The organism is Paraburkholderia fynbosensis (assembly GCF_902859935.1).
GTDB classification, from domain to species: Bacteria; Pseudomonadota; Gammaproteobacteria; order Burkholderiales; family Burkholderiaceae; genus Paraburkholderia; species Paraburkholderia fynbosensis.
The window spans coordinates 56,718-172,060 of record NZ_CADIKI010000001.1 but is presented as its reverse complement, the minus strand read 5'-3'; the positions used below and the strand labels follow the sequence as shown (position 1 = coordinate 172,060).

At 64.8% G+C, this 115,343-nt stretch carries 95 protein-coding genes (2 of these 95 cut by a window edge); 61 read left to right on the top strand and 34 right to left on the bottom strand.

The annotated features are described in order from the left end of the window. Both HV770_RS00740 and HV770_RS00735 read left to right on the top strand, forming a co-directional pair. Positions 1 to 1,266 carry the 3' portion of a 3-hydroxyacyl-CoA dehydrogenase NAD-binding domain-containing protein gene (locus tag HV770_RS00740; protein ID WP_175157661.1) on the top strand. It extends 825 nt beyond the left edge of the window, so only the last 1,266 of its 2,091 coding nucleotides appear in the window; its start codon lies beyond the left edge, outside the window; its stop codon occupies positions 1,264 to 1,266. 342 nt (positions 1,267 to 1,608) lie between these two features. Next, positions 1,609 to 2,787, top strand: coding sequence for an acetyl-CoA C-acyltransferase (locus HV770_RS00735; protein ID WP_175157660.1), 1,179 nt, complete (start codon positions 1,609 to 1,611; stop codon positions 2,785 to 2,787). 125 nt (positions 2,788 to 2,912) lie between these two features. Here the strand turns inward: HV770_RS00735 and HV770_RS00730 are convergent, their stop codons facing one another. Both HV770_RS00730 and HV770_RS00725 read right to left on the bottom strand, forming a co-directional pair. After that, positions 2,913 to 3,434 (bottom strand): LEA/WHy family protein, encoded by a 522-nt coding sequence (locus tag HV770_RS00730; protein ID WP_175157659.1) that lies wholly within the window; start codon positions 3,432 to 3,434, stop codon positions 2,913 to 2,915. 68 nt (positions 3,435 to 3,502) lie between these two features. After that, on the bottom strand, positions 3,503 to 3,895 hold the full coding sequence (locus HV770_RS00725) for a hypothetical protein (RefSeq protein WP_175157658.1): 393 nt from the start codon (positions 3,893 to 3,895) through the stop codon (positions 3,503 to 3,505). A 178-nt stretch (positions 3,896 to 4,073) separates the two neighbouring features. Here HV770_RS00725 and HV770_RS00720 point away from each other — a divergent pair, with 178 nt between their 5' ends. The 5 genes from HV770_RS00720 (at position 4,074) to HV770_RS00700 (ending at position 9,581) form a co-directional block, all read left to right on the top strand. Next, on the top strand, positions 4,074 to 5,576 hold the full coding sequence (locus tag HV770_RS00720; protein ID WP_175157657.1) for an aminotransferase-like domain-containing protein: 1,503 nt from the start codon (positions 4,074 to 4,076) through the stop codon (positions 5,574 to 5,576). A 275-nt stretch (positions 5,577 to 5,851) separates the two neighbouring features. Then, on the top strand, positions 5,852 to 6,340 hold the full coding sequence (locus HV770_RS00715; protein WP_175157656.1) for a PaaI family thioesterase: 489 nt from the start codon (positions 5,852 to 5,854) through the stop codon (positions 6,338 to 6,340). A 141-nt stretch (positions 6,341 to 6,481) separates the two neighbouring features. Then, the gene (locus HV770_RS00710; protein ID WP_175157655.1) at positions 6,482 to 7,480 is read left to right on the top strand and encodes an NADP-dependent oxidoreductase; all 999 of its coding nucleotides are present in this window, start codon (positions 6,482 to 6,484) and stop codon (positions 7,478 to 7,480) included. A gap of 102 nt (positions 7,481 to 7,582) precedes the next feature. Beyond that, positions 7,583 to 8,497, top strand: coding sequence for an SDR family oxidoreductase (locus HV770_RS00705; RefSeq protein WP_175157654.1), 915 nt, complete (start codon positions 7,583 to 7,585; stop codon positions 8,495 to 8,497). A 124-nt stretch (positions 8,498 to 8,621) separates the two neighbouring features. Beyond that, positions 8,622 to 9,581 carry an alpha/beta hydrolase gene (locus HV770_RS00700; protein WP_175157653.1) on the top strand — a complete coding sequence of 320 codons (960 nt, stop codon included), beginning with the start codon at positions 8,622 to 8,624 and terminating at the stop codon, positions 9,579 to 9,581. Between the two features lie 132 nt (positions 9,582 to 9,713). On the opposite strand, the gene HV770_RS00695 is transcribed toward HV770_RS00700, so the two are convergent. Then, a complete protein-coding gene (locus HV770_RS00695; protein WP_175157652.1) occupies positions 9,714 to 10,559 on the bottom strand; it encodes an NRDE family protein in 846 nt (281 codons plus the stop codon). Positions 10,560 to 10,675: 116 nt separating this feature from the next. Continuing rightward, the gene (gene ygfZ, locus HV770_RS00690) at positions 10,676 to 11,749 is read right to left on the bottom strand and encodes a CAF17-like 4Fe-4S cluster assembly/insertion protein YgfZ (protein WP_175157651.1); all 1,074 of its coding nucleotides are present in this window, start codon (positions 11,747 to 11,749) and stop codon (positions 10,676 to 10,678) included. A gap of 78 nt (positions 11,750 to 11,827) precedes the next feature. On the opposite strand from ygfZ, the gene mltG reads away from it, so the two are divergent. From mltG to HV770_RS00635, 11 genes are all read left to right on the top strand, one after another. Beyond that, a complete protein-coding gene (gene mltG / locus HV770_RS00685; protein WP_175157650.1) occupies positions 11,828 to 12,838 on the top strand; it encodes an endolytic transglycosylase MltG in 1,011 nt (336 codons plus the stop codon). After that, a complete protein-coding gene (tmk, locus tag HV770_RS00680; RefSeq protein ID WP_175158008.1) occupies positions 12,838 to 13,458 on the top strand; it encodes a dTMP kinase in 621 nt (206 codons plus the stop codon). Before mltG ends, tmk begins: the two co-directional genes overlap by 1 nt. 92 nt (positions 13,459 to 13,550) lie before the next feature. Continuing rightward, positions 13,551 to 14,585 carry a DNA polymerase III subunit delta' gene (locus HV770_RS00675; RefSeq protein WP_175157649.1) on the top strand — a complete coding sequence of 345 codons (1,035 nt, stop codon included), beginning with the start codon at positions 13,551 to 13,553 and terminating at the stop codon, positions 14,583 to 14,585. 117 nt (positions 14,586 to 14,702) lie between these two features. Then, a complete protein-coding gene (locus tag HV770_RS00670; RefSeq protein WP_175157648.1) occupies positions 14,703 to 15,227 on the top strand; it encodes a GNAT family N-acetyltransferase in 525 nt (174 codons plus the stop codon). A 33-nt stretch (positions 15,228 to 15,260) separates the two neighbouring features. Continuing rightward, positions 15,261 to 16,052: a TatD family hydrolase gene (locus HV770_RS00665; RefSeq protein ID WP_175157647.1), complete on the top strand. Its 792-nt coding sequence runs from the start codon at positions 15,261 to 15,263 to the stop codon at positions 16,050 to 16,052. A 52-nt stretch (positions 16,053 to 16,104) separates the two neighbouring features. Beyond that, entirely contained in the window at positions 16,105 to 16,845 is a 741-nt protein-coding gene (locus HV770_RS00660) for an ankyrin repeat domain-containing protein (protein ID WP_175157646.1), read from the top strand. Between the two features lie 176 nt (positions 16,846 to 17,021). Next, the gene (locus tag HV770_RS00655) at positions 17,022 to 17,378 is read left to right on the top strand and encodes a Rap1a/Tai family immunity protein (RefSeq protein ID WP_121318200.1); all 357 of its coding nucleotides are present in this window, start codon (positions 17,022 to 17,024) and stop codon (positions 17,376 to 17,378) included. Between the two features lie 445 nt (positions 17,379 to 17,823). Then, on the top strand, positions 17,824 to 19,047 hold the full coding sequence (locus HV770_RS00650; protein ID WP_175157645.1) for a mechanosensitive ion channel family protein: 1,224 nt from the start codon (positions 17,824 to 17,826) through the stop codon (positions 19,045 to 19,047). 237 nt (positions 19,048 to 19,284) lie between these two features. Further along, positions 19,285 to 20,697 (top strand): alpha,alpha-trehalose-phosphate synthase (UDP-forming), encoded by a 1,413-nt coding sequence (gene otsA, locus HV770_RS00645; RefSeq protein WP_175157644.1) that lies wholly within the window; start codon positions 19,285 to 19,287, stop codon positions 20,695 to 20,697. 67 nt (positions 20,698 to 20,764) lie between these two features. Further along, complete coding sequence (locus tag HV770_RS00640) at positions 20,765 to 21,931, top strand: AAA family ATPase (protein ID WP_175157643.1); 1,167 nt, start codon at positions 20,765 to 20,767, stop codon at positions 21,929 to 21,931. A gap of 238 nt (positions 21,932 to 22,169) precedes the next feature. Beyond that, the gene (locus HV770_RS00635; RefSeq protein ID WP_121318194.1) at positions 22,170 to 23,240 is read left to right on the top strand and encodes a glycosyltransferase family 4 protein; all 1,071 of its coding nucleotides are present in this window, start codon (positions 22,170 to 22,172) and stop codon (positions 23,238 to 23,240) included. A 343-nt stretch (positions 23,241 to 23,583) separates the two neighbouring features. Here the strand turns inward: HV770_RS00635 and HV770_RS00630 are convergent, their stop codons facing one another. The 3 genes from HV770_RS00630 to HV770_RS00620 form a co-directional block, all read right to left on the bottom strand. After that, entirely contained in the window at positions 23,584 to 24,177 is a 594-nt protein-coding gene (locus tag HV770_RS00630; protein WP_175157642.1) for a BPSL1445 family SYLF domain-containing lipoprotein, read from the bottom strand. Between the two features lie 379 nt (positions 24,178 to 24,556). Next, positions 24,557 to 25,006 carry a hypothetical protein gene (locus HV770_RS00625; protein ID WP_175157641.1) on the bottom strand — a complete coding sequence of 150 codons (450 nt, stop codon included), beginning with the start codon at positions 25,004 to 25,006 and terminating at the stop codon, positions 24,557 to 24,559. Between the two features lie 264 nt (positions 25,007 to 25,270). After that, entirely contained in the window at positions 25,271 to 25,564 is a 294-nt protein-coding gene (locus HV770_RS00620) for a PsiF family protein (RefSeq protein ID WP_175157640.1), read from the bottom strand. 437 nt (positions 25,565 to 26,001) lie between these two features. Here HV770_RS00620 and HV770_RS00615 point away from each other — a divergent pair, with 437 nt between their 5' ends. Together HV770_RS00615 and HV770_RS00610 are read left to right on the top strand one after the other, a co-directional pair. Continuing rightward, positions 26,002 to 26,298 carry a YciI-like protein gene (locus HV770_RS00615; protein ID WP_175157639.1) on the top strand — a complete coding sequence of 99 codons (297 nt, stop codon included), beginning with the start codon at positions 26,002 to 26,004 and terminating at the stop codon, positions 26,296 to 26,298. A 582-nt stretch (positions 26,299 to 26,880) separates the two neighbouring features. Next, entirely contained in the window at positions 26,881 to 28,059 is a 1,179-nt protein-coding gene (locus HV770_RS00610) for a transposase (protein WP_175157638.1), read from the top strand. Positions 28,060 to 28,156: 97 nt separating this feature from the next. Here the strand turns inward: HV770_RS00610 and HV770_RS00605 are convergent, their stop codons facing one another. Next, positions 28,157 to 29,704 carry a mannose-1-phosphate guanylyltransferase/mannose-6-phosphate isomerase gene (locus HV770_RS00605; RefSeq protein ID WP_281366187.1) on the bottom strand — a complete coding sequence of 516 codons (1,548 nt, stop codon included), beginning with the start codon at positions 29,702 to 29,704 and terminating at the stop codon, positions 28,157 to 28,159. 653 nt (positions 29,705 to 30,357) lie between these two features. On the opposite strand from HV770_RS00605, the gene HV770_RS00600 reads away from it, so the two are divergent. The 10 genes from HV770_RS00600 to HV770_RS00555 all read left to right on the top strand — a co-directional run bounded on the left by HV770_RS00600 (position 30,358) and on the right by HV770_RS00555 (position 43,643). Further along, complete coding sequence (locus tag HV770_RS00600) at positions 30,358 to 31,755, top strand: undecaprenyl-phosphate glucose phosphotransferase (protein ID WP_175157637.1); 1,398 nt, start codon at positions 30,358 to 30,360, stop codon at positions 31,753 to 31,755. Between the two features lie 99 nt (positions 31,756 to 31,854). Continuing rightward, a complete protein-coding gene (locus tag HV770_RS00595; protein WP_175157636.1) occupies positions 31,855 to 33,315 on the top strand; it encodes a UDP-glucose dehydrogenase family protein in 1,461 nt (486 codons plus the stop codon). A 46-nt stretch (positions 33,316 to 33,361) separates the two neighbouring features. Then, positions 33,362 to 33,823 (top strand): arsenate reductase/protein-tyrosine-phosphatase family protein, encoded by a 462-nt coding sequence (locus HV770_RS00590; protein WP_175157635.1) that lies wholly within the window; start codon positions 33,362 to 33,364, stop codon positions 33,821 to 33,823. Further along, positions 33,823 to 35,037 carry a polysaccharide biosynthesis/export family protein gene (locus HV770_RS00585; RefSeq protein WP_425497343.1) on the top strand — a complete coding sequence of 405 codons (1,215 nt, stop codon included), beginning with the start codon at positions 33,823 to 33,825 and terminating at the stop codon, positions 35,035 to 35,037. The genes HV770_RS00590 and HV770_RS00585 overlap by 1 nt, the downstream gene beginning before the upstream one ends. Positions 35,038 to 35,161: 124 nt before the next feature. Further along, on the top strand, positions 35,162 to 37,360 hold the full coding sequence (locus HV770_RS00580; RefSeq protein WP_175158006.1) for a polysaccharide biosynthesis tyrosine autokinase: 2,199 nt from the start codon (positions 35,162 to 35,164) through the stop codon (positions 37,358 to 37,360). A gap of 60 nt (positions 37,361 to 37,420) precedes the next feature. Then, positions 37,421 to 38,344, top strand: a complete 924-nt coding sequence (locus tag HV770_RS00575; protein ID WP_175157633.1) for a glycosyltransferase family 2 protein — start codon at positions 37,421 to 37,423, stop codon at positions 38,342 to 38,344. A 103-nt stretch (positions 38,345 to 38,447) separates the two neighbouring features. Continuing rightward, positions 38,448 to 39,668: a glycosyltransferase gene (locus HV770_RS00570; RefSeq protein ID WP_175157632.1), complete on the top strand. Its 1,221-nt coding sequence runs from the start codon at positions 38,448 to 38,450 to the stop codon at positions 39,666 to 39,668. A gap of 3 nt (positions 39,669 to 39,671) precedes the next feature. Continuing rightward, on the top strand, positions 39,672 to 41,150 hold the full coding sequence (locus HV770_RS00565) for a glucose-6-phosphate isomerase (protein ID WP_175157631.1): 1,479 nt from the start codon (positions 39,672 to 39,674) through the stop codon (positions 41,148 to 41,150). Beyond that, positions 41,147 to 42,376: a glycosyltransferase family 4 protein gene (locus HV770_RS00560; RefSeq protein ID WP_175157630.1), complete on the top strand. Its 1,230-nt coding sequence runs from the start codon at positions 41,147 to 41,149 to the stop codon at positions 42,374 to 42,376. Before HV770_RS00565 ends, HV770_RS00560 begins: the two co-directional genes overlap by 4 nt. A gap of 100 nt (positions 42,377 to 42,476) precedes the next feature. Then, entirely contained in the window at positions 42,477 to 43,643 is a 1,167-nt protein-coding gene (locus HV770_RS00555) for a glycosyltransferase family 4 protein (protein ID WP_175157629.1), read from the top strand. Positions 43,644 to 43,893: 250 nt separating this feature from the next. Here the strand turns inward: HV770_RS00555 and gmd are convergent, their stop codons facing one another. From gmd to HV770_RS00540, 3 genes are all read right to left on the bottom strand, one after another. Next, entirely contained in the window at positions 43,894 to 44,949 is a 1,056-nt protein-coding gene (gene gmd, locus HV770_RS00550; protein ID WP_175157628.1) for a GDP-mannose 4,6-dehydratase, read from the bottom strand. 152 nt (positions 44,950 to 45,101) lie between these two features. After that, on the bottom strand, positions 45,102 to 45,833 hold the full coding sequence (locus HV770_RS00545) for an SGNH/GDSL hydrolase family protein (RefSeq protein WP_175158005.1): 732 nt from the start codon (positions 45,831 to 45,833) through the stop codon (positions 45,102 to 45,104). A 110-nt stretch (positions 45,834 to 45,943) separates the two neighbouring features. Further along, positions 45,944 to 47,083: an acyltransferase family protein gene (locus tag HV770_RS00540; RefSeq protein WP_175157627.1), complete on the bottom strand. Its 1,140-nt coding sequence runs from the start codon at positions 47,081 to 47,083 to the stop codon at positions 45,944 to 45,946. 686 nt (positions 47,084 to 47,769) lie between these two features. On the opposite strand from HV770_RS00540, the gene HV770_RS00535 reads away from it, so the two are divergent. The 3 genes from HV770_RS00535 to HV770_RS00525 all read left to right on the top strand — a co-directional run bounded on the left by HV770_RS00535 (position 47,770) and on the right by HV770_RS00525 (position 53,962). Then, positions 47,770 to 49,968 carry an NHL repeat-containing protein gene (locus HV770_RS00535; protein ID WP_175157626.1) on the top strand — a complete coding sequence of 733 codons (2,199 nt, stop codon included), beginning with the start codon at positions 47,770 to 47,772 and terminating at the stop codon, positions 49,966 to 49,968. 83 nt (positions 49,969 to 50,051) lie between these two features. Then, a complete protein-coding gene (locus HV770_RS00530) occupies positions 50,052 to 51,518 on the top strand; it encodes a flippase (RefSeq protein ID WP_175157625.1) in 1,467 nt (488 codons plus the stop codon). Continuing rightward, the gene (locus HV770_RS00525) at positions 51,515 to 53,962 is read left to right on the top strand and encodes a glycosyltransferase family 4 protein (RefSeq protein WP_175157624.1); all 2,448 of its coding nucleotides are present in this window, start codon (positions 51,515 to 51,517) and stop codon (positions 53,960 to 53,962) included. Before HV770_RS00530 ends, HV770_RS00525 begins: the two co-directional genes overlap by 4 nt. Before the next feature lie 201 nt (positions 53,963 to 54,163). On the opposite strand, the gene HV770_RS00520 is transcribed toward HV770_RS00525, so the two are convergent. After that, on the bottom strand, positions 54,164 to 55,387 hold the full coding sequence (locus tag HV770_RS00520) for an acyltransferase family protein (protein ID WP_175157623.1): 1,224 nt from the start codon (positions 55,385 to 55,387) through the stop codon (positions 54,164 to 54,166). Between the two features lie 245 nt (positions 55,388 to 55,632). Between HV770_RS00520 and HV770_RS00515 the strand changes: the two genes are divergently transcribed. Together HV770_RS00515 and galU are read left to right on the top strand one after the other, a co-directional pair. After that, positions 55,633 to 55,776 carry a hypothetical protein gene (locus HV770_RS00515; protein WP_175157622.1) on the top strand — a complete coding sequence of 48 codons (144 nt, stop codon included), beginning with the start codon at positions 55,633 to 55,635 and terminating at the stop codon, positions 55,774 to 55,776. Between the two features lie 307 nt (positions 55,777 to 56,083). Beyond that, positions 56,084 to 57,001, top strand: a complete 918-nt coding sequence (galU, locus tag HV770_RS00510) for a UTP--glucose-1-phosphate uridylyltransferase GalU (protein ID WP_175157621.1) — start codon at positions 56,084 to 56,086, stop codon at positions 56,999 to 57,001. Positions 57,002 to 57,182: 181 nt separating this feature from the next. Here the strand turns inward: galU and HV770_RS00505 are convergent, their stop codons facing one another. Together HV770_RS00505 and HV770_RS00500 are read right to left on the bottom strand one after the other, a co-directional pair. After that, complete coding sequence (locus HV770_RS00505) at positions 57,183 to 59,357, bottom strand: malate synthase G (protein WP_175157620.1); 2,175 nt, start codon at positions 59,355 to 59,357, stop codon at positions 57,183 to 57,185. Between the two features lie 134 nt (positions 59,358 to 59,491). Further along, positions 59,492 to 59,896, bottom strand: coding sequence for a heme-binding protein (locus HV770_RS00500; protein WP_175157619.1), 405 nt, complete (start codon positions 59,894 to 59,896; stop codon positions 59,492 to 59,494). A gap of 538 nt (positions 59,897 to 60,434) precedes the next feature. Between HV770_RS00500 and HV770_RS00495 the strand changes: the two genes are divergently transcribed. Continuing rightward, on the top strand, positions 60,435 to 61,316 hold the full coding sequence (locus tag HV770_RS00495; RefSeq protein ID WP_175157618.1) for an MOSC domain-containing protein: 882 nt from the start codon (positions 60,435 to 60,437) through the stop codon (positions 61,314 to 61,316). Positions 61,317 to 61,390: 74 nt separating this feature from the next. Here the strand turns inward: HV770_RS00495 and HV770_RS00490 are convergent, their stop codons facing one another. Continuing rightward, positions 61,391 to 61,780, bottom strand: a complete 390-nt coding sequence (locus HV770_RS00490) for a response regulator (RefSeq protein WP_175157617.1) — start codon at positions 61,778 to 61,780, stop codon at positions 61,391 to 61,393. A 123-nt stretch (positions 61,781 to 61,903) separates the two neighbouring features. After that, the gene (locus HV770_RS00485; protein WP_175157616.1) at positions 61,904 to 62,047 is read right to left on the bottom strand and encodes a hypothetical protein; all 144 of its coding nucleotides are present in this window, start codon (positions 62,045 to 62,047) and stop codon (positions 61,904 to 61,906) included. A gap of 31 nt (positions 62,048 to 62,078) precedes the next feature. Here HV770_RS00485 and HV770_RS00480 point away from each other — a divergent pair, with 31 nt between their 5' ends. From HV770_RS00480 to HV770_RS00450, 7 genes are all read left to right on the top strand, one after another. Then, positions 62,079 to 62,363, top strand: a complete 285-nt coding sequence (locus HV770_RS00480) for a GAF domain-containing protein (RefSeq protein WP_175157615.1) — start codon at positions 62,079 to 62,081, stop codon at positions 62,361 to 62,363. Between the two features lie 662 nt (positions 62,364 to 63,025). Beyond that, on the top strand, positions 63,026 to 65,590 hold the full coding sequence (gene nirB / locus HV770_RS00475) for a nitrite reductase large subunit NirB (protein ID WP_175157614.1): 2,565 nt from the start codon (positions 63,026 to 63,028) through the stop codon (positions 65,588 to 65,590). A 45-nt stretch (positions 65,591 to 65,635) separates the two neighbouring features. Next, entirely contained in the window at positions 65,636 to 65,986 is a 351-nt protein-coding gene (gene nirD / locus HV770_RS00470) for a nitrite reductase small subunit NirD (RefSeq protein ID WP_175157613.1), read from the top strand. A gap of 47 nt (positions 65,987 to 66,033) precedes the next feature. Continuing rightward, positions 66,034 to 70,221 carry a bifunctional nitrate reductase/sulfite reductase flavoprotein subunit alpha gene (locus tag HV770_RS00465; protein ID WP_175157612.1) on the top strand — a complete coding sequence of 1,396 codons (4,188 nt, stop codon included), beginning with the start codon at positions 66,034 to 66,036 and terminating at the stop codon, positions 70,219 to 70,221. A gap of 199 nt (positions 70,222 to 70,420) precedes the next feature. Continuing rightward, positions 70,421 to 71,788, top strand: coding sequence for an MFS transporter (locus HV770_RS00460; RefSeq protein WP_121318141.1), 1,368 nt, complete (start codon positions 70,421 to 70,423; stop codon positions 71,786 to 71,788). Positions 71,789 to 72,092: 304 nt separating this feature from the next. Then, positions 72,093 to 72,554: an SRPBCC family protein gene (locus HV770_RS00455; protein WP_175157611.1), complete on the top strand. Its 462-nt coding sequence runs from the start codon at positions 72,093 to 72,095 to the stop codon at positions 72,552 to 72,554. Continuing rightward, positions 72,538 to 72,903, top strand: coding sequence for an ArsR/SmtB family transcription factor (locus HV770_RS00450; protein WP_175157610.1), 366 nt, complete (start codon positions 72,538 to 72,540; stop codon positions 72,901 to 72,903). The genes HV770_RS00455 and HV770_RS00450 overlap by 17 nt, the downstream gene beginning before the upstream one ends. A 163-nt stretch (positions 72,904 to 73,066) precedes the next feature. Here HV770_RS00450 and styD read toward each other — a convergent pair whose 3' ends face one another. From styD to HV770_RS00435, 3 genes are all read right to left on the bottom strand, one after another. Next, positions 73,067 to 74,548 carry a phenylacetaldehyde dehydrogenase StyD gene (styD, locus tag HV770_RS00445; RefSeq protein ID WP_175157609.1) on the bottom strand — a complete coding sequence of 494 codons (1,482 nt, stop codon included), beginning with the start codon at positions 74,546 to 74,548 and terminating at the stop codon, positions 73,067 to 73,069. A 70-nt stretch (positions 74,549 to 74,618) separates the two neighbouring features. Continuing rightward, positions 74,619 to 75,620, bottom strand: a complete 1,002-nt coding sequence (locus HV770_RS00440) for a hypothetical protein (protein ID WP_175157608.1) — start codon at positions 75,618 to 75,620, stop codon at positions 74,619 to 74,621. Beyond that, positions 75,601 to 77,586, bottom strand: coding sequence for a primary-amine oxidase (locus tag HV770_RS00435; RefSeq protein ID WP_175157607.1), 1,986 nt, complete (start codon positions 77,584 to 77,586; stop codon positions 75,601 to 75,603). The genes HV770_RS00440 and HV770_RS00435 overlap by 20 nt, the downstream gene beginning before the upstream one ends. A gap of 202 nt (positions 77,587 to 77,788) precedes the next feature. Between HV770_RS00435 and HV770_RS00430 the strand changes: the two genes are divergently transcribed. From HV770_RS00430 to HV770_RS00420, 3 genes are all read left to right on the top strand, one after another. Next, positions 77,789 to 78,784: an AraC family transcriptional regulator gene (locus HV770_RS00430; RefSeq protein WP_175157606.1), complete on the top strand. Its 996-nt coding sequence runs from the start codon at positions 77,789 to 77,791 to the stop codon at positions 78,782 to 78,784. Positions 78,785 to 79,080: 296 nt separating this feature from the next. Further along, positions 79,081 to 80,532 (top strand): APC family permease, encoded by a 1,452-nt coding sequence (locus tag HV770_RS00425; RefSeq protein ID WP_175157605.1) that lies wholly within the window; start codon positions 79,081 to 79,083, stop codon positions 80,530 to 80,532. Between the two features lie 57 nt (positions 80,533 to 80,589). Then, a complete protein-coding gene (locus tag HV770_RS00420; RefSeq protein ID WP_175157604.1) occupies positions 80,590 to 81,804 on the top strand; it encodes a porin in 1,215 nt (404 codons plus the stop codon). Between the two features lie 21 nt (positions 81,805 to 81,825). On the opposite strand, the gene HV770_RS00415 is transcribed toward HV770_RS00420, so the two are convergent. Both HV770_RS00415 and tam read right to left on the bottom strand, forming a co-directional pair. Then, positions 81,826 to 82,191 carry a hypothetical protein gene (locus tag HV770_RS00415; protein ID WP_175157603.1) on the bottom strand — a complete coding sequence of 122 codons (366 nt, stop codon included), beginning with the start codon at positions 82,189 to 82,191 and terminating at the stop codon, positions 81,826 to 81,828. Positions 82,192 to 82,381: 190 nt separating this feature from the next. Next, entirely contained in the window at positions 82,382 to 83,158 is a 777-nt protein-coding gene (gene tam, locus HV770_RS00410; protein ID WP_175157602.1) for a trans-aconitate 2-methyltransferase, read from the bottom strand. A 126-nt stretch (positions 83,159 to 83,284) separates the two neighbouring features. On the opposite strand from tam, the gene HV770_RS00405 reads away from it, so the two are divergent. The 3 genes from HV770_RS00405 to HV770_RS00395 all read left to right on the top strand — a co-directional run bounded on the left by HV770_RS00405 (position 83,285) and on the right by HV770_RS00395 (position 85,603). Further along, a complete protein-coding gene (locus HV770_RS00405) occupies positions 83,285 to 84,181 on the top strand; it encodes a LysR family transcriptional regulator (RefSeq protein ID WP_175157601.1) in 897 nt (298 codons plus the stop codon). 225 nt (positions 84,182 to 84,406) lie between these two features. Beyond that, positions 84,407 to 85,030, top strand: coding sequence for a glutathione S-transferase family protein (locus HV770_RS00400; RefSeq protein WP_175157600.1), 624 nt, complete (start codon positions 84,407 to 84,409; stop codon positions 85,028 to 85,030). A gap of 228 nt (positions 85,031 to 85,258) precedes the next feature. Continuing rightward, positions 85,259 to 85,603, top strand: coding sequence for a Rap1a family protein (locus HV770_RS00395; RefSeq protein ID WP_175157599.1), 345 nt, complete (start codon positions 85,259 to 85,261; stop codon positions 85,601 to 85,603). Here the strand turns inward: HV770_RS00395 and HV770_RS00390 are convergent. Continuing rightward, complete coding sequence (locus HV770_RS00390; protein WP_175157598.1) at positions 85,582 to 86,178, bottom strand: hypothetical protein; 597 nt, start codon at positions 86,176 to 86,178, stop codon at positions 85,582 to 85,584. The two genes, HV770_RS00395 and HV770_RS00390, sit on opposite strands and share 22 nt — an antisense overlap. 128 nt (positions 86,179 to 86,306) lie before the next feature. Further along, on the bottom strand, positions 86,307 to 87,503 hold the full coding sequence (gene fabV, locus HV770_RS00385; RefSeq protein ID WP_175157597.1) for an enoyl-ACP reductase FabV: 1,197 nt from the start codon (positions 87,501 to 87,503) through the stop codon (positions 86,307 to 86,309). Between the two features lie 174 nt (positions 87,504 to 87,677). Between fabV and HV770_RS00380 the strand changes: the two genes are divergently transcribed. After that, positions 87,678 to 90,173: a penicillin-binding protein 1A gene (locus HV770_RS00380; protein ID WP_175157596.1), complete on the top strand. Its 2,496-nt coding sequence runs from the start codon at positions 87,678 to 87,680 to the stop codon at positions 90,171 to 90,173. Between the two features lie 344 nt (positions 90,174 to 90,517). Here the strand turns inward: HV770_RS00380 and HV770_RS00375 are convergent, their stop codons facing one another. Beyond that, positions 90,518 to 91,873, bottom strand: a complete 1,356-nt coding sequence (locus HV770_RS00375) for an MFS transporter (RefSeq protein WP_175157595.1) — start codon at positions 91,871 to 91,873, stop codon at positions 90,518 to 90,520. A gap of 300 nt (positions 91,874 to 92,173) precedes the next feature. Between HV770_RS00375 and HV770_RS00370 the strand changes: the two genes are divergently transcribed. After that, positions 92,174 to 92,506: a hypothetical protein gene (locus HV770_RS00370; protein WP_246290656.1), complete on the top strand. Its 333-nt coding sequence runs from the start codon at positions 92,174 to 92,176 to the stop codon at positions 92,504 to 92,506. A gap of 355 nt (positions 92,507 to 92,861) precedes the next feature. Here the strand turns inward: HV770_RS00370 and HV770_RS00365 are convergent, their stop codons facing one another. The 3 genes from HV770_RS00365 to HV770_RS00355 all read right to left on the bottom strand — a co-directional run bounded on the left by HV770_RS00365 (position 92,862) and on the right by HV770_RS00355 (position 95,368). Further along, complete coding sequence (locus HV770_RS00365; protein ID WP_175157594.1) at positions 92,862 to 93,287, bottom strand: cupin domain-containing protein; 426 nt, start codon at positions 93,285 to 93,287, stop codon at positions 92,862 to 92,864. A 5-nt stretch (positions 93,288 to 93,292) separates the two neighbouring features. Continuing rightward, positions 93,293 to 93,991 carry an FMN-dependent NADH-azoreductase gene (locus tag HV770_RS00360; RefSeq protein WP_175157593.1) on the bottom strand — a complete coding sequence of 233 codons (699 nt, stop codon included), beginning with the start codon at positions 93,989 to 93,991 and terminating at the stop codon, positions 93,293 to 93,295. Between the two features lie 315 nt (positions 93,992 to 94,306). Further along, the gene (locus HV770_RS00355) at positions 94,307 to 95,368 is read right to left on the bottom strand and encodes a DNA-binding protein (protein WP_175157592.1); all 1,062 of its coding nucleotides are present in this window, start codon (positions 95,366 to 95,368) and stop codon (positions 94,307 to 94,309) included. 165 nt (positions 95,369 to 95,533) lie between these two features. Between HV770_RS00355 and HV770_RS00350 the strand changes: the two genes are divergently transcribed. From HV770_RS00350 to HV770_RS00335, 4 genes are all read left to right on the top strand, one after another. Continuing rightward, a complete protein-coding gene (locus HV770_RS00350; protein ID WP_175157591.1) occupies positions 95,534 to 96,757 on the top strand; it encodes a tyrosine-type recombinase/integrase in 1,224 nt (407 codons plus the stop codon). A 314-nt stretch (positions 96,758 to 97,071) separates the two neighbouring features. Further along, on the top strand, positions 97,072 to 97,656 hold the full coding sequence (locus HV770_RS00345) for a DUF2760 domain-containing protein (protein WP_175157590.1): 585 nt from the start codon (positions 97,072 to 97,074) through the stop codon (positions 97,654 to 97,656). Then, the gene (locus HV770_RS00340; RefSeq protein WP_175157589.1) at positions 97,653 to 99,500 is read left to right on the top strand and encodes an Hsp70 family protein; all 1,848 of its coding nucleotides are present in this window, start codon (positions 97,653 to 97,655) and stop codon (positions 99,498 to 99,500) included. The genes HV770_RS00345 and HV770_RS00340 overlap by 4 nt, the downstream gene beginning before the upstream one ends. A gap of 9 nt (positions 99,501 to 99,509) precedes the next feature. After that, on the top strand, positions 99,510 to 102,437 hold the full coding sequence (locus HV770_RS00335) for an Hsp70 family protein (RefSeq protein ID WP_175157588.1): 2,928 nt from the start codon (positions 99,510 to 99,512) through the stop codon (positions 102,435 to 102,437). Between the two features lie 79 nt (positions 102,438 to 102,516). Here HV770_RS00335 and HV770_RS00330 read toward each other — a convergent pair whose 3' ends face one another. Together HV770_RS00330 and HV770_RS00325 are read right to left on the bottom strand one after the other, a co-directional pair. Then, positions 102,517 to 102,810: a hypothetical protein gene (locus HV770_RS00330; protein WP_175157587.1), complete on the bottom strand. Its 294-nt coding sequence runs from the start codon at positions 102,808 to 102,810 to the stop codon at positions 102,517 to 102,519. 266 nt (positions 102,811 to 103,076) lie between these two features. Then, on the bottom strand, positions 103,077 to 103,859 hold the full coding sequence (locus tag HV770_RS00325; protein ID WP_175157586.1) for a glucose 1-dehydrogenase: 783 nt from the start codon (positions 103,857 to 103,859) through the stop codon (positions 103,077 to 103,079). A 132-nt stretch (positions 103,860 to 103,991) separates the two neighbouring features. Here HV770_RS00325 and HV770_RS00320 point away from each other — a divergent pair, with 132 nt between their 5' ends. Next, entirely contained in the window at positions 103,992 to 104,900 is a 909-nt protein-coding gene (locus HV770_RS00320; RefSeq protein ID WP_175157585.1) for a LysR family transcriptional regulator, read from the top strand. 65 nt (positions 104,901 to 104,965) lie between these two features. On the opposite strand, the gene HV770_RS00315 is transcribed toward HV770_RS00320, so the two are convergent. After that, positions 104,966 to 105,997: a diguanylate cyclase gene (locus HV770_RS00315; protein ID WP_246290654.1), complete on the bottom strand. Its 1,032-nt coding sequence runs from the start codon at positions 105,995 to 105,997 to the stop codon at positions 104,966 to 104,968. A gap of 272 nt (positions 105,998 to 106,269) precedes the next feature. On the opposite strand from HV770_RS00315, the gene HV770_RS00310 reads away from it, so the two are divergent. Together HV770_RS00310 and HV770_RS00305 are read left to right on the top strand one after the other, a co-directional pair. Then, complete coding sequence (locus HV770_RS00310; protein WP_175157584.1) at positions 106,270 to 107,517, top strand: amidohydrolase family protein; 1,248 nt, start codon at positions 106,270 to 106,272, stop codon at positions 107,515 to 107,517. A 137-nt stretch (positions 107,518 to 107,654) separates the two neighbouring features. Further along, positions 107,655 to 108,551 carry a LysR family transcriptional regulator gene (locus HV770_RS00305; protein ID WP_175157583.1) on the top strand — a complete coding sequence of 299 codons (897 nt, stop codon included), beginning with the start codon at positions 107,655 to 107,657 and terminating at the stop codon, positions 108,549 to 108,551. A 57-nt stretch (positions 108,552 to 108,608) separates the two neighbouring features. On the opposite strand, the gene phnX is transcribed toward HV770_RS00305, so the two are convergent. Both phnX and HV770_RS00295 read right to left on the bottom strand, forming a co-directional pair. Beyond that, positions 108,609 to 109,412: a phosphonoacetaldehyde hydrolase gene (phnX, locus tag HV770_RS00300; protein ID WP_175157582.1), complete on the bottom strand. Its 804-nt coding sequence runs from the start codon at positions 109,410 to 109,412 to the stop codon at positions 108,609 to 108,611. A gap of 32 nt (positions 109,413 to 109,444) precedes the next feature. After that, on the bottom strand, positions 109,445 to 110,683 hold the full coding sequence (locus HV770_RS00295) for a 2-aminoethylphosphonate--pyruvate transaminase (RefSeq protein WP_175157581.1): 1,239 nt from the start codon (positions 110,681 to 110,683) through the stop codon (positions 109,445 to 109,447). Positions 110,684 to 110,810: 127 nt separating this feature from the next. On the opposite strand from HV770_RS00295, the gene HV770_RS00290 reads away from it, so the two are divergent. Next, complete coding sequence (locus HV770_RS00290; protein WP_175157580.1) at positions 110,811 to 111,692, top strand: LysR substrate-binding domain-containing protein; 882 nt, start codon at positions 110,811 to 110,813, stop codon at positions 111,690 to 111,692. 150 nt (positions 111,693 to 111,842) lie between these two features. On the opposite strand, the gene HV770_RS00285 is transcribed toward HV770_RS00290, so the two are convergent. Both HV770_RS00285 and HV770_RS00280 read right to left on the bottom strand, forming a co-directional pair. After that, positions 111,843 to 112,589 (bottom strand): glucose 1-dehydrogenase, encoded by a 747-nt coding sequence (locus HV770_RS00285; protein ID WP_175157579.1) that lies wholly within the window; start codon positions 112,587 to 112,589, stop codon positions 111,843 to 111,845. A 391-nt stretch (positions 112,590 to 112,980) separates the two neighbouring features. Then, positions 112,981 to 113,790, bottom strand: coding sequence for a sulfite exporter TauE/SafE family protein (locus HV770_RS00280; protein ID WP_175157578.1), 810 nt, complete (start codon positions 113,788 to 113,790; stop codon positions 112,981 to 112,983). A 138-nt stretch (positions 113,791 to 113,928) separates the two neighbouring features. Here HV770_RS00280 and HV770_RS00275 point away from each other — a divergent pair, with 138 nt between their 5' ends. Next, a complete protein-coding gene (locus tag HV770_RS00275) occupies positions 113,929 to 114,813 on the top strand; it encodes a LysR family transcriptional regulator (RefSeq protein WP_175157577.1) in 885 nt (294 codons plus the stop codon). Between the two features lie 188 nt (positions 114,814 to 115,001). Beyond that, positions 115,002 to 115,343, top strand: partial view of a PDR/VanB family oxidoreductase gene (locus HV770_RS00270; RefSeq protein WP_175157576.1) — the 5' end (the start) only. It continues 639 nt past the right edge of the window; 342 of the gene's 981 nt are visible here — the first part of the coding sequence; its start codon is at positions 115,002 to 115,004; the stop codon falls past the right edge of the window.

Sequence of the window (115,343 nt, the reverse complement as noted above, 5' to 3'; positions counted from 1 at the left end):
GGCGAGCGCGCGGCCAGCAAGATTCCCGACGTGCCGGCCGACACGCCGGTGCGCGACATCGGCCAGATTGGCGTGATCGGCGCGGGCACGATGGGCGGCGGCATCGCGATGAACTTCATCAACGCGGGCATTCCGGTCACGCTGCTGGAAACGAAGCAGGAAGCGCTCGAGCGCGGCCTCGCGACGATCCGCAAGAACTACGAAGCCTCCGTGAAGAAGGGCAAGCTCAAGCCCGAAGCGCTCGAACAGCGCATGGCGTTGATCACGCCCACGCTGTCCTACGACGACCTGAAGCACGCGGATCTGATCGTCGAGGCCGTGTTCGAAGAACTGGGCGTGAAAGAGCAGGTGTTCAGGCGTCTTGACGAAGTCGCCAAGCCCGGCGCGATCCTCGCGTCGAATACGTCGACGCTCGACGTCGACAGGATTGCTGCGTTCACGAAGCGTCCGCAGGACGTGGTCGGCATGCACTTCTTCAGCCCGGCCAACGTGATGAAGCTGCTCGAAGTGGTGCGCGGCAAGGACACCGCGAAAGACGTGCTCGCCACCGTGATGAAACTCGCGAAGAAGATCAAAAAGACGGCGGTGGTGTCGGGCGTGTGCGACGGCTTCATCGGCAACCGGATGATCGAGCAGTACATCCGTCAGGCGCTCTTCATGCTCGAGGAAGGCGCGCTACCCGCGCAGGTGGATAAGGCCATCGAGAAGTTCGGCTTCGCGATGGGCCCGTTCCGCATGAGCGATCTGGCCGGCAACGACATCGGCTGGGCGATCCGCAAGCGGCGCTATCAGGAGCATCCTGACATGCATTACTCGAAGATCGCCGACCGTCTGTGCGAGATGGGGCGCTTCGGCCAGAAGACCGGCGCCGGCTGGTACGACTACAAGGCGGGCGATCGTACTGCGTATCCGTCGAAGGTGGTCGACGAGATGATCGGCGCGTTCTCGAAGGAAACCAGTGCCGAGCGCCGCAAGATCAGCGACGAGGAAATCGTCGAGCGCCTCGTGTTCGCGCTCGTCAACGAAGGCGCGAAGATTCTTGAAGAAGGCATCGCGTCGAAGGCGTCGGATATCGACATGGTCTATCTGACCGGCTACGGTTTCCCGCTTCATCGCGGCGGCCCGATGCTGTACGCGGACACGGTCGGGCTCTACAACGTGGAGCGTGCGATTCGCCGTTATGCGGCGCGGCCGAATGGCGACGCGTGGCGACTCGCACCGCGCATCGCGAAGCTGGCGGCCGAGGGGCGCGGGTTCAACGGCTGAGGGGTTGAGCGAGCCTTCGAGGCTGCGTGAATCAAACGACCGAGGTGGCGCGGTGCTGCGCGTGCAGCGCGATGCGCACGGGAAAGCGTCGGCGCGCCACCGTCGAGATCTGGAAGTAAGACCAACTTGCATGGGACCAGAGTAGGTGCTGAAGCATGGGACCGGAGTAGGTGCTAAAGCATGGGACCGGAGTAGGCGCTAAAGCGCCAACCCCGGATCGACACGCTAAAGCGTCAACTCCGGATCGACACGCTAAAGCGCCAACTCTGGTCGACCGCAAAAACTTGCATGGGACCTGAGTAGGCGCTAAAGCGCCAACTCTGGTCGACAAAGGAGACAAGCATGACTGATGCCGTAATCGTATCCACCGCCCGCACGGGGCTCGCCAAATCATGGCGCGGCGGCTTCAACATGACGCACGGCGCGACGCTCGGCGGCCACGTGACGCAGGCCGCGGTCGAACGCGCAAAGCTCGACCCGGCGCGCGTCGAAGACGTGATCATGGGCTGCGCGAATCCGGAAGGCGCGACGGGTGGCAACATCGCGCGCCAGATCGCGTTGCGCGCCGGTTTGCCGGTCAGTGTGCCGGGCATGACGGTGAACCGCTTCTGTTCGTCTGGATTGCAAACTATTGCGCTCGCCGCGCAACGCGTGATCGCCGGTGAAGGCGACGTGTTCGTCGCGGGCGGAGTCGAGTCGATCTCGTGCGTGCAGAACGAGATGAACCGCCACATGATGGCCGAAGGCTGGTTGAGCGAGAACAAGCCGGAAATCTACTGGTCGATGCTGCAGACCGCCGAGAACGTCGCGAAACGCTATTCGATCTCGAAGGACCGTCAGGACGAATACGGCGTGCGCTCGCAGCAGCGTGCCGCGGCCGCGCTCGAAGCCGGCAGGTTCAAGGACGAAATCGTACCGTTGACCGTGCTCGCCGGCGTCGCCGACAAAGCGAGCGGCCGTCTCTTCACGAAAGAAGTGACCGTCAGCGGTGACGAAGGCATTCGCGCCGACACGACGCTCGAAGGCGTGTCGAAGATTCGCACCGCGATGCCGGGCGGCGTGATCAGCGCCGGCAACGCGAGCCAGTTTTCCGACGGCGCGTCGGCTTGCGTCGTGATGAACGCGAAGGTCGCGGAGCGCGAAGGTCTGCAGCCCCTCGGCATTTTCCGCGGCTTCGCGGTGGCCGGTTGCGAGCCGGACGAAATGGGCATCGGCCCGGTGTTTGCCGTGCCGAAGCTGCTCAAGCAGGCGGGTCTGAAGGTCGAGGACATCGACCTGTGGGAATTGAACGAAGCGTTCGCAGTGCAGGTGCTGTATTGCGCGGACAAGCTGGGCATTGCGCAAGACCGTCTGAACGTGAACGGCGGCGCGATTGCGGTCGGCCATCCGTACGGCGTATCGGGCGCACGGCTGACTGGTCATGCGTTGATCGAAGGCAAGCGGCGCGGCGCGAAGCTGGTCGTCGTGACGATGTGTATCGGCGGCGGGCAGGGCGCGGCGGGGCTGTTCGAAGTGGTGTGATGCTGCCGGGGGCGCGCGTGTTGGCGATAACGGCACGGACCTGAGCGATCCGTGCCGCCGGCTGGTTTAGCGGCGCTTGCTATCCGCGCTTCTTCGAAGCCGCTTGTCCGGATCGATTGGCGGCATCAGCGCGAAGCCGCGCCAAGCGATGCCAGACTCAACGTCCCCTGACTGATGAAGCGTGTCGTACCGGTCAAGCCGCCCGCGAGCTTGCCGCGCAGGATGTACGGAACCTGCCCCGAGTCGGCGGCTCCGGCGAATGCGAAGGCCTGGCGAACCGCGGCGAAAGCCGGCACGGTCAGCGGCACGGTGACGACGGTTTCGCCGAAGCGCGGCACCGTGCCGCCCTGGTCGCTGACGCCGCTCGCGAACGACTCGCCGTTCACTTCGAGATCGAGCGACACGCCGCTGAAGCTGACCGTCGAATCGTTGGGATTCTGCACGCGTAGTTTGACGTTGAAGCGCATCTCCAGCCCTTGGCCGTCGAGCGGCTCGATACCGGCCACGCTGACGCGCAACGGATCGGCGCCGAACAGGCCCGCGCAGCCGTTGAGCGTCAGCGTGACGATCATGAGAAGGGCGACGATGGCCGGCAAGCCGCGAAGGTGGGAGAGACGGCCGGACAGCGGCGCGCGCAGGAAAGGCATGACCGGCACCTCGAACGAAGCGGTTGGTGATGCATTGTACCAGGCAGCGTCGCGTGGGCAGAGGCGATTCAGACGGTGCGCCGCCAGCGTGTTCTGACGAGTTCGGCCAGATGCCGGACGGCCAGCAGAAGCCAGCCATGAGCGCCTGGCGCGGCATGCGGGGGCAGCACGATGAACGCGGCAGAGTCCGTGCGGCTCGCACCGGCTGCGCGCAGGGCGCTGATCGACACCCTGCCGCGTTGCGGCGTCACGAACCGCTCGCCTTCGAGCAAGGTGATCGACGTGAGTGGGACGGCATCGCCCAGCCACGCGAGCGAACGGTCGCGGAAGTGGAGTTGCAAACGGCCTTCGACGGCCACGATCGAACTGCCGGCGTGCAGGTCATGCACGGCGACCTGACCGGCCAGGAGAGACGACGCAGGGGTTCTGCGCAAACCGGCGCAAGATTCACGAGCATGCATGACAGAGTCCTTTAAACCGTTTTCATGCCACACAGCTTATTGAGTCCGTCAAGGTGAAAACAGCCGCAACCGCCGACAATCTGAACCGGTGCAGCACAGCATTTCAGCATGCTGTATTGGTCCGAATCGGGCCAATGTGTATCTGTCGCGGCGCGCGAACTGTCCGCACCATCGGCTCATGACCGAATCCATTCTCAAGCGGCCGCAGCCGTCGAGCGAGCTGTCCGCGAACAGCCAGCCGCTTTACCGGCAACTGGCCGATCAATATCGCCGCGCGATCAGCAACGGCGTGCTGCGCCCCGGCGATCGCATGCCGTCGATGCGCACGTTCATGCAGCGGCACGGCGTGAGCCTCGCGACCGCGACCGAGAGCTATCGCGTGCTGGAGCGCGCCGCGCTGATCGATGCCCGGCCGCGCGCCGGCTATTTCGTGCGCGTGGCGCCCGCGGCCGCTTTGCCGGCCGCCGCCGAACCCGATCCCGCGGTGGTTGCGGGCACCGCGCAGTTCGTCGGCATTCACTCGGCGATTTCCACGCTCGTGTCGACCTACCAGCGTTATCCGCAAGCGCTGAATCTCGGCGGCGCGACCGCCTCGCCCGATCTCTATCCGACCGACGCGTTGCAGAAAGCCGCGCTGCGCGCGTTGCGCGCGCGGCCTACGTTGCTGACCGCCGCCGGTCCCGATCAGGGCGACCCGGCGTTGCGCGCGATCATCGCGCGGCGTGCGCTCGAGGCCGGTATCCAGATCGGCGCGGACGACATCATCATGACGCACGGCGGCATCGAAGCCGTGAACCTCGCATTGCGGGCGGTGACGCAGCCAGGCGACACCGTCGCGGTCGAATCGCCGTGCTTTTTCGGGTTACTGCAGGCGCTCGAAAGCCTCGGCCTGCGCGCACTGGAAATCCCGACCAGCCCGAGCACCGGCCTTGCGATCGAAGCGCTCGCCTTCGCGCTGCAAACGCATCCCGACATCAAGGCGGTGGTGGTCGTGCCGAACCTGCAGAATCCGCTCGGCAGCGTGATGCCCGACGCGCACAAGGCGAGCCTCGTCGAACTGTGCGCGCGTGCCGGCATTCCACTGATCGAAGACGACCCGTATCGCGAACTCGTCGATGCCGTTGCGCCGCCACGCTCGCTGAAGGCCTGGGACACCGACGGCACCGTGATCCATTGCACGTCGTTCAACAAGACCCTCGCGCCGGGCATGCGGGTCGGCTGGATCAATGGCGGGCGCTGGCATCCGCGCATCGGCATGCTGAAGTTCGCGCAGTCGCGGCACAACGAACAGCTCTCGCAGGTGGTGCTCGCCGGGTTTCTGGAGACGAGCGCGTACGAGCGGCATCTGCGGCGCTTGCGCGACGGCTTGCGGCTTCAGCGCGAACGGATGGCGGCGGCGGTGGCCGCGTCGTTTCCCGACGGCACACGCTTCACGCCGCCGCGCGGCGGCCTGTTCTTCTGGATCGAGTTGCCGCGCGAGGTGTCGTCGGCGGCTTTCTTCGAGGCCGCACTGGATGACGGGATTCGCGTGATGCCGGGAACGGTGTTCTCGAACGCGGGGCGTTTCGATCACTTCATCCGGCTCAGTTGTCCGAGCACGGACCTCGGCCGGGCCGACGAAGCGGTGCGCAGGTTAGGCAGATTGGCGGGACGGATGGCGGCGCATGCGCCGAAGCGATAGCGGGTATCATTTCCCGCTGCGCCTCGCGCAGGTTGCGCGTGCGTCCGAATGCATACGTCATGCGCCAAAACGCAAGACAGACAGTGCGACGAACGTCAGGCTGCGGCCCGACACTTCGAATCGAATCGAATTGATCGAATCGAATCGAATCGAACCGAGCCGAAGCGAACGAGGTGCGGCCGCGCTCATCATTTTGTGATGTCAGGACTCGACGATGCAGCAACGATGTCTCTCACCCACCCCGCATTCCGCCGACTACGAAATCTGAATACGCAATGACCGATTCATCCTCATCACCGAAAGCAGGCAACGCGACGTTGCCTGAAAGCCCGTTTGTCGATCGTCTCGGCGCGCAGTTGTTGTCCGCTGCCGATGGCGTCAGCGAAGTCGTGCTGCCGTTGCAGCCCGATCACATGAACACGTGGGACGTCGCGCACGGCGGCGTCACGATGACGCTTGCCGACGTTGCGCTCGCGATGGCCGCGCGCAGTCTCGCCGGCGACGGCGTCGGCGTGGTCACCGTCGAGATGAAGGTCAACTTCATGCAGCCGGGGCGCGGCGAGTTGCGCGCGACCGGCCGTGTGCTGCACCGCTCGACCACGATGGCCTATTGCGAAGGCGAGATCCGCGACAGCGAAGGCCACTTCGTCGCCAAGGCGCTCGGCACCTTCAAATACATGCGGCGCCTCGCGGTCGGCCGCAGCGTGACGCAACAGCGTTTGCGCAGCGACCCGTCGGCGAAACCGGGCCCGAGCGACGGCTGAACTCTCGCCGCGCGGCGCGCGTGCCGAGTGTGTCGCCCGCCTGTCGCGGCTCGCGCACGCGCACGCGGACGCGCAGTGCAAAGCATGCACGCCGTTCCAACTATTCACCGATCCAATCGGTCACTCAAGGAGACAACCGTGATGTCCCAGATCAACCGTCAACTCGTGCTGGCTTCGCGTCCGCAAGGCGCGGTCACGCCCGACAATTTCAAGCTCGTCGAAACGCCGCTCGCGCCGCTGGCCGACGGCGAATTGCGCGTGCGCAATCACTTCCTGTCGCTCGACCCTTACATGCGTGGCCGCATGAACGACAGCAAGTCGTACGCGGCGCCGCAACCGCTGAACGAAGTGATGATCGGCGGCACGGTTGGCGAAGTGGTGGAATCGAAGAACCCGAAGTTCGTGGTCGGCGACAAGGTGGTCGCGATGTTCGGCTGGCAGGAGTACGGCACGTCCAACGGAACCGGTGTACAGAAAGTCGACGACACGCACGTGCCGCTGTCGGCCTATCTCGGACCGGTCGGCATGCCCGGCGTCACCGCGTGGTACGGCCTGAACCGGATCATCGCGCCGAAAGCGGGCGAGACGGTGGTGGTCAGCGCTGCGAGCGGCGCGGTGGGCAGCGTGGTCGGGCAACTGGCGAAAGCGGCCGGCGCGCGCGCGGTCGGCATCGCGGGCGGCGCGGACAAGTGCCGCTACGTGACCGACACGCTCGGCTTCGATGCCTGTGTCGACTACAAGGCCGGCAATCTGTATCAGGACCTCAAGGCCGTGACGCCCGATGGCGTGGACGGCTACTTCGAAAATGTCGGCGGCGAAGTGCTCGACGCGACGCTCGCGCGCATGAACGCGTTCGGGCGCATCGCGCTGTGCGGCTTTATCGCGGGCTATGACGGCCAGCCGATGCCGCTCAAGCATCCGTCGTTGATGCTCACGCAGCGGCTGCTCCTGCAGGGCTTCATTGTCAGCGAGCATATGGACGTGTGGCCGGAAGCGCTCAAGCAGCTCGGCACGCTGGTCGCGCAGAAGCAGCTGCACTATCGCGAGACCATCGCGCAGGGGCTCGACGCGGCGCCTGAGGCGTTCATCGGCCTGCTCAAAGGCCGCAACTTCGGCAAGCAGCTCGTCAAGCTGATCTGAGCGCGACAACACAACAGCTCACTCACGCATCCAGGGGCCGCGCGGATCACACCGCGACCCAAGCCAGAAGTTACCGCGCAGTGCTCAGCCAGGAGTCAGACGATGTTCGAATTCGCCGGCAAGGTGGCAGTGATCACGGGGGCGGGCGGCGGCTTCGGCCGTGCGTTCGCGCAGAAGGGCGCGGCGCTCGGCATGAAGCTCGTGCTCGCCGACGTGGATCCCGACGCACTCGCGCAAACCGTCGAAACGTTGCGCGGCAACGGCGCAGACGCGATCGGCGTGCCGACCGATGTGTCCGACGCAGCCCAGGTCGACGCGCTCGCTCAAGCGGCGCTCGCCGCGTTCGACAAGGTGCACGTGCTCTTCAACAATGCGGGCGTGGGCACGGGCGGCTTCCTGTGGGAGAGCACGGCGAACGACTGGTCGTGGGTGTTCGGTGTCAACGTGATGGGCGTCGCGCACGGCGTGCGGGTCTTTACGCCGATCATGCTGGCGCAGAACGAGCCCGCGCATATCGTCAATACGGCGTCGGTGGCGGGCTTACTGTCGCCGCCTGCGATGGGCATCTACAACGCGTCGAAGCATGCGGTGGTCTCGCTGACCGAGACGCTTCATCACGACCTGCAACTGGCGCAGGCGCCAGCGACGCACGAAGAGGATGCGGATACGGCGAGTGGTCTCGTCGGCTGCTCGCTGCTGTGTCCTGCCTTCGTGCCGACCGGCATCGCCGATGCGGAGCGCGCGCGTCCCGAGCTACTGCGCAACGCCGGCCGGCCGACGCGCTCGCAGATCGCCGCCGGCAAGCAGCTGCAGCGCGCGGTGCAGTCGGGTAAGCTGAGCGCCGCCGATGTCGCCGACCTCACGTTCGAAGCGATCGCCGCGCGACGTTTTTATATCATCACGCATCCGGGCATCATGGCGACGGTGAAGCTGCGTCACGAAGATATCGAGCAATTGCGTAATCCCACCGACCCGATGTCGCTGAAGCCCGAGGTGAAGAACGCGGGCGAGGCATGAGTCGCGGCTGCTCGTCGTATTGCGCGTATTCATAGTCTGAACATCGTCCCATCGGCGGCGCATTGCGTGCCGGCTCTTTTCCAACCTCCGGCGCACAGGCGCCTTCCGATCCACCACGCGCACCATGCCGCTGAATCCAACGATCGAGCAGATACTCGAGATGATCGCGCGGGCGAAGCGCCCGCTGTATCACCAGATGACCGCGCAACAGGCGCGCGCGGCGTACGAGAACAGCGCGCCGATTCTGGAGATCGCGAGCGCGCCGATGTTCACGCTCGACGACCTGCTCATTCCCACGCGCGACGGCGCGGCGATTCGCGCCCGTTTGTACCAGGCGGTCGAGCCGAGCTGGGCCCAGCCCGCACCGGCGCTGGTCTACTACCACGGCGGCGGCTTCACGGTAGGCAGCGTCGATACGCACGATGCGCTCTGCCGGATGTTCGCGCGCGACGGCCAATGCACGGTGTTGTCGGTCGATTACCGGCTCGCGCCCGAGCACAAATTCCCCACCGCGGTCGAGGACGCGTTCGACGCGTTGAGCTGGCTGCACGAGCACGCCGCGCAATTCGGCGTGGACGGGGAGCGGCTCGCGGTCGGCGGCGATAGTGCGGGCGGCACGCTGGCGACCGTCTGCGCGGTACTTGCCCGCGACGCCGGCATCCGGCTCGCGCTGCAATTGCTGATCTATCCCGGCACGACCGGCTATCAGCAAACCGATTCGCACGCGCGCTTCGCCGATGGTTTCCTGCTCTCGGGCGAGACGATTCAATGGTTCTTCGAGCAGTACGTGCGCGACGAAAGTGATCGCGACGACTGGCGTTTCGCGCCGCTCGACGGCGAGCGCGGCGCGCCCGATTTTCGCGGCGTCGCGCCGGCATGGATCGCGACCGCCGAATACGATCCGCTGAGCGACGAAGGCGATGCGTATGCGCGCAAACTGCGCGCGCTCGGCAACGAAGTCATGCTCACGCGCTATCCGGGCATGATCCACGAGTTCTTCAAGATGGGCGGCTTTGTGCCCGATGTCACGAAGGCGCATGCGGACGCCGCGGCGGCGTTGCGGGCGGCGTTTGGGGTGGAGTAGCCGCGGCGCAATCGACGCCCATCGGCAAGATCGTCGTCACGCTGTGACGAAGCGGGTCAGTCGGTCTTGCACGAGCCCGCGAGCGGTGAAGGAAGACGAGGCGCGCAGCGCTACGCAGGGCGCCGAACTATTTCACGCAATCTCGCGTTCGATGTTGAACGCGAAGCTGCGCTCGAAATCGCCGGGCCGCACGATCCGATGCGAGCCGTTGTCGTCGCTATGCTCGGCGATCGCCACGCTCACCACCTCGCCATGCGCGGTCACCCGCAAAGCGGTCGTGCCGCGCGTGCCGTAGTCCGGCGACTCGATGAACGCCGCCGACAACACCCGTTCGCGTCCGAGCGGAATACCGGTGGAGGGCAATTCGTCGTCGCGAGCAACACGCGGGTCTCGCATGAGATCAATCAGACGTTCGAGCGGCGGCATGGCGTCGCGCGCGAGCAGCGTGACAAGCTCGGCGCGCTTTTTCACGAGTTTCGGCCACGCGGTATCGAGGACCGCATTCGAGATGCCGTGCGTGCCAGGCGAGAGCAGAGCGGGCGCGCGCTCGGCCCGGTTGCAATACCAGGCGAGCTCGCGGCGTGCCCAGTCGCCCACCAGCAGATTGAAGCCGTTGTAGATCTCGCCGGTTTGCGCGACGTACTGCAGATACGCGAGCGGGGTCTCGTGCGGGCTGCCGTTAGATGCGCGCGCCGAACCGTTTAGCCAGTCGCTCACGAGGGTGCCGCGAGTCGGCGCGTCGGCGCGCATTTCGTGCGGCGCGCGGTAATTGGTCAGCGCGGCGAAGCGGCCGTCGCGCGACAGGCCGAGCCATGTGCCGCCGCCCACCAGATCGCGGCCGGCCAGGACGCCCGGCGCGTCCTGCCACCAGCTGATCGGTTCGGCCGTGCGGCGAAAGAATTCGTCGCGATTCGCGGCGAGCGTGAAAAGCGGGCCGTCGAGCGCATCGGGCCGCCAGTCGAAAACGATCAGGCACATCGGGGGTGTCTCCCGCTGAAGGGCGTGGGCGTTGAAGAGGCCGGCAAAGGTGATGAACGCAAGCGGCCAGCAAAAAAAGCGGCGGCTGAGGGCGCCGCGTCGAACCAGGCAAGACGTCAGACTTCGGTCGGCAAGCCGTAGGGCAGTGCGAGAAAGCGCAGCGCCGGACCGTCGGCCGCGCCCAGATGCACCGAGCCGCTTTCCAGCGCCGTGAGCTTGATCTCGACCAGCAGATCGACGCCGCCGCCTTGCGCCGACGCCGCGTTTACGATCATCCCGCACGGCTGGCCCGGATCGTCCGAGTGGAACAGTTCCGCGCCCGGCCTGATGTCGGCCAGTTCGCCGTCCACGTTGGCGAGCGACGTGCGCCGCTTGATCGTGCCGCGATACTGGCTGCGCGCGACCACTTCTTGGCCGGGATAGCAGCCCTTGCGGAAATTGACCGCGCCGAGCACGTCGAAGTTGACCATTTGCGGCACGAACTGCTCGACCACGGGCTGCGTGATCCGCGGCTCGCCCGCGCGGATGTCGAGCCAGTCCCACACGGCCGGCGACACGCGCTCGAGTTGGCCGTCGAGCGAGGGCAGCAGCGCCTCGACCTGCGCCTTCGGGCCGATCCACAAATAGCGCAGCCGCTCGAGCGCATCGGGCACGCGAATCAGCGAGCCCGCCGTGCCGTCCACCTGCACGTGCACGCCGTCGGGCAGCGCGTCGAACACGCCGGACAACGCCTTGCGGACGTCGCCGGCGAGACCCACCACCGCGAGTTCGCCGCTCGCGTCGACCAGTTTCGCTTTCGCACGCAGGATGAACATGGACAGCCGCTTCTGCACCGCGGGCTGCACGTCCTTCGACAGCAGCAGGCGGATCGTGTCGCCGCTGCGCCACGTGAGGAACGACGCGAGCAGTCGGCCCTTCGCCGAGCAGTAGCCCGCGAGCCGCGCGTTGGCGGCGTCGAGGTGCTGGGTGTCGTTGGTCAGCTGGCCGTGCAGGAAGCTCGCCGCGTCGTCGCCGGTGGCGTCGATCACGCCGAACTGCGTGAGCGGCATGTAGGCGCCGTGATGGAGCACGGCGTCGAATTCATCGGCCGACGGGCGCGGCAGCACGGCGAGCGCAGCGGCGGAACCCGGCGCGGTGCTGGACGGAGTGCCTGACGGAGTGCCTGAAGCGGTAGCGAGCGGTGTGTTCATGGATCCCGGGAACAGTCAATTCTGACTTTAGCTAAGGCAAACAGCTATTATATGCAGTCCACCCATGTCCCGTTTCGCATGTCCCTCCTGAAGAAATGTTTCGTCGCCGGCTCAATCGTCGTTGTGCTGGCCGCAGCCGCACTTGCTGGCGGATATCACTGGGCGACCAGCCCGCTCGATCTGAGCCCCGCGCAACTCGACGTGACCGTCAAACCGCACAGCAGCCTGCGCAGCGTTGCGCTGCAGCTCAATCGCGGCGGCGTGCCGGTGGAACCCGAGCTGTTCATCATCATGACGCGGTTGCTGGGCTTGCAGACCGATCTCAAATCAGGCAACTACGAGTTCAAGACGGGCGTGACGCCGTACGAAGTGCTGCAGAAAATCGCGCGAGGCGACGTCAACGAGTATGTGGCGACGATCATCGAGGGCTGGACCTTCAAGCGCATGCGTGCGGAGCTCGACGCCAATCCGGCGCTCAAACACGACACGCTCGGCATGAGCGACGCCGACCTGCTGACGGCGATCGGCGCGCCCGAGGCCTCGCTCGGTACGGGCGAAGGGCTGTTTTTCCCGGACACGTATCTGTTCGACAAGAACGCGAGCGATCTCGAGATCTACCGTCGCGCCTACCGGCTGATGCGCGTGCGGCTCGACGAAGCCTGGCTCGCGCGCGCGCCGAACCTGCCGTACAAAACGCCGTACGATGCATTGACCATGGCATCGATCATCGAAAAGGAAACTGGCAAAGCCTCGGACCGGCCGATGGTGGCCGCGGTGTTCGCGAACCGTCTGCGCACGGGCATGCCGCTGCAGACCGACCCGAGCGTGATCTATGGCATGGGCGAGAGCTATACCGGGCACATCAGAAAGAAAGACCTGCAGACCGACACTCCCTACAATACCTACACCCGAATGGGCTTGCCGCCCACTCCGATTGCGCTGCCCGGGGTCGCGTCGCTGCAGGCGGCGCTGAATCCGGCGCAAAGCACCGCGCTGTACTTCGTGTCGCGCGGTGACGGCAGCAGCATCTTTTCAGACACCCTCGGCGATCACAACAAAGCCGTGGATAAATACATTCGAGGGCAATGATGGCTCGGGGCAAATTCATTACGTTTGAGGGCATCGACGGCGCCGGCAAGACGACCCACCTCGGCTGGTTTCGCGAACGGCTCGAAGCGAAGGTCGCGAGTACCGGCCGCTCGGTCGTCATGACGCGCGAGCCGGGCGGCACGCCGCTTGGCGAACAGATTCGCGAGATCGTGCTGCACCAGAAGATGGACCTCGAAACCGAGGCGCTGCTGATGTTCGCGCTGCGCCGCCAGCATCTGGCCGAAGTGATCGAGCCGGCGCTCGCGCGCGGCGACTGGGTGCTGTCCGACCGTTTCACGGACGCCACGTTCGCCTATCAGGGCGGCGGCCGCGGCTTGCCGCGCGACAAGCTGGAAGCGCTGGAGCGTTGGGTGCAGGGCGGGTTTCAGCCGGATCTGACCGTGCTGTTCGATCTGCCGCCGGAGATCGCCAACGAACGGCGCAGCGCGGCGCGCGATCCGGACCGCTTCGAGAGCGAGTCGGCGGCGTTTTTCGAACGCACGCGCACCGAATATTTGCGACGCGCGGAAGAGGCGCCTTACCGTTTCGCTATCATCGACTCTTCGCTGAGCATCGTGCGCATTCAGAAGCAACTTGAAGAATTGATTTCAACTATTTGATTTTAAGGAAATATAATTTCCTTTTATAACAAAGCTCTAGCTCACGTCAAATCTCGAAAACGCTTTCAACTGTTTGATTTAAAAGAGAAATAATGATTTATCCGTGGCAAGCCGATGACTGGAACCGCCTGCAGCTGCTGCGCGGCCACTGGCCGCACGCATTGCTGCTGCATGGGCAGGCGGGCATCGGCAAGCTGCGCTTCGCGCAGCATCTCGCGCAAGGCCTGCTGTGCGAGGCCCAGCAGGCCAATGGCGAGCCGTGCGGCGCGTGCGTGGCCTGCAACTGGTTCGCGCAGGGCAATCATCCCGACTACCGGATCGTCGTGCCCGAGGCGCTCGCGGCCGAAGCCGGCTTGGGCAGCGGCGCCGACGAAAAAGCCGACAAAGCCGACGCCGACGAAGGCAAGAAGACCCGCACGCCCAGCAAGGAAATCAAGATCGAACAGATTCGCGGGCTGCTCGACTTCGTCGGCGTCGGCTCGCATCGCGGCGGCGCGCGTGTGGTCGTGCTGTATCCGGCCGAAGCGCTGAACATCGCGGCGGCCAACGCACTGCTCAAGACGTTGGAAGAGCCGCCGGCGGGCGTCGTGTTCCTGATGGTGTCGGCGCGCATCGACCGTTTGCTGCCCACCATCATCAGCCGCTGCCGCCAGTGGCCGATGAGTGTGCCCGCGCCCGAGGTGGCGATGAAGTGGCTGGCCGCGCAAGGCGTCGCCGAAGCGCCCGCGCTGCTCGCGGAAGCCGGCGGTGCGCCGCTCGCGGCACTCGCGCTCGCCAGCGACGAAAACCGCACGCTGCGCGACTGGACGCTCAAGCAGCTCGCCGCGGGTCCCGATTGTGATGCCTTTGCCTGCGGCGAGGCGCTGCAGAAGCTGCCGGTGCCGCTGGTACTGGGCTGGCTGCAGCGCTGGATGTACGATCTGCTGGCGCAGCGCACCGCCGGCGCGCCGCGTTATTTTCCGCAGGCCTCGGCGGCGTTGACGCGCTGCGCGTCACAGGCGGATGCCAGCGCGTTTGCGCGCTTCACGCGTGCCGTGACGCGTCAGCGCGCCGTCGAGAACCATCCGCTGAATGCGCGGCTGGTGTTCGAGGAACTGTTTATCGGCTACCGCGAGCTGTTCGCTTAAGCCGCACCGGCGGCGAGCGCAAGCCGCTCGCCGCCCTGGCCGGAACGGGCTTTGCGCTGCGCGCCCCGGCCCGGTCATGGGTCCCGTAATCGGTCTTTCATTTCAGATATAAGCACCATGAGCCTTGCCTACCGCGATGCCACGCTCGACGATCTGCCCGCGATCGTCGCCATCTACAACTCGACCGTGCCGTCGCGGCAAGTGACGGCCGACCTCGAACCGGTCACGGTCGAAAGCCGCCTTGCGTGGTTTCACGCGCACGGCCCCCATAAGCGCCCGCTGTGGGTGGTGGAAGACCCGCAACAGCCTGGCCGCGTGATCGCGTGGCTGAGCTTTTCGGATTTCTACGGCCGCCCGGCCTACCTGCGCACCGCCGAAGTCAGCATCTATCTCGACGAAAGTGCGCGCGGGCAGGGCCTCGGCAAAAAGCTGCTGACGGCCTCCCTCGCGGCGGCGCCGGCGCTCGGCATCGACACCGTGCTGGGCTTCGTGTTCGGTCACAACGACGCAAGCTTGCGGCTGTTCCGCGGCTTCGGCTTCGACACGTGGGGCTCGCTGCCGCGCGTGGCCATGCTGGACGGCGTGGAGCGCGATCTGGTGATTCTCGGCAAGCGCCTCGATTCGGCTCACGCCGCCGCCTGATCCGCCTCAAGCCACTTTTCGCAGGACCTCATCATGTTTGTCGATTCGCACTGTCACATCAATTTCGAAGGACTCGCCGACCGCCTGCCGCAAGTGCTCGAGAACATGCGCAGCCATGCGGTTACGCATGCGCTGTGCGTGTCGGTCGATCTGGAGACGCTGCCGTCCGTGCTGGACATCGCCAGCCGGCACGAGAACGTCTACGCGTCGGTCGGCGTCCATCCGGATCACGAGGACATGCGTGAGCCGAGTCTCGCCGAGCTGATCGAGCTGGCCGCGCATCCCAAAGTGGTCGCGATCGGCGAGACCGGCCTCGACTACTACCGCCTCGAAGGCCGCACGATCGCCGACATGGAATGGCAGCGTGAGCGCTTTCGCACGCACATCCGCGCCGCGCATGCGACCAGGAAGCCGCTGATCATCCACACGCGCTCCTCGGCAGAAGACACGCTGCGGATCATGGCCGAGGAACGCGCGAGCGAGCCGGGCGGCGTGATGCATTGCTTCACCGAGCCGTGGGCGGTGGCCGAGCAGGCGCTCGCGCAGAATTTTTACATCTCACTGTCGGGCATCGTCACGTTCAAGAGCGCGACCGAGGTGCAGGACGTCGCGCGCCGCGTGCCGCTCGAGCGCCTGCTGATCGAAACCGACTCGCCGTACCTCGCGCCGGTGCCGTATCGCGGCAAGCCTAATGAACCTGCGTACGTAAGTTATGTCGGACGCTTCATCGCGCAACAGCGTGAGATGCCGGACGAAGCATTGGCCGCTGCGACCACGCAAAACTTCTTCCGGCTGTTCAAGATTCCGGCCCCAACCGGCGCGTGATCCACAAAGCCTAGTAATATCAAAAGGATAGGGAAGTTTCCTAAAGCAAGATATGAAAAATATTCCGATGTCGACCCCTGCCTTTCAATCGACTTCCGCCGGCCGCGGCGCGCTGGCTTCGGCGCGGCGCGGCGCATCGCGTGCCGCGCTCGTAGCCGCCTTCGCCTGCGCGGCGCTGAGCGCGCTGGTCGCGGCGCCCGTGCAGGCGGCGCCGATCGACTCGTTGATCAAGTCGGTCAAGTTCGACGATGTCGACGGCGTCAACAAGCTGCTCGCGAAGGGCATGGACCCGAACAGCGTCGACAATCAGGGCATTCCGCTGCTGGTGATCGCCGCGCGCGAAAAATCGGACAAGGTGGGGGCAGCGCTGCTCGCGAATCCGAAAACCAACATCGAGATCGAAGACAAGGCCGGCGAGAACGCGCTGATGATGGCCGCGCTGGTCGGCGACCTGGACTTCGTCAACCTGCTGATCGCGAAAGACGCGGAGGTCAACAAGAAGGGCTGGGCGCCGCTGCACTACGCGGCCGCGAACGGCCACGACGACATCGTCAAGGTGCTGCTCGACCATTCGGCCTATGTCGACGCGGGTTCGCCGAACGGCACCACGCCGCTGATGATGGCCGCGCGCGGGGGCCATGTGTCGACGGTAAAGCTGCTGCTGGACAACGGCGCGGATCTGACAGTGAAGAACCAGATCGGTATGACGGCGCTCGATTTCGCGAAGACCTACAAGGAGCCGGACGTAGTCGAAGGCCTGAGCGCGCGCCTGCAGCAAATGCAGCAGAAGTGAACGGTGCGGCGGCCTGGCCGCCCACGCAGTTCGCCGCAAATCGGCCTGAAGGTGGCGGCGGGCTGCCTGCTGCGCTTGCCCGAAACAGTGCAGAATGACGACTTGGCGCGCCAGGTGGCGCGCCGTCTGGGATGCGGCGAAAGACCGCCTGATAATTGACCCTCGAAAGGAACACCATGCTGCGGGCTTTGATTTTCGCCAGCGCGTTTGCCGTCCCGCTATCGGCAGCCGCATTTACGGGGGGCGACCTCAACAAGCTGTGCACCAAGACGGATGTAGCATCGCGTAGCGCCTGCGCCGCCTATATCGAAGGCGCCGCCGACGGTATCTTTAACACCATCGATGCGATCGGCGGCACCACCGGCCCGCGGGTCGGCCAGTACTTCTGCCTGCCGCCCGACGCGCGCTCGGCGCAATTGACCGACGCGGTGCGCAAGTACATCGCGGAAAATCCGATCGTCGCGGGCTACAACGCCAGCACGGCGATCTCGCTGGGCCTCGGCAAGGCGTTCCCCTGCAAGAGCAGCGAGTGATCTGAACGGCCGGGCTGCGAGCTTGCGTGCCTCACGCGGGCGGGCGTCGTGGCCGGCGAATGTCTTCGTATGCGGGCCGGCCTGCTGCGGGGTCGAAAATCCGCGCCGGGACGGCTGCTTCAAAGCCGGTTGAAGACCGGAACGCCCCTCTGCGCAACTGGGGGCTTGTGCGCGATTCGCCATTGCGCGGCGATTGAGACCTAAGATGACGGTAGTCCGCTGATGTGCCACGCGGGCATGGAGCAGCACGCCGCCTGTTCAACGCCGCCGTGAGGGCAGGCGCGGCGGGCCCTCGACTCTGCAAGGCGTCGGCGTCGGCAGTGCGCCGCGTCGTCGGCCGGCGGCCCGGCGCCCAGCGCAGCAGGCGGTACCTCGCCAACGGCGCGGCCATGCGCCACGCGCAGCGGTCCTGTCTACCACTCGAGCCAGGAGGAACATACCCCCCATGTCTACTCTCGACGACTTCAGCCTCGTCGCCGAAGCGCCGCTGCATACGTGGTTCGGCGCTTTGATCGTGTCGGTGATCGTGGCGGCGGTGGCCGTCGGCATTCATCGGGTCGGCGCGCGCGTCGTGATGCGTATCGCGCGGCCGCATCCGCTCATCAGCGTGGTGCTGCGCTACATCGACAAGCCGTCACTGTTCGTCCTCGTGATTCTGGTGCTGGAAGCCGTGTGGTCCGAGGCGCCCGATACGCTCAGGTACATCGAGCCGATTCGCGACGTCGCCGCGATCGCGCTGATCGCCGCGCTCACGTGGTTGTCGGTGCGCTCGGCGGCGGCGATCGGCGAGGCGATCATTCGCGCCCATCCGCTCGATAGCGCAGACAACCTGCAGGCGCGCCGCATCCATACACAAGCCCGGGTGCTGGCGCGCTCGGTGATGATCCTGATCGTGATCGTCGGCACGGGCGGCGCGCTGATGACTTTCCCGAATGTCCGCCAGGTCGGCGCGAGTCTGCTGGCGTCGGCGGGTGTGGCCGGCCTGGTTGCCGGTATTGCGGCGCGGCCGGTGCTCGGCAATCTGATCGCCGGTTTGCAGATTGCCTTGTCGCAGCCGATCCGGCTCGACGATGTCGTCGTGATTCAGGGCGAGTGGGGGCGTATCGAGGAAATTACCGGTACGTATGTGTCGGTGCGGCTGTGGGACCAGCGCCGGCTGATCGTGCCGCTGCAATGGTTTATCGAAAATCCGTTCACTAACTGGACGCGCAGCAGCTCGCAGATCATCGGCACGGTGTTTCTGTTCGTCGATTATCGGATGCCGCTCGCGCCGCTGCGCGAGGAGCTGGCGCGCATCGTGGAGAGCGCGCCCGAATGGGACCGCCGCGTGCAGGTGCTGCAGGTCACGGACGGCACCGAACGCGCGATGCAATTGCGCGCGCTCGTCAGTTCGCTCGATTCCGGCCTGAACTGGGATTTGCGCTGCCGCGTGCGCGAAGGGCTGCTCGACTTCATCCAGCGGCACTATCCGCAGTACTTGCCGCGTACGCGTGCCGACGTGTCGACGGAGGTGGAAACCAGCACGAACGAGCAGATCGACTGGGTGCCGCGCAGCGCGCAGGCGCCGGCCGGCAGCACGGCCGCGCATACCGAGGCCGATCCGGTGGCCAGCCGGTTTGGACGGCCTGGCGCGGCGGAGGCACTGCAGAAGGCGAAGGAAAAAGTGTAGCGGGGGCGCCGGGTAACGCATACTTTGGTGAGTGCATGAGGCACCGTGCCCCGCTTACATTGCGTGCCTGAACCGATCGGCCCTCTCGCGGTCGAACCGTCCACTCACTCACGAACCTGGCGCGGCAACGGCATGCTTCAGCGCGCTTCGGGCAACGGCGGCGCAACTCGCAATACCGCCGCCGGCATCGCCAAAGCACACTCGCCCGCGCCGTGCGAACCAAGGAGGACATGCAACATGGGCCGACTGATCGTCGTGTCGAATCGCGTCGCCACACCGACGGAAACCAAAGGATCGGCGGGCGGCCTCGCGGTCGGCGTGTTCGGTGCGCTGAAGGACGCGGGAGGCGTGTGGTTCGGCTGGAGCGGCGACGTGGTCAGCGAGACCGTCGCCAATGCAGGGCCTACGCTGGAACAGGACGGCGCCGTCACCTTCGCGACCGTCGGACTGACGCGCAAGGACTACGACCAGTACTATCGCGGCTTTTCTAACGCGACGCTGTGGCCGGTATTCCACTACCGCAACGACCTTGCGCGCTATGAGCGCGAGGAGTATGCGGGCTACCGGCGCGTCAACGCATGGCTCGCGCACAAGCTGATCAAGCTGCTCGAACCCGGCGACATCATCTGGATTCACGACTACCACCTGATCCCGTTCGCCGAGGCGCTGCGCAACGAGGGTGTGACGAACCGCATCGGCTTCTTCCTGCATATTCCGTTTCCCGCGCCGCAGATCCTGCTCAACATTCCGCCGCACGAAGAACTGGTGAAATCGCTGTCGTGCTACGACCTGCTAGGTTTCCAGACCGCTACCGACGAGCAGGCGTTCCACGACTACGTGGCGCGCCACGCGCGCGGCACGGTGAGCGCGGATGGCCTCGTCGAAGCGTTCGGGCGCAAGCTGCGCACCGGCGTCTACCGCATCGGCGTGTTCCCCGACGAAATCGCCGAGCAGGCGAAGCGCTATGAAAGCCGCCAGCACGTGCTCGACCTGAAGCAGAGCCTCGAAGGCCGCAAGCTGATCATGAGCGTCGACCGGCTCGATTACTCGAAGGGACTCGTCGAGCGCTTCCGCGCGTTCGAGCATCTGCTGGAGCGTTCGCCCGAATGGCGCGGCAACGTCACGCTGGTGCAGATCGCTCCGCCCACGCGCTCGGACGTCGCCACCTATCAGAAGATCCGCCAGGATCTCGAATACGAAGCAGGGCGAATCAACGGCCGCTACTCGGGCCTCGACTACACGCCGATCCGCTATCTGAACCAGCAGTACGACCGCTGGAAACTAATGTCGCTGTTTCGCGAATCGCAGATCGGCTTCGTGACGCCGCTGCACGACGGCATGAACCTGGTCGCGAAAGAATACGTCGCCGCGCAGAATCCCGACGACCCCGGCGTGCTGGTGTTGTCGGTGTTCGCGGGCGCGGCGGCGGAGTTGAGCGGCGCATTGCTGGTCAATCCGCACGATGCGATCGGCATGTGCGAAGCGTTGCAGCGCGCCTTGCAGATGCCGCTCGACGCGCGTCAACGGCGGCATGAGATCAACATGGCGGCGCTGCGCAAGAACGACCTCGGCGTGTGGCGCGACACCTTCCTGAGCGATCTGCGCAAGATCCCGGCGCAGAAGCCGAACAAGGACGGTGGCCACAAGTGATGGCGCATGGGGATGGCGTCACGGCGGCGGACCTGCCGCCGCTCGCGTTCGCACGATGGACAAGCGCATGCTGAGCGCGCTGGCCATCGCGGGTTACCGGTCGTTGCGCGACTTGATCGTGCCGCTCGGCCGCCTGAACGTGATCACCGGCGCGAATGGCAGCGGCAAGTCGAGCGTCTATCGCGCGCTGCGTTTGCTGGCGGAGACCGCGCGCGGCGGCGTGATCACATCGCTCGCGCGCGAAGGCGGTTTGCCGTCGACGCTGTGGGCCGGCCCCGAGCGCTTTTCGCGCGCGATGCTGGCGGGCGAGTCGCCAGTCGAGGGGACGCGCCGCAAGGAGCCGGTCAGTCTCAGGCTCGGCTTCGCCAGCGACGAGTTCAGCTACGCGATCGATCTGGGCTTGCCGACGCCGCAGCAGTCGAGCAAATTCCAGCTCGACCCGGTCATCAAACGCGAGTGCATCTGGAGCGGCGCGCTGCTGCGGCCGTCGGCGTTGCTGGTCGACCGCCACGGCGTCGCCTTGCGCACGCGTGACGGCAATGGCGAGTGGCAGACCGTTGCCCAACCGGTCGCCAGTTTCGACAGCATGATGACGGAGTTCTCCGACCCGCGCAGCGCACCCGAAATGGTCACGGTGCGCGAGCAGATCCGCTCGTGGCGTTTCTACGACCATTTCCGCACCGACGCAGAAGCGCCTGCGCGTCTGCCGCAAATCGGCACGCATACGCCGGTGCTGTGCGACGACGGCACGGACCTCGCGGCGGCCTTGCAGACCATCCGCGAGATCGGCGACCCAGCCGCGCTCGACGCGGCAATCGACGACGCCTTTCCCGGCTCGCAACTGGACGTCACGACGCACGACGGCCGCTTCGAAGTGGCCATGCGTCAGCATGGTCTACTGCGGCCGCTGAAAGGCGCGGAATTGTCGGACGGCACCTTGCGCTATCTGCTGCTGGTCGCGGCCTTGCTCACGCCGCGTCCGCCCGCGCTGCTGGTGCTGAACGAACCGGAGACGAGCCTGCATCCGGACCTGCTGCCGGCGCTCGCGCGTCTGATCGCGCGGGCATCGGCGGATTCGCAGGTGCTGGTGGTGTCGCATGCGGCGCGCTTGATCGCGGCGCTCGAACGCGAGGAGGCGAGCCAGTCGATCATGCTGGAGAAACACTTCGGTGCGACGCGCCTCGCCGATGCCGACGACCTTGAATTGCCCGCATGGAAATGGCCCGCGCGCTAGTCTTTCGGGCTGAAGAGGGGCGGCCCGCATGTAAGCCGACTGTAACAGCGCAGAGCAAATGCAAGGTTAGGGGCTTTTGGCCGGATGCCAGGGAATAATGCTCCGATGCCAGTGGAGCACGCGTCCTTGCGTCACCGTCGCGCGTTGCATTGATCGGAGTGAACGGCGCTGTCATACTCGGCGTCGCTGACGTGCACCGCCATGAGGCGCAAGCCGTCAGTCCATGGAGACACCTAATATGAAGATTGCGCAGATCGCCCCTCTGACCGAATCGGTGCCCCCGAAGCTGTATGGCGGCACGGAGCGCGTCGTGTCGTACATCACCGAGGCGCTCGTCGAGCTCGGCCATGACGTGACGCTGTTCGCGAGCGGCGACTCCGTCACCAGCGCCAAGCTCGAAGCGGTCTGGCCGCGCGCGCTGCGTCTGGACCCCGGCATCCGCGACCGCATCGCGCCGCACATGCTGCTGATGGAACTGGTGCGCCGCCAGGCCGACGAGTTCGACGTGCTGCACTTTCACCTCGACTACTACTCGTTCTCGGTGTTCAAACGGCAGGAGACGCCGTTCGTCACGACAATGCACGGCCGCCTCGATTTGCCCGAGCAGCAGCCGGTCTTCGATACTTTCAACACCGCGCCGGTGATCTCGATTTCGAACGCGCAGCGTCATCCGCTGCCGCAGGCGCGCTGGCTCACCACCGTCTATCACGGCTTGCCCGAGCAGCTCTATACGCCGCAGCCGGTCGAGCAGAAGTACCTCGCGTTTCTCGGCCGCATCTCGCCGGAAAAGCGCGTCGACACGGCGATCCGCATTGCCGGGCGTTGTGGGATGCCGATCCGCATCGCCGCGAAAGTGGACACCGCCGACCGCGAGTACTTCGAACGCGAGATCCGGCCGCTGCTCGACTTGCCGTACGTGGAGTTCATCGGCGAGATTGCGGATAACCAGAAGGCCGAATTCCTGTCGGGCGCGCATGCGCTGCTGTTCCCGATCGACTGGCCGGAGCCGTTCGGTCTCGTGATGATCGAGGCGATGGCGTGCGGCACGCCGGTGATCGCGTTCAATCGCGGCTCGGTGCCGGAAGTGATCGAAGACGGCGTGACGGGGTTTATCGTCGAGGACGAAATCGGCGCGGTGGCGGCGGTCAACCGTCTGCACAAGATGCCGCGCGCGGGCGTGCGGCAGCGCTTCGAGGAGCGCTTCACTTCCCACCGGATGGCACAGCAGTACGTGGATGCGTATCAGTCGGTGATTCGCGCGCAGAAGCGTTCGCGCTTCAAGGTGATCGATACGTCGTCGGGCAGTTGACGAGGCGGATTCGACTACGCTGCATCGAGTCCGCGGACCCACATGCGCGGCACGGTGAAAAAAGAACGGCGGTGTGCAATGCACACCGCCGTTTTTCATTACTGCTTCATGCTGAAGATTGCCTTGGCTCGCCGCCGGACTTTTGCGGCACAGGCCCGAAGGACAGCCTGAACGCGAGGATGAGCGGCGGCCGGCAGCCTGAACGAACCCGCCGCCGCGACGCTCCCGCCCGCCGCCCTGCAACCGCAGATCGCGCGGGCCTGCGTCTGACACGGCCGCCGCCGCTCACCCAACTGGGCGGATCAGACGCTTGCCCCGCAGACCTTCCAACCGGATAGCGCGCTCAGATCTTCAGGCGCGATACCTTGGTGCCCTGCAGTGACAGGTCGCCCATCAGACCGGCATTGGTCAGCACGAATACCTGGACCGGCGCGGTTGCCGTGGTCGTGTCGATTGAGCCGTTGGCGCCGACCTTCACCAGCGCGACCGAGGCGTCGCCGCCGACCGACCAGCCATCCGCATTGCGGAATTTGTCGAGCGAGTCCTGCGTCATGAACAGGAAGATGATCGCCTTCGATTGCGCGCCCGCCTGCAGGCCGAACGACCCGGAAACCGTACTGTAGTAGCCGACCGAGGCGCCGCCCACGCGCAGCGCTCCTTCGCCGTACTGGCCACCGACGATGAAGCCTGCTTGCAGAACCGATGGGAACACCAGCACGCCACGCGCCTTCGACACCAGTTCGCGCGAACCCTTCACCGTCGTGAAGAGGCGTGACAGCGTGCCGTCGACGGCGGCGTCGATCGACTGGCGCTTCGAGGCATTGGTGGCAGGCGTGTTGTTGTTGCTGCTGGAAGACGTGGTCGTACAGCCAGCGAGTGCAATGCCTCCGAAAGCGAGCGCAGCGGTAGTCTTCAACATGAAGTTTCGTCTTTGCATCGTTTTTCTCCGTGTAGTTCCGGGGCGCAACATGAGGGCGATGTCGCCGGGTTGCCTTTAAGTTATATCACAGGCGAGCGCCAACGCGCACTTCGCCGGCAGGCGTGAAGCCTTGTGTGACGGGGCTTTGCGGCTGATCGCAAGAGGGCGTGCTGTAATTTTGACCTGCCTTTGTGCCGGCCTGAAAGGGCCTGCGTGGCGTTTTGATGGGCATCCCAGGCGGGCTGCGTCGCGCGCGGCCGCACGTTGGTCAAACGCTCGGCGTCCGCCAGAAAAGTGCTTTTTACCGATTTTTGGGTCGAGCTCAGGCGTTGAAAATCGAAACGGAACTGTTGCCTGAACGCCGCATTCGATGAGTGGCAGGAAGGGCGCCGCCGCCTCATCCATGATTCGCCGGACTCTTGACCGGCGGCGGGCGCCGCAGTGCACGGCGCACCATGCCGATCAGCATGCCGATCAGCAGCAGCACGACCGCCGGCACCACCCAGTAGCCGACGAACGCATGCCACAGATACCCGATCAGCGTCGTGCGGCGCACGCTGTACTCGTTGCGTGCGTCCTGCTGGCGGGGCGCATTGGCGGCCAGCACGTCGGCGGGACAGCCCGCGGCCCGGGCTTCGTCGGGCTTGCCGTGGCAGCGCGCGGCCGCGCCGGCCGCGCGTTGTGCCGCGGTGAAATTCCAGGTGGTCAGCGCGCGGTCGAGGTCGACGGCGTTATATGCCATTTCCTCGCGGATCTCGCTGACCGCGACGATCGCCACGGGCACGGCCCAGAAAACGATGACGAGCAGCCACCGCCTCAACCAGCGGTTTTTATGCTTCGATACCATCCTTGCCTCCAATCGATGCTCAGCAGCACCAACGACAAGATGGCGGCCCGTCTAATGTTTGTATATGGGGGTGGGCCGTCTCCGCAGCCATCATAGAAGAAAACGGCGGGTTCAGGCGGTCGGACTGCGAAGGGGATGAGAGGCGAGGCAAGCGGGAGGCCGCGCGAGACATCAAAGCGGATGTTGGCGCGGCCGTGTTCAAGCAATCAGCGCCCGGTCATCATGCTAGTTGCATGACGCCGATGCGCTGCATTTCGGTCGTACTCAGTTAGCCGGCGTCGACGACAGGCAAGTCTTCATGAAGGCCTTGCGCTCGTCGCCATTCTTGCCGGTGGCTTGCGTGTTGCATACCTTCATTTTTTCCTGCTGGGTCATCGGCGCGGCGGCCGGCTTCGCGGACAGGCAGGTTTTCATGAACGCCTTGCGCTCGTCGCCTTTCTTGTCGCCGGCCTGCTTGTTACAGTCGGCCATTTTGGTTTGCTGGCTGTTCTGCGCGAACACCGGCGAAACGAGAACCGCGCCCAGCACCAGCGTAGCGATAGCGGATTGGATTTTCATGTGACACTCCATCGGTGGTGAAAACGTTTTTGGTCGTTCATGCGCGTGGGCGTCAACGGCATCCAGGGCCCCCCGGCACGTCCATTATGGCAAATGCTGTCTGCCTGAACGGACAAAAGCGCATTCCGGTTGACAGGTGCTCACGCTCGTTTTCCCTGACGCGACGGGGGCCGCACCGCCCGTCGCCGTTTGAAACGGGCGAATGAGGCCCGCATGGAAATATGTTATGCAATCCAGATCAATTAATTAAGCTTATTTCATGGAATCGACTTATCCACTATTTGGACCATTGATTGAAAGGTTGAAATGTATTCAGCATTGCTGCGAATGCAAATGAATAGTAAATCGGCATAAAATTCCAAGGTGAATCGGATCGGTGATGTTGGCGCCAACGCGCTGCGGTTTACCATCTCTAGCCAGCCATAGGAGGGCTCGCCATGCACTACCTGCTGATGTACGACTTCGTTTCCGACTACCTGGAACGGCGTCCGGCGTATCGGGACGAGCATCTGAAACTCGCGTGGGCGGCGTCGGAGCGCGGCGAACTGCTGCTCGCCGGCGCGCTCGCCGACCCTACGGACGGCGCGGTGCTGCTCTTCGAAAGCGACTCTGCCGCTACCGCAGAAGCCTTTGCCAGAAGGGATCCGTATGTGCTCGCCGGACTCGTGACGCGTTGGCGCGTGCGCGAGTGGACGACGGTGGTGGGTGAGAACGCCACCAAACCGACTCGCTAGAAGCGGGCCAACAGGCCTCGTCGAAGGGACCGCATCACGAGAAAGAGGGCGCATCGCAGGCACGGCGTGCGTCCATCGCAACCCCCTCATTTTGCGTCATGCATAGATTCAGTCAGCGCGACCGTCCGGTCGCGCGCCGGCCATTCCCGCGCTGCTATCACGCATTGAAATGCGCTTCAAAATACGTGTAGGATTGGTAAATCCTATTCGACCGCGATGCACGTTGTTGTGCTTTGCAATACAACGCTTCGCTGTGAGATTCCGTCAACACTAGTGTGACGGCAATGAGTGTAAAGACGCAGTGAAAAGGACAAGATTGTTTCTATCCGTAACACTTGTCTCAACTGTACTCACGCAAACCCTGGGATGGTATGCTTCGTGCACAAATTCTCCCATGCACGAGTGAGACCACGTTCTGTGCTTCGCAATAGGGACAAACCGCACTAAGTCAGGGCGGTATTGACCAGCCAACTGAACGTACCAAACATATTTGTGCAACCGAGGGCCGCACACGGATCGTGAAAGCTGAATCCGTGGCAGGTCCAACGCCGCGGCCAGGCCAGGCCGCGTGGAGAAAATCCAATGTTTTTCGATGAGCTAAGCAATGACGAATGGGCGCTGCTGGCAGCGCTTGTCTCCGATGAGCCGGCCGTCCGTCTGAACCGACGCGGCCGGCCCCGCGCCGAACCGCGTATCGTGGCGAATGCCGTCCTGTGGATTCTGACTACCGGCGAGCCCTGGTCGAAACTGCCGGGCCGCTATCCGTCGGGCCCCACGTGCCGTCGCCGGTTTGAGGAATGGCAACTGAACGGCACGCTGCTCGAGATGGTCCGGTTGTTGTCGCAGACCGGGCGCACTTTCGCGTACGTCCCCCAGCCGGCGCCGCCCGTCACGGCCAAACCCGCGGCGCCGGTCGCGGAAACACCCAGCATGCGCGACGAGAGTTTGCGCGGCGTGTCCTGGAAGAGTCCCGAATCGTGGCAGGCGCCGGGCGTGTCGAGCACGCTCGCCAACTGGCGCTCGGCTGATCCGATCGCCGATATGACGCGGCAATTGTCCGGCTTGGCGACAGCAACGCCGGTGGCGCGCGCGCCGGCAAGCGCTGCAACGTCCGCCACGCGTGCCGCTGTGTCTGCCGATTTCGGCGAAGCGGGTGCGGTCGGCACCGCGATGGGCCAGTTGAATTCGGCGATCGCGTCGGCACGTCACGCGCATGCGCCGGACGATCAGCGCAGCCCGTTGTCACTGAGCCTCGCGCCACGCGGCATGCAGATCGCCGGCCCGCACGGCTATCTGATCTACGTCGTGGCGGAGCAGGTGCCGAACGAGATGTATCGCGCGTGGGCGGAAATCATGAAGGACGGCAAGCGCGTCGAGCGTTCCGGCCTCGTCGGCCCGCGCTTCGCCGATGCGCACGAGGCTGAGCAGTACGCGCTCGACTGGGCGCAGCAGTGGATCGACCGGGAACGCGCGACGCAGGCCGCGGCCGAACCCGCGAACGCGGCTCGTGCGCCCTCGGTCTATGCACCTAGACAAACGGCACGTCCGTTGCCCGCCTTGCGTCACGTGCCGGAGCCGGTCGCGGTGAATCATGGCGCGCCGCTGCACGGTCCGCTCAATGCATTCCGTGGACCGTTGCGCCGTTATCCCGGTGAGGCGCCGGTCGCAGCCCCGCTATCGGACAGCAATAGCAGCACATCAGATCGCGCATCGGATCGCTTTTCGTCGACGTTTTCAGAACTCATCTCCCACGCGGGATGAGCACGGCGGCTACCTAGTTCAGCAGCACCCCGCGGCAGTCAGGAGCAACCGCCGCAGGTTCCCGCTTCATTCGTGGTGATTCAACCGTGTTGCCTGATCACTGGCGTCCATACGTGTCGTCGAAACGCACGATGTCGTCTTCGCCGAGATACGAACCCGACTGCACCTCGATCATTTCGAGCGGCATCTTGCCCGGGTTCTCGAGGCGGTGCGTGACGCCCAGCGGGATATAGGCCGATTCGTTTTCGGAGACGATAAAGCGCTCTTCACCGCGCGTGACGAGCGCCGTGCCGCGCACGACGATCCAATGTTCGGCGCGGTGATGATGCATTTGCAGCGAAAGGCGCGCACCGGGTTTCACGACGATGCGTTTGACCTGGAAGCGCTCGCCGGTATCGACGGAATCGTAGTTGCCCCACGGGCGATGCACCTTGCGATGGTTGGACGCTTCCAGCCCGCCTTCTTCGCGAATCCGGCCGACGATCTTCTTCACGTCCTGCACGCGCGACTTGTCGGCGACGAGAATCGCGTCGGCCGTTTCGACCACCACGAGGTCCTGCGTGCCGACGCAGGCAATCAGTCGTCCTTCGGAATGCGCGAAAGTCGACGATGCGCCTTCGAACATCACGCGGCCGCGGCTCACGTTGCGCTCGGCGTCTTTCTCAGAGATGTCCCAGATCGCGTCCCACGACCCCACGTCCGACCAGCCCGCCTGCAGCGGCACGACCACACCGGTGGCGACGCTCTGATCGGCGCCGAGCTTTTCCATCACCGCGTAGTCGATCGAATTCGACGGCGAAGCGCTGAACGCGTCGCGCTGCAGACGGAAAAAGTCGCCGTCCGCTTTGCCGCCCGCGAACGCAGCTGCGCACGCCTCGTAAATGGCCGGCTGGAAATGGCGAATCGCCTTCAGCCAGGTCGACGCGCGCATGATGAAGATGCCGCTGTTCCACCAGTACTCGCGCGATTCGACGTAGCGCTGCGCGAGTTCCAGATGCGGCTTCTCGACGAAGCGGTCGAGCTGATGCGCGGTGATCTTGCTGGATGCTTCGTCATCCGTAGCATTTGCCTGCGCGCCGAGCGCCGCGCCGATGCGAATGTAGCCATAGCCGGTTTCCGCGCGCGTCGGCACGATGCCCATCGTCACGATGTGCCCGGCCGCCGCGTGCTGCACGCCGGCGGCCACCGCCGCACGGAAGCCGTCGCTGTCGGTAACGGCGTGGTCGGCGGGCATCACGACCATGATGCCGTCGCTGTCCTGCGCGGCGATCGATAGCGCGGCCACCGTCAGCGCCGGCGCGGTATCGCGACCCGCGGGTTCGAGAATCAGCCGGGTCGGCTTGCCGCTCGTGCGCAGTTGCTCGGCGGTGGTGAAGCGCTGCTCTTCATTGGCCACCACGACCAGCTGCTCGGTGAGCGGGTAGCCGGATTCGAGTCCGTCGAGACGACGGGTGGTGGATTGCAGCAGCGAGTCTTCGCCAATCAGACCGATCAGCTGTTTCGGATGCTGTTCGCGCGACATCGGCCACAACCGCGTGCCGGAGCCGCCCGCGAGAATCACGGGGTGAACCTTGAATTTGACGTTCAGGGGCATAGCTTGCGTGGACCGGGTGTCGGCGGGTGTCGCCGTGACCGGAGCTGTCATGATGGACTCCTCGAGGCTGGGTGAATGCGACGAGTTTTATCATGAAGTCTGGAATCAATAAAAGCGCGTTAAATGAAAACTATATAAAAGCGCGCAATGAAAATATCCATTTCGTGTAGAAAAAATGTCCGTCAGATTTATAAAAAAGAAAAATTACCCGAAAAAAATCGTCGGCCATTTTTTTAACGGACATTGCGCGTCACAATGACGGCAGCAGATCGGACGTAAGCTTCGTAGGGAACCGCAGGGCGCGAGCGCATTCGCCTTAAAGACAGCCCTCGAGAGTGCCTTCAAAACCGCCAAAGTGCTCAATCCGGTAACAATTGCCGAACAAAACTCAGAAAAAATATCGAAACTTTGACCGATACAATTTGAGATATTTTGCGGTCTTGCAGTACGAATTTTAATATCGCTTTATCTATACCTGTAGAAGGGTATTCACTCATTTCGACATGAATTTTCCCATCCGGCCATTCAGGCATTTTCAGGTTGGGAAATGGAAGGGCAATCGCACCGGTTCAACCCAGTTTCGCGTCGCGCAGGTTTATTGCGGGACGCGCTCGACGGCGTGGTGTGCCCGTTTGGCGGACGGGGTGGCGACGGATTCAACCAACCAACGGATGGCACTTGACTGACGAACTGAGGGGCAGCGCATGCTGAGCGTTCTATCGAGAATCATCGACATCGCCATGGTCGCGCTCGGCGCGGCCATCGCGGCGGCCGTGCACAGCGGGAAGTTCGTGTGGCTGGACGATATGCAAAGCGTGTCGCTCGCGTTCGGCTGCCTGCTGGTGGTGGTGTTTTTCCCGGCGCTCGGCATCTATCAATCGTGGCGCGGCAAGCCGCTCTACGACCTGCTGTCGCGCGTGGCGGGCGGCTGGGTGATGGTCGAGATCACAGGCGTGCTGATCAGCTTCAGCCTGCACCGCTCGGACAGCCTGTCGCGGCTGTGGCTCGTGTATTGGGCGGTGGCCACCATCGTGCTGCTGATCGTCACCAAGGTGATCGTCTATTCGATCCTGCGCGGACTGCGCCGCGAAGGCTTCAATCAGCGCGCGGTGGCGATCGTCGGCGGGGCGCCGTATGGGCGCTTCCTGATCGAGCAGATGCGCAGCCGCCCGGAAGCGGGCTTCAGTCCGGTCGTGATGTTCGACGAGGACGGCACCATCAATCACTACGAAGACCCGGACGGGGGCGACGTGATCGAAGGCGTGCCGGTCGAGCGCGATTACCAGCGGATGATCCAGCTGGTGCGCCAGCGTGCGATCCGCGAGTTGTGGCTGGCGCTGCCGATCTCGAAGGAAAAGGCGATCCATCGCTTCGTGATGGACCTGCGCAACGACTTCGTGAACATCCGCTTCATTCCGGACGTGGGCAGTCTCACGCTGTTCAATCAGCCGATGGTCGAGCTGCTCGGCGTGCCGGCGATCAACCTGGCCGCCTCGCCGATCACCGATTTGCGCGTGCTGCCCAAGCGTGTGTTCGACCGCCTGTTCGCACTCGCCGCGTTGACCGCGCTGTCGCCGCTGATGCTGGTGATCGCGGCCATGGTGAAACTGAGTTCGCCCGGTCCGGTGTTCTTCCGCCAGAAGCGCAAGGGCATCGACGGCAATCAGTTCGAGATCTACAAATTCCGTTCGATGAAGCAGCACAAGGAAGAGGCCGGCACGATCACCCAGGCCACGCGCCGCGACCCGCGCATCACCGCGGTCGGCGCGTTCCTGCGGCGCACCAGTCTCGACGAACTGCCGCAGTTCATCAACGTGCTGCGCGGCGAGATGTCGGTGGTCGGCCCGCGCCCGCATGCGCTCGAACACGATGACATCTACAAGGATCTGGTGAAGGGCTACATGCACCGCTACCGGATCAAGCCCGGCATCACCGGATGGGCGCAGATCAACGGCTATCGCGGCGAAACCGACCGCATCGAAAAGATGATGGGCCGCGTCAAGCTCGATCTGTATTACATGCAGCACTGGACCTTCTGGCTCGACATCAAGATCGTCGTGCTGACGCTGTGGAAGGGTTTCGTTGGCAACAACGCTTATTGAATCCCGCGATCGAGTGCCGGTCATGCAACGCGACGCGCTGCACGACTGCACGCCCGAATCAACTCCACCGAATCAACTCCTTTTCTCGAGGTGCAACACATGAACCTGACGATCATCGGTAGTGGCTACGTAGGCCTCGTGACGGGCGCATGTCTGGCCGACATCGGCCACGACGTGTTCTGTCTCGACGTCGATCAGCGCAAGATCGACGTGCTCAACAACGGCGGCGTGCCGATCCATGAACCGGGTCTGCAGGAAATTATCGCGCGCAATCGCAAGGCCGGACGCCTGAAGTTCTCGACCGACGTCGAGGCCGCGGTCGCGCACGGCGACATCCAGTTCATCGCGGTCGGCACGCCCTCCGACGAGGACGGCTCCGCCGACCTGCAATACGTGCTCGCCGCCGCGCGCAATATCGGCCGGCATATGACGGGCTTCAAGGTGATCGTCGACAAATCGACGGTGCCGGTCGGCACGGCCTCGCGCGTGCGTGAGGTGGTCGCGGCCGAACTGGCCGCGCGCGACGCCACGCACATGTTCTCGGTGGTATCGAACCCGGAGTTCCTGAAAGAGGGCGCAGCGGTCGACGATTTCACGCGGCCCGATCGCATCGTGCTCGGCTGCGACGAGGACGTGCCCGGCGAAAAAGCGCGCGAACTGATGAAGCGCCTCTACGCGCCGTTCAACCGCAACCGCGAACGCACGCTGCACATGGACGTGCGCTCGGCCGAATTCACCAAGTACGCGGCCAACGCGATGCTCGCCACGCGCATCTCGTACATGAACGAATTGGCCAATCTGGCCGACCGCGTCGGCGCGGACATCGAAGCGGTGCGCCGTGGCATCGGCTCCGATCCGCGCATCGGCTACGACTTTCTGTATGCCGGTTGCGGCTACGGCGGCTCGTGCTTCCCGAAGGACGTGCAGGCGCTGATCCGCACGGCCGCGGACCACCAAGCCAACCTGCGCATTCTCGAAGCGGTCGAAGCGGTCAACGACACGCAGAAGCGCATCCTCGCGCAGAAGATCGTCGCGCGTCTGGGCGAGGACCTGTCGGACCGCACGTTCGGCGTGTGGGGCCTCGCGTTCAAGCCGAACACCGACGACATGCGCGAAGCGCCGAGCCGAGCGCTGATCGCCGAGCTGCTGCGCCGCGGTGCGCAGGTGAAGGCTTACGACCCGGTCGCGATGGACGAATCGAAGCGCGTGTTCGCGCTCGATCTGAAGGACGTGCCGCAGCAGCACGCGCGCCTCACGTTCGTGAAGGAGGAAATGGAAGCGGCCGAGGGCGTCGACGCGCTGGTGATCCTCACCGAATGGAAGGTCTTCAAGAGCCCGGACTTCGACGCGCTCAAGGAGATGCTGAAGATGCCGCTGATTTTCGACGGCCGCAATCTCTACGAGCCGGATGCACTGCTCGAACTCGGCATCGAGTATCACGCGATCGGCCGGCAGCACGCGCTGCGCAATGCGCCGGCGCGGGTCGGCGCGAACGGCCTGGCAGGCGCGCACGCGGACGTCGATACACGAGCGGTGAACGCCGCCGCCGCGAGCCTCTAGGCCGCCTGGCCACCCGCTCACCACGCGCCTCGTCAAGGAGCCTGCCATGTTCGCCAACGTTCTGATCGTGTGCCACGCCAACGTCTGCCGTTCGCCCGCCGCCGAAATGCTGTTCAAGGCGAAGCAGCGGGCGGCGTCGGAAGCAGGGCGCTACGCCGCGCCGATCGCGTTTCATTCGGCGGGCCTGCGCGCGATGAATGGCCACGCGATGGACCCGGTCATGCAACGCCTGCTCGCCGAGCAGGGCGTTGCCTCCGGCATCCATTACTCGCGCCGTCTGGACCGCACGCTCGTGCGAGCCGCGGATCTGGTGCTGGTCACCGAGCGCGCGCAGGTGAGCGACGTCGAAGCGCTCGATCCGGCTTCGCGCGGCAAGGTCTATCCGCTCGGCAAATGGGAAGACGATTCCGATGTCGCCGATCCGCACGGCGGCGAGGAAACCGCTTACAGGGAGAGTCTGGTGCTCATCGAACACCTGGTCATGGGATGGCTGAAAAAAATATGCTGATGCAAAAACTCACTGCAAACTCATTCGCAAACGTCAAGGCCTGCTTCGGTACGAAGTTCGCCGCGACACTTTTGCTGACGTCTTTTCTGTCGGCCTGCGCCACCGCACCGGGCAATTATCTCGACACGTCGCGCCTGAAAGAGGACGACCAGAATCGGCCCACCGAAACCTATCCGGTCCATCTGATCGACGGCAATCTGATCGCCGCACAGGCGCAGGCGGCCGCTTCGAAAATCCAGGTGCTGCCGAGCTCGACCCTGAGCGATCCGTCGCAGTACGTGTACCGTCTTTCGCCGCAGGACATTCTCGGCATCACCGTGTGGGATCACCCTGAATTGACCACGCCGCAGGGCAGTACGCTGTCCTCGGGCGGCAACACCACGCAGTCCATCGGCGGTGCGTTGCAGCAGCCATATACGGCTGCGCTGCCGGGCCAGGCCGATCCGTACGGCCAGACCATCGCCGCCGACGGCACGATCTTTTTCCCGTTCGTCGGCCGCATCAAGGCCGCGGGTAAAACCACCGGCGAGTTGCGCGAGCAGCTCGCGAGCGGCCTCGTGCGCTATATCCGCAATCCGCAGGTCGACGTGCGCGTGCTCTCGTATCGCGGCCAGAAAGTCCAGGTGACCGGCGAAGTGAAGACACCGGGGCCGCTCGCCATCAGCGACGTGCCACTCACGCTGGTCGACGCGATCACGCGCTCGGGCGGCACGAACCCCGACGCCGACATCCAGCGCGTGCGTCTCACGCGCAACAACAGGCTTTACACGCTCGACGCCGACCGCATGCTCGATCGCGGCGACACCACGCAGAACGTGATGCTGCAAAACGGCGACGTGATCAACGTGCCGGACCGCACCGACAGCCGCATCTTCGTGATGGGCGAAGTGAAGACGCCGATCCAGGTGCCGATCGTGCGCGGCCGCATGACGATCGCCGATGCGCTGACGCAGGGCGGCGGCATTCTGAACACCGACGCCAATCCGCGCCAGATCTTCGTGATGCGCGGCATGAAGGACCATCCGACCACGCCGGAGGTGTTCCGCCTCGACATGACGCAGCCGGACTCGATCATGCTGTCCTCACAGTTCCAGTTGCAGCCGCTCGATGTCGTGTATGTGGGCACCGCCGCTTCGACCACCTTCAACCGTGTGTTGCAGCAGGTCCTGCCGAGCGTGCAGACGCTGTTCTATCTGAAGCAGTTGACGCGCTGAACCTCTGAGCCCTAGACAGGCCCGCGCCGCGCCGCTCTCTTCATGGGCGCGGCGCGGGACCGAAGCAAAAACGCCGAAGCAACCGATACGGGATCGAATTGTGAGCAATCAAATCTCTCCACACATGGCCGGTCCGATCAAGACCGAAGAAGAGGACATCGTCCTCGGGCAACTGGTGCAGGTGATCATCGACGACATCTGGTGGCTGCTTGCAATCGCCGGCGTGATCATCGCGATGGCCGTCGCGTACTGCTACCTCGCGAAGCCGATCTATTCGGCCGATGCGCACGTGCGCGTCGAGCAGTCCGACAACACGTCGCAGGCGCTCACGCAGACGCAGACCGGCGCGGCGATCACGAGCGGCTCGACCTCGCTGCCGACCGATGCCGAAATCGAAATCATCAAGAGCCGCGGCGTGGTCGGTCCGGTGGTGCAGCAGTTGAAGCTGAACTTCAGCGTCACGCCGAAAACGGTGCCGCTGCTCGGCAGCATCGCCGCGCGCCTCGCCACGCCAGGCCAGCCGGCGCGTCCGTGGCTGGGGCTGACATCGTACGCGTGGGGCGGCGAATCCCTCGACCTCGATTCGATCGACGTGACGCCCGCGCTCGAAGGCCAGAAGCTGAACCTGCGCGTGATCGACGCGCAGCACTACGAGCTGTTCGCACCCAACGGCGCGCTGCTGCTGCGCGGCCAGGTCGGGCAACAGGCGCAGGGCGGCGGCGTGACGATGCTCGTGAACAGTCTGGTCGCGCGTCCGGGCCAGGAATTCACGGTGGTGCGCGCCAACGACCTCGACGCGATCACCGCGTTCCAGTCGGCCATCAGCGTGCAGGAGCAGGGCAAGCAGACCGGTGTGATCCAGATCTCGCTGGAAGACAAGAGCCCCGAACACGCGGCGCTGGTCGCCAACGCGCTCGCGCAGTCGTACGTGCGCCAGCACGTGTCGAACAAGCAGGAAGACGCGATCCGCATGCTCGACTTCCTGAAGAGCGAGGAGCCGCGTCTGAAGTCCGATCTGGAGCGCGCGGAAGCCGCATTGACCGCGTATCAGCGCCAGTCCGGCTCGATTAACGCGAGCGATGAAGCCAAGGTGTACCTCGAAGGCAGCGTGCAGTACGAACAGCAGATCGCCGGCCTGCGTCTGCAGATGGCGCAGTTGAACGAGCGCTACGGCGACGACCACCCGCTGCTCAAGGCCGCGCGTGAACAGATGGCCGAGCTGCAGGCGCAGCGCGCCAAATACGCGGACCGTTTCCGCGATCTGCCGGCCACCGAAGTGAAGGCGGTGCAGTTGCAGCGCGATGCGAAGGTCGCCGAAGACATCTACGTGCTGCTGCTCAACCGCGTGCAGGAGTTGTCGGTGCAGAAGGCCGGCACGGGCGGCAACGTGCATATCGTCGACGCCGCGCTGCGTCCGGGCGCACCGGTCAAGCCGAAGAAGATGCTGATCCTGTCGGCGGCGGTGATTCTCGGGCTGATCGCGGGCACCGGTTTCGTGTTCCTGCGCCGCAATATGTTCAAGGGCATCGACGACCCGGATCACATCGAGCGTGCGTTCCATCTGCCGGTGTTCGGGCTCGTGCCGCAAAGCGCCGAGCAGGCGCAACTCGAAAGCGCGTTCCAGCGCGGCGGCGAACGTCTGCGCTCGGTGCTGGCGAACGCGCGTCCCAAGGACGTGACGATCGAAAGTCTGCGCAGCCTGCGCACCGCGATGCAGTTCACGATGATGGACGCACGCAACCGTATCGTCATGCTGACCGGTCCGATGGCCGGTGTCGGCAAGAGCTTCCTGACGGTCAACCTTGCGGTGCTGCTCGCGCACTCGGGCAAGCGAGTACTGCTGATCGACGGCGACATGCGGCGCGGCGTGCTCGAACGCTGCCTGGGCGGGCCGCAGGATAACGGCCTGTCCGAATTGCTGAGCGGCCAGATCTCACTCGAAGAAGCGATCCGCAGTTCGAACGTGGAGAGCCTGAGCTTCATCGCGTGCGGCCGCCGTCCGCCCAATCCGTCGGAGCTGCTGATGTCGCCGCGTCTGCCGCAATACCTCGACGGGCTCGCCAAGCGCTACGACGTGATCCTGATCGACACGCCGCCGGTGCTGGCCGTGACCGATGCGTCGATCATCGGCGCGTATGCCGGCTCGACCTTCTTCGTGATGCGCTCGGGCATGCACAGCGAAGGCGAGATCGCCGACGCGTTGAAGCGCCTGCGCGCCGCTGGCGTGCACGTGCAGGGTGGCATTTTCAACGGTATGCCGGCGCGCTCGCGCGGCGGCTACGACCGCAGCTATGCCGCGGTTCAGGAATATCTGAGCACCTGAGCGCAGCCTGCGCTGCGCCCGTTCAGTCTCCAGCGCAACGAAGATAAAAAGGACATGACGATGAAAGTGACGGTACTGGTTCCGACATACCGCCGCCCGGCCGATCTGGCGCGCTGCCTCGCGGCGCTGCAACGGCAGTCGCGCGCACCCGACGAAGTGGTCGTGGTGGCGCGCGCCGACGACGACGCGACACATGCGTGTCTGCGCGATCCGGCGGTGCCGGGCAAGCTGCCGCTCGTGATCGCGCCGGTCGACGTGCCGGGCCAGGTCGCGGCGCTCAATCGCGGGCTCGACGCCGCGAGCGGCGACGTGATCGCGATCACCGACGACGACGCCGCGCCGCACGTCGACTGGGTCGCGCGGATCGCGGCCGCGTTCGAGAGCGACGCGCGTCTCGGCGCGCTCGGCGGGCGTGACTGGGTGCACGAGAAAGGCCGCGTGCTCGACGGCGAGCGGCGACGGGTGGGCAAGGTCACCGCGCACGGCAAGATCATCGGCAATCATCATCTCGGGGTCGGCGGCGCTCGTGAAGTCGACATCCTGAAGGGCGCCAACATGAGCTACCGGCGCGACGCGGTGCGCACGATCCGCTTCGACGCACGCCTGCGCGGCGCGGGCGCGCAGGTTCACAACGACATGGCGTTCAGCCTCGCGGTGAGAAATGCCGGCTGGAAGCTGATGTACGACCCGCGCGTGGCGGTCGATCACTTTCCCGCCGAACGTTTCGACGAAGACCGCCGCGACGCGCAAACCATGACGGCGTTGCGCAACGCCGCGTTCAACTTCCATCTGATCCTGCGTGACCAGTTGCCGCCGCTGCGCCGCGAGACTGCGTGGTGGTGGTGGACGCTGGTCGGCACGCGAGTCTATCCGGGACTCACGCATGCGGCGCTCGCGCTGGTGTCGAAGCAGGCGGGGCTGAAGCTCTCGCGCTGGCGCGCGGTGCGTACAGGCGCGCATGAGGCGCGCCGGGCGCTCTCGTGAGCGACCTCGCAAGGGCCACCACGTCCCCTATGTTCGCGCATCGGCCCCTGACCACCGTCAGGGCCGCCGATGCCTCTTTCCACCGGCAGAGCGGAGTGTCTGCATGAGTACGAAAGTTCACGTTCATCTGTTTTACGGCGCGGACCCGCGTTTTTACCGGCCGGGCGACAATATCGGCTGCCTATACGGCTATCACCACGCAGAGTCCGACGAGTTCAGGCTGACCTATTCGCAGGACGCGCGCGAAGGCAAGCCCGTGCGCCTCGCGCGCCGCGCGCTGAAGGCGCTGCTCGGCTTCGACTTCATCCACACGTGGCGCAACCGCGCCGAGATGCTGCGCGCCGACGTGATCTGGACGCACACCGAGCAGGAATGGCTGTCGGCCGCGCTGATGCTGCTGCTGAGCGGACGCAAGGCGGGCCCCGCCGCATCGCCGCTGCTGCTCGCGCAAAGCGTGTGGCTGCTCGACAAGTGGCCCTCGTACGGGGTTTTTCGTAGCTGGCTGTATCGCAAGCTGATGAGCCGCGCCGATCAGTTGACCACGCTCGCGAGCGAAAACGCCGAGCTGTGTCAGCGCTATTTCGGCCGCGACGCGCGGCCGCTGCTGTACGGCCTGAACACGCACGACTTTCCGGTCAGCGCGCCCGCGCAATGGACGCCGCATACGCCGCTGCGCATCGCCGCGATCGGCAACGATCGCGACCGCGACTGGGGGACGCTCATCAAGGCGTTCGGCAACGACTCGCGCTACACCGTGAAGCTCGCGACGCGGCGGCGAATTCCCGCGTCGCTGCGCGCACCGAATGTCGAGATCGCGCTGTTCTCGGGTATCAGGAAGCAGCACGAACTATATGACTGGGCCGACGTGATCGTCGTGCCGCTGCGGCCGAACTCGCACGCGTCGGGTATCACCGTGATGCTGGAAGCGGCGGCGCTCGGCAAGCCGATGGTGGTGACGAACGTCGGCGCGCTGCAGGATTATTTTCCGGCGGATGAAGCGGCCTATATCCCGCCGTTCGATCCGCAGGCGCTGCGCGACGCGGTGGACCAGTTCGTCGCGTCGCCAGCCGCGGCGTTGCGCCAGGCCCAGGCGGCGGCTGCCGGTTTGCTGTCGCGCGATCTGACGACGCAACACTACGCGATGCAGCACGCGCGAATCACGCGCGACATGCTGCGCGCGCGTGCGCAGGGTCAGACGCAAACGCAACAGCAAACGCAGGCACAGGCACACGCGCAAGGGCACATGCAAGCAACCCAGGCTCACGCACCGCAGCAGGCACAACCCGCCCGCGCTGCCGCGCGCGAATCACGCGGAGGCCTCTGAACGATGTCGACGATCGCGCGAGCCCACGCCACCGACGCCGCCCCAAAAGGGACGGCCCGGCTGCTGTCCGGCGGCCCGCAGGAATGGCTGCCGCCGCTGTTGCTGTGGCTGATCACAGCGGTGCTGATCGTCGCGCATCAGGGCACGGTGCTCACGCTCGCGTTCCCGGTGCTCGCGATCTTCACGGGCCTGTGGCTGTACTTCAAGAGCCCGGCGCGCTACATCGGCTTCATGTGGTGGTTGTGGTTCCTGAGCCCGGAAGTGCGGCGTCTGGCCGACTGGTCCAAAGGCTCGTTCACGCCGACCAGCCTCATCCAGGTCGCGCCGCTGGCGGTCACGATGATCAGCGCGCTGTCGCTGCTGCGTTACTACAAGCTGCTCGCGCAGCGGCGCGGCCTGCCGGTGCTGCTGGTCCTCATGGGGCTCGCCTATGCGTTCATGGTCGGCGTGATGTCGAGCGGGCCGCTCGCGGCCACCTACGACCTTGCCAACTGGCTGTATCCGATCCTGATCGGTTTTCACATCATGGCGCATACGCGTCAGTATCCGCAGTACCGCGACACCATCGTCAACACGTTCATCTGGGGCATGCTGGTGATGGGCGGCTACGGCCTGATCCAGTTCTTCATCATGCCGCAGTGGGACGCGCTGTGGATGCTCGGCTCGCAGATGAACTCGCAAGGCGACCCGGTGCCGATGGGCGTGCGCGTATTCAGCACGATGAATTCGTCGGGACCGTTCGCGTTCGCGATGATGGGCGCGATGGTCTTCGTGATGGCGGCCACCCACCGCGTGCGCTGGATCGCCGCGGCGCTCGGCTTCTTCTCGTTCGCGCTGAGCCTCGTGCGCTCGACCTGGGGCGGCTGGGTCATCGCGCTCCTGATCCAGCTCGTCAAGTCGAATAACAAGGTGCGCTTGCGCATCGTCGCGAGCGCGGTGCTGCTGGCCGGGCTGTGCGTGCCGCTGCTGGCGGTCGGCCCGGTGGCCGAGCGGATGCAGGCGCGCCTGAGCACCATCGTCAACCTGAACGACGACCAGAGCTACGCCGCGCGCAACGAGTTCTACGCGACCTTCGCGAAGACCGCGTTCACGGATGTGGCCGGCGAGGGGATGGGCGCCACCGGCACCTCGACCAAGCTGTCCAACGACGGCGGTCAGCTGGGCCAGTACGGCAACTTCGACAGCGGCGTGATGAACATCCCGTTCGTGCTCGGCTGGCCCGGCACGTTGCTCTACATGTCGGGCATCGTCTGGCTGCTCATGCGCGCGGTGCTCGCGTCGTTCAAGTTGCGCGACGACAAGTTCGTGTCCGCGTGCCTGAGCCTGAGCCTCGCGACCTTCGCGATGCTGGTGTTCACCAACTCGCTGGTCGGCACCGGCGGCCTGCTGCTTTTCATGAGTGTTTTTTCGATTCTTTCCGCGGTCCATCACGACAAGATGAACCGCCGACGCACGCTATTTCTCCACGGAGGCACGGATTGAGAGTCGCCATTGTCACGCACGTAGTGCGCCATAACGACGGCCAGGGGCGCGTCAACCACGAGATCGCGCGTGCCGCCCTCGACGAGAACATCGGCGTCACGCTGGTCGCGTCGCACGTCGCCCCCGAGCTGCTCGCGCATCCGAACGTCCGCTGGGCGCCGGTGAAAATCGGCCGCTGGTGGCCCACCAATCTGCTGCGCCAGCAGGTGTTCGCGTTCAAGAGCGCGATGTGGCTGCGCGCGCACCGCCGCGAATACGACGTGCTGCACGTGAACGGCTTCATCACGTGGATGCCCGCGGACGTCAATACGTCGCATTTCGTGCATAGCGGCTGGTTCGGCAGCAAGTACTACCCGTTCGGTCTCACGAAGGGGATGTGGTCCGCGTATCAGTCGGTGTATACGCGCTGCAATGCGCTGCTCGAGCGCTGGGCCTACCGGCGCTCGAAGGTGATCACGGCGGTGTCGCAAAAGGTCGCCGACGAAATCCGCGCGATCGGGCTCACGCCACGTAACCGCGTCGAGGTGATCTACAACGGCGTGGACACGCAAGGTTTCGCGGCGGCCACGGGCAATCGCGAGAAATTCGGCTTGCCGAAGCACGCATTCCTGCTGCTGTTCGTCGGCGATCTGCGCACGCCGCGCAAGAATCTCGGCACTGTGCTAGCCGCTTTGAAGCACTTGCCTGAGCACGTGCAGATCGCGGTGGCCGGCTTTTTGCCGGGCAGTCCGTACCCCGAACAGGCGAAGGCGCTCGGTATCGCGCACCGCGTGCATTTTCTCGGCCTCGTGAAGGAGATGCCGGTGCTGATGCATTCGGTCGACGCGTTCGTGTTTCCTTCGCGCTACGAAGCGATGAGCCTCTCGCTGCTCGAAGCGATGGCGGCCGGCTTGCCGGTGGTTACCGCGCGCACCGCGGGCGGCGCCGAAATCATCACGCCCGATTGCGGGATCGTGCTCGACGATCCGGACGATCCCAAGGCGCTCGCCGGCGCGGTCGCGCGTCTCGCGGATAACGACGAAGCGCGCCGCGCGATGGGCGTCGCCGCCAATCAGCTCGCCACCGGCTTCGGCTGGGCGCGCATGGCCGAGCAATATATCGCACTGTACCGGCAGTTGGCCGGGCAGCAGGAAAACCGCCGGCGCAGCGAAGCGGAAGCGGCAGCGGTCGCGAAGACCGACGCGCTGACGCTGAACACGCTGGCCGGACAGAAGAGCGCGGAATGACGGATGCCGTAGCGGCGCGGCGCGTGTTGCGCCACGCCACGCATTCGCGGCGTTCAGCGCTTCATCGACACAACTCTCAGAACGCACAGGGGCAACAACCATGACGACGAGCTCAATCAAATCGCTGCAGATCGGGATGCACTGGTTTCCCGAACGCGCGGGCGGCCTCGACCGCATGTACTACTCGCTGATCGGCGCGCTGCCGGGCGCGGGCGTCGCGGTGCGCGGCGTGGTGGCCGGCTCGCCGAAAGTGGCGGCGGACACCGGCGGCGCCATCAACGGCTTCGGCTCGGCCGCGCAATCGCTGCCGTTGCGGCTGATGGCGGCACGCCGTGCACTGCGCCAGGAAATCAGCACTTCGCGCCCGGACGTCATCTCCTCGCACTTCGCCCTTTACACGTTTCCGGGACTCGACGTGACACGCGGCATTCCTCAGGTGTCGCATTTTCAGGGGCCGTGGGCCGACGAGAGCCACGTCGAAGGCGCCGATTCGCTCGGCCAGCGTGCGAAGCGCTATCTGGAGCAGTCCGTGTATGCGCGCTCGTCGCGGCTGATCGTGCTGTCGGAAGCGTTCGGCAAGATTCTGACCTCGCGCTACCGGATTGCGCCCGATCGCGTACGCGTGGTGCCCGGTTGCGTCGACGTCGAGCAGTTCAATCTGCCGATCACGCCGGCCGAGGCGCGCCTGAGGCTGCAATTGCCGCAGGACCGGCCGATCGTGCTGGCGGTGCGCCGCCTCGTGCGCCGCATGGGTCTCGAAGATCTGATCGACGCGGTGAAGTTGCTCAAGCGCAGCGCGCCCGACGTGCTGCTGCTGATCGCGGGCAAGGGGCGGCTCGAAGGCGAGTTGCAGGCGCGTATCAGCGAAGCGGGTCTCGAGGACAACGTGAAGCTGCTCGGCTTCGTGCCCGATCAGCATCTGGCGGCGTTGTATCGGGCGGCGAATATCAGCGTGGTGCCGACGGTCGCGCTCGAAGGCTTCGGTCTCATCACCGTCGAATCGCTCGCCTCAGGTACGCCAGTGCTGGTGACGCCGGTCGGCGGCCTGCCTGAAGCGGTGGCGGGGTTGTCGCCGAATCTGGTGCTGCCGGAGACCGGCGCGCAGGCGATTGCCGATGGCCTTGCCGGCGCGCTGAACGGCTCGCTCAAGTTGCCGGATGCGGATGCGTGCCGCCGCTATGCGCGTGAGAACTTCGATAACGCGGTGATCGCGAAGCGTGTGGCGTCGGTGTATAGCGAGGCGATTGGGGCGGGTGAGGTGCACTGAATTGCTGGGGCGATGAGCTTGCCGCGCGTGCGCTGACGCGGCAGTCTCTCGCCCCACTTGTGGTTCGCCGCATCACGCTCGGGCCGAAGAGCGTGGCGCAGCGCAGCTCGCTTCGTCCAGGAAGCAAAAAGACGCGAGGCCTGAATCACGACGATCAGGCCTCGCGTCTTTTTGCGTAGACGTGCTTTACCGACGATCCCTGGCGCGGCTGCACGCGGCCGTCGCTGCGGCCGCGCATCCTCACATCGGCTCAGAACGTCTCGTGATGCTCGTTGCGGCCAATATCGGCATGAACCATCATGTGGCACAACTGTTCGAGCGTGGTCCGCGGCTGCCAGCCGAGCGTCTCGCGTGCCTTGTCCGCGCTGCCGATCAGCAGGTCCACCTCGGCCGGGCGATAGAACTTAGGATTCACGCGCACCAGCGTCTTGCCGGTCGCGACATCGATACCGGTCTCGCGCTCGTCCTTACCCGACCACTCGATCTGATAACCCGCAGCGGTGAACGCCATGCGCACGAAATCGCGAACCGTCTCGGTGCGGCCGGTGGCGAGCACGAAGGTATCCGGCGTATCGGCCTGCAGCATGCGCCACATCCCTTCGACGTATTCGAGCGCGAAGCCCCAGTCGCGCTGCGCGCCCAGATTGCCGAGTTCCAGCACGTCCGCTTTGCCGAGCTTGATCTTCGCGACCGTGTCGGTGATCTTGCGCGTGACGAACTCGCGGCCGCGCAGCGGCGATTCGTGATTGAACAGAATCCCGCTGCTGGCGAACAGGTTGTACGACTCGCGATAGTTGATGGTCGACCAGTGCGCGAACAGCTTGGCGACGCCATACGGGCTGCGCGGATAGAAGGGTGTGCTCTCGCGCTGCGGAACCGCCTGCACGAGGCCGAACATCTCGGAGGTCGACGCCTGGTAGAAGCGCGTCTTCGGGCTCAGAATGCGCAGGCCTTCGAGCAGATTCAGTGCGCCGACGCCGGTCACTTCGGCGGTGGTCACGGGCTGATCGAACGAGACGCCGACAAAGCTCTGCGCGGCGAGGTTGTAGAGCTCGTCGGCCTGCGCGCCTTCGAGCAGGCGCAGCGTCGAGCCGAGGTCGGTCAGATCGTGCTCGACCAGACGCAGATTCGGATGATCGAGCACGCCGAGCTCACGCATGCGCCAGAAATTGACTGAGCTCGTGCGCCGGTACGTGCCGGTCACGTGATAGCCCTTTTCGAGCAGCAGTTTGGTCAGATAGGCGCCGTCCTGTCCGGACACGCCGGTGATGATCGCTTTGCGTGGTTGGCTGTGTGGTTGGCTCATGGCTTGCCTTCGATATTGGTAAAAGAAAAAAGGAAGAAGCGTTCGCACCCGCCAGGGCGCATTTCATCGGCACACTCGGAAGCGCATTTCAGAAGCACGATTCACCTTCGTCATGAAGCGGACCTCGCGAAGCACGCGCTTGAAAAAACGCTTCAGAGCGTGCCATCCAGCAGCCGCCGCACCAACGGGTCGACGACCTGATAATCCTGTTCGGCCTTGAGCCGGTAGAGCCCCGGTTTCGGATGCGCGCCGTCCGACATCAGCGTCTTCCAGTCGGGCAGACTGCTGACGTAAGCGAACTGGTCGACGAGCGGCACCTGCTGTTCGGCGGCCACGCGGCGCGTCATCGCGACCATCACGGCGAGCCGTGCGTTGAGCCGGTTGTCGGGCATCGGGTTCGAGGTCTGCAGAACCGGCTCTTTGCCGAGCGTCCGGGCGGTTTTCACGAGTTCCGTTTCAGCCGCGTAAAACTGCTCGGGCGTCTGGTTCTGCATCACTTCGTTGATGCCGTAGTTGATCAACACGATCTGCGCGGGCGAGGCCGCGAGGCGTTCGCGCCATGGCAAACCCGCGCTCGGGCCGGCGCGGCGGTTGCCGGTGCCGTCGCGCAGTTGCGTGGCCATCGCGCCGCCTACGCCGAAATTCGTGACGCGCACGCGATCGCCGTGATGCGCGCTCAGGTCTTCCTGCAGATAGGACACGGCGTTTTGCGGCTGTGGGCCGCAGCGGCCGTCGTTGCAGGTGATGCCGAGCGTGGTCGAGTCGCCGTAGGCGTCGATCTGGACTTGCTGCTGCGTTTGCGTTTGCGTTTGAGTTTGCGGCAGCGGCTTTTGCGCCGCATTGCTACGGGCTGCGCAGGTCTCGGGCGCGAATGCGAGCGCCATCGCGAGCGAGCCGGTCAACGCGGCGGCCCATGCGCGCACAGGCAAGCCAACGCGTGCACTCGACAGCGGAGCCGCGACCCTCAGGCCCGCGGCAAGTTCTCCACGGCGTCTCATGCGCGGCTTTGCGGCGCAGTGCCCGCTCGCGCGACACTGCCGCCGGACGCTGCATGCGTCTGCGCCTGAGCCGGCGCATGGCCAGGTACATGAGCTGACACATGCGCCTGATTCTTGCCGCGCGCACCGAAAATCAACCGCTTCTCGAATGCGAACCACGTGATGCTCGCGTAGGCGAGCGTAATCGCGAGCGCACAGCCAGCGCTCAGATAACGGTTCAGATGTAGCGGCCACAGCACGTACAGCACGCTCAGGTGAATCAGGTAAATCGTGTAGCTGATGGTGCCGATATAGACCAGCACGGGATTGCACAACAGCCGTTTGACGATGCCCTTGCTTTGCAGGGCGATGACCACGACGGAAGTACAAAGCACCAACGAAACGCTGTAGAGCCCGGCATTGGACAGCGGCGTATTGGCCGCGCGAAACCGCGGAAAGTGCAGATGCAGCCACGCCAGCACGGCGAGCGCGGCGAAGAAACCGAGCACCGCGAGCCACTTGAACGGCTCGAGCGCCTGGCGGTCGCGCCGCACCGCCACCGCGAGCAGCGCACCGGCCGCGAGCAGGTCCATGCGGAACGGCGTCAGGTAATAGATGGGCCAGAACGAGTCGAACCATGGCGTGGCCACGGCGCGCAGCACCGGCACCAGCACGATCAGGGCGGCCGCCACGTAGCCGAGCAGACGCTCGGGCACGAGCAGGATCACGAACGGCCAGACGATGTAGAACTGCTCTTCGACCGCGAGCGACCACAGCACGTTGAGGCTGTCGTGACCGCTCTGATTGAGCGCGTCGCCGATATTGGTCGCGAAAAACGCATACCAGTACCAGTGCTGCGCCCACGCGAGGCCGAACAGCAGCGACGACACAACCATCAGCAGCAGATACGGCGGCAGGATGCGCCGCGCGCGGCGTGCGTAGAAGTAGCGGAAATAGGATTGCCCGCGGTCCTTGCGATCGAGCAGGATGCCGCTGATCAGAAAGCCGCTCAGGACAAAAAACAGATCGACGCCCATCCACAGCGGCGCTTTCAATGCGTGCTGCGCGAACACCGCGAGCACGGCGATGGCGCGCAAACCGTCGAGCTGCACGATGCGGGAATGGGAGGGCGCGAGGGGCAATGCGCTGGCAGTCATGAACCGTCCATGGTGTGAAGCGGATGGGCCGGACGAAGCGTCACGCGAGATTCCACACGGGGCAGGCGCGCTCGCATCGGTCGCAACGGAAGTGCAATCGATTCTAGGGAAAAGAAAATCGCGAAAAAACGGGAATGAATTGGATAAATGAATCAGATTGCAACAGGGTGTTTCGTTATTCATTTCCGCGACATTTATATGCTTGTCTTGTGAGCCGTGCAGCGAACGGGAAATATGTAATAAATGCAGCGAGCTCGCCCTGGCATCGGTAAAGATGGGGGAAATCGTCCCGCGCGATGCGGTCCGTTCACGCCTCCCGTTTTAATCGATTTTTAAATCGCTTTCTTTCACGATGCTTAAAGCGTCGAATATTTTTGAATTATTTTCGATTTTCGTCGCGGTGTTTTTTCCGCGTAATGTGGCCAAGGCGGTGACCATGCGGGCAGGCGTGCGCACTGGCCTGTCCAGGACGGTGCGTGGGCCGTCGCACGGGTGGCCGGTCCGGCCATGGTCTGAATGTCGCCTGAATGAATGCCGCATCAGCGCGCTGCTTCGCAGCCGTCCTTCCTGCACGAATCGCTCGCACGTTCCTGTGTGGTTTTCGGCGGCCCGGCCCGTCGCATCACTGACTTTTGTATCGTCGCGCGGACTCGTGCCCGAGCGCGGCGTTGACTGGAGGACCTACCTTGCCCCGTTTCACGTTCAAAAGCTGGTTCGCCGTATTGGCATGCGCCGCCGCACTGGCCGCAGGATCGGTCACCGTCGCAGCGCGCGCGGAGACCGCGTTGAACGCGAAAACGTCATGGATCGGCAACAGCTTCGGCTTCGGCGACGGCACATGGGCGCAGATCGACATCACCGCGATCGCGGTCGCGCCCGACGGCAAGGTGTACACGAACGCGCCATGGGACGAGAGCGGCGCCGAAGCAAGCGTCTATCAGAACGGCAAGATGCTCGGCTTCGCGGGTGGCACGCATGGCTGGGGCAATGGCGGCGGCAACGCGGTCGCGGTCAATCGCAAGTACGCGTTCGTGGCGATTGCGGTCGGCAACGAAAAGGGTCATCTGGTCGAGCAGGGTGTATGGCCCGAAAAGGGCAAGCAATGGTTCGGCATTTCGCGCCGGCAGATCGCCGATCCGAAACGCGCCGCAGCGTTCCAGCCCGCCGCGAAAACCGCCGACCCGCACGCGCAACTCGCGGCCGGTTTCCTGATGATGAACGAAGTGCCGACCGGCACGAGCGCCGAAATCGGCGGTCTCGCGGCGAACGACACCACGCTCTACGCGGCGAATACCGCGCGCGATCGCATCGAGGTGTACGACGCCGAATCGATGCAGAAGAAGGCCGCGTGGGACGTGCACGAACCCGGCCGCCTCGCGCTCGCGCCCGACGGCACGCTGTGGGTGCTGAGCGGCACGCGCGGCGAACGCGCGCGCATCGAGCATTACACGGCCACCGGTCAGCACATCGAAGAAAACTTCACGCTGCCCGCCGACACGGTCGCGGTCGATCTCGCCGTCGACGCGCAAGGCCGCATCCTGATCGCCGACAACGGTCCGCGCCAACAGGTGCTGTTCTTCACGAAGAGCAACGGTCGCTATGCGGAGTCGGGCGCGCTCGGCGAGAAAGGCGGAATTTTCAGCGGCGTGGCCGGCAAGCCGGGCCCGCGCCGTTTCAATGGACTCACTGGCGTCGGCGTGGATGCGCGCGGCAACGTCTACGTATCGACCAACGGCATCGGTCCGCGCTACGCGCCGATCGGCGCGGGCCTCGGCGCGACGCTCGAAAGCTATGCGCCCGACGGCAAGCAGAACTGGCAGGTGCAGGGGCTGTTGTTCGTCGATGGTGCGTGGATCGATCCGTCGCGGCCGGACAGCGTCTACACCGGCAACAAGCGCTTCGAACTCGATCTGTCGAAGCCCGCCGGGCAGGACTGGAAATACGTAGGGTTCCTGTCTAACCGTTTCAGGTATCCCGAGGATCCGGTCTTTCACACGGATCAATACCCGGGCCTGCCGATCGCCCGCAAGCTCAAGGGCCGCACCTTCCTCTATCTGACGGACATGTATGCGGATCACCTGAAGATCTATCGCTTCGATCCGCAACATGACGGCGAAACCGCGATTCCTTCGGGCTTCATCGCGGGCCGCGAGCGCGCGGTCGCGAAGGTGCCGAATGCGCCGCCGGGCGGCGACTGGATCTGGCGCGACACGAACGGCGACGGCCGCTTCGATGGCGACGAATTCACGCTCAACACGACGGGCACGAAGCTCGCGGGCGGCTGGGGCTGGTGGGTCGACAGCAATGGCGACATCTGGCGCACGCGCGACACCAAGGGCATCTACCGCTTCCGCTTCGGCGGGCTGGATGCGAAGGGCAATCCGCTCTATTCATATTCGAATCTCACGCAATACCCGGTGCCGCAGCCGTTCACCGAACTGCGCCGCGCGATCTACGACCCCGCCACCGACACGATGTACGTGACCGGCTACACGCCCGCCACGCCAGTCGATCGCGGCTTCTGGAAAGAGGTGGGGCGCGTGCTGGTGCGCTACGACAAATGGTCGAGCGGCAATCCGGTGCAGCGCTACGCGATCACGCTGCCCTGGCAGACGCAGAGCAAACCCATCGCGACGATTATCGGCCTGACAGTCGAGGGGCAATACATCTTCGGCGTCGAGCCGGTCGGCGCGGTGCATGTGTGGGACAAGGACAGTGGCCGCGAACTCGGCGTGATCCGGCCGGGCGCGGAAGTGGGGCGCGCGTCGGGCTGGGTGGACGTGCCCAACGGCATCAGCGCGGCAAAGCGCGCCAACGGCGAATACCTGATATTCGTCGAGGAAGACGCGCGCGGCAAGGTGCTGATGTACCGCTGGAAACCGTGACCACAAACACAACGACAAACGCAGCCACAAACGCACCCACGAACGCACCGACAAACGCAAACGCAGTCAACCCAGGGCATCCGATGGACAAAGGCATTCTCAGGAACGTAACGATCAATTTCGTCGGGCTGGTGCTGCCGACCTTCGTCTCGCTCGTCACCGTGCCGTCGTATATCAAGCTGCTCGGCGTCGAGCGCTACGGCGTGATCAGTCTCGTGTGGACGTTGATCGGCTACTTCGGGATTCTCGATCTCGGCATGAGCATGGCCGCGCAGAACCACATCTCGAAGGCGCGCGCATCCGGCGACAAGGACGAAAGCGTGCGGGTGTTCTGGAGCGCGACGTGGCTCAATCTCGCGACCGGGGTGGTCGGCGGATTGATCATCTACTTCGGCGCGTTTCTCTACACCGCGTATTTCACCAAGGTGTCACCCGAGCTGCAGCATGAGGTTTATATGGCGCTGCCGTGGCTCGCGGTGGCGATTCCGATTGCCAACGTGTCATGGGTATTCGCCGGTGCAATCAACGGCGCGGAACGCTTTGGCGTCTACAACACCAACCAGACCATCGGCACGTTCCTGTTCCAGCTGCTGCCGCTCGGCGCCGCATGGTGGCTCGGCGCGACGTTGCAGAACGTGCTCGCCGCGGCGGTGTTCGCGCGGATCCTCGCGGCGCTTCTGCTGGGCCGCTCCGCGCTAAAGGTGCTCGACATCCGCAGTGTTCTGCCGCCGCAATTCGGCGTGGCCAAGGGACTGTTCAATTTCGGCGGCTGGATGCTGATTGCCAGCGTCACCACGATGATCGCCGACTCGCTCGATCGCGTGATGCTCGGCACCCGTCTCGGCGCGCGTTTCGTGACGTATTACACGGTGCCGCAGAATCTCGTGACGCGGCTGAACATCGTGCCGACCGCGCTGGTGCGTACGCTGTTTCCGCGTTTGTCCGCAGTCGGCCGCGCCGATGCCGACACCATCACGCAGCAGTCGCTCGAATTTCTCAATGGCGTGTTCACGCCGGTCGCACTGGTCGCGATGCTGGTGCTCGAACCGTTCCTGCATCTATGGGTCGGCAATGAGATCGCCACCGTCGCCGCGCCGGTGGGCCGCATCATGATCGTCGCCGTGTGGCTGGTCGGGCAGGCGAATGTCACGCGGATCCTGATCCAGTCGCAGGTCAGTCCGGCGACGGCCGCACGCGTCGGTCTCGTCGAATTGCCCCTGTTTGCAGGGGCTTTGTGGCTCGGCATCACGCATTTCGGGCTAACCGGCGCGGCGGTGGCCGTAGCCGGCCGCGCTCTGTTCGACTATGCGGTGCTGCTGCATTTCTCGGCGATCCGCGCGCGCCAGATCGCGCTCGACATGCTGGCCCACCTCGCTTTCCTGCTCGCGAGCCTGTGGCTCGCGAGCTTCCTGCCGGGTCTCGCGCTGGCGCTCGCCGCCGGCGCATTGATGGTCGGCGCGAATCTCGCCTGGTCGATCACGATGACCCCCGCCTTGCGCAATCTTGCGCGTTCACTGCTGTTGCGACTGAATCCGAGGAAAAGCGCATGAACCAGGACATCCTTGAAGAAGCCGTGCTGCGGCCCGCAAAGCGCAGCGCGCTCGCCGAACTCACCGGCGTGCCCGGCGTGCAGGCCACGGCGCGCCGCGCCGCGATCCGCGCCGATAAAACGGTGCGCATCGCGATCGTGCATGACTGGCTCGTCACCTATGCGGGCGCGGAGAAAGTGCTCGAGCAGATCGTCGCGTGCTTTCCGGACGCGGACCTGTTCAGTCTCGTCGACTTTCTCGACGACCGCAGCTTTCTGCGCGGCAAGTCGGTCACGACGTCGTTCATCCAGAAGCTGCCGCTCGCACGCAGCAAGTACCGCTCGTATCTGCCGCTGATGCCGCTCGCGATCGAGCAGCTGGACGTGTCGGCGTACGACGTGGTGATCTCCAGCAGCCATGCGGTCGCCAAGGGCATTCTGACCGGCCCCGACCAGGTGCATATCAGCTACGTGCATTCGCCGATCCGCTACGCGTGGGATCTGCAGCATCAATACCTGCAGCAGTCGAAACTGACTAACGGTCCGAAGTCGGCGCTCGCGCGGCTGATCCTGCATTACATCCGCAACTGGGATATCCGCACATCGAACTCGGTGGACGGCTTCGTCGCGAACTCGCAGTTCATCGCGCGGCGCATCAAAAAGGTCTATCAGCGCGAGGCGCAGGTGATCTTTCCGCCGGTCGACGTCGAAGCCTTTTCGTTGTGCACCGACAAGGAAGACTTCTACCTGACCGCATCGCGGATGGTGCCGTACAAGAAGATCGACCTGATCGTCGAGGCGTTCGCGCGCATGCCCGAGCGCAAGCTGGTCGTGATCGGCGACGGTCCCGACATGGAGAAGATCCGCGCGAAGGCGGGGCCGAACGTCGAGATCATGGGCTACCAGCCGTTCAAGGTGCTCAAGGACCGGATGAGCCGCGCGAAGGCCTTCGTGTTCGCCGCCGAGGAAGACTTCGGCATTTCGGTGGTCGAAGCGCAGGCGTGCGGCACACCGGTGATTGCCTACGGCAAGGGCGGCGCGCTCGAAACCGTGCGCGATCTGTCGGAGCCGCGGCCCACCGGCATGTTCTTCGATGAGCAGGATGCCGAATCGATCATCGCCGCGGTCGAGCGTTTCGATACGCACATCAAGCGTTTTTCGCCGATGGATTGCCGCGCCAACGCCGAACAGTTTTCCGCCGCGCATTTCCGCGAACGTTTTTTTGCGCATGTGCGCGCGGCGGTACCGGCCTTGCGCAGCGCGCAACAGCCGGCCTACTTCCCCTACAAGGCGGACGCCGCCGCGAGCGCGCCGCGCATCCTCGCCGTCGATCAAAGCGGCGTGCTCGGCGGCGCCGAGCTCTCGCTGCTGGAAATCGTCAAGGCGCTGCGCTCGCGCATCGAGGTCGTGCTGTTCGACGACGGCCCGTTCCGCACGGCGCTCGACCAGGCGGGCGTGACAGTCGAGGTGCTCGATGCCGGTGCGCTGCGGCATGTGAAGAAGCAGGGCGGTTCGTTGCCGAAAGGTGCGGCGCTCAAGGGCCTGCTGTCGCTCGTGCGCGCCACCGCGAAACGCGCGCGCAAGGCGGACGTGATCTACGCGAACACGCAGCGGGCGATGGTGATCGGCGCGATCGCCGGCAAGCTCGCGAAACGGCCGGTGGTCTGGCACCTGCGCGACATCGTGAGTCCCGAGCATTTCGGCGGCAAGCAACTCGCCATCATCAAATGGTGCGCGCGGTTCGGTCTGACGCACGTGATCGCCAACTCGGCGGCGTCGGCGCAGGCGTTCGCGAAGCTCACGCAGTTCGACGACAAACGTATCGACGTCGTCTTCAACGGCATTTCCGCCGAACCGTTCGACGCGTTGCGCACGGTGCCGCAAGCGGCGCTGCGCGAGCGGCTGAACCTGCCGCGCGACGCGTTCCTCGTGGGCTCGTTCAGCCGCCTCGCGCGCTGGAAAGGGCAGCACGTGCTGCTCGAAGCGATGGTGCTCAATCCGCAGATGCACGCGGTGCTGGTCGGCGCGCCGCTCTTCGGCGAGGACCAGTACGAGAGCGAATTGCATGCGTTCGTCGCCGCGCACGATCTGCGCGAGCGGGTGCATTTTCTCGGCTTCCAGCACGACATTCCGGCCTGCATGTGCGCGGTCGACGCGGTCGTCCATACGTCGATCACGCCCGAGCCGTTCGGCCGCGTGATCGTCGAGGGCATGCTCGCGCAGCGGCCGGTGGTGGCAGCCCGCGCGGGCGGTGTGCTGGAGATCATCGACGACTACGAGAACGGCGTGATGTGCACGCCCGGCGATGCGCACGGTCTCGCCGATACGCTTGCGGAATTGCGCTCGAACGACGACCTGCGCAACACGCTGGTCAGAAACGGCTACCAGACGGCGCTGAGCCGCTTCGGCACCGCCACCTATGTCGACGGTGTCGCGCGGATTCTGAAGCGCGTGGCGGGGCGTTAAATGGGTCACGGCGGCCTGGGAGGATCGATCCCTCGGGCCGCCGCTGTCGATGCGAGTTCAGGCAGGTTCGATGCGCTGCGGCGCGCACAGATTTGACGCGGGGGTAGGCAGGGACTCGGCCGGTTCCTGTCGTTGGCGTAGCGGAGCGAAAGTCAGCAGCTTTCGCTCCGTTTTTTCTATCGCTGTTTTGCGTGCCGTAACTTATTGCTGCGGCTTCACGGCCGCCGGTTTGAAGCTGGCAGACCACTTCATGGCGGGCAGTTCGACCAGCCGGTAGAACACGTAGGCGGCCGGCACCGCCACGAGCATATAGCCGAACGACGGCCAGATCGACATCTGCAACGCCGAGCGGAATAGCAGCGACGACAGCAGCACGAAAATCGGCAGATGGATCAGGTACAGCGAAAAGCTGAAATCGCCGAAGCGGGACAGCAGCCGCGTGCCGAAGCTTGCGCGTGGCGGCCCGTTGCGGCGGTCCAGCGCCTTGTATAGATAGAACGCGAAGCCGAGCGCCCACAACTGGAACGCACCGTACTGGCCGAAATGGAACGCCACGCAGCCAAGCGCGATAAAGCCTGCAGCCAGGGCATAGAGCCATGCCGACGAGCGGGCTTGCGGTGCGCTGCGAACCTTGGCGTCGGCGATCCACGCGCCGAGCGTCCACGAGAACCAGTACGACGTGAAGAACTGGAGGTCATGGCGTTCGAGCACATAGGCCGAGACCACATTGACCACCGCGACGAGCGCCAGCACCGACGTCATGCCGATGCGCCGGCGCAGTGCGAACAGCAGCGGATAGATCGCGTAGAACTGCACCTCGAGCGACAGCGTCCACAGTGCGCCATTCGATCCGTAGGTCTTGCCGGCCACGCCTTGCAGCGAGAACAGGTTGACGAGAAACGCCTGCAGGCCGATCTCGCGGATCTTGTGGCTGACAGGCGGCAGTTGCAGGCTGAACCAGTCGAGCGCGAAGGTCAGCACCAGCGCCGCGAGCAGCACCGGATAGATGCGCGCGAAACGGCGTACCCAGAAATTGGCCGCGTCGAGCCGGTAAGCGGGATTGGCTGCAAGGCGCAGGGCGCCGCCGCGATGAATGCAATAGCCGCTGATCACGAAGAAAATCGGCACACCCGCCGAGCCCCACGCGATCGGGAACGTCAGATAGGCGGCGATCGTGCTCAAGCTGAACGAATGGCCGACGCTCTGATGAAACGCCTGCATGCCGACCCATGCGACCTGGCGGCAATGAAAATACGCGACCAGCAACGCGGCGAAGCCGCGCATCGCGTCGATCACGTGTTCCTTGCCGGCGCTGTCGGCGCGCGCGTCGGCCGACGCACGCGAGGCGGCGCTGGCCGCACGAGCAGGGCCAGAGGGGGACAGCGGCAGGGATGAGCCGGCGGCATCCAGTGCTGAGTCGCTCATGCGCGATCCTTATTCTGAATCTGAATGGGAAAAAGCGGAGTGCCGGGCGCCGTATGCGCCCGCAATGGATCACATGCTAGAGCACCGCGGCCGCAAAAAATCGATAAAAAAATTTCTGCCGTATTGAATTGAATCCCTATTTTGTGACGAATTGTAATCGAGCATAAGCAGATGCCGCGGCGAATTATTTACCGCTTTTGTCGTGCTAATTTAAAGCACGGATTTTCCTGACCAGAGGTGAAGTCATGAACCTGCATTTACTCGCCGGCATTGCCGTGCTGCTGATCCTCGTTGCCGCGTCTGCTTACCGCGAGGCCTTGCGCAACGAGCCGATCCGCCGTTACCGCATGAATCCGGGCAAGCTGCCGCCCGTCGACGAAAACGAATGAGGTGGAACGAGAATCGATGAAACGCGTGTGACAATGCCGCGCTTCACTGCCATGCCGCGGGCGGCCGGCCGGCGCTTCGATACGTAAAATTTTCGGAATCGCCGGAAATAATTCAATTGATATATGTAATTATTTCCTGTCGCTTATCGCGATTCGGCATATTGAGCGCGAATCGATTTATTTTTGTTGATTCGATAAAAAATCGCACGTGAAACACGTGGATTTTTTTGCTAGTCTTTCCGGCGACATCGATTCGCCGCCAGGTCCGCGATCACACTAACTTCTAACCGATATGGGAATGCCTACCATGCTGAAAGTCACCAAAGCCGTGTTTCCCGTAGCGGGCCTCGGGACACGATTCCTGCCGGCTACCAAAGCAAGTCCTAAGGAAATGCTGCCGATCGTGGACAAGCCGCTGATCCAGTACGCGGTCGAGGAAGCGATTGCCGCCGGCATCACCGAGATGATCTTCGTGACGGGCCGCAGCAAGCGCGCGATCGAAGATCACTTCGACAAGTCCTATGAGATCGAATCCGAACTCGAAGCACGCAACAAGCAGAAGCTGCTCGACCTCGTGCGCAGCATCAAGCCGGCCAACGTCGACTGCTTCTACGTGCGCCAGGCCGAAGCGCTCGGCTTGGGTCACGCGGTGCTGTGCGCCGAAAAACTGGTGGGCGACAGCCCGTTCGCCGTGATTCTGGCCGACGACCTGCTGCACAGCTCGAAGCCGGTGATGAGCCAGCTTGTCGACACCTTCAATCACTATCACAGCTCGGTGATCGGCGTCGAAACCATTGCACGTGAAGACAGCCGTTCGTATGGCGTGGTCGACGGCCGTGAATGGGAAGACAACGTGATCAAGCTGTCGGGCATCGTCGAAAAGCCGGCGCCGGATGTCGCGCCGTCGAATCTCGGCGTGGTGGGCCGCTACGTGCTGATGCCGACCATCTTCAAGCATATCCGCGCGTTGAAGCCGGGTGCGGGCGGCGAACTGCAACTGACCGACGCGGTGCAGTCGCTGCTGACCGAAGAGCAGGTACTCGCGTATCGCTATTTCGGCACGCGTTTCGATTGCGGCAGCAAGTTAGGCTATCTGAAGGCGACGGTGGAATTCGCGCTGCGCCACCCGGAAGTGAAGGCAGATTTCGAAGCGTATCTGCAGGCGTATATGCAGAACAACCAGCCGGCGGGCATGCCGGCGCAGTACACGGCGGAAGCGGCCTGAGTCGTTCAGCGGTTGGGTTGATGCGCTGCTGAACCGTGCGGGTTACATGCCATCGCGCTGAGCGCAAGCGCCGCATGAAAGCTCTGCGCCAATAAAAAAACGGGCGCCGCATCGCGGCGCCCGTTGTCGTTTCAGCCGCTTCGCCCGTCACTGAAAGCGAAGCGGGCAGGCCACGACAGCCTTACCCCTGCTGCTTCACTTCCAGCCGGAACTTGTGCAGCAACGGTTCCGTATAACCGCTCGGCTGCTGGCGTCCTTCGAATACCAGCGCCTGGGCGGCCTTGAACGCGATCGTGTCGAAGCCCGGCGCCATCGGCTGGTAATGCGGGTCGCCGGCGTTCTGTTGGTCGACCACCTTCGCCATGCGCCGGAACGTCTCTTCGACCAGCTCGCGCTTCACCACGCCGTGATGCAGCCAGTTGGCGATGTGCTGGCTCGAAATCCGCAGCGTCGCGCGGTCTTCCATGAGGCCGACGTCGTGAATGTCCGGCACTTTCGAGCAGCCCACGCCCTGGTCGATCCAGCGCACCACGTAGCCGAGAATGCCTTGCGCGTTGTTGTCGATCTCGCTGCGAATCTCGTCGTCGCTCCACTTCGCGGATTCGACCACCGGAATCGTCAGCAGGCCGTCGAGCAGTTCGTCGCGCACCATCGCGTAGTCGGTGCGCTCCAGCTGCTGCTGAACCGCCTGCACGTCGATCTGGTGATAGTGCAGCGCATGCAGCGTCGCGGCGGTCGGCGAGGGCACCCAGGCGGTGTTCGCACCGGCCTTCGGATGCGCGATCTTCTGTTCGAGCATCGCGTGCATCAGGTCGGGCATCGCCCACATGCCCTTGCCGATCTGCGAGCGGCCGCGCAGGCCCGCGCTCAACCCGGCCAGCACGTTACTGCGCTCATATGCGGCGATCCACGCGCTCGACTTCATATCGCCCTTGCGCATCATCGGGCCGGCTTCCATGGCCGAGTGCATCTCGTCGCCGGTGCGATCGAGAAAGCCCGTGTTGATGAACGCAACCCGCTCCGACGCTTCGGCGATACAGGCGAGCAGGTTCACGCTGGTGCGGCGCTCCTCGTCCATGATGCCCATCTTGATCGTGTTGCGCGGCAATTGCAGCAGGTCTTCGACGCGCGCGAACAGCTCGCTCGCGAACGCGACTTCGGCCGGGCCGTGCATCTTCGGCTTGACGATGTAGATCGAGCCGGTGCGCGAATTCAGTTTGTGCTTGCGGTCGTGCAGCGCGCACAGCGTCGTGATCACCGCGTCGAGAATGCCTTCCGGAATTTCGTGGCCATCCTTCGTCAGCACGGCCGGATTGGTCATCAAATGGCCGACGTTGCGGATGAACAGCAGCGAGCGGCCATGCAGCACGACGGGCGCGGTGCCATTCGCGGCGACGTACACGCGATCTTCGTTCAGACGCCGCGTGAAGGTCTTGCCGTTCTTCGTGACCTCTTCGGTCAGATCGCCGGTCATCAGGCCGAGCCAGTTGCGATAGAGCTGCACCTTGTCGTGCGCATCCACGGCCGCGACCGAGTCTTCGCAATCGATGATCGTGCTCACCGCCGCTTCGACCACGACGTCCTTCACATGCGCCGCATCGGTCTTGCCGATCGAATCGTTCGCGTCGATCTGGATGTCGAAGTGCAGGCCGTTGTGCTTGAGCAGCACGGAGGACGGCGCGCTTTCATCGCCCTGATAGCCGATGAACTGCGCGGGCTTCGCGAGCTCGCTCGTGCCGCTCTTCAACGTGACGACCAGCTTGCCGTTTTCGACGTGATAGCGCGTCACGTCGGCATGCGAGCCGTTCGCGAGCGGGGCGGCCTGATCGAGAAACTTGCGCGCATACGCGATCACCGCGGCGCCGCGCACCGGATTGAAGGCCTGCTGCTTTTGCGCGCCATTGGTCTCGGGGATCGCATCGGTGCCGTACAGCGCGTCGTACAGGCTGCCCCAGCGCGCGTTCGCCGCGTTCAGCGCATAGCGCTGATTCGACAGCGGCACGACGAGTTGCGGGCCGGCCTGTTCGGCGATTTCAGTGTCCACCTGGTCGGTCGTGGCCTGGACGCGCGAAGGTGCCGGCACGATATAGCCGATGCCCTCGAGGAACGCGCGATACGCGCGCAGATCGCGCACCGGACCCGGATTCGCGCGATGCCAGCTATCTAGTTCGGTTTGCAGGCGGTCGCGCTCGGCGAGCAGCGCCCGATTTTTGGGCGCCAGCTCGTGCACGAGGGCGTCGAAACCCGACCAGAATGCGGCGCTGTCGATTCCGGTGCCGGGCAGGGCTTCGGTTTCGACGAACTGGTCGAGGTTGGCGGCGACCTGCAGTCCGCCGCGCGGGTTCATCTGAGTCATCGACTGCTCCATCTGTCTGAATGGGACCGATGAGGGGGCATCGGTCCGCGTGATTGCCAGTTATTGCCAGAGTGATGCCACGGGGTACTTCAATTCGATCGAGGCGGGCGCGCCGTTGCCGACGCTCTCACGCTTCAGGCCGCGAGGGCCGCGATACCCGCCTTGGCGATCTGCACGTCCTGATCCGACTTGACGCCGGACACGCCGACCGCGCCGACCACCTGGCCATCGACGATCACCGGCACGCCGCCTTCCAGCGTGCCTTGCAGCGGCGCGCTCAGGAACGCGGTGCGGCCATTGTTGATCATGTCTTCGTAGACCTTGGTCTCACGACGGCCGATCGCCGCGGTGCGCGCTTTTTCCGTCGCGATGTACGAGCTGGCCGGCGCACCGCCGTCGAGCCGCAGCATTCCGAGCGGATGACCGCCGTCGTCGACCACCACGATCGCGACGGCCCATTTGTTCTTCTCGGCTTCCGTACGCGCGGCTTCGAGGATGCGGGTCGTTTCGGCAACGGTCAACACGGGTTTGCTCAGCATAATGAATTTCCTGTCTCGGTGATGGTAAGGATGCTTCTACAAGTTCTATCCGGTGATGCAGGGCGGGTGCGTCGCATCGTCGTGGATGCTTCGGGCCGTCGATGTCGGCCGTGCTCCGTGATTGATCGAATGCGCGGCCGCCGGGCTGCCGGGCGAGCGCCATGCTTGGGGGATTCTACGTCCAAGCGGGGCTGGACGAAACGGCAGCGGCACGCGGCCGGTTTCCAACGGCGCATCGAGCGTGGCGGGGGCGCGATCGATGCGCCGAAATCAAACGGCATCGACCCTCGCGCAGCAGGGTGTCAAAACGCGTCGCCGTAACCGGCCTTCGTCCGCCTGTGACAGCATTTTGTCGGCATCGCCGGGACGGCCACGCCCATCAATCCGCCAACGCGTGCGCGAAGCCAGGGCGCATCGAACTGCGAACACAGCGCCTCGCCCACGTCACACACCGACTGGAAGCCCGCGAGCAAGGGGCTTTACAATCGAGCCTTGCACAGACCCCGTGCGCGCTACACATACGACACGCCCCCACACCATGCCTACAATCAGCGAACTGTTTGTCTATCCGGTCAAATCCTGCGCGGGAATTGCGCTGCGCGAAGCGCGCCTCTTCGCGACTGGCCTCGAATACGATCGAGGCTGGATGGTCGCCGATCCGGAAGGCGCGATGTTCACGCAGCGCGCGTATCCGCGTATGGCGCTCATCACGACTGAACTCGATGCAGAGGAACTGGTGCTGCGCGCGCCCGGCATGAGCGAGCTGCGCACGCCGCTGGATGCCGCGCGGCTCGACGCGTCGCGCAAAGTAGAGACGAAGGTCTGGCGCGACGCCGCCTACGGCATCGACACCGGCGCAGCGAGCGCGGCCTGGTTCTCCGAGTTTCTCGGCATGCCGGCGCGGCTCCTGCGCTTCGATCCCGAGCGCGAACGCACGGTCGACCCCGACTACACGGACAGCACCGGCGGCGCCACGACGCTGTTTGCCGACGGTTTTCCGCTGCTGGTGATCGGCCAGGCTTCGCTCGACGACCTGAACACGCGCCTCACCCGCAAGGGCGCGCCGGCGGTGCCGATTGACCGCTTCCGTCCGAATCTCGTGCTGACGGGGCTCGACGCATACGAAGAGGACTATGTGGAAACGCTGAGCATCGTGAGCGCGACCGATGCCGAGCCGCCCGTGCAATTGCAACTGGTCAAGCCGTGCGCACGCTGCCCGATGCCGACCATCGACCAGGCGAAGGGCGCACCCGACCCCGATTGGCCAAACGAACCGAGCGATACGATGAGCGTCTACCGGGCCCAGCCGCAGCGAGACGGTGCGATCACGTTCGGCAACAACGCGCTGGTCGCGAGCGGAGCCGGCGCGTGGCTGCGGGTGGGGCAAACGGTCGAGGCGGAGCTGGCCTTCGGTGATTGATTCGCGCGCTTTCCGACCAGGCTGCGGCGGCGACGGCAGTACCCACGGCGTCCCCGCAGAGCACGTCGGCCGGGTCAATCACTGGTTCGTCTGAAACGCTTCGTCAACGCCGCGAGTATCACGTGCATCGGCACCGGTTTGACGAAGTGATGATTGAAACCCGAGCGCAGCGACTCGTTCTTTTCCTCCGTCTGTTCGAGACCGCTGACGGCGACCAACGTCGGCGCGGGCGTATCGGCCACGTAGCGGATACGCCGCGCCACCGCGCGGCCGTCGAGCCGGGGCATCTCGACGTCGAGCAGCGCGGCCTGCGGATGCCACGCGCAATACTCGGCGAGCGCGTCGAGGCCGTTGCGCGCGGTGCGAATGTCGAAGCCATGCGCACTGAAATAAAGCGCGTAGGCGGCGAGCAGATCCGCGTCGTCGTCGGCGATCAGCAGTCGGGCGCTATGGCGAAGGGGCATCCGGCTTCTCCTGGTTGGTCTTAGCTAGTGAGCAATTTGAAGTCCCGCCAGAATCCGGCGTCGCCATTTCTGTTTTCAGGCCGCGTACGCAAGGGGTTCCGGCAGCGCCGGTCTATGAATGATTTACCGTTCGGAAACGGCCTCGACGCCGGCCTCGCGCACGACATCGAGGCGGTCCAACGCATCGATGCCGTGCCGTCCATCTTGCGCCTGATCTGCAAGCACACCGGTATGGGCTTTGCGGCCGTGGGCCGGGTCATGGAACACACGTGGACTGCCTGCGCGGTTCGGGGACGAAGTGACCTTCGGACTCCCCGCCGGCGGCCCGCTCGATCTGCACACCACGCTGTGCATCGAATCGCGCGCGTCGATCGTGGTCGACGATTTCGACAACGATCCTGTCTATTGCGCCCATCGCACCGCGCGAATCTACAAGCCCGGCAGCTATATTTCCGTACCGATCATTCTTCCCGATGGCGGCGACTTCGGTAATCTCTGCGCGATCGATCCGGCGCCAACCGAACCCTCGAACCCGCGCATGTCCGGCAAGTTCGAAGTGTTCGCCGAATTGATCGCGAATTAGGTCGCCGCCGAAGGCCGCCAACAGGCGGGCGAAGCGGAACTGTCGCGAGCGGGAAACCGCGGGGCCTGCGCAAGCAGTTCATCGCCATGCTCGAACATGACCTGTGCAATCCGCTCCCGGCGATCAGCGCGACCGCTGAACGGCTGTCACTGCGCGGGAACGAGCCCGATATCGTGAGCATCGGGCGGCGTTTGCAAACCACCGCCCGCCCATTGCACGACGGCAGCGGGAGGTGCTCCTCCGATCCCGCACCCGTTTCGCCCGCCGTGCTGAAAAAGCACCGCGCGCACCGTGCGCGTGCCCGGCTCCCGCACGCGCAAGGTGCTGCGTCGCACCATCCATGTGCCTCTGCGCATCAAAACGCGCCGTGCGCCGTGCCCGCCGCCGCTCCCTTCGATACGCCGCGGAGCCCCGCGCGACGGCCTTTCCCGACGTATTGCTCGCGATTGGCACGGGCTTTGCATTAAGCGTCGTCATCGGATCAACGACGATCCGGCGCGAGTGCAATACAAAGCGTTCGCCTGCAGGACAGATCAGGACAACGGCGTCCCCCGGATTCAGTCATCGACTGGATTCGCGGGACGCCGTTTTTATTTTCGCAATTGCTTCGCCCGATGCAGACGGCGACGCCCGACGCTCAGCACATTGAGGACACCGCGCTCATGAAAATCATCGTTATCGGTCACGGGATGGTCGGCCACAAACTGGTCGAGAGCCTCGCGCAAGATGCCGCGCACGGTCTCGACATCACGGTGCTGTGCGAGGAATCGCGGCCGGCCTACGATCGCGTGCATCTGTCCGAATTCTTCGCGGGCAAGAGTGCGGACGACCTGTCGCTCGTCGCACCGGGGTTCTTCGAGCGCCAGAACGTGATGCTCAAGCTGAACGCAAAGGCCGTGGCGGTCGATCGCGATGCGCGCACCGTCACCGTGTCGACCGGCGAGACGCTGCCGTACGACAAGCTCGTGTTCGCCACGGGCTCCTATCCGTTCGTGCCGCCGGTGCCTGGCCGCGAGCGTGCCGATTGCTTCGTGTACCGAACTATCGACGACCTCGAAGCGATGCAGGAATGCGGCGCGCGCTCGAAAATCGGCACGGTGGTCGGCGGCGGCCTGCTGGGTCTCGAATGCGCGAAGGCGCTGCGCGACATGGGCCTGCAAACGCACGTGGTCGAATTCGCCCCGCGCCTGATGGCCGTACAGGTGGACGAGGGCGGTGGCCGCGTGTTGCGCACCAGAATCGAAGCACTCGGCGTGACGGTCCACACGCAGAAGAACACCTCGGTGATCATGGACGGCGAAACGGGCACGCACCGCATGCAGTTCGCGGACGGCAGCCATCTCGACACCGACATGATCGTGTTCTCCGCAGGCATCCGTGCGCGCGACGACCTCGCACGCGAATGCGGTCTGACGCTCGGCGCGCGCGGCGGCATCGTGATCGACAACGCGTGCCGCACCAGCGACCCGCACATCTATGCGATCGGCGAATGCGCGCTCTGGAACGGCCAGTTGTTCGGCCTCGTCGCGCCGGGCTACGACATGGCGCGCACGGTCGCGAAGCAATTGCTCGCGGCTTGTGCCGAATCCGCAGCCGAACCCGCCGCCGAATTCGCCGGCGCCGACATGAGCACCAAGCTCAAGCTGATGGGCGTCGACGTGGCGAGCATCGGCGACGCGCATGGCAATACGCCGGGCAGCCGCTCTTACCAGTTCAGCGACGAACGCAAGCAGATCTACAAGAAGCTCGTGGTGTCCGAATGCGGCAAGTATCTGCTGGGCGCAGTGATGGTCGGCGACGCGAGCGAATACGGCACGTTGCTGCAGATGATGTTGAACCGCATCGAACTGCCGCAAGCGCCTGAATTCCTGATCCTGCCGCAAGCGGACGGCAACGCGAAGCCCGCGCTCGGCGTCGAGGCCTTGCCCGCCGCCGCGCAAATCTGCTCGTGCAACAACGTCTTGAAGGGCGAGCTGTGCGCGGCCGTTGGCGCGGGCGCTACCGACATCGGCGCGCTCAAATGCGCGACCGGCGCGGGCACCTCGTGCGGCGGCTGCGTGCCGCTCGTCACGCAGGTGATGAAGGCCGAGATGAAGAAGCAGGGGCTCGCGGTCAACAACCACGTCTGCGAGCACTTTTCATATTCGCGCCAGGAGCTGTATCACATCGTGCGCGTCGAGGGCGTGCGCAGCTTCGGCGAACTGCTCGCGAAGCACGGTCATGGCCTCGGCTGCGATATTTGCAAGCCGGTGGTGGCGAGCATTCTCGCGTCGTGCTGGAACGATTTCGTGCTGAAGAAAGAACACGCGTCGCTGCAGGACACCAACGACTACTACCTCGCCAACATTCAACGCGACGGCACGTACTCGGTCGTGCCGCGCATGGCGGGCGGTGAAGTGACGCCCGACGGTCTGATCGCGGTCGGCCAGATCGCGAAGAAATACGGCCTCTACACGAAGATCACCGGCGGTCAGCGAGTCGATCTGTTCGGCGCGCGCGTCGAGCAACTGCCGCTCATCTGGGAAGAACTGATCGCGGCGGGCTTCGAATCGGGCCACGCGTACGGCAAGTCACTGCGAACGGTGAAGTCGTGCGTCGGTTCGACGTGGTGCCGCTATGGCGTCGGCGATTCGGTGGGCCTCGCGGTCGAGCTCGAAAACCGCTACAAGGGCCTGCGCACGCCGCACAAGATCAAGTTCGGCGTATCGGGCTGCACGCGCGAATGCGCGGAAGCGCAGGGCAAGGACGTCGGCGTCATCGCCACCGAGAAGGGCTGGAACCTCTACGTGTGCGGCAACGGCGGCATGAAACCGCGTCATGCCGAGCTGCTCGCGTCGGACCTCGACAAGGACACCCTGATCCGCTACATCGACCGCTTCCTGATGTTCTACGTGCGCACCGCCGACCGTTTGCAACGCACCAGCGTGTGGCGCGACAACCTCGAAGGCGGCCTCGCCTATCTGATCGACGTGGTGATCAACGATCGCCTGGAAGTGGCCGCCGAACTCGAAGCGGAGATGCGCCACGTGATCGACACCTACGAGTGCGAATGGAAGAAGGCCGTCACCGATCCCGCCACGCGCAAGCGCTTCCGTCATTTCGTCAACAGCGGCGAGCCCGACAGCAACGTGCGCTTCGTCGAGGAGCGCGGGCAGATCCGCCCGGCGACGCCCGTCGAGCGGCAAACGGCGCTGGCGGCGATTCCCGTGGTCGTCGAGACCGTCTGACTGATTGCAGCACCACTCATTGCTCACCTAGCGAGGACTTCCGCCATGAACAACGATCGCGTACCACGCCCCTGGACCGCCATCTGCCCGCTCGACGACATCGTGCCCAACACGGGCGTCTGCGCGCTGGTCAACGGCGAACAGGTGGCGGTTTTCCACGTGGACGACGGCGCCGCCAACACGGTGTACGCGATCGGGAACTTCGATCCGGGCTCGCAGGCGGCGGTGCTCTCGCGCGGACTGATCGGCAGCCTCGGCGAGCGCGTCGTGGTCGCCTCGCCGATCTACAAGCATCACTTCGATCTGCGCACGGGCGAATGCCTGGAGACCCCGTCGTATTCCGTCGGTGCATTCGCTACCCGCGTGCAAGACGGTCACGTGTGGGTCGCTGTTTAAGCCGTTGAATTTCCCGGAAACACCATCTTTGAACGATGTCGCCCGCCATGTCCTCCACTAGCGTAAAAACCGTTTGCCCCTACTGCGGCGTTGGCTGCGGGATGGTGCTGCACGTCGAGGGCGGCCAGGTCGTGAAGATCTCCGGCGACAAGGAGCATCCGTCGAACTTCGGACGGCTGTGCACGAAGGGGCAGTCCGCGCATGTCGCATTGCGCAAGTCCGGCCGTCTGGAAAGCGCGTTCGTTCGTCATGCTCGCGATGAAGACCCAGTGCCGCTGCCGATGGCTCAGGCGATCAGCACCACCGCTGCGCGTTTGCGGGGCCTGCTCGACGAACACGGACCCGACGCGTTGTCGTTCTACGTGTCCGGTCAGATGTCGATCGAGGCGCAGTACCTCGTCAACAAGCTCGCGAAGGGCTTCGTCGGCACCAATAACATCGAATCGAATTCGCGCCTGTGCATGGCGAGCGCAGGCAGCGGCTACAAGCTTTCGCTGGGCGCGGACGGCCCGCCGGGCTCGTACGAGGACATCGACCACGCAGACCTGTTCTTCGTGATCGGCGCGAATATGGCCGACTGTCATCCGATTCTGTTCCTGCGCATGATGGACCGCGTGAAGGCCGGCGCGAAACTGATCGTGGTCGACCCGCGCCGCAACGCGAGCGCGGAGAAGGCCGATCTGTTCATGCAGATCAAGCCCGGCACCGACCTCGCCCTGCTCAACGGCCTGTTGCATCTGCTGCACGAAAACGGCCAGACGGATGCCGCTTTCATCGCCGAGGCCACCGAAGGCTGGGACGCGCTGCCCGCGTTTCTCGCGGACTACACGCCCGAGCGGGTTGCCGGCATCACGGGCCTCGCCGCCGACGACATCCGCCGCGCTGCCGAGATGATCGGCACCGCGAAGGAGTGGATCAGCTGCTGGACCATGGGCCTGAATCAAAGCACGCACGGCACGTGGCACACCAACGCGATCTGCAACCTGCATCTGGCGACCGGCAAGATCTGCCGGCGCGGCAGCGGGCCGTTTTCGCTGACGGGCCAGCCGAACGCGATGGGCGGCCGCGAAATGGGCTACATGGGGCCGGGTTTGCCGGGTCAGCGTTCGGTGCTGGTCGACGCGGACCGCGCGTTCATCGAAGACCTGTGGGGCATTGCACCCGGCACGCTGAAGACCGAAGTCGGCAACGGCACGATCGACATGTTTTCGCGCATGGCCGCGGGCGACATCAAGGCATGCTGGATCATCTGCACGAACCCGGTGGCGAGCGTCGCGAACCGTCAGAACGCCATCGCTGGTTTGCGCGCGGCGGAACTCGTGATCGCGCAGGACGCGTTCCTCGACACCGAGACCAACCGCTACGCCGACGTGCTGTTGCCCGGCGCGCTGTGGGCCGAAGCCGAAGGCGTGATGATCAACTCCGAGCGCAACCTCACGCTGATGCAAAAGGGCATCGAGCCGCCCGGCGCCGCGTTGCCCGACTGGCAGATCATCGCGCGCGTCGCGTGTGAAATGGGCTTTGCCGACGCGTTCAGCTACGCGAGCGCCGACGAGGTGTTCGCCGAGATCACGCGTGCGTCGAATCAGAAAACCGGCTACGACCTGCGCGGTGCGAGCCATCGCCGTCTGAAGGAAACGCCGCTGCAATGGCCGCTCGCGTCCGCCGGTTCGGCCGATCGCAATCCGGTCCGCTACCTCAACGACGGCGTGAGCCAGACGCTGAAGGTGCTGCCCGATGGCAGCCGTCCGCGGCTCGTGTTTCCGACCGCGAGCGGCAAAGCGATGTTTTTCGCCCGCGCCTATGCGGCCCCGGCCGAATTGCCCGACCGCGAATTCCCGATCGTGCTGAATACGGGCCGCCTGCAGCATCAGTGGCACACGATGACCAAGACCGGCAAGGTCGCGATGCTCAACAAGCTGAACCCGGCCCCGTTCGTCGAGATTCATCCCGAAGACGCCGCCACGCTCGGCATCAAGGCAAAGGACCCTGTCGAGATCCGCTCACGCCGTGGCCGCGCGGTGCTGCCCGCGGTCGTCACCGAACGCGTGAGCGCGGGCAACTGCTTCGCGCCGATGCACTGGAACGACGTATTCGGCGACGACCTGTGCATCAACGCGGTGACGAGCGACGCGATCGATCCGGTTTCCCAGCAGCCCGAACTGAAGTTCTGCGCGGTCGCGCTGAGTCCGGTGACGCTCGATGCCGCCGAGCCGGCCGCGCAAGACCATGACGAAGTACCCGCCGATGAGGTTGCCGTTGCCGCCAGCATCAAGGATCAGGACATGCCCCGTATCGATGCACTCACCAGCCTCCTGCAATTGCCGCCGACGTCCGCGCCGTCGCTGAGCGACGCCGAGCGCGCCTATCTGGCCGGCTTCGTGAGCGGCCTGCGTGCGGCCGAAGCGCAGGGGATCGACAGCGTGCCGGTTCTGCCGCGCAGCGCGCCGTTCGAGACGGCCAACCGCCTTCACGTGGACGGAATGCTGGCCGGTCTCTACAGCCGCAGCGCAGCGGCGCCCGCAGCCTCGGCCCCACCCACATTCGCACTCACGTCCGCGCAAACGGATACCGCCTCGCCGCACGCATCCGGCGTGCGGATCGTGCGCGTGCGTCCCAAGGTGACCTTGCTGTGGGCCTCGCAAACCGGCAACACCGAATCGCTGACCGAGCGCTATGCGACCCGTCTGATGGAGTCGCGCTTCGAAATCCGCACCGCGTGCATGGCGGACTATCCGGTCTCGGCGCTTGCCAAAGCGCAGTATGTGTTGCTGATGACGAGTACGTTCGGCGACGGCGATCCGCCCGATAACGCGCAAAGCTTCTGGACGCAATTGAGCGCCGACGACGCGCCGCGTCTGGACGGCATGCGCTTCGCGGTGCTCGCGCTCGGCGACCGCAACTACGATCAGTTCTGCGGACACGGCCGCCGTCTCGACGAACGTCTCGCCGCGCAAGGCGCGCTTCGTCTGATGGACCGCGTGGATTGCGACGGCGAGTATCAGCAAAGCGCAGATGAGTGGCTCGAACGCATCATCGTGCGCATCAACGAAGAAGACGCTGCGCTGCATGCGGTGCCGCCGGGCGGCATGATCAACGCGGTGGTGCCCGGCGCGGTGCCGACCAAAGCGCGTCCGGCCGCGTCGCGGCTCGTCAGCAATTTGCGCCTGAACCGCCAGGGCGCGGCCAAAGACACGCGTTACTTCTCGCTGAATACGGGCGATTCGGGCCTCGAGTACGAAGCGGGCGATGTACTCGGCGTGTGGCCGAGCAACTGCCCCGAACTCGTCGATGAATTGCTCACGCTGAGCGGCCTGAGTGCGGATGCGCCGGTGAACGTGGCGGGCGCGGGCGACATGCGGCTTGCCGATGCGCTCGGCAAGCACTACGAAATCGCGCGGCCGGGAGCGGATGCGCTCGCGTTCATCGCCGCGCGCAGCAGCAACGGCGCGCTGCGCGATCTGCTCGCGCCCGAACGCAAGGCGGAACTGAAACAATGGTTGTGGGGGCAGCAGCTTGCCGATGTGCTGCACGAATTTCCGGTGAGCCTGTCGGCTACCGAATTGACAGGCATGCTCAAGCGTTTGCAACCGCGTCTGTACTCGATCGCGTCGAGCCCGAAAGCGCATCCGGGCGAAGTGCATCTGACTGTCTCGGCGGTGCGTTACAACAACGCGCGGCGTCATCGCAAGGGCGTGTCGTCGACCTTTCTCGCGGACCGCGCGAGCGAGACCGACGTGCCCGTATTCGTGCAGAAATCGGCGCATTTTCGCCCCCCTCACAGCGCTGACACGCCGATGATCATGGTCGGGCCGGGCACAGGCATCGCACCGTTTCGCGGCTTTCTGCACGAGCGCCGCGCACGCGGCGACAAGGGCCGCAACTGGCTGTTCTTCGGCGAGCAGCACGCGGCCACCGATTTCTACTATCGCGACGAACTCGAAGCGATGCGCGACAGCGGCGTGCTGACCCGGCTCGACCTCGCGTTCTCGCGCGACCAGGCCGACAAGGTCTATGTGCAGGACCGCATGCGCGAGCAAGGTGCGGAACTGTGGGCCTGGCTCGAAGACGGTGCGCATTTCTACGTGTGCGGCGACGCGAACCGGATGGCACGCGATGTCGATGCGGCGCTCAAGGACGTGGTCGCCACGCACGGCGGCATGAGCGCCGGGAAGGCGACTGAATACGTGAGCCGTCTCGCGCGCGAAAAGCGCTATGCACGCGACGTGTATTGAGCCTACGCACGCGCTTCGATGCGGGTTCGAACACGCACGCAAGGTTTCAAGCAAGAGTACGCAGGAAAGTTTCAGAAGACGGAGCCCGATGGCATGGACGTTGCATGTTCAGATCGGTTCTTAATCGTGTGACTGGCTGGTGCATGGCGCGCGACGCCATTGCCGGATAGTCGAAAAATCAGTTTTATGAGGATGCCTGATGAAAAACGTGATGAGCTCCCTGAAGAGCGGAGACTGGCGCGCGCTGGTGGCGTGCTTTCTCTATTTCGACACCGGCTTTACCGTGTGGGTGCTGTACGGACCGCTTGCGCCGTTCATCAGCAAGAGCATTGCGATGACGCCCGCGCAACAGGGCCTGCTGGTTGCGGTGCCGGTGCTGTCGGCGGCGATTCTGCGCGTGACGCTCGGCAATCTGTATCAGTCGGCGCATGGCAAGCGCATTGCGTTGATGGGGGTGCTGCTGTCGGCGGTGCCGACCATCGTCCTGCCGCTGATGCAGTCCGTGCCGTCGTATGAAATGCTGCTCGTGCTCGGCGTGTTCCTCGGCGTCGGCGGTGCGAGCTTCGCGGTGGCGCTGCCGATGGCCGGCAGCAACTATCCGCCGAAAGTGCAGGGCCTGGTGCTTGGCCTCGCCGCAGCCGGCAATATCGGCGCCGTGCTCGACGGCTTCCTGTTCCCGCAACTGGCGACGCACTACGGTTGGCAGATGGCCGCCGGCGGCGCACTGCCGCTGCTCGCAATCGCCGCGATCACACTGTACTTCTGGGCCAACGACGCGGGTGTGAAATCCGGCAGTGTGTTACGCGCATTCGGCAGCTTCGCGGTGACGCTCGGCGGCTTGATCGTGCTGGTGCTGCTGGTCGAAGCCGGGCTGTTCGGTTCGGGCAAGACCGGTGTGCTGCTGTTGCCGGTGATCGGCGCGCTGCTCGCGATTGCCGTGCTGCCCAAGCGCTATCGCTCGGTGCTCGGCGAACGCGATACGTGGGTCATCATGCTCGTGTACAGCATCACGTTCGGCGGCTTCGTCGGCATGTCCTCGTATGTGTCGCTGCTGCTCACGAACCTGTATCAGTTGTCGAAGATCGACGCCGGTCTGTTCATGGCGTTGCTCGCCGCCACCGGCGCCATGGTGCGGCCGCTCGGCGGGCTGATCGCCGACAAGGTGTCCGGCGTGCGCGCGTTGACCGTCCTGCTCGCGATCATTTCGTTGTGCGACTTCGTGTTTGCCGCGGCGATGCCTTCGCTCTCCGGCGGCATCGCGCTGCTCTTGTGTCTGTACGTGGCCTTCGGTCTCGGCAACGGCGCGACCTTCCAGTTGGTGCCGCATCGCTGGGCGGGCCGCACGGGTCTGATGTCGGGCATCGTCGGCGCGGCGGGCGGTATCGGCGGCTTCTATCTGCCGGTCGTGATGGGCATTGCCAAGGAAAGCACGGGCAGCTATCAGATGGGCTTTGCGACGTTCGGCGCACTGGCCGCCTGCGCGTTCGTGGCGATCGTCGCGCTGCGCCGTCCGTGGATGGCGTGGTCGATGCAAGCCGGTGTGATGCACGCGCACGCCACCGAGTGATGCTACGCGAAAGACGGGACGCGGCGGCATCTGAGCGCCGCGTATGGACTCACGATTCAGACAGCGCTGCCGCCGGGCGTGGACGTGCAAGGGGACGCACGCATCGCGGCAGTGCCGCGGCGCGATTGCCCGGCGCATCCAGCCGCACGGTTCACGCTCACGAATTCGCCGGATGCAGGCTGCTTCACGAGCAGAAGGAGCGCGACGAACCGTGAAGTTCCTACGAAAATCCGCTTGAAAAATATGCAGTCAACTCCTTGCATATTGGGCATTGGCTTTCTAATATGCAGTCAGGAGGCTGCATATGAACACTTCGACCGATCGCATCGAAAAGCAGATTCTGCTCAAGGCGCCGCGCTCGCGGGTCTGGCGCGCGCTGTCCAATGCCGAGGAATTCGGCACGTGGTTCGGCATGAATCTGGCCGGCCAGCAGTTCATTGCCGGGCAGGCCGTGCAAGCCAATCTGACTTACCCCGGCTATGAGCATCTCGTCATCGACCTGCTGATCGAGCGCGTCGAGCCCGAGCATCATCTGTCGTGGCGCTGGCATCCGGCCGCGATCGATGCAGCGCTCGACTACTCGTCGGAGCCGACCACGCTCGTCGTATTCGAGCTGACCGAGCTCGAGGCGGGCACTTTGCTGCGTGTCGTCGAATCGGGCTTCGACCGGATTCCGGCCACGCGCCGCGACGAGGCGTTCCGCATGAACAGCGGCGGGTGGGATCATCAGTTGGTCAACATCGAAAAGCATGTCGCCAAAGGTTAGGACCGCGTCGGCCAATGCAAGTCTGAAAACGTCGGCGCTGAAGAACTCCGCGCCGATTTTCGCGGCGCTCGGCGACGAAACGCGCCTGCGACTGATCGCGCTGTTATGTGCGGGCAGTGCGATGTCGATCGCGCAACTGACCGCGGGCACGCAGATCACGCGGCAGTCGGTCACGCAGCATCTGCAGGTGCTTGCGAACGCGGGCCTCGTGCGCGACGCGAAGGTCGGCCGCGAGCGCTTGTGGGCGTTCGAGCCGGCCCATCTCGACGAAGCGCGCCGCGCGCTCGACGCGATTTCGCAGCAGTGGGATCACGCCTTGTCGAGGTTGAAGGCGATGGTGGAGGAGTGAGGGACTTCCTCGGCGCCTGGGGTACTGCCGCGTGCGCGCGAGGATCGTGCGATTCGAAAGATTCGACCGGGACGTCATGCGCGGTGGCGCAAGGTCCCGGTAAATCGTCTGTTTACGCTATGGCATCCCCACGCAGACGAAGCGGCGCGCAGGCAACGCCCGATCAATACGCAATACAAACCGACTTGCTCTCGGTATACGCGTCGATGATCGCCTTGCCATGTTCGCGGCCGATTCCGGAAGCCTTGAAGCCGCCGAACGGCATCGCCGGATCGACCATGTTGTGCGCATTGACCCATACGGTGCCCGCTTCGATCCCCTCGACGAGCCGCAGCGCCTTGTCGAGCTGATTGGTCCAGACGCTCGCGCCGAGTCCGTATTCGGACGCGTTCGCCTGCGCCAGCACTTCGTCGAGATCGTCATACGGCATCGCGACGAGCACCGGTCCGAACACTTCTTCGCTGACCACGGACAGCGGTTTGCACGCGCGGTTGGCAATCACGGTCGGGCGCACGAAGTAGCCGTCGCCGTCCACGCGCGCCTCGCGTGACAGGATCTCGCCGCCTTCCTGCCTGCTTTGCGCGATCATGCCCACCACCTTGTCGCGATGCCGGGCGGACACCATCGGTCCCATCTGCGTCGCCGCATCGAAGCCAGAGCCGAGCGCGATGCCGTCGGCCACCGCCGCGACGCCTTGCACGACTTCGTCGTAGATCGAGCGCGCCACATAGAGACGCGAACCCGCCGTGCACACCTGGCCGTGATTGAAGAAGATGGCGCCCGCCGCGCCTTCGATCGCCTTGCGCGGGTCGCAGTCGTCCAGCACGATCACCGGGCTCTTGCCGCCCAGTTCCAGCGACGCGCGCTTCAGATCACCCGCACATTGGCGGCCGATGATGCGGCCCACCTCGGTCGATCCCGTGAACGTGACCTTGTTGACCAGAGGATGCCTAACCAGTGCCGCACCGGCTGTTTCGCCCCGGCCGGTGACCACGTTGAACACGCCCGGCGGAAAGCCTGCTTCGTGCGCGAGTTCGGCGAGACGGATCGCGGTCAGTGGCGTTTCTTCGGCGGGCTTGAGCACGACGGTGCAGCCGCACGCGAGCGCCGGCGCGATTTTCCACACCGCCATCAGCAGCGGGAAATTCCACGGCACGATGGCCGCGACGACACCGGCCGGCACGCGGCGGGTCGATGCGTTGTAGCGCGTGCCCGGGGGAAATGGAATCGACAGATCGAAGGTGGTCCCCTCGATCTTGGTAGCCCAGCCGGCCATGTAGCGCAGCCATTGAACACTGCCCGACACTTCGAGCATCTTCGAGAAGCCGATCAGCTTGCCCTGGTTCAGCGTTTCCAGCGCGGCGAGTTCGTCGGTATGTCGTTCGACGAGCTCGGCGAGTTTGAGCAGCAGACGCTCGCGCGCGGCCGGCGGCATTCTGCGCCACGCGTCCGATTCGAAGGCGGCCTTCGAGGTTCTCACCGCGTGATCGATGTCGGACTCCGAAGCATCGGGAATCTGTGCGAGTTCTTGCGCCGTGGCCGGATTGAAGACCGGAAAAGTTTTGCCCGCGGCGCTGCGGGTTTTCTCGCCGTCGATGAACATGGTCTGCGGCAACGCCGCCGCTGCGTGATGGTATTCGCTCATGGTGCTTCGTCTCCGTTGAGTGCGTCTTGAGTCCGTGGGTCCGTGGTCCGTGGGTGCAACTGGTGCGACGCTAACCGGATGAGTGCGCCTCGTTGTGGTACCGGTGTGCGTGCAAGTGGAACGTCTTCATGCCGCGCCAATGGGCGGCGAGCGACGCGGCGCAAATCAGGTTCGCGGCCGCGCTGATGCCGAACAGCACGACGAATCCGTTGCCGAAAAAGTAGGGGGTGGTCGACAAGGCGGCGCCTGCCAGCATGCCGATGTGATGCGCGATGCCGGGACAACTCGCGCTCAGCGCGCGCCTCGTGTTGCCTCGCAGGTTCGCGAGGGCTGGAATCGTCAGGCAGTCGAGCAGCAGAAATAGTTTTGCCGCGAGCGGGGCGAGCGCGGGGTTATCGACGGTTGCGAGTGTGCCGATCAGCAGCGCGCGTGCGACGTACAACGTCGACAGCATCCGGTCGTTGCGCGAGCGGTCGGCGTAGCAGGCCAGCGCGCATACCGCCGCCAGCGAGAGCGCGATGTGCCAGAGCGGTTGAACGCCGTTCGCAGCGCCTGCGCCGCACACAGCAAACAACTGGAAGCGCGCGAGAGTGCCGCTCGACATGCCCGCGAGCAACGCGAGCAGCACCGTTGTGCTTGCTGCGCGCGTCGTTTGCGCGGGGTCATTCGCGTGATGACGCTCATTGGCGAGCGTGCCGCCCAGTTGCCGCCAGTAAAACAGCAAAGCGCCGCCCGCTGCGATCATCAACGCGGCAAGCGCGCCGCCGTGCTGTAGTCCGCTCAGAACCGCCGGTAAAGCATTCATCGCGCTCATCGTGACGATCAATGTTGCGGCGGTTGCGACGGTGGCGCGGCGTGTCGAGCGCGCCATCAGCAGCGGCGTGCCCATCATCGTCGCGAGCGCGAGCCCGCTCATCCACAGCGCGCTGGGAAGTGGACCGAGGCCCGCGCGCATCGACAACGCAGCGCCGCCGCCAGCGATCAGCACGCAAGCCGAGCCGGCCGCGCACACGGCAAGCGCGCTTGCCGTGTCGCGGGCGCGCAGCGCCGGATCAGTGCTTGCAGCAGCCATGATCCGTCGGCTTGCCGTCTTCGACGCTGTTCAGGTCGCGCTCGGCCGGCAGGTCCATCGTCGGATTGGCGGCGAAGAAGTTGTTCGGCTTGAGCATGAAGCCGGCGTACTCGACGGGCATGACCGGAAAGTCTTCGGGCTTGCACACGTGCGTGTGGCCGAAGCTGTGCCACAAGACGAGGTCTTCGTTCTCGATGTTGCGGTTGGCCTCGATATAACGCGGCAAGCCGTCGCCGCCCGAATGCTGGTTCGGATAGTCGCCGCTCGCATAGCGCTCGGCCGGATCGAACGGCGTGACCCACACGTGACGCGTCGCGAAGCCGCCGCGTTGACGCACCTTCGAACGTTCGTCGGCGAGCATCAGCGGCGAGTCGTTGACGATCAGCTTATAGCCCGGATTCGCCCCCACGGCGTTCGTCACGTTCGGGTTGATGACTTTCCAGTAGCGGCCCGTGCGGCCATTCGCGAGGCGCGCGGCTTCGCTCTCCGTCTTCAGCACCTGCTTCGTCGTATCGAACACATTGCCGTACGGATTCGCATCGCCCATCGGACGCGGCACGAATTCGTGTTCGGTGACGGTATTGCGCTCGCCGTCGACCATCATGTGCATGCGCGCATTGAAGAAGTGCTGGTGCGTGGGGCCGCCGAGGTTCTCCGTGATCATGCCGCCCCACGGATACGTGTCGCCGTCGGCCACCGCCGAGGTTTGCACGATGCCGGTCAGCTTGCATTCGAGCTGGATCGTGCCGTCCTGATACAGATACCAGTAGAAGCCGTAGTCGTAATTGCCGACCGTCGCGAAGAACGAAATCACGAGACGGCGCGAGCGGCGCATTTCGAACACGCCGGTGCGGAATTCATAGTGCTTCCACAGCGTGCCGTAGTCTTCTTCGTGCATGCACACGGCGTTTTTCATTACGAACGCGTTGCCGAAATCGTCGGCAGAAGGGATGTCGAAATAGCGGATCGTGCCGAGGCAGTCGCAACCGAGTTCGAGCTGGTTCGCGAGTTTTCCGAGCCCGTACTCGCCCGCATCGAACGCGCTTTTCCAATAGTGGTTGGTGCTCGGATCGGAGTAGGGCACGCACATTTCCGTCACGCTCGCGCGGTAGATGACCGGCCGCGCGCGCTTGCCGTCGTCCCACGACAGTTGGTGCAGCACGAGCCCCTCGCGCGGCGTGAAGCCGACGCGGAAGGTCCAGTTCTGCCAGCTCACGTGCCAGCCGTCGATCGTGAAGCTCGGGCCGTCGGGCTGGTTGATCGACAGCGGCTTGAGCGTGCTGCGCGGCTGGCCGAGGCTCGGCGTGTCGTAGTTGTGTTTGGCGCGCGGAATCGGAATGATGCGGCCGTCGTCGATCAGTTCGATCACTTTGTTATCGAGCAGATCGACCACCGCGAGCACGCCTTCGATCGGGTGCGCGTAGCCGTTATCGGTCAGTGTCTCGCGGTAGTAGCTCACGCAGCGCACGAGACGCCGGCCGTTTTCGTGCTCGCGATCGAAGCAGCCGGCCGAGAACGGATCGACCTGCACGCGCTCCAGGTCCTGTTCGCTGAGGCCGCGCTTCATGATCGCCACGCGCCAGGCTTCGTCGTTCTTGACGATCTGCTCGGCGTTCATGAAGTCGTCGATCATGATGGGCGGCTGGCCGTAAGGCGCCTGGTCGAACGGCAACACCCGGCGCGACGCGATGCGTTTTTCTCTCAGGTCCACGTCGAATTCGATCGTCGCGCCATTCGACCGGTCGATCGCGAGCACGAACGCGGTGCGCGAAAAATAGTCGCCGGCTTTGAACGCGACCACTTCGGCTTTCGGCGGCTCGCGCAATTCGACCATCGGGAAACGGGCGTGCGAATCGAGTTTTTCGGCGGCCTTCGCGAGATCGCAGGCAAGCTGCATTTCTTCGCCGCTCAGTGGGTCGAGCGGATGAACGAAGGGGTGGGCAGCTTTCGTGGCTTTCGTATTCATCAGATTCCCGTAAAGATGTTTGCTGGACCGGACAGCGTGCCGATCAGCACCGGTGACACGCGGCGCACGCTGAGTCGATGGCAAATCGTAGGAACCCAATATTATTTTCGCGCTTGCTTATCGCGCCAATTGAGCGATAAAGTGCGCCAGAGGAAACGGCTCGAGCCACACGACAGCGCAGACTGGGGAGGAGACGCTCAGCATGAAAAAAGTCACAGTCAATGGCAGTTTCCCGATGATTCGCGCAGCGGTCATGGGACCGGTCGTGCGCGCACTCGATCAGTCGGGCGCCGATTGCGACACGCTGCTCGAAGCGTTCGGCATGAGCCGGCGGCTACTGTCCAATCCGTATGAGATCCTGCCGCTCACGCGTTATGTGGCGGCCTTCGAGCGCGCGGCCGACGTGCTCGGCGAAGCGTCGCTCGGCTTGCGGCTCGGCAGCGAATTGCAGTTGACGGAACTCGGGCCGGCGGGCCTCGTATTTCTTTCGTCGCCGACGCTGAACGCGGCGATGCGCAAGTTCACGCTCGCGCTCGCCTCGTGGCAGAACACGACGAGCTGCGAAGTGCTGCGCGACGACGAGTGGCCTATCTGGACCTACCAGATCGCCAGTCCGCAAATCTGGCCGCGCCGCCAGGACGCGGAATACAGCCTGTCGACCATGTGCAACATGATCCGGCTCGTGCGCGGCGCCGCATGGAATCCGGTCGAAGTGCATTTCGAACACGCGGCGCCCGCCGATCTCAAACCCTATGCGCGGATCTTTCGCGTACCGGTGCGCTTTCAGCAGCCTTTCAATGGTGTGATTCTGCGTCCGCAGGATCTCGACGCTTCGCTCAAAAGCGCCGACACGCAAATGGCGCGCATGATGGAGCGCCACGCGACTGATCTGATTGCGAACGATGCGATGCCGCACAGCATCGTCGAGCAGGTGCGCGATCTGATTACGCGGCGGCTTGCGCATGAAAAGCTGATCGTCGCCGACATCGCCAAAGACCTTGGCCTCTCGCATCGCTCGTTGCAACGGCATCTCGCGCAGGAAGGCACCTCTGTGCGGCAGATTCTGCGTGAGGAGCGGCAGCGCAGCGTCGCGGGATTGCTCGAACGCGACGGGCTCACCAATGCGGCGATCGCGCGTGCGGTCGGTTATGCCGACGCGACCGTGTTATGGCGCGCCACACGCAGCTGGAAGAAATAGTCGCGCGCCGCGCACGCATGCTGCTTTCATTACGAAAGTATCGCGCGACCTCGCGCTGACCTCACCGGAAGATAACGTCTGGTTTCCTAAGTATCTGCTGCAGATTGGCGAATTCAGGGTTCGCCCGCATTGGCGCGCTTTATCGAAAATTTGGCGCAGTTCGCGAAGTCGCTTTATTTTTTAGCTACCTACCATGCGCTCACCCCGAAGCATTTGACGTCGGTCAAGCGAGCGCCATAACCAGCAGTGCGAGGGTTCTGGCGAGTTTCAGACTAGCCAACAACATAGAGGCAGCGATGAACGAACCCTATTCGCCGACCAGTCTGGTCGACGCGGAGAACCCCGTGGAATTGAAGGGCAATACGCTGGGCTTGTGGCAGATCGTGTTTCTCGTGATTTCCGCGGCGGCGCCGCTGACCGGCATGCTCGGCGCGGTGCCGCCCGCGATCAGTCTCGGCAACGGCGCGGGCATTCCTGGCGCATTCGTGATTGCCGGGCTCGTGCTGCTGATCTTCAGCGTCGGCTTTGCTTCGATGAGCCGGCACGTGGTGCGTGCCGGTGCGTTCTACGCCTACATCACCGCGGGACTGGGGCGGCCGTTGGGCATGGCTGGCGCGCTCGTCGCACTGATGTCGTACACGTTCATCCAGATCGCGCTATACGGACTGTTCGGATTCTTCTGCACGGTGGTCCTGTCGCCGCTGCTGCATGCCGCGCTGCCGTGGTACGGCTATTCGCTGATCTGTGTGGCGGTGGTGCAATTCACCGGCATTCGCGGCATCGATCTGAATAGCCGCCTGCTCGGCGTGCTCATGTGTCTCGAACTCGGCATCCTCCTGCTGCTCGCGATTGCGATCGTGATCCACGGCGGCGGGCCTAACGGCCTCACGCTCGCGCCGTTCTCGCCGCAGCATGTGTTCAGCGGCCACCTCGGCATTGCGGTGATGTTCGCGTTCGCGTCGTTCATCGGTTTCGAAGCCACCGCGATCTATGGCAAGGAATGCCGCGATCCCAAAGTGACCGTGCCGCGCGCGACGTACGTGTCGGTCATGCTGATCCTCGTGTTCTTCGCCTTCGTGACGTGGACCATCGTCTGCGCCTATGGTCTCGCCGACGTGGTCGACGTCGCGACCAGACAGCCCGGCGATTTCTGGTTCATTCAATCCGGCAAGTATCTGGGTGGCGCGGTGACGACGGCGATGAGCTTTCTGCTGCTCAGCAGTATTTTCGCGAGTCTGCTGTCGTTTCATAACACGCTGGTGCGCTACATCCACGCGTTGAGCCTCGAAGGCATCCTGCCGCAAGCGCTGAACCGCGTACATGAAAAATACCGTTCGCCGTATGTCGCGAGCTATTTGCAAACGCTGTCCGTGTGCGTGCTGCTCGGACTGTTCATCGCGTCGGGCAGCGACGTGTTCAATATCGTGTTCAGCTGGAGTTCGGCGCTCGGCACGATCGGCATCGTGATGTTGCAAGCGGTGACGAGTTTTTCGGTGATCGCGTTCTTTCGCAAGACGCGCAAGGATACCCGCGTATGGCACTCGTTCCTCGCGCCGCTGCTCGGCGGACTCGGCCTCCTGTATATCGGTGTGATTCTCGTGCGCAATCTCGATGCGTTGAGCGGCTCCGATAGCCCGATCGTCAAGTCCTTCCCCTGGATCGTATTCGCCGTGGCGCTCGTCGGCGTGCTGATCGGTCTCATCCTGCGCAAGACGCGGCCGGACATCTACGCGGGCTTCGGCCAGTAAGCGTCTCGGCGCATCGCTCCACGCTCACCACAGCTCACCTCACTTTCCGGCAAAAACATGGCAGACAAATTCGTCAAGCGCCCGGCGCTTGCGCTGGCCGCGCTCGGCCTCGCGATGGGCGCACACGCGCAATCCTCAGTCACGCTGTACGGCACGGTCGATGCCGGCCTCGTCTACACGAACAACCAGCAGACGACGCACGCCGACGGCAGCACCAGCGGCCACGCGAACTATCAGCTGGCGGGCGGCAATCTGGTGCCGTCGCGCTGGGGCCTGATGGGCACGGAGGACATCGGCGGCGGCACCGCGGTCAACTTCACGTTGGAAAACAGTTTCCTGATCGGCAACGGCGCGATGCTGCAATCGAACACGCTGTTCAACCGCAACGCGTGGGTCGGTCTGAACAACGGCACGTACGGCGCGCTCACCTTCGGCCGCCAGTACGATCCGTTCTCCGATTTCCTCGGCGCTTATGTGTCGAGCAATAACTGGGCGACGCTGTACGGCTCGCATTTCGGCGACGTCGACAATCTGAACGAAGCGTTCAACTTCAACAACTCGATCAAGTACATCAGCCCGAGCTTCGGCGGCTTCACGCTCGGCGGTCTGTTCAGTCTCGGCGGCGTCGCGGGCGATTTTTCACGCAACAAGGGATGGGCGCTCGCCGCGAATTACGTGCACGGGCCGTTGTCGCTGAGCGCGGGATATCTGGAGCTGAACCAGCCGCTGGACGCGGCCTTGGGCGGCGCCAACGGTTATATCGGCGACTTCAGTTGCGCGAACCCCGGCGCGTCGTACTGCCTGCTGCAGGACGCGAGCAAGGTGCGGATAGTCGGGGCAGGGGGGTCGTATGCGTTCGGCAAGGCGAGCGTGGCGTTGACTTATACGCATACGCGGTTATCGCAGAGTCAGTACTTCGCGGGTACGGCGCGGCCCGACGGCGCGGATATTTCGTTCGATATCGCCGAATTAAATACCACGTACGCGCTGGCGCCCGATTTGCAGCTAGGTTTCGCCTATATTTTCAACGACGCCAGAGTGTCGGGCAGCGCGTCGACGCGGGTGCATCAGGTGAATCTGGGGGCGGTGTACAGCTTGTCGAAGCGCACTGCGGTATACGCGGTGGCGATCGGGCAGAAGTCTTCGGGCGCGGGGCTGGCGATCGATCCGTCGACGGGCGCGACGCGGAACCTCGCGCAGATTCCGAATATCGTCAATTCGGACTCGGATAAGCAGCTTTCCGTGATCGTCGGCTTGCGGCACAACTTCTGAGCGCGCCGCACCCGCGATGACTCAATCCGCGAGCCGGCGATCCGCCAGCGCATTCTGGCAATCCGCCAGCACTTGCCTGACCAGCCGCGCTTGCGGATCGAGGTCGTCGGTATCGAGAATTTCCTCGACCGCGTCGCGCGCCCAATCGGTATCGACGAAGCGGGCGTGCCGCTGCGCGATGTCGAGCGCCGTGGCCGACAGCTTCGCGATGCTCAGCCAGTCGGCCTCGCGCGCGCGGCGGTCGAGCCACTTGTGCGCGGACTGCACGTGAAACGCCGCGTCGGGCCAGTCTTCGTTCAGGTAATAGGCGCCAAGGCTGCCGCATGTGAGCCAGCACAACAGCTCCAAACGGTCACGTGGACTCAGATGATGGCGTACATCACTCATGGCGACGCTCGCTGCTGTAAATTGCCCGGAGAGGACGGCGAGACGTCGTCCTCCGCTTTCAGCAACAATATCACGCAAAATTCAGGCGCGGCAATTCCAGCGTATCCTGGCGCACTGTTTGCAGCAGGCGGCCGTGCGCTTTGCGCATCCCCGGGCGGCAGGCGTCGCAGCCCGGGTGCGGCCCGCGCGGCTAACGCGTCGCGACGATGAAAAGCCGCGGGAACGGCAGCAGCACGGTGCCGTCGGCGAGCGCCGGATAGGCCTTCGCGATTTCGTCCTGGTAGCGTTGCAGGAAGGCCTGCTGTTCGGCGTCGTCGAGCGCGGCGAGGAACGGCCGCAGCGAACTGCCCTTGAACCAATCGACCACCGCGCCGGCCCCACCTGCGAGCGGGTGATGGTAGACGGTGCGCCACACGTCGACCCGCGTGCACAGCGGCTTGAGCAGGCCGTAATACCAGCCGGCGCCAAAGCGCATGGTCCGCTCGACGCCCTCGAGCCGGGGCGCCCACGGGCCGTGCGCGGCGACCTCGCGCAGCAGACGGTGCGCGGGTTCGTCCAGATTGTCCGGCATCTGCACGGCGAGGCTGCCGCCCGGCGCGAGTTTCTGCACGAGCGAGGGAAATAGCCGCTCGTGGCCGGGCACCCATTGCAGCACCGCGTTGGCGAGGATCAGTTCGTACGGTCCGGGCGCGTCCCACGTCGAAATGTCGCTCACGTCGAAGCGGAATTGCGGCAGGCGCTGGCGGGCCGCCGCGATCATGTCGGCGGAGCTGTCCAGACCGACGATCGCCGCGCCCGGTGCATGCGCCGCAAGCGTTTCGGTGGAATTGCCGGGGCCGCAGCCGAGATCGACCGCGCGGCGCACGTCCGTCGCGGGGATCGCGGCGAGCAGATCCCTCACCGGACGGGTGCGCTCGTGTTCGAACAGCATGTACTGTTTCGCCTGCCAAGCCGTTGTCTCTGTCATCTGATGCTCCTTTGTATGCGGGTCGTGCTGACTGGCCGGTTTGCGGCTGGGTTCAAAAACGCATTCTCGGCTCGACATGTCACCGGAGTAAAATGAATTTATTATTCCGATTCCTTCATTTTTCTAATGAAAATCGACACGCTCGGCGTCCAGGCCTTCGTCGCGATTGCGGATCGCGGCAGCTTTCAGGGCGCGGCCGATTCGCTGCACGTCACGCAAACGGCGATCACGCAACGACTGCGCAAGCTCGAAGCGTTTCTCGGCGTCATGCTGATCGAGCGGACCACCCGGTCGATGGCGCTCACCGAAACCGGCCGCAGCTTCCTGCCGCAAGCGCGCCGCTTGCTCGGCGAACTCGCCGACGCGCTGGTCGAAATCCGCGAGACGGGGATGGCGCGGCGCGGCGACGTGTCGATGGCCTGCGTGCCGACCGTGGGCGTGCAGTATCTGCCGCGCATTCTGCAGGCGTATGCGGCGCGCTATCCGCATAACCGCATCAAGATTCTCGATCACGCGTCGGCGGCGGTGGAGCAGGCCGTGTTGCGGCGGGAGGTCGAATTCGGCATCAGTATCGCGCGCGATCCGCATCCGGATCTGGTCAATGTGCCGTTGACGAAAGACCGTTACGTGCTGATCTGCGACCAGGACCATCCGCTCGCGAAGCGGCGGCGCGTTGCGTGGCGGCAATTGCACGCGTATGCGCTGATCTTCGCGGGCGAGCTCAGCGGCAATCGCGCATTGCTCGACGGCGCGCTCGAAGCGAGCGGACTCGCGTTGCGCTCGTTCTACGAGGTCCAACGCAGCTCGACGGCAGTCGGGCTGGTCGCGCAAGGCGTCGGCGCGGCCGTGGTGCCGGCGCTCGCGCTGCACAAGGGCGCGTATCCTACGGTTCGCACGGTCGAGTTGACGCAGCCGGTGGTGTCGCGCACGTTGGTGCTGGTCGCGCGCAAGACCGCGCAACTGTCGCCGGCGGCGCAGGCGCTGTATGACATGATTCGCGAGCAGGCGACGTTGAAGGGGTAAGGCAGGGAAGGGGGAACGCGCGGTGGTAAGCGCGGCGGGTTCATGCGCAAAGGCCCGTACCGTCACGCGCGGTTGCGGCGACGAGAGATCCGCGTCGCGTCGAAGCCACCGCCGGATTGCGTGCCGTCTCGCACCCCCGATGCTCGACTTGCGTTGCATCACATCGAACACCCGCCGGCAGCCGTTGCCGCCTTTCATCAGATCATCCGTCAACGACGAACGACCATGCTCCAGATACTCGGCAAGACCTCATCGATTAACGTCCGCAAGGTGTTGTGGACCTGCGCGGAACTCGGGCTGTCCTTCGAGCAGGAGGACTGGGGGGCGGGATTTCGCGCGACGGACGTCGCGGAGTTTCGCGCGCTCAATCCGAACGCGATGGTGCCCGTGATCCGCGACGGCGACTTCGTGCTGTGGGAATCCAATTCGATCATCCGTTATCTGGCGGGCCGCTATCACGGCGAGGCGATCTATCCGGGCGATCCGTGCGAGCGAGCGCGTTGCGACCAGTGGATCGACTGGCAGGCGAGTGAGCTGAATCGCTCGTGGAGTTACGCGTTTCTCGCGCTGGTGCGGCATTCTCCCGCCCATCAGGATCAGCAGCAGATCGCGCTGTCGTGCGCGAACTGGACGAAGCATATGGCGATCATCGAAGGACAACTGGAGCGCACGGGCGCGTTCATCGCGGGGCAGACGTTCTCGCTCGCGGACATTCCGATCGCGCTGTCGGTGAACCGCTGGCTCGACACGCCGCTGCAGCACGAGGATTTTCCGGCCGTTAGCGCTTACATGGCTCGGCTGACCGGGCGCGAAGGCTATCGCGACTACTGCCGCAACGGCACGCCATAAGGCAATCGGCCGCTCGGCCGCGGCTCGCGCAAACACCCATTTTTCGCCGGGGGCGAGCAGCGCGAGCGACGCGGCGCATCGTGTGCCACACCCGGCCTTTTCGTGCCCACGCCACTTACAAAAAGCCACCGGAAAGCTTACGGATTCGCGCGTACGCAACGCTTCTGCGCACCACGTCGCGACTCCCCTACAATGGCCGCCTTTGCGACACGGATTGAAGGTTCTACGATGCGGTTATCGACATTCGCGCTGGCTTTGCTGACAGCGTTTTTCGCTCTCAATGCAAACGCCGAGATGACGGCGGCCCAGTACAAACAGTGGGCTCATGCGGATAACAACTCGGTCTACGCCGCGTACATCACCGGCACGATCAACGCGTACGGTTGGGCGAACGGCGACCTGGTCGCTAAGAAGCGGCCGCAGTTGTTTTGCCCGCCGCCAACGCTCGCGATCGGCAATCAGACCGTCTATCCGTTGCTCGACGCATTTTTTGCCAACCACCCCGGCATTTCGGACGATTTTCCGATCGGCCTCGCGATTCTCCGTGCGCTTCAGGGCACGTTTCCCTGCTGATGTCCGCGCGCCGCGCCTGAGGCCAGCCGGAAGGCGTCGACGGCCCATGCCTCGTTCGCGTCGAGTGCCGGCTGGGCGCGCGCGAGCCACTGCATGAGCGGCGTGAGCCGGATGCCGGCGACGGCACCATCGAACGATTCGGAAACAAACGGTGCATCGTCGTCCGGACGGCGGACGATCTGCACGGTATGCGTGATGCCTCGCGGCCGGGGATGATTGGCCGCCCAGGCGGGGTTGCCCATCTTCAGGCCGATGGTCGCGCATCGCGGCAATGCGTCGGCTGTGAGGGCGGTGCCTTGCAGGACGAAGCCGGTGCGCTGCCCGATCTCGTGGATGATGCGCTCGGACCACGTGTGCAGCGCGGCGATGTCGTCATCGGTGAACACCGCGCGGGCGGCCGCCACGTTGTGCGCTTGCAGCGCTCGCGACAGAAGCAGGGCGGTCCAGCCGGAACAGTCGATGACCGGCGGACTCGCCAAGAGCCCTTCCGACTTCACGCCGCGCCGGTATCCAACCCGGCCCGTATGGCGTTGGACGAGCTGCCACATGGTGGCTTCGGCGGCTTCGAATGGCATCGCACGCGGGTCCTCGCAACGTGGGCCACGGCAGCCCGTCAGCCCGGGACGAACGAACAGTGCAACCGCACGACGAGCCCGCATCGAGCGAGCCCGCCGCGCGTCAGGCATCAAACCTCAAACGCGACTCAAACCTGCACGAGCTTCGGAATCTGCACGTCCGGATTGACGTCCGCTTCGTAATCCACGCCCGCGATCTCGAAGCCGAACAGCCGCAGGAAATCGGTCTTGTAGCCGCTGAAGTCGGTGAGTTCGTAGATGTTCTCGTTGGTCACCTGGTTCCACAGCGCCTGCACGCGCTCCTGCACCTCGGGGTCGAGCTCCTTGTAGTCGGCGCGCAGACGGCCTTCGTCGTCCAGATGCGGCGCGGCGCCGTAGAGGCTCTCCTTGTACAGGCCGTACACCTGCTCGATGCAGCCTTCGTGCGTGCCTTTCTCCTTCATGACCTTGAAGAGCAGCGACAGGTACAGCGGCATCATCGGAATCGCGGAGCTGGCCTGCGTGACCACCGCCTTGAGCACCGACACGCGCGCGTCGCCGCCCTTGGCCGCGAGTTTCGAGCGGATGCCCAGCACTTTCTGATCGAGGTCTTTCTTGGCCGCGCCGATCGAACCGTTCCAGTAGATGTCGTGCGTGATCTTCTCGCCGAGATAGGTGAACGCGGTGGTCTTCGCACCGTCCGCGAGCACGCCGGCTTCGAGCAGCGCGTCGATCCACATCTGCCAGTCTTCGCCGCCCATGACCGCCACGGTGTGGTCGATCTCGGTCTGCGTCGCCGGTTCGAGGACCGTTTCCTTGATGACTTCCTTGTCCGTGTCGATGCCGCGCAGGTTCACGGCCTGGCCGATCGGCTTGAGCGTCGAGCTGAACACTTCGCCGCTCTTCGGATGCGTGCGCTTGGGCGCCGCGAGGCTGTACACGACGAGGTCGACCTGGCCGAGATCGCGCTTGATGACCTCGATGGTGCGCTGCTTGACTTCGTCGGAGAACGCGTCGCCGTTGATACTGGTCGCGTACAGGCCTTTCTCCGTGGCGAATTTCTCGAACGCGGCGCTGTTGTACCAGCCTGCCGTGCCCGCCTTGGTTTCGCTGCCGGCGCGCTCGAAGAACACGCCGAGCGTGTCCGCGCCGCAGCCGAACGCGGCGCTGATGCGCGCGGCGAGGCCGTAGCCGGTGGAGGCGCCGATCACGAGCACCTTTTTCGGGCCATTGGCGATGGGACCGCGTGCGTTCACGTACTCGATCTGTTCGCGGACGTTGGCTTCGCAGCCGGTCGGATGGGTTGAAACGCAGATAAAGCCACGCACGCGCGGTTTGATGATCATGAAGCACCTCTTGTCGGAATTTGGCGACATTATAGTGGCCCCCGATTGTTGCGGGCGCGCCGTGCCGGTTCGGCGACCCGATTGGCCGACGCGGGTTGGCGTCTATCACGCAAAAAACCGCCGCCGCCGCGCATCTTGGTAGGATTGCGCCTTTCCCGGCAGACGGTAGCAAGCGTGAAGCGCCTCATCCCCTCGTTTCTGGCGGCCCTCGACAAAGGGCTGACCTGCATCAACCCGCACATCGCGCAGGCGCTATGGCACCTGCGCCATCCTACCCGCCGCGGCGTGGCGTGGGCGTGCGCCGCGCTGCCGGTGCTGCTGCTCCTGTATGTGCTGCTGCTGATTCCGTTCACGCCGGGCATCGGCGACATCCGCAAGGCGAAGATCGAGCAGCCGGCGCGGATTCTCTCGGCCGACGGCAAGCTGCTCGCCGAGTTCAAGCCGTCCAACCGCGAGTGGGTCAAGCTCAAGGACATCTCGCCGAACGTGGTCAGCGCGCTGATCGCGACCGAAGATCACCGCTTCTATCAGCATTTCGGCCTCGACTGGCGGCGCACCGCATCGGCCGCGCTGCATACGTTTTCCGGCGACCGTCAGGGCGGCTCGACCATCACGCAGCAGCTCGCGCGCAATCTCTATCCGGACGAGATCGGCCGCGCGCCGACCCTCACGCGCAAGCTCAAGGAAGCGATCACGGCGTTCAAGATCGAAGCGCTCTACAGCAAGGACGAGATTCTCGAAACCTATCTGAACACGGTGCCGTTCCTGTACAACGCGTACGGCATCGAGATGGCAGCACGCACCTATTTCGACAAATCGGCATCCGACCTGAACGTGCTGGAAAGCGCGACGCTCACCGGCATGCTCAAGGGCAACAGCTATTACAACCCGGTGCTGAACCCGGAACGCGCGCTGGATCGCCGCAATACGGTGCTCGCGCAGATGGTCAAGTACGGCAAGCTGACGCCCGCCGCCTACGAGACGCTCAAGCGCCGGCCGCTGCGCATCGATTTCGAGCGTCAGACCGAGCCGCCCGGACCCGCGCCGCACTTCGCGCAGCAACTGCGCAAGTGGCTTGCGGCATGGGCCGATCGCAACGACTACAACATCTACTCCGATGGCCTCGTGGTGCGCACCACCATCGATTCGCGCTTGCAGAACATGGCGACCCAGGCGGTGACGCTGCAGGGCAAGCAGTTGCAGGGCATCGCGAACTCGGCGTGGGGTACGCGCTCGGGATGTTCGAACGGCCGGGACCTGCTGCAGACTTTCCTGCGCGAGACGCCCGAATTCCGCGCCGCCAAAGACGCGGGCCTGAGCGACGACGACGCGCTCAAGCGCGTCGCATCCGATCACGATCTGGTGAAGTCGGTCTGCGAGACGAAAACGCGCGTGCAGGCCGACTTCCTCGCGATGGACCCGCGCAACGGGCAGATCAGGGCATGGGTCGGCAGCCGCGACTTCAGCCAGGACCCGTTCGACCACGTCCAGCAGGCGCGCCGTCAGCCGGGCTCGACTTTCAAGCCGTTCGTCTACGCGGCGGCCTTCGAGGCGGGCGCCAAACCGTCCGATACGCTGGTCGACAAACCCGTCGAAATTCCGCTGGCGGGCGGCGAAGTCTGGCGTCCGAGCGACGAGGACGAACCGAGCGAGCGTGCCATCAGCCTGCGCGACGCGCTCGCGTTTTCGCGTAACCGCATCACCGCGCAGGTGATGGAGACGGTCGGCCCGAATAAGGTCGCGCGCCTCGCCCGCGCGATGGGCGTGCGCGACAGCGAACTCGACCCGGTGCCGTCGCTCGCGCTCGGCACGAGCCCGGTCACGCTCAAGGAAATGGTGTCGGCCTACGGCACGATCGCCAACCTCGGCGGCTATGTCGAGCCAGTGATGGTCACACGCATCGAGGATCGCAACGGCGAGGTGCTGGCCGATTTCGCGCCGGCGCCGTCCCGCCAGGAACTGCCCGCCGACGCCGCCCGCACGCTCGTCGACGTGATGCGCGACGTCGTGAGCCGCGGCACCGGTTCGAGCATCCGCGGCCGCTTCGGCGTGCGCGGCGACGTCGCGGGCAAGACGGGTACGACCCAAGGCAACGCGGACGGCTGGTTCATCCTGATTCATCCGCAACTGGTGGCGGGCGCGTGGGTGGGCTTCAACGACAGCCGGGTCACCTTGCGCAGCGACTACTGGGGGCAGGGGGCGCATAGCGCGCTGCCGATCGTCGGCGACTTCTTCCAGCGCGCGCAACGCTCGCGGCTGGTCGACACGCATGTCAAGTTCGATACGGCGCAGGAACCGGGCTGGTTCGCCGAACGCACCGGCCGCTTGCGCGAGTGGCTCCAGCAGTGGTTGGCGGCGTCGCCGGCCAAACGGGAGAAGCCGGTTGCGCCGCGCAGTCCGGTGCGCCGGGCGCCGGTTGAAACCGTTGCGCCTCAGGCGTCGGCGGCGTCCGCCGTGTCGGAGACCGTGGTCGAGCCGCGCGATTTACCGCCGCTGCTTCAAGCGCCGGGTTCGACGCCGGCGCCCGCAAGCGGCGCGGTCGACGGTGAAGCGCGCGGCGGCGGTGCGCCGGCCATTGCGCCGACGCCCACGCCGGACGATGTGGTGCCGCCGGACGCAGATAGCGCGCCCACCGAAGGGGCGGCGACAAACGGCGGCGCGGCGCACTGAGACTGGAGGAGGCCGCCGCGGGCCTCGCTCCTCGCGGTGCGGCTGCTGCAGTGCGAGCGGAGTATGGGCGTGTCGCTGAGCGAGGCTTCGGTTCCAGTGTTGTCGCCGCTGTCGCCCACGCTCCCCAAAGGCGCCGGTGCGGCCGGCGCGATCGCGTTGATCACAATACGCTCGGGCAGCGCGGCAGGCTCACGAGTCTTTGGCGCCGCAGCACGGTCGTCTCGCCCCAGCGTGGCCGCTTCGGCTCACGCGTCGCGTGGCCTCACCCTCAGGCCGGGCTATCCCGTGCTTCGTGCGCTGCGCGATTGCCCCATCGCGCCGCATCTCTGCCGCACGATCCGCCATTAAGATCGCGCCACATTGGTACCGCCCGCCGCGCGCGAATCCGGGAGCCCGGATGCCGACGCTTCGAGCGACGCATCGTGATGCAGCAGCAGCACCGCCGCGACCCCCACGAGGCCCGCGCCAGACAGGCACAGCAAACCCGCGCCGAAGCCGCCGGTGCTGTCCTTGATCCAGCCCATCGCGAACGGTCCGAAGAATCCCGCCAGATTGCCGAGCGAGTTGATCGCGGCAATCCCGCCCGCTGCCGCCGCGCCCGACAGGAACGCGGCCGGCAACGTCCAGATCACCGGCAGGCAGCCGAAGATGCCGAACCCGGCGATCGACAAGGCGATCATCTTCTGCACCGGATTGTCGAGCCCGGCCGCGGCCGCAATGCCGCCGGCCGCGACCAGCAGCGCGATCGCGACGTGCCATCGGCGTTCGAGCTTGCGGTCCGAATGCCGCCCCCACACCACCATGCTGATCACGCCGACGATATACGGCAGCGACGTCACGAAGCCCGTCTGCAAGTTGGTGAGACCGAAGGACTTGACGATCTGCGGCAGGAAGAAGCTCAGCCCGTAATTGGTCGCGTTCGCGCCGAAGTAGATGAGGGCGATGGCAAGCACGCGCGGATTGATCAGCGCTTCCTTCACGCTGAAGGCGCGCACGGCTTCGCGATGCTCGCGCTCCTGCTTCTGGCGCGCGACCAGCCAGTCGCGTTCTTCGGCAGTGAGCCAGGTGGCGTCGGCGGGCCGGTCCGTCAGATAGAGCAGCACCGCAACCGAAAGTAACACAGCGGGCAGCGCCTCAATCAGATACACCCACTGCCAGCCGGCGAGTCCGCCGTGGCCGTCCAGCGACAGCAACGCGCCGGAAATCGGCCCGCCGATCACCGTGGACAGCGGAATCGCCGCCATGAAATAGCCGACCACGCGGCCGCGATAGGCGGCCGGGAACCATAACGTGAGCAGGAAAATGATGCCGGGAAAGAAGCCTGCTTCAGCCACGCCCAACAGAATGCGCAGGCCATAAAAGACATGCGCGGGCGAGAGTCCGGTGTAGCGCGAAATATCGGGGATGAACGCCATGGCGCCCGCGAGAATGCCCCACGTGAACATGATCCGCGCGATCCAGCGGCGCGCGCCGAAGCGTTCGAGCAGCAGGTTGGACGGCACTTCGAAGAAAAAATACGCGATGAAGAAGACGCCCGCGCCGAAACCGAACGCACTGGCCGACAGGTCGAGCGCCTTGTTCATCTGCAACGCGGCAAAGCCCACGTTGACGCGATCGAGATAGGCGACGAAATAGCAAAGAATCAGGAACGGCACGAGCCGAACCGTGACACGTTTCAGGGTGCGTGCTTCGAGTTCCATCGATGCCTCCTCCGGTTCACTTTCCGGTTGCGTTTGAACGGCGTCGTTACAGACTAGGCGCTGAAGTGCGTTTCCGGAAAGGGTTGACACATGCCGTGATGCCGGAACGAGCCAGCAACGAATGTGCCGCGATGGCAAAAGGGAACGCGCCCGGAATGAAATGACGCGTAGATGCGGCGCAACGTTTCGAAAGATTGTTAATACCCGCGTAACAGTGTTTTCAGGTGGGCAGGCTGATCTCTTGCATGTGATTGCGGATAATTAGCTTTGAAAATCCGCTAGAAAAAGTACAGGTATCACATGGCCCTCCATCATTGCCTTCGACTACTCGAATCCAACCAACGCGTGCGCGGTTTGATCGCAGCCGTGCTCGCGTGTACGAGCCTCGTGGGCTGCGCATCGACGAGCGATGTCGTCGCCAGCGACAAGCCCGGCACTTATACGGTCGCGGCAAGCGCGACAGGCGGGCGCATGGCATGGGCGCGCGCGCACGAACATGCGGTGAACGAAGCGCGCGACTATTGTGAGCGTCGCGGTATGCAAAGCAGCGTCACGACGGAAACCGTCAGCGGTGTGCAGGTGATGTCGCAGCACGCGTCGTCGGTCAGTTTCGAGTGCCATCCGAAGTTCTAGTGCGACGCGGGCAGGGCGCGAGATGCGCTCGCCGTTTTTCGTGGACGCACGTGTGCCTACGTGGGCCGTGAATCACTGGGCCGCCGCAGCATTACAAACCGCGAATCCATCGACGCGTGCATTCGGAAGCCACCACGCCGGCTTTAACGGACCCTTCCTATGACACATGCGGCCGCGACACGCCGTAACTCATAGACGCATCGCAACCGCGACAACCCTCGCGGCAGCACCGGACGCCGCACTGCCTCGTTCGCTGCGCTCGCCATACCCAATGGAAAAATTGCCGACAGGCGGCTTCGACGCGTCAACGGCGCCGGCCGCCCGCGTGGCGGCGACGAGGGCCGCTACCACGCCATCACTTCTTGTCGAACGTGACGAGGTTTTTGTCTTTTGTATCCGCCACGAAAATGGCGAGCAGCTTTGCCGGTTCGGTCGCGCTCGCGTTTTCGCTGACCGTGTGATGGGCGCCGGGCTTCTCGGTCCAGTATTCGCCCGCGTGATAGACGCGCTCTTCGCCATTGTCGACTCGGCTGCGGATCGCGCCCGACAGCACATAGCCGACCACGAAAGCCTGGCCATGCCGATGCGGCGGCGATTTGCCGCCCGCCGCGTAGTCGACCACCAGCGCGGTCATCGTCTTGCCCGGCACGTTCGCAATCGCTTCGGCGAAAGCGGGCGTGATCGTTTCGCGCGCGCTGGTATCGGCGGCGAACGCGGACTGCGAAGCGCCGATGATCGAGAGTCCAGCCAAAGTCGCCGCGATAAGGGCGCGAATCTTCATTGCGTTTACTCCTGACAAAGCGTCATGACTTCATTGTTCGGATCGGCGGCGCGAGCGTGCGGGGTTGCGTGAACCTGCTTCGCCCAATTTGCCGCCACCTCGGCCAATTCCATGCGCGCCCGTTCGAGTGCGTCCGCGCGCGCCTGGAGGTTCGCAAACTGCAGCGGCTGCGCATCGACGAAAGTCGGACTCGCGACACCGAGGAAGCCAAAAGCCGCTTTCAACGCCGGCGTGAGCGCATCCATCGATTCGTAGGGCGAGCCCGCGCGCAAGTCCGCACCGCGGCTCGTGATGAACAGCGCCCTGTGTCGCACGAGTTGCCCGACGGTGTGGCCATCTTCTGAGTGCACGTAGGTGAGGCCGGTGCGCGTGACGCTGTCGATGTACGCCTTGAATGCGGAGGGCATCGACCAGTTGTACATCGGCATTGCAAAAACGAGCGCATCGGCGGCGAGCAGCCGCTCGCACAGCGCATCCGATGCCGCCAGCGTCGCCTTCATCGCCGCCGTACGTTCGTGGGCGGGGGTGTAGGTCGCGATCGCGAAAGCTTCGGTGACGTGCGGCGGGGTATCGACCGTGACGTCCAGGTAGTCGACTTCGAGGTCCACGCGCTCTTCGCGCAGGCGTTCCAGAAAATAGCGGCTCAATGCGCGGGAGTTGGAGCGCTCGCGTTTCGCGCTGGCGTCGACGTGCATGATCTTCATGAGTTCCGTCCTTCCGTTGATGATTGACCCGAGTGCAGATTAAAGGCTCGACTGGCTTGATGAAATGACCGGTTTTGCCTAATTCAAGGTAACCACTTGGAGCGCTGCCGCGACCTGGAAATAGGCCGCGCCATAAAACACTGGAGTATCGGAATCAACTTGGACAACATTTGACTTCGCACAGATCGACCGCATCACTGCGGGGCGCATTGCCAGCGTCGTGACACGCAGGCGGAATGCAAGACGGCGCAGGCGAATCCCGCCACCGTCAACATGCTGAACGCCGCCGCCATCGCATCCACTGCTTGGCGGCGTTCATCGCTTGTCGCCTGGCGGGCGTTTGACGAACGGCCCACCCGAAAAACGGACCGACCCACGCGCCTGAGGCTCGGCCTTCGCGCGGGAACGGCGAGCAGGGCGTCCAGCGGCGGGCTCGGTGCGCGCCGTTTCCAATCGCCTCGACATCGTTTCAAGACGCTGGCGAAGCAGGTCCGTCGAGGCAATCCGCTCAACGAGCAGCGCATCCTTTTCTGCCAGCTGCGCATCGATCGCCGCATATCGCGATTTCGCCGCAGCCAGTTCGGCCTTCGCGGTGGCGAGCCCATCGCGCAAGGCGTCGCGCTCCGAGCGATGCTCGGTCTCCAGTGACGCGATCCGTTCATTGGCCGCTTGCAGTTCCTTGCGCGCGCGGCTGGCCGCCGCCCGTTCGCTCTCAATTTCAAGCAAGGCACGCTTTTCGGTCGCCGCCAGCCGCTGTTCGTTCAGATCGTGCGACTGACGCAGTTTGGCCAGCTCCGCGGCGAAGTCGCGTCGTGCGTCCGCCAGTGCGGCTGCGCCTGCCGAGATTTCGTCCTTCGAGACAGCGAGTTGCCTGCTCAGCATGTCGTTGGCTGTTTGGAGTTCGACGAGGCGCGCTTCAAGCCCGCTGATCTGCTGGCCCAGCGCGGCGGCGCTGCTGGCGGCCTGATCAGCTTTCAGCACCGCGTCATTGCGCTGCGCTTCCATGTCCTGCGCCTGCCGGCGAGCGGCGGCGATGTCCGACTGCGCGTCCTGCCTGAATACGTCCAGCGCGGCCGTCGCTGCGTCGCTCGACAGCCGCCACAGGTTGGCGGCCAGTTCGCCCGCGGCCTTGGCGACCTCGGGTGGCAAGTCCGGACGGCCGACGTCGACGCGGGTCTTTTCGCGCACTTCGACCCAGAAGTCGCGCAGCGCCTTGGCCGGCGCGCTCATGCTGCCTTTGCGCACTAGTTGGTAGAGCCGGTTGGCGGTCGGCGTTTCGCCGTATCGGAAGAACATCAGCGCGCAAACCTCGCGATACAGCGCTTGCGTGTCGGCGGCGTGTTCTCGAACAGCTTCAATGTCGGATTCGAGTGTCATCGGCGCGGGGCAACCCTAAAAAGAAGGAATGTGTTGATAATACAACGTAAATCGCGAGCAATGCGACATTCACGCATTTCAAACACGACATTAGTACTATAATGTCGTGTATTATCTATAGTCGACTGATTTGGCGTTTTCCTCGCAATCTGGAGCCCTCAAACCGTGCCCAATGCCCAACTAGCCACTGTGCAGCCCGTCGAATCGCTCGCTGTGCCGGAAAGTCTCGATGGCCGCGACGGCACCAATCGCGGCGCGATCGAGAATTCCCAGCTCTCGGCCCGCAACGATCTGGATGCCGTGCGCGCATGGCTATCGAATTACGCCGACACGAAAACCACCTTCGACAACTACCGCAAGGAAGCCGAGCGGCTGCTGCTGTGGGCGGTCGTGCAACTGGGCAAGCCGCTATCGTCGCTGACGCACGAGGATCTGCTGGGGTTCAAGACGTTTCTCGTGAATCCACAGCCCGCCAGCCGTTGGGTATCGGCCAACGGCGGCAAATATCCGCGCGGCGACGAGCGCTGGCGGCCGTTCAACGGGCCGCTGTCGCCGGCCAGCCAGCGGCAGGCGCTGATCATCCTGAACGCGATGTTCACGTGGCTGGTCAACGCCGGCTATTTGCGCGGCAATCCGATGGCCTTGCTGCGGCAACGGGCCAAACGCTCGGCGCCGCGCGTCACGCGCTATCTGTCGACGTCGCTTTGGGATGAAGTGAAGCTCTTCGTCGAACAACTGCCGCAGGACACCGACGCGCAACGCGCCTACTACGCACGCTGCCGCTGGCTGACCACGCTGTTCTATCTGCAGGGCATGCGGATCTCCGAAGTCGCCGGCGGCCAGATGGGCAGCTTTTTTCGCAGGCTCGGCGCGGACGGCAAAGATCAATGGTGGCTGGAAACGCTGGGCAAGGGCGACAAGGAGCGCATCGTCCCCGTCTCGGCCGAACTGGTCGAGGAGTTACGCAGCTACCGGACCCAGAATGGTCTCGCCGCCCTGCCCACCCGCTCCGAGGAAACGCCGCTCGTGATTCCGTTCAAGGGCAGAAACCGCTGTCTGTCGCGCTCCGCGATCCATGACGCGATCAAGGGCATTTTCAGCGGCGCGGCGTCGTGGCTGCGCGCGCGAGGTCCGGAGTTCGGCGATCGCGCCGATGAACTCGAACGGGCGTCGGCTCACTGGCTGCGCCACACCGCAGGTTCCCATCAGGCCGATGGGGGCGTCGACCTGCGCACCATCCGCGACAACCTCGGACACGTGTCGCTCAATACGACGAGTCTTTATCTGCACACGGAAGATGACGCGCGGCACAAGGAAACCGTTAATCGTCACCGAATGAATTGGGATGCGGGCACGAGCAAAGACGATGAACCGGGCAATGCGCAATGACGCGAGATTGTGTGACGGGAGAGCGGCTTTAGACGAGTCCGCCCACCTCGCAACAACCTGCCAATCTCGCCCGATTGCCCGCTAGAATGGCCGCCTTTGTCCGCGTCGGGCGCGCCGCGAGGCAAAATACGGCTTTTGCGCGCGTCGCACGCGCCGCGATTGCCGCTGAATCACTACCGGCTGCAAGCTTGCCGCCGGCCTTCGCAAACCTGCACGACGGCGGCCCGAGCAGGCCCAGCCAAGGTCTACGCGGCCCGTCGCGTGCGGCGCAGCCAGGACAGCTCGTCCTTTAACAGAGCACCTCAGGAGCATTTATGACCGATTCGAACCCATCCTTCCTCGGCAGGATTTCACTTGCCGTCGGCACGTTTTTCAGCATCCTCGGCGATGGCGAATTCGCCGCCGGCGTGCTGCGTCTGCGTAGAGGCGAAACCCTGGGCGAAACCGCGGGCGCAAGTGCGCCGACGCAGGCACCGACCCCGGCTCCCGCGCCGCAACCCGCCCCAACGCTAAAGGAAGCCAGCCCCGATGCCGCGCTGCAACTGCTCGGCCTGCTGCAACGCGACGCGCGCTTCATCGATTTCGTCGAAGAAGACATCAAGAACTACAGCGACGCCGACATCGGCGCCGCCGCGCGCCTCGTCCACGACGGCTGCCGCGCGACGCTGCGCGAGCATTTCACGATCCGCCCGGTGCGCGACGAAGCCGAAGGCGCGCGCGTCACGCTCGTCGAAGGTTTCGACGCGAGTTCGATCCGCCTGACCGGAAATGTCGTCGGAAAAGCGCCGTTCAACGGCAGCATCAGCCATCGCGGCTGGCGCGTCGACGAGGTTCGTCTGCCGAAAGTCGCCGAGAGCCACAACGCCAAGGTCATCGCACCGGCGGAGGTGGAACTGTGAGCGACGCACGCTATTCGATCGGCATCGACCTCGGCACTACGCACTGCGCGCTGTCCTACGTGGACACGAGCGCGAGCGACGGCGAAAAAACCACCCAGGGCGTGCTGCCGATCGCCCAACTGACCGGCCCCGGCGCCATCGATAACCTCGATCTGCTGCCCTCCTTCCTCTATCTGCCGCATCCGGACGAACTGGCCTCGGGCGATCTCTATCTGCCTTGGACCGGCCAGCGCGAGTTCGCGGTCGGCGAGTTCGCCCGCAGCCGCGGCGCGGCCACGCCGATCCGGCTCGTGTCGAGCGCGAAGAGCTGGCTGTGCCATCCGGGCGTCGATCGCCGCGCGGCGATTCTGCCCAACGACGCACCGCCCGAAGTCGCGCGCGTGTCGCCGCTCGAAAGCTCGGTGCGCTATCTGACGCACCTGCGCGAAGCCTGGGACCACGCACATCCGGACGCGCCGTTTGCCGACCAGGACATCACGGTGACGATCCCCGCCTCGTTCGATCCGGCCGCGCGCGAGTTGACCGCCGAAGCCGCCGAGGCTGCGGGCTTTAGCCGCATGACGCTGCTCGAGGAACCGCAAGCCGCGCTCTATAGCTGGATTCAGAAGAGCGCCGGCGGCTGGCGCAAGCAGGTCAAGGTCGGCGACATCATCCTCGTGGTCGACGTGGGCGGCGGCACGACCGACCTCTCGCTGATCGCGGTGATCGAGCGCGACGGCAATCTCGAACTGCATCGCATCGCGGTCGGCGAACACATCCTGCTCGGCGGCGACAACATGGACCTCGCGCTCGCACACGTGGTCGCGCGCAAGCTCGCGGCCCAAGGCACCCAGGCCGACGCGTGGCAACTGCGCGCCCTCACCTACGCGTGCCGCTCGGCCAAGGAAACGCTGCTCAGCGACCCCGCCACCGATGCGGTGCCGCTCGTCGTGCCGAGCCGCGGCTCGAAGCTGATCGGCGGCTCGATCCGCACCGAACTGACGCGCGCGGAGTTGACGCAGACGATCCTCGAAGGCTTCTTCCCGCAGGTGGACAGCGCGGCCCGGCCGGTCAGCCGCGCGCGCGTCGGTCTGACGCAACTCGGCTTGCCGTACGCGCAGGACGCGGGCATCACGCGGCATTTGGCGGCGTTCCTCGGCCGTCAGGTCGGCGCGCTTGCCGAAATCGAAGGCTTGCGCGATCACGCGGTCGAAGGCGCGAGCTTCCTGCACCCCACCGCCGTGCTGTTCAACGGCGGCGTGTTCAAGTCGCCGCTGCTGGTCGAGCGCATCATGGGCACGCTCAACCAATGGCTCACGGCGGAAGGCGCGGCGCCGGCGCGCCTGCTCGAAGGCGCGGACCTCGATCTCGCGGTCGCGCGCGGCGCGGCCTACTACGGCTACGTGCGACGCGGCCAGGGCGTGCGGATTCGCGGCGGCACCGCGCGCGCGTACTACATCGCAATCGAATCGGCGATGCCGGCCGTGCCCGGGCTCGAGCCGCCGGTGCAGGCGCTGTGCGTCGCGCCGTTCGGCATGGAGGAAGGCACCGAGGCTGAGTTGCCCGCGCAGGAATTCGGTCTCGTGGTTGGCGAGCCGGTGCACTTCCGCTTCTTCGGGTCGTCGGTGCGTCGTCAGGATCAGGTCGGCACGCTGCTCGACTTCTGGGGTCCCGAGGAATTGCAGGAACTCGAGGAAATCCAGGCGACGCTGCCCGCCGCCGGCCGTACCGCCGGTGAAGTCGTGCCGGTGAAGCTGCATGCGCGCGTCACCGAAGCGGGCACGCTCGAACTGGAAGCGATGCCGCGCGGCTCCGACGAACGCTGGAAAGTCGAGTTCGACGTGCGCGGCAGCGCGTCGGCGTAACGTGCCTGCGTGAGCGAGATGAAGCGCTACAGCGTCGGCATCGATCTGGGCACCAGCAACACGGTGCTCGCCTATGCGCAGGCCGGCGCACAGGACGGCGCTGCGCTGATCCGGGTGTTCGAGATCGAGCAATTGGTGAGTCCCGGCGAGGTCGCCGCGCGGCCGCTGCTGCCCTCGGTGCGCTATCACGCGGGCGCGGGCGAGCTGAGCGCGGGCGATCTGCAATTGCCGTGGTCCACGGCGGATCGCGCAGCCGCGCACGCGCCGCCGCCCGTCGTGATCGGCCGGCTCGCGCGCGTGCTGGGCGCGCAGGTGCCGGGGCGGCTCGTGACGAGCGCGAAAAGCTGGCTGTCGCACGCGTCGGTCGACCGTGTGGCGCCGATCCTGCCGTGGGGCGCCGCCGACGATGTCCGCAAAGTCTCGCCCGTCGACGCGAGCGCGAGTTATCTCGCGCACGTGCGCGCCGCGTGGAATCAACGCTTCCCCGACGCTCCGCTCGAACAGCAGGACGTCGTGCTCACGGTGCCGGCGTCGTTCGACGAAGGTGCGCGCGCGCTGACCGTCGAAGCGGCGCGTCTCGCCGGTCTGCCTGAGCTGCGGCTGCTCGAAGAGCCGCAGGCGGCGTTCTACGACTGGCTGTTTCATCATCGCGAGCAGCTTGCGAGCGAGCTCGCGCACACGCGCCTCGTGCTGATCTGTGACGTCGGCGGCGGCACCACCGACCTCACGCTGATCGAAGTGGGCATGAAAGACGGCGAGCCGCAACTCACGCGCATCGGCGTGGGTAATCATCTGATGCTCGGCGGCGACAATATGGATCTTGCGCTCGCGCATCTGGTCGAGGCACGGCTGCCGGGTGGCGATGCGCGCACGCCGAATTCACGTTTATCGGCGGCGAGCCTGTCGCAGCTGGTCGAGCGCTGCCGCAGCGCGAAAGAACAACTGCTCGGCCCGCAGGCGCCCGATTCGGCTTCGATCACGTTGCTCGGCGCGGGGTCGAAGCTGATCGGCGGTGCACGTACCGCGCAAGTGACGCGTGACGAGGTCGAGCGCGTCATCGTCGAGGGGTTTTTTCCGGCGGTGGCGTCGCACGAACGGCCAGGCAGGCCGCGCGGCGCGATCGTCGAGTTCGGCCTGCCCTATGCGACCGATGCAGCGGTCACGCGGCATATCGCGGCGTTTTTGAGCCGGTTCGCGGCGCAGTCGCGCAAGGCGCTGGGTAGCGGGGCTGATGAGAGCACGCGTTTTCGCGCAGGCGGCGCCCCTGACGTCGGCGGTGCATCCGGTGAAAACGGCGCACCCAGCGGCGGCGCAGGCACCGACGAGGCCCTTCCCGTACCCGACACCCTTCTCCTGAACGGCGGCGTCTTCCGTGCGCAAGCGCTCACGCAACGTCTCGCCGATACCCTCGGCATGTGGCGCGGCGCCCCGCTCAACGTGCTGCACAACGACAATCCCGATGTGGCCGTCGCGCGCGGCGCGGTCGCGTATTCGCTGGCGCGCGCGGGCAACGCGCCGAAAATCGGCGGCGGCTCGCCGCGCAGCTACTTCCTCGTGCTCGACGGCGGCGCCGACGGCAAGTCCACGGCCGAACCCGCGCAACGCGGCATCTGCCTGCTGCCGCGCGGCACCGAAGAAGGCCACGAGATCCTGATCGCCGATCGGACCTTCGCATTGCGCCTCGGACATCCGGTGCGCTTTCATCTGGTGTCCTCGAGCGCGGACACGGTTTATCAGGCCGGCGAACTGATCGATCTGGCGGACGGCGACTTCGTGCGCCTGCCGCCGATCGCCACCGTCGTGCAACCGCGCGGCGAGCGCAACGCGCGCGAAACCCTCGTACGGATCGCCACGTCGCTCACCGAAGTGGGCACGCTCGACGTGCACTGCATCGAACGCGACGATCCTGCGCAGCGCTGGCTGCTCGAATTCCAGTTGCGCGGCGAGGACGCGCGAGTGCATCTCCCCGCCGACTCCGCCTCGGCCCGTCATCCGGCGGCCGAGCGCGCGATCGAACAGATCGACCGCTGCTTCGGTTCGCGTGCGCAAAACGTCGACCCGAAAGAAGTCAAACGGCTGCGCTCGCAACTCGAACAGTTGCTCGGCCCGCGCGAAAGCTGGAACAGCGCGTTGCTGCGCGAACTGTTCGGCGCGCTGTGGGAACGCGCGCGGCGCCGCCGCCGTTCCGCGGATCACGAACGGCTCTGGCTGAATCTCGCCGGCTATTGCGTGCGGCCTGGCTTCGGCTATCCGCTCGATGAATGGCGCGTCGAACAGCTGTGGTCGCTGTTCGACGACGGCATTCAATACGTCAACGACAGCCAGGTCTGGTCGGAGTGGTGGACGCTCTGGCGCCGCGCCGCGGGCGGCCTCGGCGAGAGCGCGCAACTGCGCGTGCTCGATGCGATGGCGTACCTGCAGACGGCCGCGCAGTCGCGTCACAAGCTGCCGTTCGATGTCGCGAAAACAGGCCTCGCCGATATGGTTAGATTGAGCGCGTCGCTCGAACGCATTCCGGTCGAACGCAAGATCGAACTCGGCGAGTCGGTGCTGACGCGGCTGAAGAAGCCCGCTGAAAATCATCAGAGCTGGTGGGCGGTCGGGCGCATTGGCGCGCGGCGCCCGTTCTACGGCAGCGCGCATAGCGTCGTGCCGCCGGAGATCGCCGGACCATGGCTGACCACGATCCTCGCGCTCGACTGGAAGAAAGTCGACCCTGCGGCGTTCGCCGCCGTGCAGATCGCGCGCATGACCGGTGACCGCTCACGCGATCTGCCCGACGAGTTGCGTCAGACGGTCGTACGCCGGCTCGAAGCAGCCAGTGCGCCGCGCGCGTGGATCACGATGGTGAGCGAGAGCGTCGAGCTCGACAACGCAGACGAAGGCCGCGTGTTCGGCGAGTCGTTGCCGGTGGGGCTGAAGCTGATCGCAAGTTGAGGCTCGCGGCTTTTACGTAGCGTCACGGCCGCATTGGGGCCAGTTGAACGCCTCGGCTCGACTGCCCTCCCCCTCGCAATCAACACGCCTCGAAACTCAGGACGGCCTGCGCCGCCGGTAGATTGTTGCGCTGCCTCAGGCTTTCCGCCAACAGTTCGCGAAAGATGCTCACCGTGTCGGGACCGTATCGCAGGTGAAATTCCTGAAACACCTCGGTAATCGCGATGCGCTGCGTCGCCGGGCTGCACGTGCTGGCAATGTACGAACTGCCGCGCGCCAACTCTATCTGATAGATCGATTTGTAAAGCGTCTTCTCGACCTGCAGGTTGCGCTTGCAGCCCTGTTTGCCGCCACGCTTTCTCTCGTTGGGCATCGTTGTTTTCTCCGCGGTTTTCGATGCGCGGCGCCGACCGATACCCGCGCTCCCGCCGACTATGTAAACAACTACACCTTAAGGAAACCTTATGCGTGGCCGGAAAGCGGCATGCCGGGTCCGCCATTTTCCTGCACCCATTGCACGCGTTGCCGATTTAGTCGCTCCTGCTCGATCCGGCAGCGTTGCACCTGCCGCCGCATGTAAAAAAGGCCGGTTATCCCGGCCCTCTTCACGCTATGTCGGTCTTCGTGTTGCCCTGCCGATTAAACCTGCACCATCCCGCCGTCGACGAACAACTCGATTCCCGTGATGTAGCTCGCGTCGTCCGAGGCGAGGAACGAGACGGCCTTCGCGATTTCGTCCGGTTCGCCGACACGGCCGAGCGGCGTGGTCGCGCTGACATGCTGCCGGTACGCGTCGATCTGCTCGTCGCTCATGTGCAGCTCCGACTTGTACGCGGGCGTGACCACCACCCCGGGCGCGACCACGTTCACACGAATATCGCGGCCCTTGAGATCCGATGCCCAGGTGCGCGCAAACGAACGCAATGCCGCCTTGGTCGCCGCGTACACGCCGAACGCCGGGACGCCCTGAATCGAGGTGACCGAGCCCGTGAGCACGATCGCGCTGCCGCGCGGCATCAATGGCAACGCTTTTTGCACCGTGAACAGCGTGCCTTTGACGTTGATGTCGAAGTACTTGTCGAACTGCGTTTCAGTGATTTCGCCCAGCGGTGAGAACTCGCCGCCGCCCGCATTCGCAAACAGAATGTCGAGCCGCTGATGGGCGGCCTGCACCGTGCTGAACATCCGGTCGAGATCGGCGGCCGACGAAATGTCGGCGCGAATCGCGACCGCGCCGTGCCCGATGCGCTCCACCGCTTCGTCGAGTTCCGCCTGACGCCGGCCGGTAATGTAGACCGTCGCGCCTTCCCGGGCGAAACGGGTCGCGGCGGCAAGGCCGATGCCGCTGCTGCCGCCGGTGACCAGTACGATCTTGCCGGCATGTTTGGTGGTGTGGATGTTTCCTTGCATGGACTGATTCATGGCTCGCTCCGTGATGTGTGAGGTCGGCTGACCCAGTGACGACAGCTTATTTCAGGCACAAGTGGAGATAAATACGTATCCTGTGGTTTCTTTATTCACTGCTGTGGATAATCACCCGAAGCCAGAGGTCTCATGGATCACCTGCAAGCCATCCGCATCTTCGCCCGGGTCGTAGAAACCGGCGGATTCAGCCGCGCAGCGCAATCGATGCAGATGCCCAACGCGACCGTGAGCAAGTGGGTCCGTTCGCTCGAAGACCACCTCGGTGTGAAGCTGCTCGAACGCAGCACGCGCAGCGTCAACGTCACGACCGAGGGCGTTGCCTATTACGAACGCATTCAGCCGTTGCTCACCGAACTCGACGATATCGAGGCCACGTTGGGACGCGACCGCGCGAATCCGCGCGGCGCGTTGCGCGTCGACACCGGCGGCTCGACCGCGAGCGGCATTCTGATTCCCGCACTGCCGGCGTTTTGCGCGCGTTATCCGGACATTCAGCTGCAGTTGAGCGTGACGGACCGCACCGCCGACCTGATTGCCGAGAACATCGATTGCGCGATTCGCAGCACCGCGGACGACCCCGCGCTCGTCACGCACGCGATCGGCACGCTGCGCTGGACCACCTGCGCAAGCCCGGCATATCTGGCCGCGCATGGCAGACCGTTGCACCCGCAGCAGATCGTCGATGACGGGCACGCGGTCGTCGGTTACTTTTCCGCGAGCAGCGGTGTCACGCAACCGTTGCGCTTCGACAGGGACGGCGAGTCGATCGTGCTGGGCGACGTGCGCAGTACGGTGCTGGTGAGCGAAAGCAACGCGCATCTCGCGACTGCGCTGGCGGGCCTCGGTATCGTGCACACGCTCGATTTCATGGTGCGCCCGGCGATTGCGCGCGGCGAACTCGTGCCGATTCTCACCGACTGGCGGCCCGCGCCGCTGCAGGTTTATCTCGCGTATCCGCCGAGCCGGCGCTACAGCGCGAAGGTGCGTGTGTTCGCCGACTGGGTGAGCCAGATTTACGCCAATCTTCAGGATGGCTGATGGACGCGCCGCTCGCCTCGTGCGCGGCCGTTCACCGAACGCCTTCACCAGCGAAGTGCTGCGCCCTACGCCATCGTCACCTGGTTCCTGCCGCCATGCTTCGAACGATATAACGCGCGGTCCGCGCTCGCGAAGCCATCGCGATGCGCGGGCCGCGCGTGCTCGCTGATGCGTGTCAACGACGCCCCCACGCTCACCGACACCACGCCGAGCGGCGAGGCGCGATGCTCGATCGCCAGATCGACGACGCCCTGCCGCAGCGTTTCGAGCGTATCGGCAAGCGCTGCAGCCTCCGCGTGCAGCACCAGCAGTCCGAACTCTTCGCCACCCATGCGTCCGACGACGATGCGTTCGCCATCGGCCGCCGCTTGCATCACGGAAGCCACTTTGCGCAGACAATGATCGCCGGCCTGGTGGCCGTAGGTGTCGTTGTATTGCTTGAACCAGTCGACGTCGACCACCACCGACCCCATCACGTCGCCGTCCCGCGCTTCCTTCCAGCGCCGCGCGATGCTCTCGAGCAGAAAGCGCCGGTTGTACAACTGCGTGAGCGGATCGATCGCGGTGGCCGTGCGCATTTTCAGATCGTTTTCGATCATCGCGCGCAGATGGTAGAACACACCCTGCTGCCCCGCGTCGAGCCGGCCGGGTGACGGGTCCATCGCGCACAACGCGCCGACGATCTCGCCATTCGGCGCGCGCAGCGCGATCGCCGCATAGAAGCGCACGAACGGATAGCGCTGCACCAGCATGCATTCGCCGAAGCGGCTGTCGTCGTGCGCGTCTTCGATAACGAATAGATCCTCGTCGCGCACCGCATAGTCGGCGAGCGACCGGGCCCGCGTGACGAGCGGCATCGCCATGCCGACCTCGGCACGGTAATGCTGGTACTCCTCGTCGAGCAGGGTGATCGCGGTGATCGCCGCGCCGGTCACGCTCTTGAGGATTTCCGCCGCATGGGTAAAACACTCGCGCATCACCTGGTCGTCGTGCAACAGCCACTCGATGACCGAAGACTCCAGCTCGGGTTCGCCGGGGGCGAACGGATCGACGGCCATCCGGCTGGAGAGACGGTCGTTACTGTGAGCGAGTTGCACGGCTGGATCCCGGAAGGTGATTAGCCTATGTCAACGGCATAAACGTATGAAACTTGAGCGCTTCGGAGCGCGCGCGATGAGCGCTTTCGACGGCGCACCGGACGACGCGCAACCCGGCGGCGCGATCGGCGCGCGGCCACGCGAAGTACAATCACACGCCAGCCGCGCGCCATCTTCGTTTGCCTGCCGATTGGGCAGCGCGCTTCATTCAACTGACCATTGCCGGCGGCCCGCCGCGCGCGGCGCTTATCCGTGCTGCCGTCAACCTGCTCATGACCACCACCGCCCCCTCCCGTACGACGAACGCGACGAACCCGACGAACGCCTGGCTCATCACGAACGTGCGCCAGACCGATGGCGCACGCGTGGACGTGTCGTTCGCCGACGGCCGCATCGCGGCCATCGGTCCGGACCTCGCGCGCGAGCCCGGCATCGCGATCGAAGACGGTGCGGATGCGCTGCTACTGCCTGGTTTCGTCGAAGGTCATACGCATCTGGACAAGACCCACTGGGGCATGCGCTGGTATCGCAACGAGGTCGGGCCGAAGCTGACCGAGCGCATCGAGAACGAACGGCGCTGGCGCGCGCAGGGCGGCCACGACGCGGGCGCGCAGTCGCTCGCGCTGGCCCGCGCGTTTCTGCTTGCGGGCACGACGCGACTGCGCACGCACGTCGATATCGATACCGAGGCGGGTCTGCGCCACCTCGAAGGCGTGCTGGCTACGCGCGCCGCGCTGCGCGACGTGCTCGACCTGCAGATCGTCGCGTTTCCGCAATCGGGACTGCTTGGCCGCCCGGGCACCGACGCGTTGCTCGATCGCGCGTTGAGCGCGGGCGCCGACGTGCTCGGCGCGCTCGACCCGGCGCTGATCGACGGCGATCCGGTGGCGTCGCTAGACTTGACGTTCGGCCTCGCGCAGCGTCATCAGAAGCCGATCGACATTCATCTGCACGAGCCCGGCGAAATCGGCGCATTCACACTCGGTCTTCTGCTCGACCGCGTCGCGGCGCTCGGCATGCAAGGCCAGGTGGTGGTGAGTCACGCGTTCTGTCTCGGCGCGCTGCCCGAGCGCGAACGTGATGTGCTGCTCGCGCGCCTCGCCGAACTGCGCGTCGCGCTGCTGACGACCGCGCCGCCGTCGACGCCGGTGCCGCCGCTGCATGCCTGCATCGACAAGGGTGTCACGTTGTTCGGCGGCAACGACGGCATTCGCGACACGTGGACGCCGTACGGTTCGCCGGACATGCTCGAACGCGCGATGCTGATCGCCATGCGCTACAACCTGCGCCGCGATGACGACCTCGCGCTCGCGTTCGATTGCGTGAGCGGCACGGCCGCACGCGGTTGCGGATTCACCCACTACGGATTGCAGACGGGCGCACGCGCCGACCTCGTGCTGGTGGACGCCGACACGCTCGCCCATGCGATCGTCGCGCGGCCGGCCCGCAGACTCGTGGTGGCGAGCGGCCGGATCGTCGCGCGCGCCGGCGCACACGCGCAGCATCAGCCGGGCGGCTGAAACGCGCGACACGGCGCAGGCGGGAGCGGTCGCCACAGCCGTTGCCGCGCCGGCACCTCGCGCTACACCCCACGCCACTGGCGTCCACCCACACGCACGCACACGCAGGCACGCACGAACACGTTTCCCGCACTCACATGATCAATCTCTTTCAGGCCATGCAGGCATTCGTCAAGGTCGCCGACGCGGGCAGCTTCGCGCAGGCCGCGGCGCACCTCGGCGTCTCGACCTCGGTCGTGACGCGCCACGTGTCGAGCCTCGAACAGCATCTCGGCATTCGCCTGTTCCAGCGCACCACGCGCAAGGTCGTGCTGACGGAGGCCGGCGCGGAGTATGCCGATGGTTGCCGCGTGCTGCTTGCCGAGCTCGAAGAAGTCGAATCACGCGCGACCACGACCTCGAAGGAAGTCGCCGGCGATCTGCGTATCGTCGCGCTGGGCAGCTTCTCGCTGTTTCGCCTCACGCCATTGTTCGCGGAGTACCAGGCCAGGTTTGCGCACGTGAATCTGCGTGTCACGCTGACGGAAAAGCGCGTCGATCTGCTCGAAGGCGGTTTCGACGTGGGGATCGTGACCGAGCATATGATCCGCTCGGAATCGCTGGTAGTGCGGCGCCTGCTCAAGTCGCACGCGGTGCCGGTGGCGTCGGCCGCCTATCTCGCGCAGGCCGGCCAGCCCGCGAGGCCTGCCGATCTCGCGGGGCATCGGGTGATCGCAGCGCCACTCGACACGAGCCCGCCAAGCTGGATCTTCAGCAAGGACGGCGGCAACGACGAGAGCGTCGCGCTCGATGCGTCGTTCACGGTCAACAGCATGATCATGCAGAAACAGGCGGCGCTGGGCGCGATGGGCATCGCGTTGCTGCCGCTGGAGATGGTCGCCGACGAATTGCGCGCCGGCACGCTGGTGCGCATACTCGGCGACTACACGATGCTCAATGGCGACGTCGCGGTGTCGCTGGTGTATCCGAGCCGCGAGTTCGTGCCGCGCAAGGTGCGGGAATTCATCGATCTGGCGGTGGGATATTTCGAGTGAGCTGACGGGCATGGCGCGCGGCTGGTCGCTTCATCCCGCTCAGCTGGCGTCACCGCATCACGGCCGCTCGCCTCGCGCGAGACGCGCGTCGATGTCGTACGCCACCGGCATCAGATCGGCGACGCTGTCGATCACATAATGCGCGCCCGCCGCCTGCAACTTCTCGAACGCCGCGTGACGGCGCGACGCGAACTCATCCGGCGACAATGCCTTGACCTGCGCTTCGGTCATCCCGAACGCGTTGCCGCTCACCGCAACGCCGACCGTCCACGTCCCGGCGTTGAGACCCTCCTCGATCCCGACCGCGGTGTCGTCGACCTTGATGACCTCCTTCGCGCGCCAGACGCCGAGCGCCGGCAGCGTCCTGTAGATCATGTACGGCGACGGCCGCCCTTCGGGCGTATCGCCCGTGCAGACGATGCTGTCCGGCGAGAATCCCTGCGCCGCCGCGCCCGGCACGATCTCGTCGATGATCTCGCGCGTATAGCCGGTGGTCGTGCCGATGCGGATGTCGTCCTCGCGCAGCGCGCTCACCACTTCGGCTACGCCCGGAATCACCGTGCTGTAGCTCGCCGCCACCGCGATGTTCTTCGGCACGAACACGTCGTAGATGGCGTCGATGTCGGCTTCGTTCGGCGCGTGCCCGTATTTGTCGGTCCAGGCTCGCGCGACGCGCGGCAACGCCATCAGCGCGGCGATATGCGGACGCTTGGCCATGCCCATCGGGCCGCGCGCTTCGTCGATCGTGATCGGAACGCCGAACTGCTCGAAGGTCTCGACGAACGCACCCATCGGTGCGAGCGAACCGTAGTCGACCACCGTGCCGGCCCAGTCGAAAATTACCGCTTTAACGTGTTTCATTGGTTTCAATCCTCATCAGGTGGCCTCATCGATCATTCCGCTTGCGCCAACGCCTTGCGTTCTTCGAGCGCCGTCGCCGGCGCCGCCGCATGGTCGACGCCGAGCGCCCGCAACGATGCGGCGCAGGCCTGCACCACGCGGCGCATCACGTGCTCATCGACCTGGCCGATGCAGCCGATGCGAAAGCTCTCCGCCACAGTCAGCTTGCCTGGATAGATGATGAAACCCTGCTGTTTCATCAATTCATAAAAGCGCGCGAATTCGAACGACGGATGCGCCGGCGCAAAAAACGTCACGATGATCGGCGAGCGCCAGCGTGCATTCAGCAGCGGCTCGAAGCCGAGCGCCTGCATGCCCTCGACCAGCACGTCGCGATTGTTCGCGTATCGCGCGAGGCGCCCAGGCTGGCCGCCTTCGAGCGTGTGCAGACGCAGCGCCTCGATAAACGCGGCCACCGTGTGGGTGGGCGGCGTGAAGCGCCACTGGCCGGTGCGGTTCATCACGTCCCATTGATCGTGCACGTCGAGCGCGAGCGAATGGCTGCGGCCCTTCGCTTCCTGCAAGGCGCGCTTGCGCGCGATCACGAAGCCGAAACCGGGCACGCCCTCGATGCATTTGTTCGCCGACGACACGAACGCCTCGCAGGCCGTCTCGCGCACGTCGAGCGGCACGGCGCCGAACGCGCTCATCGAATCGATCAGCAGCTTGCGGCCTTTTTTTGCGGTGGCCGCGGCGATCTCCGCGAGCGGATTGAGAATCCCCGAGCTGGTTTCGCAATGCACTGCGACCACGTGCGTAATGCGCGGATCGGCATTCAGCATGCGTTCGATTTCCGCGCCGCGCGGCGGCAGGTAGTCGCCCTTGTCGAGCAGCGTGTAGGCGCGGCCCAGGTAGCCGAGCGTGGTGGCGATGCGTTTGCCGTACGCGCCGTTCGCGAGCACGAGCGCGTGGCCATCGCGCGGCATCAGACTGCCGAGCATCGCTTCGACGCAATAGCTGCCGCTGCCTTGCAGCGGCACGCAGTCGTAGTCGCTAGCGGGGTTGTCCGCACCGGCGCCCGCGATGTCGAGCAGGCTCGCACGCAACTGCGCGGTCATGGCGCGGAAATCGCCGTCCCACGAGCCCCAGTCGCGCAGCATCGCTTCTTTGGTCGAGCGCGCGGTGGTGAGCGGCCCCGGCGTCAATAGATACGGTTCGCCGCTCGCAGGCGCGGCGCATGGCAGCGCGCCGGCCGCGGTTGAAGAGGTTGAACGACCGATCGCGCTTTCCATGTGCGGAACTCCGGTATTGCTATGTCGATGCGTGACACAGTACAGACCCGGATGGCATCGGTAAAATCGATATAATCGATGACGGTATCGTCAAAACTTATTGCTCGAAACGAGCGGCGAGGCACACGTGCAATACGCGCAATTGCGGGCGTTTCATGCGGTCGCGGAACACGGCGGGTTTTCGAAAGCGGCACAGGCGTTGTCGCTGACGCAGCCGGCGGTGTCGGACCACGTGCGGCGGCTGGAGCAGGATTACGGCGTCAAGCTGTTCGAACGCGGTCCACGCGGCGTCGAAACCACCGAACTGGGCTTGCGTCTGTTTGCCGTGACGCGCCACATGCTCGGTTGCGAGCGCGACGCGCGGCAACTACTGGAGTCGGCGGGCGGGCTGGAGTCCGGCTCGCTCTCGCTGGCCGCCGATGCGCCCGATCTCGCGGTCACGCTGATCGGCGCGTTTCGCAAGCTGCATCCCGGGATCGTCGTGACGCTGTCGATCGCCAATGCGGCGGACTGCATGCAGCGCGTGCTGGCGAGCGCGGTCGACGCGGCCATTACCGCCGCGCCGCAAGTGCACAGCCGGCTGGAGTCGCGCGTGTTGCGGCGCGACCCGCTGGTGGCGATGGTGCCGGCCGGCGATCCGGTCGCGAAGAAACGCAGGCTGAGCTACGCGGAACTGGTCAAACAGCCGATGATTTTCCGCGAGTCGCAATCGGTCACACAGCAACTGCTCGAAATCGAGCTGGTGCGCGAGTCTTTGCAGGTGGAGCCCGTGATGTACGTGGACGGGCGCGAGGCGTTGGAAGAAGCGGTCGCGCAAGGCCTCGGCGTCGGCGTGATTGCGCGCGCCGAATTCAACGAGTCACGGCGGATCAGGATCATCCCGCTGCAGGATTGCCGGGTGCAGATGATCGAGTCGCTCACGCGGCTCGCCGAGCGGCCGGGGTCGAATCTGCTGGACGCGTTGTTCGCGGTGCAATTGCCGGGCGCGGCTGCGATTGCGGCTGGATGAAAGTGTGAAGTGCCCGGCAGGTGATGACGGGGTTTTGAGGCGAGTCACTTGCCAGGCGTTGTACTTCTCTGCTGCTGTACTGTCAGGCATGCGGTTGCGACCACCGTCCTTTCGCAGGCCGCACCGCACACCATCGCACGACAAACTCGCTCAGCGCGAGCCGCCGCTCGCAATCAGACTCTCGCCCGTCAGCCAGCGCGAATCGTTTGAGGCGAGGAACACGACGACATCCGCGATATCGTCAGGTTGGCCGATGCGTCCGAGCGGCGTCGTGCCGAGCGCCCATGCTTCGAGGTCCGAACCAATGATCCCCGCGCTATGCGCGCCTTCGGTCGCGACCATGCCCGGATTCACGGAATTCACGCGAATCTTGCGCGCACCGAGTTCCTTCGCGAGCACGCCCGTAATGCCGTCCACCGCGCCTTTGGTCGCCGTATACACCGCGCTGCCCGGCGGCGTGATGCGGCTCACCACCGAGCTGACGTTGACGATGCTGCCGCCTTCGCCGAGATGCTTGACCGCCGCCTGCGTGGTCAACAGCAGACCCAGCACGTTCACATTGAAATGCTTGTGGAAGTGCTCTTCGGTGATCTCCTCGATCGGCGAAAACTCATACACGCCCGAGTTGTTGACGAGGATGTCGAGACGGCCATAGGTTTCGACCGCCGTGTCGATGATGCCTTGCGCGTCGGCTGCCTTGGCGACGTCGCCGCCGACCGCGATGGCCTTGCCGCCCGCCGCGGTGATCGCTTCGACGACGCTCTCGGCGCCTGCCTTGCTGGACGCGTAGTTCACTACCACCGATGCGCCCTGCGCCGCCAATGCTTTCGCAATGGCCGCGCCGATGCCTTTCGATCCGCCGGTTACGACCGCGACTTTACCTGTGAGCTTGCTCATGATCATGTCCTTTCAATGGAATTGGCGCCGACGCGCTGTCGCGAACATTCGCGGGATTCACGTCGATGAAGCTGGATTTGCAGTGGCGCTGTCACTGGACACAATGTAGGCATGTCAGCGTGAGGGATAAAGCGGCTGACGGCGAATAGATACGTCGGTTGAACCGAACAATCGGCAATCTAGCTGCAGCGCTTGCGTGCGCATGCGTGCTCGCGAGACGATGGCGGCCCGCATTGCGCGGCCGGCCAGATGATGGCGGAAAATGAACTCAGCGCTTACGTATCAGCGCAATCTGCACGCTGACACTTGCGAGCACCGCCAGCGCACCGAGCGTATCGAGAATGACGTGTAACACGATCTCCCTCCGTTGTCCGTTCCCATTGCATTGTCATTAAACGAATGCACGCGCCATCAATTGAATGCCGAGTCCGAGCAGGCAGATGAAGAACCAGCGGCGAAAGCTCGCCGCGCTGATGAGCCCGCGCACGCGCTGGCCGATCCACATGCCGATCAGCGCCGGTGCGACGGCGGCGAGCGAGACACCCAGCTCGTCGGCAGCAAAGGCATGCTCGCTCGCGAGTCCGATGGCGAGCGCGATGGTCGACACGGTGAACGACAGTCCGAGCGCTTGCACCAGGTCCTCTTTCTTCAGCGCGAGCGACTGCAGATAAGGGACTGCCGGCACGACGAACACGCCGGTGCCCCCCGTGACCACGCCGGTGAGCGCGCCGATCGCCGGTGACAGCCAGCGCTCGTGCCGCGCCGGCACCGAGAAGCGCCACGCCAGCAAGCCGGCCGCCGCATACAGCGTCAACGCGGCGCCGAGTCCGACGGCCGCCCATGCACCGCCAGCCCCCGCAATGAACGACGCCGCCGCGAGCGTGCCGCCGACAATGCCCGCCATCATCGGCCATAAGCGCCTGAGCATCGCGCGCACGCTCGGCCCCGCGAACAGTTGCCAGACGTTCGTGACGAACGACGGCAATAGCAGCAAGGCGGCCGCCTGAGCGGGCAGCATCAGCGTGCCGAGCACGCCCATTGCGACGGTGGGCAGGCCCATGCCGGTCACGCCTTTTACGAAACCGGCCACGACGAAGGTCGCGGCGATCACGCTGGCATGCAGCGCAATCGAACCCGTAAACGGACTCGAAAACGGACTCGAAAACGGACCTGAAAACAAACTTGCGAACCAAGAGATCATCGGCCGATTTTTATTGAAGTGATGTGAGCGATTTTCAATCCCGGCCGCGCAGTCCACAATGCGTAAGATACGTATCGTGACTTAGGCTGAGACTAAGGCTCGATTCCCTCCAGCGTCTCCTGCTCAAACTACACGCTCATGCGCTTTGACCTCATCGATCTCCGGCTCTTCCTGTATGTACTCGACACCGGCAGCATCACGCACGGCGCCGCGCGCGCGAACATGTCGCTGCCCTCGGCCAGCGCCCGGCTGCGCGGCATGGAGGACGCGCTTGGCATGCCGCTGCTCGAACGCGGCCGCCGCGGTGTCGAATCCACGCCGACTGGCGATACGCTCGCGCATCATGCGCGGCTCGTGCTCGGGCAGATCGAAAGGATGCAGGGTGAGCTGGGCGAGCATCAGGAGGGGCGCAAGGCCTGCATCCGCCTGTGGACCAATACCGCCGCCATCACCGAGTTCCTGCCTTCGGCGATCGGCCTCTTTTTGCGCAATCACCCGAACGTGCAGATCGATCTGAAGGAGCGTCAAAGCAGCGAGACAGTCAAGGCCGTGCTCACCGGCGCCGCGGAGATCGGCATCATTTCCGATGCGGTCGAACATGGCGCACTGCAGACGTTTGCGTTTGCCGTCGACAAGCTCGTGCTGATCACGAGCCGCGACGACCCGCTCGCGACGCGCCGGCGTGCCGCGCTCGCGGAGGTGGCCGCGCGCGAATTCATCGGTCTCAGTGCGGACAGCGCATTGCACGCGTATCTCGGCGAGCGCGCTTTGCTGGCCGGTCGGCCTTTAATCTATCGTGCGCACATGCGCACATTCGACGGCATCTGCTGCATGGTCGAACAGGGTGCGGGGGTCGGCATCGTGCCGGCCACGGCGGCGCGGCGCTATCGCGGCACGCCGGGCATTCGCACGATCGAGCTGGCCGAGAGCTGGGCCTCGCGCCAGTTGCTGGTCTGCATGCGCGAGCTGAACGCGATGTCGCGGCTGGAAAAGGCTCTGGTGCGGCATCTGGCTGGGATCTAGCGTTTCGGACGGGGTTTGGCCAATCGCGTTGATATCAGCCACATTTATCCGGTTGGCCATTTTTAATCGATTTGCCTGATTCGACCTAGGTTCTTATTCTTGACGCACGACCGCATGCAACCCATGCGCGCGGCGCCCGCACTGCTCACGACAGTGCGCCTTGCAGCGTTATTTCTTGTCGGCAAATCATGGAAAGAACCACCTTTAACGTACGTGTCGAGAGCGTGCGTGACGAAGCGCACGGCGTGCGCTCGTTCAGCGTCTCGCGTCTGGATGGCCAGCCGTTCGACCACTACGAACCCGGCGCGCACATCGACGTCGTCGGCCCGTCCGGGCTCACGCGGCAATATTCGTTGTGCGGCGACCCCGATCAGCGCGACGCGCATCTGTTTGCGGTGAAACGCGAAGACGCTTCGCGCGGCGGCTCGCGTGCGTTGCATGACGAGGTCACGGTCGGCAGCGAACTGACGATCGGCGCGCCGCGCAACCTGTTCCAGCTTGCGCCCGGCGCCGACGAACATATTCTGGTC

Bases quoted from the DNA above. Each gene is read 5' to 3' on its own strand.
- HV770_RS00735 (WP_175157660.1), top strand. From the start codon at position 1,609: ATGACTGATGCCGTAATCGTATCCACCGCCCGCACGGGGCTCGCCAAA.
- HV770_RS00730 (WP_175157659.1), bottom strand. From the start codon at position 3,434: ATGCCTTTCCTGCGCGCGCCGCTGTCCGGCCGTCTCTCCCACCTTCGC.
- HV770_RS00725 (WP_175157658.1), bottom strand. From the start codon at position 3,895: ATGCATGCTCGTGAATCTTGCGCCGGTTTGCGCAGAACCCCTGCGTCG.
- HV770_RS00720 (WP_175157657.1), top strand. From the start codon at position 4,074: ATGACCGAATCCATTCTCAAGCGGCCGCAGCCGTCGAGCGAGCTGTCC.
- HV770_RS00715 (WP_175157656.1), top strand. From the start codon at position 5,852: ATGACCGATTCATCCTCATCACCGAAAGCAGGCAACGCGACGTTGCCT.
- HV770_RS00710 (WP_175157655.1), top strand. From the start codon at position 6,482: ATGTCCCAGATCAACCGTCAACTCGTGCTGGCTTCGCGTCCGCAAGGC.
- HV770_RS00705 (WP_175157654.1), top strand. From the start codon at position 7,583: ATGTTCGAATTCGCCGGCAAGGTGGCAGTGATCACGGGGGCGGGCGGC.
- HV770_RS00700 (WP_175157653.1), top strand. From the start codon at position 8,622: ATGCCGCTGAATCCAACGATCGAGCAGATACTCGAGATGATCGCGCGG.
- HV770_RS00695 (WP_175157652.1), bottom strand. From the start codon at position 10,559: ATGTGCCTGATCGTTTTCGACTGGCGGCCCGATGCGCTCGACGGCCCG.
- ygfZ (WP_175157651.1), bottom strand. From the start codon at position 11,749: ATGAACACACCGCTCGCTACCGCTTCAGGCACTCCGTCAGGCACTCCG.
- mltG (WP_175157650.1), top strand. From the start codon at position 11,828: ATGTCCCTCCTGAAGAAATGTTTCGTCGCCGGCTCAATCGTCGTTGTG.
- tmk (WP_175158008.1), top strand. From the start codon at position 12,838: ATGGCTCGGGGCAAATTCATTACGTTTGAGGGCATCGACGGCGCCGGC.
- HV770_RS00675 (WP_175157649.1), top strand. From the start codon at position 13,551: ATGATTTATCCGTGGCAAGCCGATGACTGGAACCGCCTGCAGCTGCTG.
- HV770_RS00670 (WP_175157648.1), top strand. From the start codon at position 14,703: ATGAGCCTTGCCTACCGCGATGCCACGCTCGACGATCTGCCCGCGATC.
- HV770_RS00665 (WP_175157647.1), top strand. From the start codon at position 15,261: ATGTTTGTCGATTCGCACTGTCACATCAATTTCGAAGGACTCGCCGAC.
- HV770_RS00660 (WP_175157646.1), top strand. From the start codon at position 16,105: ATGAAAAATATTCCGATGTCGACCCCTGCCTTTCAATCGACTTCCGCC.
- HV770_RS00655 (WP_121318200.1), top strand. From the start codon at position 17,022: ATGCTGCGGGCTTTGATTTTCGCCAGCGCGTTTGCCGTCCCGCTATCG.
- HV770_RS00650 (WP_175157645.1), top strand. From the start codon at position 17,824: ATGTCTACTCTCGACGACTTCAGCCTCGTCGCCGAAGCGCCGCTGCAT.
- otsA (WP_175157644.1), top strand. From the start codon at position 19,285: ATGGGCCGACTGATCGTCGTGTCGAATCGCGTCGCCACACCGACGGAA.
- HV770_RS00640 (WP_175157643.1), top strand. From the start codon at position 20,765: ATGCTGAGCGCGCTGGCCATCGCGGGTTACCGGTCGTTGCGCGACTTG.
- HV770_RS00635 (WP_121318194.1), top strand. From the start codon at position 22,170: ATGAAGATTGCGCAGATCGCCCCTCTGACCGAATCGGTGCCCCCGAAG.
- HV770_RS00630 (WP_175157642.1), bottom strand. From the start codon at position 24,177: ATGCAAAGACGAAACTTCATGTTGAAGACTACCGCTGCGCTCGCTTTC.
- HV770_RS00625 (WP_175157641.1), bottom strand. From the start codon at position 25,006: ATGGTATCGAAGCATAAAAACCGCTGGTTGAGGCGGTGGCTGCTCGTC.
- HV770_RS00620 (WP_175157640.1), bottom strand. From the start codon at position 25,564: ATGAAAATCCAATCCGCTATCGCTACGCTGGTGCTGGGCGCGGTTCTC.
- HV770_RS00615 (WP_175157639.1), top strand. From the start codon at position 26,002: ATGCACTACCTGCTGATGTACGACTTCGTTTCCGACTACCTGGAACGG.
- HV770_RS00610 (WP_175157638.1), top strand. From the start codon at position 26,881: ATGTTTTTCGATGAGCTAAGCAATGACGAATGGGCGCTGCTGGCAGCG.
- HV770_RS00605 (WP_281366187.1), bottom strand. From the start codon at position 29,704: ATGACAGCTCCGGTCACGGCGACACCCGCCGACACCCGGTCCACGCAA.
- HV770_RS00600 (WP_175157637.1), top strand. From the start codon at position 30,358: ATGCTGAGCGTTCTATCGAGAATCATCGACATCGCCATGGTCGCGCTC.
- HV770_RS00595 (WP_175157636.1), top strand. From the start codon at position 31,855: ATGAACCTGACGATCATCGGTAGTGGCTACGTAGGCCTCGTGACGGGC.
- HV770_RS00590 (WP_175157635.1), top strand. From the start codon at position 33,362: ATGTTCGCCAACGTTCTGATCGTGTGCCACGCCAACGTCTGCCGTTCG.
- HV770_RS00585 (WP_425497343.1), top strand. From the start codon at position 33,823: ATGCAAAAACTCACTGCAAACTCATTCGCAAACGTCAAGGCCTGCTTC.
- HV770_RS00580 (WP_175158006.1), top strand. From the start codon at position 35,162: ATGGCCGGTCCGATCAAGACCGAAGAAGAGGACATCGTCCTCGGGCAA.
- HV770_RS00575 (WP_175157633.1), top strand. From the start codon at position 37,421: ATGAAAGTGACGGTACTGGTTCCGACATACCGCCGCCCGGCCGATCTG.
- HV770_RS00570 (WP_175157632.1), top strand. From the start codon at position 38,448: ATGAGTACGAAAGTTCACGTTCATCTGTTTTACGGCGCGGACCCGCGT.
- HV770_RS00565 (WP_175157631.1), top strand. From the start codon at position 39,672: ATGTCGACGATCGCGCGAGCCCACGCCACCGACGCCGCCCCAAAAGGG.
- HV770_RS00555 (WP_175157629.1), top strand. From the start codon at position 42,477: ATGACGACGAGCTCAATCAAATCGCTGCAGATCGGGATGCACTGGTTT.
- gmd (WP_175157628.1), bottom strand. From the start codon at position 44,949: ATGAGCCAACCACACAGCCAACCACGCAAAGCGATCATCACCGGCGTG.
- HV770_RS00545 (WP_175158005.1), bottom strand. From the start codon at position 45,833: ATGGCGCTCGCATTCGCGCCCGAGACCTGCGCAGCCCGTAGCAATGCG.
- HV770_RS00540 (WP_175157627.1), bottom strand. From the start codon at position 47,083: ATGACTGCCAGCGCATTGCCCCTCGCGCCCTCCCATTCCCGCATCGTG.
- HV770_RS00530 (WP_175157625.1), top strand. From the start codon at position 50,052: ATGGACAAAGGCATTCTCAGGAACGTAACGATCAATTTCGTCGGGCTG.
- HV770_RS00525 (WP_175157624.1), top strand. From the start codon at position 51,515: ATGAACCAGGACATCCTTGAAGAAGCCGTGCTGCGGCCCGCAAAGCGC.
- HV770_RS00520 (WP_175157623.1), bottom strand. From the start codon at position 55,387: ATGAGCGACTCAGCACTGGATGCCGCCGGCTCATCCCTGCCGCTGTCC.
- HV770_RS00515 (WP_175157622.1), top strand. From the start codon at position 55,633: ATGAACCTGCATTTACTCGCCGGCATTGCCGTGCTGCTGATCCTCGTT.
- galU (WP_175157621.1), top strand. From the start codon at position 56,084: ATGCTGAAAGTCACCAAAGCCGTGTTTCCCGTAGCGGGCCTCGGGACA.
- HV770_RS00505 (WP_175157620.1), bottom strand. From the start codon at position 59,357: ATGACTCAGATGAACCCGCGCGGCGGACTGCAGGTCGCCGCCAACCTC.
- HV770_RS00500 (WP_175157619.1), bottom strand. From the start codon at position 59,896: ATGCTGAGCAAACCCGTGTTGACCGTTGCCGAAACGACCCGCATCCTC.
- HV770_RS00495 (WP_175157618.1), top strand. From the start codon at position 60,435: ATGCCTACAATCAGCGAACTGTTTGTCTATCCGGTCAAATCCTGCGCG.
- HV770_RS00490 (WP_175157617.1), bottom strand. From the start codon at position 61,780: ATGCCCCTTCGCCATAGCGCCCGACTGCTGATCGCCGACGACGACGCG.
- nirB (WP_175157614.1), top strand. From the start codon at position 63,026: ATGAAAATCATCGTTATCGGTCACGGGATGGTCGGCCACAAACTGGTC.
- nirD (WP_175157613.1), top strand. From the start codon at position 65,636: ATGAACAACGATCGCGTACCACGCCCCTGGACCGCCATCTGCCCGCTC.
- HV770_RS00465 (WP_175157612.1), top strand. From the start codon at position 66,034: ATGTCCTCCACTAGCGTAAAAACCGTTTGCCCCTACTGCGGCGTTGGC.
- HV770_RS00460 (WP_121318141.1), top strand. From the start codon at position 70,421: ATGAAAAACGTGATGAGCTCCCTGAAGAGCGGAGACTGGCGCGCGCTG.
- HV770_RS00455 (WP_175157611.1), top strand. From the start codon at position 72,093: ATGAACACTTCGACCGATCGCATCGAAAAGCAGATTCTGCTCAAGGCG.
- HV770_RS00450 (WP_175157610.1), top strand. From the start codon at position 72,538: ATGTCGCCAAAGGTTAGGACCGCGTCGGCCAATGCAAGTCTGAAAACG.
- styD (WP_175157609.1), bottom strand. From the start codon at position 74,548: ATGAGCGAATACCATCACGCAGCGGCGGCGTTGCCGCAGACCATGTTC.
- HV770_RS00440 (WP_175157608.1), bottom strand. From the start codon at position 75,620: ATGGCTGCTGCAAGCACTGATCCGGCGCTGCGCGCCCGCGACACGGCA.
- HV770_RS00435 (WP_175157607.1), bottom strand. From the start codon at position 77,586: ATGAATACGAAAGCCACGAAAGCTGCCCACCCCTTCGTTCATCCGCTC.
- HV770_RS00430 (WP_175157606.1), top strand. From the start codon at position 77,789: ATGAAAAAAGTCACAGTCAATGGCAGTTTCCCGATGATTCGCGCAGCG.
- HV770_RS00425 (WP_175157605.1), top strand. From the start codon at position 79,081: ATGAACGAACCCTATTCGCCGACCAGTCTGGTCGACGCGGAGAACCCC.
- HV770_RS00420 (WP_175157604.1), top strand. From the start codon at position 80,590: ATGGCAGACAAATTCGTCAAGCGCCCGGCGCTTGCGCTGGCCGCGCTC.
- HV770_RS00415 (WP_175157603.1), bottom strand. From the start codon at position 82,191: ATGAGTGATGTACGCCATCATCTGAGTCCACGTGACCGTTTGGAGCTG.
- tam (WP_175157602.1), bottom strand. From the start codon at position 83,158: ATGACAGAGACAACGGCTTGGCAGGCGAAACAGTACATGCTGTTCGAA.
- HV770_RS00405 (WP_175157601.1), top strand. From the start codon at position 83,285: ATGAAAATCGACACGCTCGGCGTCCAGGCCTTCGTCGCGATTGCGGAT.
- HV770_RS00400 (WP_175157600.1), top strand. From the start codon at position 84,407: ATGCTCCAGATACTCGGCAAGACCTCATCGATTAACGTCCGCAAGGTG.
- HV770_RS00395 (WP_175157599.1), top strand. From the start codon at position 85,259: ATGCGGTTATCGACATTCGCGCTGGCTTTGCTGACAGCGTTTTTCGCT.
- HV770_RS00390 (WP_175157598.1), bottom strand. From the start codon at position 86,178: ATGCCATTCGAAGCCGCCGAAGCCACCATGTGGCAGCTCGTCCAACGC.
- fabV (WP_175157597.1), bottom strand. From the start codon at position 87,503: ATGATCATCAAACCGCGCGTGCGTGGCTTTATCTGCGTTTCAACCCAT.
- HV770_RS00375 (WP_175157595.1), bottom strand. From the start codon at position 91,873: ATGGAACTCGAAGCACGCACCCTGAAACGTGTCACGGTTCGGCTCGTG.
- HV770_RS00370 (WP_246290656.1), top strand. From the start codon at position 92,174: ATGGCCCTCCATCATTGCCTTCGACTACTCGAATCCAACCAACGCGTG.
- HV770_RS00365 (WP_175157594.1), bottom strand. From the start codon at position 93,287: ATGAAGATTCGCGCCCTTATCGCGGCGACTTTGGCTGGACTCTCGATC.
- HV770_RS00360 (WP_175157593.1), bottom strand. From the start codon at position 93,991: ATGAAGATCATGCACGTCGACGCCAGCGCGAAACGCGAGCGCTCCAAC.
- HV770_RS00355 (WP_175157592.1), bottom strand. From the start codon at position 95,368: ATGACACTCGAATCCGACATTGAAGCTGTTCGAGAACACGCCGCCGAC.
- HV770_RS00345 (WP_175157590.1), top strand. From the start codon at position 97,072: ATGACCGATTCGAACCCATCCTTCCTCGGCAGGATTTCACTTGCCGTC.
- HV770_RS00330 (WP_175157587.1), bottom strand. From the start codon at position 102,810: ATGCCCAACGAGAGAAAGCGTGGCGGCAAACAGGGCTGCAAGCGCAAC.
- HV770_RS00325 (WP_175157586.1), bottom strand. From the start codon at position 103,859: ATGAATCAGTCCATGCAAGGAAACATCCACACCACCAAACATGCCGGC.
- HV770_RS00320 (WP_175157585.1), top strand. From the start codon at position 103,992: ATGGATCACCTGCAAGCCATCCGCATCTTCGCCCGGGTCGTAGAAACC.
- HV770_RS00310 (WP_175157584.1), top strand. From the start codon at position 106,270: ATGACCACCACCGCCCCCTCCCGTACGACGAACGCGACGAACCCGACG.
- HV770_RS00305 (WP_175157583.1), top strand. From the start codon at position 107,655: ATGATCAATCTCTTTCAGGCCATGCAGGCATTCGTCAAGGTCGCCGAC.
- phnX (WP_175157582.1), bottom strand. From the start codon at position 109,412: ATGAAACACGTTAAAGCGGTAATTTTCGACTGGGCCGGCACGGTGGTC.
- HV770_RS00295 (WP_175157581.1), bottom strand. From the start codon at position 110,683: ATGGAAAGCGCGATCGGTCGTTCAACCTCTTCAACCGCGGCCGGCGCG.
- HV770_RS00285 (WP_175157579.1), bottom strand. From the start codon at position 112,589: ATGAGCAAGCTCACAGGTAAAGTCGCGGTCGTAACCGGCGGATCGAAA.
- HV770_RS00280 (WP_175157578.1), bottom strand. From the start codon at position 113,790: ATGATCTCTTGGTTCGCAAGTTTGTTTTCAGGTCCGTTTTCGAGTCCG.
- HV770_RS00275 (WP_175157577.1), top strand. From the start codon at position 113,929: ATGCGCTTTGACCTCATCGATCTCCGGCTCTTCCTGTATGTACTCGAC.